Here is a 111,574-nt window from a genome sequence, read left to right as displayed (position 1 = left end):
GTCGGCGGATAGGTGCGTTTGATTCTGTGTTCGGGGCATCGGCTGTCAGGTGTCAGTTCGCCGCACACAAGGCAGGGCTTATTCAGTCCGAACGTCATGTCGGATTCACCCCCTTCGTCTTGTCTTCACTCTTCGCGCGGATACGTGGCAATAGCGTTTCGTAGTTCTTTCTCGAACTGCTTGACTGCGGCGCTCACGAATGCATCGTCATCGGCTGCTGACGTAGGAGCATCCCAATCGAACTCGGTCTTGTAGTGACTACCGAACTCATTGCGGGTGCGCATAAACCCGTTGATCTGTTGGCCCATCTGCTTTAGTCCCTACCTTCGGTTGGCTGTCTCATACGACCCTAGATCGTGGAAGACCTGATCCGCCTCAATAGTGGCGAGCTGTAGATCCTGAGCTGTAGTGCGTACACCTTCAAGCACGGTGTCATCAGCGACGGCGACGTTCAGAATCTCGCCTGAAGGGTTCAGGAATCTAAGCACCCTGTAGTCCCCATCGGTGGAGCGAATCAGGTGACCACCGACGCCTACAGCTAGCCATCCCGGCGCGTAGACAAACCCTGGGATTCCTTTGGTCATATCGTTTCCTCAAGTTTCTTGTTCAGTCGGTGACGCAGGATCAACGCCATATCGGTAGTTATGTTCACGACCCTGACGGGTTCGTTTGTGCCGCAGTCGAATACAAGGTCATACAGCGGGCCGCTGCCGACAACATTCACCGAGTGTGGTTGATACTTCTCCACCGACTGTTCAACGCGGGGACGTCGGGTTTCCACGCGCCAGGGTGTACGGGTCATGCTGGTGTCCTCTCTCGGCTCGCTCGGTGCAGGCGGTAAATGTCCAGTCCATCGGCGGTGACCCCGTAGCAGACGTGGTGGCTCAAATCCCCAGCGCAGGAACGGTGGTGAATCTGCCAGTCCCCATGCGCGGAGGTGTGGATGTAGCCCTGTCCGGGTGAGATTGGTTGCCCGCAGGCACCGCAGGTGTAGACGGTCATGTGGTGCTCCTTCGGAGGGCTCAGGATGAGAGAAGGTCTGTCAGTGTTCGGGTTCGCAGGTTGTCCATGTGTGGGGAGTGGGCGGCGCAACCCATCAGCCCTAGGGTTTGGCATCCCCAGCACGCTCGCTGACGCTCACAGTCGGCAAGGTTGAGGTTTTGTGCGATGTAGGTTTTTGAGCCGTCAGGCTCGTGTTTCATCGCGTACCAATGGTGACGTTGGGAAATACGTATTTCGTATTCGTCGGCACCTAGGTGGTAGATGCCGGGTTCGGGCGTCAGCCCGTTGTCTTTAGGCTTGGGATTAGAAAATGTGTTCAGTGTGCTTGAAAGCGTCATCTGAATATCTCCTCTCATCCTTGCCGTTTTTTCCGCGTGAGCGGTTAAGTTTCGCGGGTTTTGTTCGCCTGACGAGCTCCCGAAATCTGTTTCTTTTTCTTTTGAAAAGAACTCCCCGTTGCTTCTGCCGGGGACGCTTCCTTTCGCACCGATAACGCCTTCGGCTTTGAACGACTCGCTGACGCTCTCACCTGCGTTGCAGGTGGTTCGGATGTCCACCCGTTCCAGTTTGAAGCAATTACTTGCATGTCCTACTTTTTGGAACTAGAACGTCTTTAGGTCGAAATCTGGCCTAGAGGTCGCTCACAGTTTTTTGGACTGCTTAGGGTGAGTACGTTTATTAACGCGCCAATGCGCGGATCAGCCACCCGGTTATCCACCACGCCCGGTTATAGCGCCGAGCCCGCCCGCTGGGAAAGGATTTCCGTCTGTCATCCCGACGATGGCAATTACCCTTTATTTCCTAAGTATATTGTTTCAGGAATTTCCGAAAATCGAAGAACAATTGTCGAACATAACCTTAGAATATTGTTAAAAAATTGTGATCCTAGATCGGAATTGGTTGACCCCTCAGAGGCTAGGCAGGGCCACAGACACAATCGCAACCCGCCGACACACCCAAGCACGTCACTGATCAGCGCAAGACTTGTATCTCTACGGTTGACCGGTAACGCTCGCTAGTCTGCGGGCACATGGACACGACAACCCACGAACTACCACCCCACGTCTCAATCCAACAAGCCGCCACATGGCTAGACGTGGACCCCAAAACCATTCGCCGATACATCGCAGCCGGGACGATCTCAGCCAAGCGGATAGGACCGCGCCTGATTAGGGTGGAGCGTGACTCGCTTGCGGCCTTCGGCCGTCCCCTGAATCAGTTCTGACATTTTCGCCGCTATGAGGGCGTCTCTCCCCTGCGCTGCGTGCTGGTACCTCATCGCTGCGTGAGGCGTTGAATGACCGACACGGACCATAAGCTCAGCCAACGTCGCACCCATCTGCGCCGCCATCGTCGCCCCCGTATGCCGCAAATCGTGGAACCGAAGATCAGTTCGTTTCGCCGCCGAACGAGCCTTGTAGTAGTGCCTATACAACGTTGACGGCTGAAGATGACCGCCCGCCGTAGCCGGGAACAACAACGCATCATCACCAGCCGCCATGTATTCAGATTCCATGTGCGCCTTCAGCTTTGGCAGGATCGCTGCGGGCATCGCGACATCACGGATTCCGGCGTCAGACTTGGGTGGACCAACCTGAAAACCGCCTTTGACCCGCACTACAGCGCGCGTGATCGACACAACGCCATCTTGAAGGTTCACGTCACGGCGGCGCAGCTCGAATAACTCCCCCTCCCGCAGTGCGCACCACGCAGCCAAAAGAACCATCGGCTGAAAGCGTTCCGGCATCGCTTCCACAATGCTTGCCAGTTCATCCAGCGTCGCCGGTTTTGGTTTGATCTTTCGTTCCGTAGTGCCCGCCCCACGGATGAGGCACGGGTTGCTATCAATCAGTCCGTCCCGCGTTCTCGCAGTCTCCAGGATCGTGCGCAGCAGTCCGTACGCATGCGCTCTGGTGGTCGGAGCAGTCTTCGCGACTTTGTCGTGCCAGCGGTCAACAGACTCCATGCTGATATCCCGCATAGCCTTCTTACCGAACGTTGGATTGATGTGATCGCGCAAGAGCGTGCCGTAATGCTCCACCGTTCGCGGTCGCAAAGGCCGTCCCTTCACAGTGCGTTTCGTGACCCAACTCTTCGCGTAATCCTCAAAACGAACCTCTGCGGCTTTCTTCGTCCTCTTCTGTTCCTGGGTGGCTGGCGGGCTCCACAGCTCGCGATCAATCTCCCGGCGACGGTCAGTCAGCCATCCCTCAGCGTCAACCTTCGCGGCGAACGTTTCCGGGGCCTTATGCAATCTGTCGTCCGGGCCGACGTATGAAGCTTGATACCTGCCGGAAGGCTGGCATTTACGGATGCGCCCGAAGCTGCGCCGCTGCCGCGTCACTGAAACCCGCCCAGATTCGCGCCGTCGCATGCAATAAACATGCAATAAGGGTGTCTGAACGTGGTTATCTGTGTCCACATGTGTTCGATGATTTTCGGCGGCATAACAGCAGCTTATCACCGTATTTAAGCTCATCGACCGCGCTTGCGAGAGGTTGCTGACTACCTATTCAATCCCAGTATCGCGCACCATGATTCACGCACGCGAGGCCCGGTTTCGACCGGGCCTTCGTCGTTTCCGCACGACACGCACCAGGACAGTGCTTTGCGCTAAGTGAGGTCAACGGTCCTTACCTCACTTCAACGCGTCGCATCTCTTGATTTCGAACATATGATCGAACGATGGCGATGCAGGAGATCGGTCACGGAGGCCAGCCGCTGCGCGCCGTTTTTCGCCGCGTCCATCCACATCGCGCCGTGCTGATCGACCTCGTCGCCCTGTTTCCGCGGGAAGCCCATTGCGATGGCAAATACCACCCAAAGGGCTTGCAGATGGACACGACCGTCGAGGGTCAGTTGACGTGCTGGGCCTTGAGCGAGCAAGGCCGGTGGTGGGGACTGGTGACCTATCGGATCAAACACGGAACGGAAAAGGACCCTGTGACACATTGGGTTCCGGCGTCTGTCCTCAAACTGAAATAGCCGCAAATCGGCGAGCGGTCACAATGGTCATTTGAGGTTCGCCACACGTTCACCGCGTTGCCCCTGGAATCCGACCCGCCGCGCTAGAACACGGATTGACTGCACCCCTGATTACAGGCACGCTGAAACCGTGATCGCGTTGAGTGAACAGCAGATCATCGACCAACTGGCGCAGCGCCTGGCCGATGCACACACCACAGTTGAACCGGCTCAGGTCACCAAGGTGGTCCACGAGCAGTACGCGCGCTTCGAGGGGCGGCCCATCCGGGACTTCGTCCCGTTGTTCGTCGAACGCAGTGCCACCGCCGAGTTGAGCAAGTTCAGCGCTTGACCCTCGGCCGCAATCTTCGAAGCAGAGCCCTAAGTATCTATTAGGTCTTTCTCAGGTTCGGGTCCTAATTTCAAGGGTGTCCGCTTGAAAGAGCGACCCAAGTCAATCCCGATCGCTCGGCCCGCCACCAACCCCCCGGGTGGCGGGCCGAGATCGTTCTCGGGTCCGAAAGCTCCCGTCACCCCCGCCCCACCGGTTACTGTTCGCAGGACGCCGGTACGGTTTCCGACGACGTAGGGGTGGAACATGATCCGCAGAATGCTCGTGGCGGCCGCAGTAGGTGCGGCGCTGTTCGCAGCTCCCGTCGCGCACGCCCAACCCCCGATCTATTGGGACGACCCGGGCCACTACGACACCGACGTACCGGGTATGAACTACGACGCGCACCTGACTGGGCCGTGCACCAACATGGATCTCTTCACATTCGGCCGCGGCCCCGGTGGCGAGGCGCTGCAGTGTCGCTGGATCCCGAACCAGTGGCCGCCCATCTACACCGGGTTCTGGCAGACCAGCTACGAGTTGGTGGGTGTCCGCGATATCGGCAGCACCTGCCCGAAACCGCAGTCGGCCGCGCAGGCGCCCGATGGCCGCCCGCTGGTGTGCATGGGTGAACAGGGCTGGCAGGCCGGGAAGTTCAACGGGGTCGGATTCACACCGATGTGACGCGCTACGAACTCCGTAGTGTCCGGCTGGGCTCTGTCCCGAACACCTCTTTATAGGCGCTGCTGAAACGGCCGGGATGGCTGAACCCGCATCGTCCCGCGATCGACGTGACGGTATCGAATGCTGGGTCCGCCGACTGCAGCTCGCGATGTGCGCGCTCCAGCCGGATACGTCGCAGATATTCGAGCGGCGTCGTCTCCAGATGTTCGCGGAACGCATACTGAATCGCCCGCGGTGTCACGTCGGCAGCCGCCGAGATGTCCCGAATAGTGATGTCGTACTGGGCGTTCTCGTGGATGAAGTCCAACGCTCGCCGCAGCATACGGGGCTGCATCGTGGATTTTTCGTTCGGCCTCATCGAACTCTGGATGCCCAGACTTACCCGCAAACGAAACACCTGAGTGATTCATGCCACTGCATGACACGATCGACCCATGACCGACCGCATCGAAGTGCCCCGCACGATCGCCGCCCGAGCCGCCGACATCTTCGCCGTCCTGTGCGACCCGCAAGGCCACGTCGCCATCGACGCCACCGGAATGTTGCAGGACGCCGACGGCGACCCCGCCGCAGCGGTCGGCGATACGTTCGTCATCCACATGGACCGCGAGGCCCTCAACGACTTTCCCGAGTTGGGGCGCTACGACGTGACCGTGCAGATCACCGAGTTCGAGCAGGACAAGCTCATCGCGTGGACGATTCTGGGTCAGATCCGCCCGCAGATCGGGCACGTATACGGCTACCGGCTCGAACCCGGCGACGAGGGCACCGTCGTGACGTCGTTCTACGACTGGTCCGACATCGACCAGCACTGGCGCGACGCCAACATCTTTCCTGTTGTCTCCGAGTTGGCCCTGCGCGGGACGCTGGGGATCCTGGACCGCACCGTGCGGCGGGGATACCCCCGCGGCTGATCGTCAACTGGCGGTTGACGTCGCTCATGCGTCAACTTATGGTTGACGCATGAGCGACGCCTCGAAGATCAGCTACCCCGTCCGCCTCGACGACCTCATCGAGGTCATCAAACGCGTCCACGACCAGCCGCTCGACCAACTGACCGACGCCGTCCTGGCGGCCGAGTCGCTCGACGAGGTGGCCGATCACCTCATCGGCCACTTCGTCGACCAGGCGCGCCGCTCCGGCGCGTCCTGGACCGAAATCGGCAAATGCATGGGTGTCACGAAGCAGGCCGCTCAGAAACGGTTCGTTCCGAGGGCGCCGGCCGATACCGCCGCGCTGGACCCCAACGCCGGATTCAGCCGCTACACAGAGCGTGCCCGCAACGTCATCGTTCAGGCGCAGAACAAGGCGCACGCCGCGGGCAATGCCGAGATCCTGCCCGCGCACCTGATTCTCGGACTGTTCCACGACCCCACCGGGCTGGCCGCGAAACTGGTTGCGGACCAGGGAATCGATATCTCGGTGGTCGGCGACCACGTCACGCTGCCGCCGCGCGTCGAGGGTGTGCCAGCACTGATCCCGTTCGACAGTCGCGCCAAGAAAGCTCTGGAACTGACGTTTCGGCAGGCACTTCGGTTGGGCCACAACTACGTTGGCACCGAGCACATCCTGCTCGCGCTGTACGAAGAAGAGGACGACGACGGCGTGCTGCACGGCCTCGGCATCGACTGGGAGCGCTTCGAGCGGGAGCTGGTGGCAGCGCTGGAGGCGTTCACGAAGAATTGATCTCACATCCGGATGTCCGCGGACGTCTTCATGATGTGAAGGTGCGACCGTTCGAAGAGGTAGTGGCCCACTACGGCGCGACGGTGCTGCGGGTCTGCCGCGCGGTCGTCGGACCCGACGACGCCGAGGACGCGTGGTCCGAGACGTTCCTGTCGGCGCTGAAGGCCTACCCCGAGTTGCCGGCGGACGCCAACGTCGAAGCGTGGCTTGTGACGATCGCCCATCGGCGCGCCCTCGACGTCGGACGAGCTACCTCGCGGCGCGCGATCCCCACCGCTGCGCTCCCCGATCAGGCCGACCGCCGCGCCGACCCGCAAGCGCGGGATCCGGATCTGTGGGCGGCGTTGCAACGCCTTCCCGTCAAGCAGCGGCACGCCGTGGCCTACCACCACATCGCCGGGCTGCCCTTCACCGAGATAGCCGCGATTCTCGGTAACTCACCCGATGCTGCGCGCCGCGCCGCTGCCGACGGCATCAAGAACCTTCGCACGCACTACAGCAAGGACGAAACATCATGATCGACATCGCTTTTCACGCGCCAGTACCCGACGAGAGCGACACCCTGCAACGCTTGCACGACCGGCTCGCCGCGGCCGCCGAGCCGGCAGGACTTCTCGACGTCGCCTACCGCACGATCGACAGCCCCGTCGGAGCGCTGCTGCTGGTAGCCACCCCCGCGGGCCTCGTCCGGGTGGCCTTCGACATCGAGGGCCACGACACCGTGCTGGACCGGCTCGCGGCCGCCCTCAGCCCCCGCATCCTGCACGCACCGTCGCGGCTCGACGACGTTGCCCGCCAGATCGACGAATATTTCACCAAGCGCCGCACAAGGTTTGATGTCACCGTCGACCTGAGCCTCGCCGAGGGCTTCCGGCGCAGCGTCGTCGAGCACCTGCGAGACATCGGCTACGGACAGCGGGAAAGCTACGCACAGGTCGCGGCCGCCGTCGGCAGCCCCCGCGCTGTGCGGGCCGTCGGCACCGCCTGCGCGCACAATCCGTTGCCTGTCGTCATCCCCTGCCACCGTGTCGTCCGCTCGGACGGGACCACCGGCCAATACGTGGGCGGGCCGACCGCCAAGACCACCCTGCTCGCGTTGGAGGCCGCGTGAGGGAATGAAACCGCGTGCGCAGCCGTAGAACCTGCCATGAAGCTCAACGAGGCCGCCCGGGAACTCATCGGCAGGGGCGCCGACGCCACGCTCGTCACACTGAACGCCGACGGCAGCCCGCAAGTGTCCGTCGTGTGGGTGGCGTTGCAGTCGACGCCCGACGGCGACGAGCTCGTCGCCGCGCACCTCTCCGAACATCAGAAGGTGCGTAACGTGCGCCGCGACCCGCGGGTCGCGCTCACCATCGTCTCGCCGGAAGGCCCTGGCGCGGTGATGCGCTCGTACCTCGCGATCCAGGGCACGGCACGCATCGTCGAAGGCGGCGCACCCGAGGTGCTCGCCGAGCTCGCGCAGACGCTAGCCGCGCCCGATGCCGGGTTCCCGCCGCCGAACGCACCCGCCGGATACCTCACCCGGATCCGCATCGACAAGGTCGGCGGCGTCGGGCCCTGGCAGCCCTGACAGCCAAGACCATCCAGCCACCCCCGGAGGTGTGCGATCATGCCAAGCATGCGTCGCTGGCTCGCACTTCTGACCGCAACACTGGCAACCCTCGCCGGAGTCACCGCGGCCCCGGCCACGGCGGCCGACATTCCCATCGGCAGGCTCGGCGACACCCTGCGGGTCGAGTTCAAAGGCCTCGTCGCCGACGTGTCGGTCAACAACATCGTGCCGTCGCCCCCACCACCGGGGTTCGGGTATCCGCCGCGAGCGCCGCGCTACCAGGTGTTTCGCGCCGACGTGACCATCACACCGGTCAAGACGCCCACCCCCTACGCGATGGCCATCACCTTCCAATTCCGCGGTGTCACACCGACCGCCGACGCCTACGAACCCCGCAACAGCGACTCCCCCGATGCGCTGCAGCGCATGATGCAGACCGCGGTGCCCGGCCAGACGTTCACCGGTGGCGTCTGGTGGGACTGCTACCGCGACCTCGTCTCCAACGTCGTGCTCCTCGACAAGATCACCGGACTCCGCCTGGCCCAATGGAACGTGGCCTGAGAGTCGTCCCGGCCAGCCCGCCACAGATCGCCGAACTCGCCGAAGTCGCAGCGCTCACCTTCCCGCTGGCCTGCCCACCGTCGGTCGGTCCCGCCGACATCGCAGCATTCATCGACGAAAACCTCTCCCCCGCGCGGTTCGACGACTACCTCGCTGACCCCGACCGCGCCGTCCTCACCGCCGTCGACGACACCCGAATCCTCGGCTACGCCATCATGATTCGCGGAGTCCCCGACGATCCCGACGTCGAAGGAGCCGTCACCGTGCGGCCCACCGTCGAGCTGTCGAAAATGTACGTACTGCCCGATTCACACGGCTCCGCCGTATCCGCGGCGCTGATGGCCGCGGCACTCGACCACGCGAGAACACTCGGCGCGGCGTCCGTGTGGCTCGGAGTCAACCAGCGCAACGTGCGCGCACAGCGCTTCTACGCCAAACACGGCTTCACCGTCGCCGGCACCAAGACGTTCCGCCTCGGCGGACACTGGGAGCAGGACTACGTGATGGTGCGCCCGGCCTGACCCGCCGCCGTCAGCGCCAACAGACGCGACGTCGCCCGCAGATACTTCTTGCGGAACCCGCCGGCCAGCATCTCCTCGCTGAACACGGTGTCGAGCTTGGCTCCCGACGCCACCACCGGGATGCCCGCGTCGTACAGCCGGTCGGTCAGCGACACCAGCCGCAGTGCGACGTTCTGGTCGTCGAGCGGGTGTACGCCGGTGATGAACACGTGCGTCACCCCCTCGATCAACGTCAGATAGCGCGACGGATGCATCTTCCCCAGATGCGCGCACAACGCGTCGAAGTCGTCGAGCGTCGCGCCGCTGACCTCCCCCGCCCAGCCGGTCACCTCGGCGTCGCTCGGCGGTGTCGGCGCGGGCGGCAGATCGCGCTGCCGATAGTCAGGACCCTCGATGCGCACTGTCGTGAACATCGCTGCCAGCGTGTTGATCTCGCGCAGAAAGTCCTGGGCCGCGAAACGCCCCTCACCCAGCTGCTCGGGCAGCGTATTCGACGTCGCCGCCACCGACACCCCGCGCTCCACGAGCGCCGACAGCAGCCGCGAGATCAGCGTGGTGTTGCCGGGATCGTCGAGCTCGAACTCGTCGATGCACACCAGCACGTACTCCGACAGCAGCTCGATGCACTCCAGGAACCCGAACACCCCGGCCAGCTGAGTCAGCTCGCCGAACGTCGCGAACGCTTTCGGTCCGGGTACCGCGTAATACGACGACGCCAACAGGTGAGTCTTGCCGACACCGAAGCCGCCGTCGAGATACACGCCCACGCCGGGCAGCACCTCGCGCTTGCCGAACATCTTCTTCTTACCCGCCCGGCGCGCCACCGCCTGCTCGGTGAACGTGCGGCACGTCTCCACGGCCGCCGCCTGCGACGGCTCCCCCGGATCCGGCCGGTAGGAGTGGAAGCTGACATCGGCAAACGTGGGCGGCGGGATCAGCTGAGCGATCAGTCGTTCCGGCGTGACCGTGGGATGCCGATCGACGAGGTGCTCGACATCGCTGGACCCGTGCATGCAGGCACCATAGCGGCGTGTTGTGATTTCCCGTATGTCCGGAGACGGTGACGGGACGCAGTTCACACTCTTGGGTCGAACCGGCCAGGTCGGGGCGCAGGCCCTCGCAGAGCACTACGACTACCCCGAAGGCCTGCAGACTTGCTGGGTCCGCGGCAACATGATCGCCTCCGTCGACGGCGGCGCGACGAGCAGCGGAAAATCCGGCGAACTCGGGGCAGAGGGCGACCGCGCGGTCTTCGACGCCCTGCGCGAGCTCGCCGACGTGGTCGTCGTCGGGGCCTCCACCGCGCGGGTCGAGAATTACTCCGGCGTCCAATTCGGCGCCGCCGAGCGCATGGCCCGACAGCGCCGCGGCCAGGCCGAGGTCCCGCCGATCGCCGTCCTCACCCGCTCCGGCCACATCGACAACGACGCCAAACTCTTCCACCGCACCGAGGTTGCCCCGCTGATCCTGACGTCCGCCGACGCGGCCGACGACACCCGGCACCGCCTGGGCTCGCTGGCCGAGGTGCTCGCCGCATCCGGATCGCAATCCGACTCCGTGGACCTCCACGTGGCGCTCGACCTCCTCGCCGAACGCGGCCTTCTGCGCGTCCTCACCGAAGGCGGACCCGGAATCCTCGGCATGTTCACCGCGGCCGATGTGCTCGACGAGCTCTGCATGACCGTGGCGCCCGTCCTGCTCGGCGGAGAACCCGGCCGCATCGTCACCGGGTCCGGCGAAGTCCACCACGGCCTGCAACTGCGCCACGCCCTCACCGACGACCAGGGCTATCTCTACCTGCGCTACATCCGCGACCGTGCGGCGCGCGGCGCCACGACCCCGTGAAGCCCATCAGTACTGTGGTGCCCATGCGTCGAGTGGTCCTGGCTGTCGTGCTGTCGCTGGTACTGGCGGCTTGCTCACCCGGATTGGCCGCCAACCCGCGCTACGCCACCGACTCCGGGGCCGGCCCCCAGGGCGCCCCGCAGTCCTCCGACCAGCCCCCCGGCCCGCCCGCCATCGAAGCCCCGAAGAACGACCTCTCGTGGCGCGACTGCACATCACGGGTGTTCGCCTCGGCCTCGGTCCAGGCGCTGCCCGGCGTCAAGCTCGACTGCGCCAGCTACGACGCCGACCTCGACCCCATCAACGGCGCCACCGGCACCGTCAGCATCGGCGTGGTCCGCGCGACGTCCGTCCAGACCCCCGCCGACGCCGGTCCGCTCGTCATGACCACCGGATCGGACCTGCCGTCATCGGTGCAGCTGCCCGTGTGGCTGTCCCGCGCCGGCGCCGACGTGCTCAAGACCAACCCGATCGTGTCGGTGGACCGCCGCGGCATCGGCATGTCAGGCGCGCTGGACTGCCGCGACCTGTTCGACCGGCAGGAAATGTTCGAACAAGCACAGTTCCAGTCCGGCGACGACCCCGTCGCCAACCTCGGCGCGGTCACCATGACAGCCACCACCAGCTGCACCGACACCATCGCCCCCGGCGACTCGGCCTACGACAACGCCCACGCCGCCGAAGACATCGAACGGCTGCGCACCACCTGGGACGTCCCCGCGCTGGCCATCCTCGGCGTCGGAAACGGCGCCCAGATCGCGCTCGCCTACGCCGGATCGCACCCCAACAAGGTGGCGCGCCTGGTGCTCGATTCGCCGCTGCCGCTGGCAGTCTCCGCCGAAGCCGCCACCGAGCAGCGCGTCAAAGGCGAGCAGGCCGCCCTCGACGCGTGGGCCACCCAGTGCCTGGCCACCAACTGCCCCCTCGGCACCGACCCGAAGGGCGCCGTCGACGCCCTGTTCGCCGCCGCCCGCGACGGCCGCGGACCGGGCGGCGCATCCGTCTCGGCCATCGCCGACGCCATCTCCACCGCGCTGGGATTCCCCCGCGGCGGACGCGTCGACTCCGGCAACGAGCTGGCCCTGGCCATCGCCGACGCCCGCACCGGCAGCACCAACCGGCTCAACAACCTCATCAACCAGGCCGAGACGCTGCGCCAAACCGACGGCCAATTCGTCAACACCTGCAGCGACGCCCTGAACCGGCCCACCCCCGACAGGGTCCGCGAACTCGTCGTCGCCTGGGGCAAGATGTACCCGCAGTTCGGCACCGTCGGCGCCCTCGACATGGTCAAGTGCCTCAACTGGCCCAGCGGCACCGCCCCGAAAGAGCCCGCCGAACTGAAGATCCCGACGCTGCTGCTCGGTGTCGCCAACGACCCGATCGTCGGCAACGAAGGCGTGGCCGCCGTCGCCGCCACCGCCATCAACGCGGGCTCGTCGAACCGGCGAGTGATGTGGCAGGGCATCGGGCACGGCGCGGTCATCTACTCGTCCTGCGCGCTGCCCCCGGTCATCGATTACCTGGCCTCCGGCGAGCTGCCGTCCACCGACACGTACTGCCCGGCCTGACAGTATTTCTGGACCCCTGAGGTACGGTGCGGGGCGTGCGCGATCTTGTACTGACCGCCTTCCGGCCTCGCACGTCACCTCCCACCGCAGCTCAAGTGCTGCGCTCGGTGCTGTGGCCGCTGGCCATCATGGCGGTCATTCACCGCAGCTATGTGCTCGTCTTCAACCGCTACATCACCGACGACTTCGCGCCCGTCTACCGCGCCGTCATCAACTTCAAGTTCGGCTGGGACATCTACAACGAGCACTTCAACTACGTCGACCCGCACTACCTGTATCCGCCGGGCGGCACGCTGATCATCGCTCCGTTCGGCTACCTCCCCGAGGTCGCGTCGCGGAACTGGTTCATCTTCTTCAACTCGCTGGCCATCATCCTCGCCGGCTATTTTCTGCTGCGGCTGTTCAACTACACGCTCTCCTCCGTCGCCGCACCCGCCCTGCTGCTGGCGATGTTCAGCACCGAGAGCGTCACCAACACACTGGTTTTCGGCAACATCAACGGCGTCATCCTGCTGCTCGAAGTGTTGTTCCTGCGCTGGCTGCTGGACGGAAACCGCAACCACGAATGGTGGGCGGGCGTCAGCATCGGGCTGACACTCGTGGTCAAACCGCTGCTGGCCCCGCTGCTGCTGCTGCCGCTGCTGAACCGGCAGTGGCGCTGCCTGGTGACGGCGTTCCTGGTGCCGGTCGCATTCAACGCCGCCGCCTGGCCGCTGATCAGCGACCCGATGAACTTCGTCACCCGCACGGTGCCCTACATCTTCTCCACCCGCGACTACTTCAACAGCTCGGTGCTCGGCAACGGCCTGTACTACGGGCTGCCGATGTGGCTGATCCTGTTCCTGCGCTTCGCCTTCGTGGTCCTCGGGGTGATCGCGCTGTGGCTGCTGTACCGGTACTACCGCACCCGCGACCCGTTCTTCTGGATGCTGACGTCCTCCGGAGTCGTGCTCACGACATCCTGGCTGGCGCTGTCGCTGGGACAGGGTTACTACTCGATCGTGCTGTTCCCGTTCCTGATGACGGTCGTGCTGCCCAACTCGGTGATCCGCAGCTGGGTGGCTTGGCTGGCCGCCTACGGGTTCCTGACGATGGACAAATGGCTGCTGTGGCAGATCCCTTCGACCGGCCGGGCCCTGGAGTACCTGAGGATCACCTACGGCTGGTCGCTGCTGATCATCGTGATCTTCTCCGTACTCCTGTTCCGTTACCTCGACGCGAAGCAGGACGGCCGCCTCGACGAGGGCATCGATCCGCCGTGGATGAAGGAGCTCACGCCCACCGCGAGGCAGGCCGAGTAGCCTGACACCATGACAGCTCCCAAGCTGGTGCTCAGCGACGATCAGTGGCGTGAACGGCTCAGCCCGCAGGAGTTCGCGGTGCTGCGCCAAGCCGGTACCGAGCGGCCCTTCACCGGCGAGTACACCGACACCAAGACCGAAGGCGTCTACCAGTGCCGCGCCTGCGGGGCCGAACTGTTCCGCAGCACCGAGAAGTTCGAATCCCATTGCGGCTGGCCGTCTTTCTTCGACCCAGCCGACTCAGACGCGGTGATCCTGCGGACCGACGATTCGATGGGTATGCGCCGCGTCGAGGTCGTGTGCGCGAACTGCCACAGCCACCTGGGCCACGTGTTCGAGGGCGAGGGCTACCCCACCCCGACCGACCAGCGCTACTGCATCAACTCGATATCGCTGCGGCTGGTGCCGTCCGAGGCATAGCCGCTGCGCGGCGCGAACATGCTCCGCTTGTGCGTCTCCAGAAGCTTCTCGATGGCCGGCGCGGGTAGCGGCGGACTATAGAGGAAACCCTGCGCGACGTCGCAGCCGTACTCCAGTAGTTGACTCGCCGTTTCGGTGTTCTCGACACCTTCGGCCACAGGTGTCACCCCGAGAGCGTGCGCCAGGTCGATGACGGCGCGCACGATCGCCGCGGACGCCGGGTGAGAGAGGATCGGCGCGATGAACTCCCGGTCGAGCTTCACCTCGTCGATCGGGAACTCCCGCAGATACCACAGGGCCGAATAGCCGCTGCCGAAGTCGTCGATCGCGACGCGAATTCCCTTGTCCCGCAGCTTGTTGAACACCATCCGCGTCTTGCCCATGTTGTCCAGCAGCAGATCCTCGGTGATCTCTACGGTCAGCATCTCCGGCGGCAGGGCACGCCGGTCCAGCGCCTCCATGATCTGTGTCGGCAGTTCGGGATCGCTGATCGCCGGTGCGAAGACGTTGATGGCGACCGGCACCCCTACCCCCTTGCGGTGCCACCGCGCCACATCGTCGAGCGCGAGCTCGAGCACCAGCGAGGTCACCGAGCGCATCAGACCGTGCTGACGCACCAGCGGCAGGAACTGATTCGGCGTCAGCATCCCCCGACGCGGATGCGGCCAACGGACGAGGGCCTCCAACCCGACGACGTCGTATGTGCGCAGATCGAACTTCGGCTGATACACCACACTCAGCTCGAAATGCTCGATCGCATAACGCAACTCGTCCAGCAGGCGCTCGGACCCGTTTTCGTCCGTCTCGCCGTGAAGACCTGCGGGGTCACCGCGCAGCGTGTCGGAGGTGTTCTCGCCGAGCTCCATGTGGGGCTGGAAGACGACCACGTCGTAGGACGGGGACTGCTTCGCCGTCTGCATCGCGATGTCGGCCTGGTTGAGCAGTTCGTCGGCGCTGATGTCCGACCCTTCGGCGGGAACGACGGCGAGCCCGACGCTCGGCTGCACAACAAGGTCCTCGTCGGCGATGACGAACGGGCGCTCGAACGCCTTCGCAACTCTGCGTGCGAGCGCGCGGGCGGTGTCGGCGTCACCCTCCAACAGCACCGCGAACTCGTCGCTGCCGAACCGGGCGACGGTGTCGGTGCTGCGGACCGTGCTGGCGAGGCGTTCGGCGACCCGGACCAGCACCGTGTCCCCGGCGGGGTAGCCGAAGTTCTCGTTGACGGCCTTGAAGCGGTCCAGGTCCATCATCAGCACGCCCACCGCCAGCGAGTGCCGCTGATGCAACCGCACCGCCTCCGCGAGGCGATCCTGGAACAGCGCGCGGTTCGCCAGTCCGGTCAGCGGGTCGCGGACGGCCTGATCGGCGACCTTCCCGATCAGGCGGCGGTTGTCGGCGAGCACGAGGAACTGCCGGATCATCACGGCGAACACGGTCACGGCCGCGGCGACGTAGAGCGGGCCGAGCCCGACGATCAGCGCCGGAGTGCAGATCGCTGCCGACACCACGACCGGCACATAGGGCAGCCAGACCACGACGCGGGAGGTGGATTGGGTGAGCTTGCGATCGTCGGTGTACCCGGTCCTCGGCGCCACCAGCGCCGCCACCCCCAGGCACAGGAAACCCCACGCCCACCCGATGGCGATCCAATGGGTGTCGCCGAAGCTGCCGGCCGCCGTCAGATACGCAAACGCGATGTCCGACAACATCACCAGAACCAGGCCCGCGGTCAGCAACGCCAGAACGGGCCGCAACCGCGCCGTCGCCCGGCTCAGCAGGAGCGCCGCCATCGTGACCAAGGCGATGTCGACCACCGGGTAGCAGAGCGCCAGGGCCAGGGTCGGCACCGAGGAAGACCACGCTGCATAGACCGGCCTGAGCAGTGTCACCCATGCCGCGCCGAAGATCGCCGCTGCGACGATGAGCCCGTCGAGGGCCAGCCGAACCTGGACGCCGACCGGATGGCCCAGCGCCAGAAGACAAAGACACAGCCCGGCACCTGCGAGGAACATGACGTAACCGGCGTCAGCCCACGACGGGAACGGCTGCCGATCGGTCACGAGGTCGTAGTAACTCCACACGGCCTCGCCTGCCGCCCATGCGCCGGCGCCGACGGCCAGGCTCAGCCAGGCGGCACGTGCCTTACCGCGCGTCCTCGACGACGCCACGAATGCGCAGACTGAAGCGAACGCGGCGAAAACGACGAGACCCGCGTTGTCGACGATCCGGATGACAGTGTCGCCGCCCCAACCGCTCAACAGCCAAGTCGCATACCCGCCGCCAACGATCGCTGCGCTCGCCGTCACCCCCCGTAGGTTCGGCATGCGGACGAGTCTAGCAATGCCATTTCGCGAAAGAAACCGCGACAATCCGCATCGACAAAATTTGCTGATCCCTTCGCATTGCGTCCTTACAGGTGCTCAATGCCAAGAAATTTTCGCGTGGAAAGATTACGGATATTAGCGACGGCGTCAGCACCTGTCACCGAACAGCCCGTCCAGCAAACTCTTATGGCAGCGCGGCGACGAGCTGCTCGACGGAGACACGGGGTCCGGTGAAGAACGGTGTTTCCTCCCGGACATGGCGCCGCGCGTCCGTGGCGCGCAGGTCACGCATCAAATCGACGATGCGGTGAAGCTCCGGCGCCTCGAACGCCAGCAGCCACTCGTAGTCACCGAGCGCGAATGCCGGAACCGTGTTGGCGCGAACGTCCTTGTACCCGCGAGCAGCCATTCCGTGATCGGCCAGCATGCGGCGGCGCTCCTCGTCGGGCAGCAGATACCACTCCAGCGATCGGACGAACGGATACACGCAGATATAAGCGCCCGGCTCTTCGCCTGCCAGGAAGGCCGGGATATGGCTCTTGTTGAATTCGGCGGGACGGTGCAAGGCCACATTGCTCCACACCGGAGTCGACGCCCTCCCCAGCGCGGTGGTCCGGCGGAAGTCCGAATAGGTGGCCTGCAACGCCTCGACGTTCTCGGCGTGGGTCCAGATCATGAAGTCGGCATCCGCGCGCATCCCGGCGATGTCGTACAGGCCGCGCACGACGACACCCTTGTCCTCCTGATGCTTGAGGAAGGTCGCGGTCTCGTCGATGACCGACGCGCGCGCATCCTCCTCGGATGCCAGCACACCCTGCTTCACGGCGAACACCGAAAACATCAGGTAGCGGATCGTGGAGTTCAGTTCATCGAAATCGAGCTTGGCCATGCGCCCATCCTTCCACCTCACCGGGCGGTGAGAGCCGCCACCGCCCTGGTCGCAGAGGCCACGCACGCGGGGACACCGATGCCGTCCAGATACGCGCCGGCCGCGGCGAGCCCCCGGGGAAGCCCCGCGCGCAGTTCGGCAACCAGGTCCGCGTGACCGGGTCCGTACTGCGGCATCGCGTCGATCCAGCGCACCACCCTGCTGCCCTCCGGCTCCACCGAGATACCGAACAAATTGTCGAGATCCTGGCCCGCCCAGGTCAGCAGTTCCTCGTCGCCCGTGCTCCGCGCGAGGTCGTCCCCGAAGCGCCCATACGACAGCCGCACCATTTCGGTGCTCCCCCGCCGTCCCCACTTCCGCGACGACAACGTCACCGCCTTGGCACGCAACCGTCCCCGGCCGGCGACCAGCACACCGGACTGTTCCGGCAGCGGGGTCCCGCCCGGCAGCGCCAACGCCACCACCGCCGCCGACGCGACCGGGATCCTGCGCGCCGCGGCGGCGCTGCTCGGCGCAAGGCCGTCGATGAGTGCGGGCAGTCGCGGGGCGGGGACCGCCAACACCACACCATCGGCTGCCCAGCGACCCCCTTCGTCGTCGAGCAACTCCCAGCCTTGCGCGGACTGCGCGACGGCACGGACGGCGACCTGCGCCCACTGCAGCCCGGACTGTCGCACCAACTCGTCGATGAGCACCTGATAGCCGCCCTCGATCGCACCGAACACCGAACCCGCGCGCGGCGGCGGTACGGCGGCGGCGACGGCCTCGGTCAGGCTGCGCGCTCCGCCGTCGAGCGCCGCCGCGATCGTGGGCACCGCCGCGCGCAGACCGATCGTCGCCGCCGACCCGGCGTATACGCCCGCCAGAAGCGGATCGACCGAGCGGACCACGACCTGCTCGCCGAACCGATCACCCACCAGCTCGGCGACGGACGGGTCGGCGCCGGGGCGCCACGAAAACGGACGGCGGGGCTCGTCCAGCATCCACCGGACCGTCGCGTCGTCCACCAGACCGGCGAGTTCCGAGGGCCGCGACGGAATGCCGTTGACGGTGTCCTTGGGAAGCGGGAACAGCCGGCCCTCGCTGTAGATCAGCGGCCGCGCACCGGTCGTCGTGATCTGCTTGCCCGCCAATCCGAGCTCACCCAGCAGCGCGGGCACCTCCGGCCTGCGTGCGACGAACGCCTCGGCGCCCACGTCCAGCGGCTGCCCGCCGATGCGTTCGGTACGTAGGACACCGCCGAGCCGGTCCGCGGGGTCCAGCAGCGTGATCGACGCGTCGGGTCCCGCGGCGACCCGTAGCCGATACGCGGCGGCCAGCCCCGAAATGCCGCCGCCGACAACGCAGTACCGGCCGCTCACAGCTCGTGCACCAACGCCACCGCGTCGGTGATGATGCCCGGGTCGGTGGCGGGAAGTACCCCGTGCCCGAGGTTGAAGACGTGGCCGGTGGCACCGGCATCGACCGCCTGCCGACCGTCCTCGACCACCGCGCGCACCGACCGGTCGACCACCGGCCAGCCCGCCAGCAGCACCACCGGATCGAGATTGCCCTGCAGCGCGCTGCCCGGCCGCACCCGTCCCGCGGCGTCGGTCAGCGACGTGCGCCAGTCCACCCCGACGACGGCAGGCACCCCGCGCCCCGTCACGGCCTCCGACATCGCCCCGAGGAGCTCAGCCGTGCCGACACCGAAGTGCGTCATCGGCACGCCGAAACCTGCGAGCGCCTCGAACACCCGCGCGCTGTGCGGCAACACATAGGTGCGGTAGTCAGCCAGCGACAGCGTGCCGGCCCACGAGTCGAACACCTGAATCGCGTCGACGCCCGCCTCCACCTGCGCGCTCAGGAACGCGATCGTCACATCGGCCAGCGCCGACATCAGCGCATGCCAAGTCTGCGTCTCGCCGAGCATCAGCGCCTTGGCGTGCTCATGGTTGCGGCTGGGGCCGCCTTCGACGAGATAGGAGGCAAGCGTGAACGGCGCGCCGGCGAACCCGATCAGCGGCACGTCACCGAGAGCGGCTGTCAGCTGCCCGATCGCCGCGGCCACCGGGGCGACCTGCTCACGCTCCAACGGTTTGACCGAGGCGACGTCGGCAGCCGTGCGGATCGGATGGGCGATGACGGGCCCGACGTCGGGAACGATGTCCAGATCGATGCCCGCGGCCCGAAGTGGCACCACGATGTCGGAGAACAGGATCGCCGCGTCGACCCCGTGCCTGCGCACCGGCTGCAGCGTGATCTCGGTGATCAGATCGGCGTCGAAGCACGCCTGCATCATCGTGTTCTTGGCCCGCAACTCGCGGTACTCGGGAAGCGATCGCCCCGCCTGCCGCATCATCCAGACGGGGACCCGTGCCGGTTTACGACCGGCGACGGCAGCCAGGTAGGGGGATTCGGGCAGCTCGCGACGCGTGTTCATCGCCCACCATGCTGCCATGCCCCGATCCGGGCGAATCGGCGCGCCATGAGCACAGACCTGGCCAAATGGACTAGCGTCAGACGCCGTGACCACCGCCGAACCGGCTCAGTTCCGCGAAGCGGTGGCGGCGATGAATGCCACCACCGTCCGACCGGAGATCGAGCTCGGCCCGATCCGGCCGCCGCAACGCCTGGCTCCCTACAGCTACGCGCTCGGCGCCGAGGTCAAGCATGCCGAGACGCCGGTCATCCCGGAGCGTTCCGAAGGCGACGCGTTCGGCCGGCTCATCCTGCTGCACGACCCCGAAGGCGCCGAAGCGTGGGACGGCACGATGCGGCTGGTCGCCTACATCCAGGCCGATCTCGACTCCACCGAAGCCGTCGACCCCCTGCTGCCCGAAGTGGCCTGGAGTTGGCTCGTCGACGCCCTCGAGCAGCGCGCTGAACACGTCACCGCGCTCGGCGGCACCGTCACGGCCACCACATCGGTCCGCTACGGCGACATCTCTGGACCGCCTCGCGCCCATCAGCTCGAGCTGCGCGCCTCGTGGACGGCGACCAACCTCGAGCTCGGCCCCCACGTGGAAGCCTTCTGCGAGGTGCTCGAGCACGCTGCCGGGCTGCCGCCCGACGGCGTGACCGACCTGAACTCCCGCACCCGCGCCTGATCCCGATGCCAGAACCTGAGATCGCTGGCTCGTCGCTGGAATCCGACGACCAGGACGCCACCGAACCCGAGGCTCACCCGCTTCTCGCACCCCGCGACGGGGTGCCCGCCGTGTCGTCCAGCAGAAGCGAAATATCCAGGGCTGCAGACCTTTTGGCTTCCGGAACCGGCCCGTTCGCCGTGGATGCCGAGCGCGCCTCCGGGTTCCGCTACTCGAACCGGGCCTACCTGGTGCAGATCCGGCGCGCGGGCGCGGGCACCGTCCTCATCGACCCGGTCAGCCACGGCGGCGACTCCATCGAGGTCCTCGCCCCGGTCGCCGAGGTGCTGGGCACCGACGAATGGGTGCTGCACGCCGCCGACCAGGACCTCCCCTGCCTTGCCGAGATCGGCATGCGCCCGACGGCGCTGTACGACACCGAGCTGGCGGGCCGGCTGGCCAACTACGAGCGGGTGAACCTCGCGGCGATGGTGCAACGGCTCCTGGGACTGCAGCTGACGAAGGGCCACGGCGCGGCGGACTGGTCGAAACGGCCGCTGCCCGACGAATGGCTCAACTACGCCGCACTCGATGTCGAGGTGCTCATCGATCTGCGTGACGCGATCGCGTCGGTGCTCGCCGAGCAGGGCAAAACCGAATGGGCCAGACAGGAATTCGAGCACCTGCGGATGTTCGAGGGTGCCCCCACCCGGCGCGACCGCTGGCGACGCACCTCGGGAATCCACAAAGTCCGCGACCCCAAGGCGCTGGCGGCCGTGCGGGAACTGTGGACCACCCGAGATCAGATCGCGCGGCGTCGCGACATCGCGCCGGGCCGCATCCTGCCCGACAGTGCGATCGTCAGCGCCGCGACCGCCAACCCCGACACGATCGAAAAGCTCAGCGAGCTACCGATATTCGGAGGATCGAAGCAGCGGCGCAGCGCGCAAGTCTGGCTGGACGCGCTGACACGCGCCCGCACCAGCGAGCCGCCCGACGCGCAGGAGCCGTCCAACGGCCCTCCGCCGGCGTCACGCTGGGCCCGACGCAAACCCGAGGCCGCGGTGCGGCTGGAGGCTGCGCGCGCCGAGCTGACCGAACTCGCACAACAGGTTTCGGTCCCCGTCGAGAACCTGCTGGCCCCCGAGATCGTGCGCCGGCTGTGCTGGGACTGGCAGCCCGCCGGCGATGCCGCCGGCACGGCGGCCGCCGTCGAATCGTTCCTTCGGGATTCGACCGCCCGGCAGTGGCAGCGTGAACTGGCGGTGCCCGCACTGGCGAGGGCGCTCGCCACCGCGGATCAGTAGAAGAGCTGGGCCAGGAACGGCGTGGAATCCGGTATCGAATCCAGCACCGTGCCGCTGTGGTCGGCGTCCGGGTACACCTTCAGCGTCACGTCCTGCCCATTGGCGGTCAGCTGGTCGGCGAAGCGCTGCGACAGGCTCGGGGGCACATCGCGGTCCTGCAGGCCCACACCGAGAAAGATCGGCCGGTCGTAGCCCGACGACGGGATGCCCATGAACTCGTCGATGGCCTCCGCGGCACCGGGAATCGACGTGACCGGCGCGGTGAACAAACTTGCCGGGGCCGACCCCGACAGTGCGCCGGCCAGTTCGGCCGCACACAACGTCTCCGCCTCCTGTGCCGCGGCACGCCCGTCGTCGCTCAGTACCTGGTCCAGGTCGAGGTCCGGGCGCGCATCCCGTAGCGCCGCAACGATATAGGCGGTGTAGACGCTGGCCATCGGACCGATGCCCGGCACCGTCATATCCGGCCCCGCCTCTTTGACGACGGACTCCACACCGGCCGGGGTCCCGGTGGCCACGACGCCGCGGTAGTCGAGCCCTGTGCCCGCGCTGAACTCGGTGGCCCAGCGCGCGGTGGCCATTGCCGCTCCCCCGCCCTGGGACTGGCCGACGACGGCCCACTTCGGCGACAGGTCGAGATCCATATGGTGTGCCGCCACAACGGAATCGACCACGCCGCGCGCGGTGGTGACGCTGTTGAGGTAGCTCATCAATCCCGGCGTGCCCAGCCCGGCATAGTCGGTGCCGACCACCGCATAGCCCTGATCGAGCCAGTGCGACAGGTAATCGCCGTCGCGCCCACTGCGCGTCTGCGCCGACGGCGTGCAGTCGTCACCGAGCCCGACGGTCCCGTGCGCCCAGGCGATGACGGGCCAACCACCCTGCGGGGCGGGCGTTTTGGGGGTGAACACGACCGCGGTGCTGACGGCGGGACGGCCGTGCTGGTCGATGGTGGAGTAGAGGATGCGGTACGCGCTGCCCGCACCCGCGACCGACAGGGCCGCATCGAGTGGCACGGTCTCGATCAATGCGCCGGGCGCCGGAACCGGGCCTGCGTAGGAGCGGGCATCCATGCCCGACCATGCCGGCCCGCCTGCCACCGCAGCAGCGGGCGGGCTGGGCGCGGTGGAGGAACACCCCGCGAGGACGACGACAACCGCCGAGAGAAGAACCGCCAGAAAACGAACGGCACCAAGAGTTCTCACAGGTCAGTCGACGTGCTGGCTGACTTCGCGTTCGCCCGCCGACGTACCCAGTGCGGCCACCCAACCCGTGATCTGCCGCGCGATGTTGCGTTCGGTCAACCCCACCGAGGACAGCACCTCACCGCGGGAAGCATGTGCGAAGAACTCCTGGGGCAACGCGGCATCCCGGCACGGCACGTCGATCTCCGCATGCCGCAACGCGGCGGACACCGCCGAACCGATACCGCCGTGCCCGCCGTTGTCTTCCAGCGTCACGACCAGCTTGTGGCCGGCCGCCAGCGCGCCGATCTGCTTGGGAACCGGCAGCACCCATCGCGGATCCACGACCGTCACACCGATCCCCTGATTGCGCAGCCGCTCCGCGATCGCGATCGCCATCGCGGCGAACGCACCGACCGCCACGATGAGCACGTCGTCGGACAACCCGTCGGCAGGCACCGCCAGGACGTCGATGCCGTCACGGCGCTCGATGGCCGGGATATCTTCCCCGACATCACCTTTCGGGAACCGAATGGCGGAGGGCCCGTCCTTGATGTCGAGGGCCTCGGTGAGTTCCTCACGCAACCGGGCGCCGTCGCGCGGCGCCGCGACCTTCATCCCCGGCACGATGCCCAGGATCGACAGATCCCACATGCCGTTGTGGCTCGCGCCGTCCGGGCCGGTGATGCCCGAGCGGTCGAGAACCAACGTGACCGGAAGCTTGTGCAGCGCAACGTCCATCAGCATCTGGTCGAACGCGCGATTGAGGAACGTCGAGTAGATGGCCACCACAGGATGCATCCCGCCCATGGCCAACCCAGCGGCCGATGTCATCGCATGCTGTTCGGCGATACCGACGTCGAAGAAGCGGTCCGGGAAGCGCTCGCGGAACGCGCTGAGCCCCGTAGGACCGGGCATCGCCGCGGTGATCGCCACGACATCGCGACGCTTGGCGGCGAGCCGGATCAGTTGCTCGGAAAACGCCGACGTCCAGCCAGGCCCGGGAACCGAAGTGGCCAGTCCGGTTTCGGGATCGATGACACCGCACGCGTGCATCTGATCGTCGACGTCGTTCTCGGCGGGAGCGTAACCCTGCCCCTTGCGGGTGACGACGTGGACGACCACGGGCGCGTTGAACGCGCGGGCATGCCGCAACGCGCTCTCCACAGCGGCTTCATCGTGACCGTCGATCGGGCCGACGTACTTGAGGCCGAGATCGGTGAACATCACCTGGGGCGACAACGCATCCTTTATGCCCGCCTTGATGCTGTGCATGCACTGGTAGCAGAACTCGCCGACAAGCGGCACGCCGCGGACGGCCTTGCGACCCTCTTCGAGGACGCGCTCGTAGCCGGGCTGCAGCCGCAGCCCCGCCAGATGCTCGGCGAAGCCGCCGATCGTCGGAGCGTAGCTGCGGCCGTTGTCGTTGACGATGATGACGACGGGGCGCCGCGACGCCGCGATGTTGTTCAGCGCCTCCCAGCACATGCCGCCGGTCAGGGCGCCGTCACCAACGACCGCGACGACGTGGCGGTTGCGGTGCCCGCTGAGCTCGAACGCCTTCGCCAAACCGTCGGCGTACGACAGCGCCGAACTCGCATGGCTGGACTCCACCCAGTCGTGCTCGCTCTCCGAGCGCGACGGATACCCGGACAGCCCGTCTTTCTTCCGCAGCGAGCCGAAATCCTGGCAACGGCCTGTGAGCATCTTGTGCACATAGGCCTGATGACCCGTGTCGAACAGGATCGGATCGTGCGGCGAGTCGAAGACGCGATGCAGCGCCAGCGTCAACTCCACGACACCGAGGTTGGGTCCCAGATGGCCACCTGTGGCTGCGACCTTGTGGATCAGAAAGTCGCGGATCTCCCGCGCCAGCTCGTCGAGCTGGGCCCGGGACAGGTGCTGCAGATCAGCGGGACCGCGGATCTGTTCAAGCATTAGGCCAGTCTACGCACGGGCCGCGACGTCAGTCCTGTCGAGTCTGGTAGATGTCGGGGATCCCGTCACGGTCGTCGTCGACCGTCTCAGCGCGATGAATGCGCCGGTAGGTGGCGTTTCTGGTGAGTAGAACCACTGACGCCAGAACGGCTGCCAACAGCGATCCGGCCAACACGCCGATCTTTACGAATTCGTCACGTTCTGACCCCAACCCGTAAGCGAGATCACCGATCAGCAGCGAGACCGTGAACCCGATGCCGGCCAGCATGGACACCCCGATCACATCGACCCAACGCAACGACGAGTCCAGATCGGCGCGCGTCACGGCCGACAGCACCCTGGTCGTCCCGAAGATCCCGATCGGCTTGCCCAGGACCAGGCCACCGATGATGCCGAGGGTGATCGGGTCACCCAGTGCCCGCACCAGACCGTCGGCGCCGCCGATGCTCACCCCGGCGGCAAAGAACGCGAAGACGGGGATCGCCAGGCCCGCCGAAATCGGCCGCAGGCGGTGCTCGAAATGCTCCGCCATCCCCGCGTCGAGTTCCTGACCGCCGCGCGTCGCCGAACGCCGCACCGGAACCATGAAGCCCAGGAGCACACCCGCGACGGTGGCGTGCACGCCGGACTCGTGCATCAGCACCCAGGTGGCGATCGCCAGCGGCGCCAACACCCACCACGCCTGCACGCCGCGCTGCACACACAGAGCGAACAGCGCCAGCGGAATGACGGCCAAGCCGAGCGCCACGATCTTGATGTCCTCGGTGTAGAACACCGCGATGATCGTGATCGCGAGCAGATCGTCGACCACCGCCAGCGTCAACAGGAAGGTGCGCAGCGCCGACGGCAGATGGGTGGAGATCACCGCGAGCACGGCCACCGCAAACGCAATGTCGGTGGCTGTGGGAATCGCCCAGCCGCGCAACGCACCGTCGCCGGTGTTGAGGTTGACCAGGACGAAGATCAGGGCGGGCACCACCATGCCGCCCACCGCGGCGGCGATGGGCAGCGCGGCGCGGGCCGGGTCGCGCAGATCGCCCGCCACGAACTCGCGTTTGAGCTCGAGACCGACCACGAGGAAGAAGATCGCCAGCAGACCGTCGGCCGCCCACTCCCCGATGCTCAGGTCGAGGTGCAGGCCGAACCACTGACCGCCCACCACCGCATCCCGCAGCCCGAAATAACTGTCCGACCACGGTGAGTTGGCCCAGATCAATGCCGCCGCGGCAGCGATCAGCAGAATGACGCCGCCGACGGTCTCCTTGCGCAGGATCTCGCTGACCCTGCTGGTCTCCGACCAGGAGCCACGGGAGAAGAGGGCGTTGCGGATACGACGTGCACGGGGATCTGGTGTCACGAGCCTGCCTCACATAGTCGTCGACGAATAACGCCGACCAGACTTCCCGGCACACCTGCCGAACATCTTAATCGCCACCGGGCGGCCGCTGCAGCACGGCCACACATTCCACGTGGTGCGTCAGCGGGAAGGAGTCGTACACCCGCAGCTGCTCCACCTCATATCCGTGTTTGCGGTACAAGCCCACATCACGTGCGAAAGACGCTGCCTCACAGCCGATGTGGATGACCCGTGGCACCTCCGCGGCCGCCAGCAGATCGATCACCTCACGGCCGGCGCCCGTGCGGGGCGGGTCGAGCACCGCGACGTCGGCGCGGTTCCGCTGACCCGCAAGGGCGCGACGCACCGAATCGGTCACCACCGAGACGTTTCCGAGGTCGGCCAGCGCTGCTCGCGCCGATCGTGATGCTCCCCGCGACGTGTCGACGGTCAGCACACTGCCGGCGGTACCGACGGCATCGGCCAGCGCCGCGGCGAAAACCCCTGCGCCGCCGTACAGATCCCACGCCGACATCCCCGGCTCCAACCGAGCCCACTCCATGACGAGCGCGCTGTAGAGAGCGGGCGCATCCCGGTGCGCCTGCCAGAACGCCGTCGCCGGCACACGCCAGGTGCGTCCCGCGACGCGCTGCACGGCCTCGTAATCACCCTCGGCCACGGTGGTTTTCTGCCCGCGCCCAGCCACCACGATGTGCCGGTTCCCGTCGTCGTCGATCACGACGTGCACCGCTGTGCCCTGTGGCCATCGCGTCTCGGCCACCCCGTCCAGCATTCCCTCGGGCAACTGCGCGCAGTCCAGCCGGTGCACGAGATCGCCGCTGTGATAGCGGTGGAACCCTGCGCACCCCTCGGACGTGTCGAGGCGCACCCTGGTCCGCCAGCCCGTCGCGCCCGCGGCACCGACCGGCTCCGCCGACGCCTCCGATTCGTCCTGCCACTGGTAACCGCCAAGGCGCGCAAGCTGATTGGCGACCACCGCACCCTTGATACGGCGCACCGCGGCAGGCTCGGCGAAGGCCAGGTCACAACAACCAGAGCCGTCCACGCCGGCGATCGGGCACAGCGAGTCGATCCGGTCGGGCGACGGCTCAAGAACCTCGACGGCCTCGGCGTTCCAATAGGAGCCGCGCTCCCCGACCAGGCGGGCGCGGACCGTTTCGCCAGGCAAGGCGTAACGGACGAACACCACCCGGCCGTCGTGCCGCGCAACGCAACTGCCGCCGTTGGCGGCGGCCACGGTGGTCAGTGTCAGCTCGTCGGCACTCAATCCAGGATTCCTTTACGCGCATCACCGGGCGCCGACTGTGGCGCCTCCTTCTTCAGTCGCTCGGACGACGACAGCTGCCACGGCACCGACGTCACCATCACGTTCGGCTCGAACAGCAGACGTCCCTTCAACCGCAACGCACTCTGGTTGTGCAGCACCTGTTCCCACCAGTGGCCCACGACGTACTCGGGAATGAACACCGTGACCACGGTGCGCGGCGAGTCCTTGCCGACCCGTTTGACGTAGTCGAGGACCGGCCGGGTGATCTCGCGGTACGGCGAGGCGATCACCTTCAGCGGCACGCTGATATCGCTGTTCTCCCACTTGTGCACCAGCTGACGGGTTTCGGCGTCGTCGACGCTGACGGTGATCGCCTCCAGTACGTCAGGCCGGGTGGCCCGCGCGTAGGCCAGCGCGCGCAGCGTCGGCATGTGGACGTTCGACACCAGCACGACGGCGTGGTTGCGACTGGGCAGCACGATGTCCTCGGTCTCGGCGGCCCGCGCCTCCAGTTCGCGGCTCACCGACGCGTAATGCTTGTGGATCATCTTCATGATCACGAACAGCGCACCCATCGCCAGGATCGCGATCCACGCCCCGACGAGGAACTTGGTGACGACGACGATGATCAACACCGTTCCGGTACAGACGAATCCGATGGTGTTGATGACCCGCGCCCGCATCATCCGGCCGCGCGCGGCCGCGTCCGTCTCGGTGCGCAGCAGCCGGGTCCAGTGCCGCACCATGCCGATCTGACTCAGCGTGAACGACACGAAGACACCGACGATGTAGAGCTGGATCAGTGACGTGACCTCAGCCTGGAATGCCACCACGAAGGCGACGGCGCCGAACGCCAGGAACAGGATGCCGTTCGAGAATGCCAGCCGGTCGCCGCGGGTGTGCAACTGACGCGGCAGGAAACGGTCCTGCGCCAGAATCGATCCCAGCACCGGGAAGCCGTTGAACGCGGTGTTGGCGGCGAGCACCAGGATCAAGGCAGTCACGCCCGCGATCAGGTAGAGACCGACCGGGAAGTCATGGAACACCGCGTCGGCCAGCTGCGCGATCAGGGTGCGCTGGTGGTAGTTCTCCGGCGCACCGACCAACTGTTCCTGCGGGCGTTCGGCGATCTGCACCCCCGTCGCCTTGGCCAGCATGATGATGCCCATGAACAGCGTGATCGAGATCGCGCCGAGCAACAACAGCGTGGTCGCGGCGTTGCGGGACTTGGGTTTCCGGAACGCCGGCACCCCGTTGCTGATCGCCTCGACACCGGTCAGCGCCGCGCTGCCGGACGAGAACGCGCGCGCGACGAGGAACACCAGCGCGAAACCGAGAATGTCGCCGTGCTCGGAATGCATCTCGAAATCCGCCGACTCGGCTTTCAACGGCGTTCCCAGAACATAGATCTGGAAGAAGCCCCAGCCGAGCATGATGAGCATGCCGAACATGAAGGCATAGGTGGGAATGGCGAACGCGGTCCCCGACTCACGGATGCCGCGCATGTTGATTGCCGCCAGCAGCATGATGGCCGTCACGGCGAAGAGCACCTTGTGGTCGTTGACGAACGGGATCGCGGACCCGATGTTCGACATCGCCGACGACATCGACACCGCCACGGTCAGCACGTAGTCGACCAGCAGCGCGCTCGCGACCGTCAGACCCGCGGTAGGCCCGAGGTTGGTGGTGACGACCTCGTAGTCACCACCACCCGACGGATAGGCATGCACGTTCTGCCGATAGCTCGCGATCACGATGATCATGACCCCGGCGACCACCAGGCCGATCCACGGCGCCATCGAGTAGGCGGCCAGCCCGGCCACCGACAGCACCAGGAAGATCTCCTCCGGGGCGTAGGCGACCGAGGAGAGAGCATCGGAGGCGAAGACCGGCAGCGCTATCCGCTTGGGTAGCAGCGTGTGCGACAGCTTGTCGCTGCGGAACGGCCGGCCCAGCACCAACCGCCGCGCGACGGTCGAAAGCTTGGACACGAGTGCCAACACTAAGCCCGAAGGCCACGAGTCGTCGGAAAGCGGTAGCGTTCCGATGGCGCGGGTTTTGCAGCAGCCTCGGCCGGGAAAGGACCCTCAGGTGCGTGTAGTGGTGATGGGGTGCGGCCGTGTCGGCGCATCCCTGTCGGACAGCTTGGCCAGGATCGGCCACGACGTCGCCGTGATCGACCGCGACGGCACCGCATTCCATCGGCTCTCCCCCGATTTCCCCGGCGAGCGGGTCCTCGGCATGGGGTTCGACCGCGACGTGCTGATCCGGGCGGGCATCGAAGGTGCGTCGGCGTTCGCGGCGGTGTCGTCCGGCGACAACTCGAACATCATCTCCGCGCGCGTTGCCCGCGAGACGTTCGGCGTGCAGCGTGTCGTCGCGCGCATCTACGACGCCAAGCGCGCGGCGGTCTACGAACGGCTCGGCATTCCGACGGTGGCCACCGTGCCCTGGACCACCGACCGGCTGCTCAACGTCCTGACCCGTGAGACCGAGACCACGAAATGGCGCGATCCCACAGGCAACGTGGGGGTGACCGAACTGGCACTGCACGAAGACTGGGTGGGTCGGCGCCTCAACGAACTCGAGACCGCGACGGCAGGCCGCGTCGCCTTCCTGATCCGCTTCGGCGCCGGGCTGCTCCCCGACGCCAAGACCGTCATCCAGGCCGGCGACCAGGTGTACCTGGCCGCGATCTCCGGACACATCGCCGAAGCCCTGGCGATCGCCGCATTGCCGCCGAGCGAAGACCCGGAGGCCTGACCTCATGGTGCGGACGCGAGGAGCAATTCAGTGAAAGTCGCCATTGCCGGAGCGGGAGCCGTCGGCCGTTCCATCGCCCGCGAGCTCGTCGACTCCCATGACGTCACGCTGCTGGAACGCAATCCCGATCACATCGACGTCGACGACATCCCCGCCGCGCACTGGCGCCTCGGCGACGCGTGCGAGCTCAGCCTGCTCGAATCGGTGAACCTGCAGGACTTCGACGTAGTCATCGCCGCGACCGGTGACGACAAGGCCAACGTCGTCCTGAGCCTGCTGTCCAAGACCGAATTCGCCGTCGCCCGCGTGGTGGCCCGCGTCAACGACCCCCGCAACGAATGGCTCTTCGACGAGGCCTGGGGTGTCGACGTCGCGGTGTCGACGCCGCGCATGCTCGCGTCTCTCGTGGAAGAGGCGGTGTCGGTGGGCGATCTGGTCCGCCTGATGGAATTCCGCAAAGGGCAGGCCAATCTGGTCGAGATCACGCTGCCCGACGACACCCCGTGGGGCGGCAAGCCCGTCAAACGTCTCGAGCTGCCCCGCGACGCGACGCTGGTGACCATCCTGAGGGGTCCGCGGGTCATCGTGCCCGAGCGGGACGAACCATTGGAGGGAGGCGACGAGCTGCTGTTCGTCGCCGCGGCCGACGCCGAAGACGAACTCCGCGAGCTGCTGCTGCATCCACAGCAGCGCTGACGTCAGTTCGGTTTGCGCACCGGATCGTTGGTGTCGTCGGGCTCGTCAGCCGTCTCGGCGTCACCGAACCCCGCCTCACGGACGGCGCGCTGCGCCTTGCGGATCGCGAAGTAGGTCACCAGGGCCGCCACTGCCGTCAGCGGCCAGCCCATCGCGATCCGGGCGACGCCGAGCCACCCCGTCTGGTCCGCGTCGTAGAGGTGGTGCTGGACCACGAACCGCGATGCGAACACCGCCACCCACACCATCGTCGCGACGTCGAAAGCCAAGACGGCCGAACGCACCTCGCGCCAGCGGCGATCGTGGGTGTTGACCCAGCCCCAGATGTAGCCGACCACGGGCCTGCGGATCACGACGGACAGCGTGAACACCACGGCCCAGATCAGCGACGTCCAGATGCCCAGCAGGAAGTAGCCTTTCGACGCGCCCACCAGATAGGCGATCAGCGCGCTGATGCCGACACCCATGAAGCCGGAGATGGCCGGCTGCACCGACTCTTTGCGGATCAGGCGCCAGATCAGGATCAGCGTGGCGACGCCCAGGGCGGCGCCGATGGCCGGCATCAGGCCGAAAGCCGAAGACACGGGGACGAACACGAGCACGGGCAGCGACGAATAGATCAGGCCGCTGATGCCGCCCATCTGTTCCAGGACGGCGGCGCCTCGCGCCGGTGAGCTCTGCTTGCCCGGATCGGAACCGGGGTCGCTCACTTCTGAATCTCGTAGTGGGGGTTGTAGATCGCCTTGGTGCCGTTGTCGAGCTTGCCGACGCGACCGTGCACCTTCAGGGTGCGCCCGGATTCGATGCCCGGGATGCGCCGCTGGCCCAGCCACACCAGCATCACGGTGTCGGTGCCGTCGAACAGTTCGGCCTTCACGCCGCCCGCGCAGCTCTTGCCGTTGCACTCGACGCTGCGCAGGGTGCCGATCATGGTCACTTCCTGCCCGCGCTGACAGTCGATGGCCTTCTGCGCGCCGGTGCTGGCGGCTTCGTCGCTCAGCTCCTCGACATCCAGCTGCTCTGGATCTTCAGTCAATCGGCGCGTGAGCCGTCGAAGATATCCCTCGGCCGTAGCCATGGCCTCTCCTGACCTTCTGCGAATCCTCTGTGGCTTCACTTAGACCAACGCCACGGTAGACCTCTTGGTTCCGAAGTGCTAACCGCGAGACGGCGTTGCGCGGGGCGCCGCGGCAGGGGTTTCCCCGACCAGGCACGATCGAAACATGACGGTCGATTTTCGCGGTGTCACCACCGTCCTGCTGCCCGGTACAGGGTCGGACGCCGACTTCGTCTACCGGGCTTTCTCCACAGCGCTCCACGAGGTGGGTGCGGTAGTGGTGACACCGCCGCCGCAACCGCACCGGTTGGTGGCGGGCTACCGCGACGACATCGACAACGCCGCGCGCGCCGCCGCACCGCACCCGATAGCCGTCGGCGGAGTGTCGATCGGCGCCGCCGTCGCCGTCGAATGGGCGTTGGCCCACCCCGGCCGCGCGGTCGCCGTGCTGGCGGCGTTGCCGGCCTGGACAGGTGCGCCCGACGCCGCGCCGGCGGCCATGGCCGCCAGACACTCCGCGGACCTCCTGCGCCGCGACGGGCTGGTGGCCACGACGGCGCAGATGCAGGCATCGAGCCCGAAGTGGCTTGCCGACGAGTTGACCCGCTCGTGGCTCGGCCAGTGGCCCGATCTCCCCGATGCGATGGACGAGGCAGCAGCCTTCACTGCGCCGACGAGCGGCCAATTGGAGGCGCTGTCCGCACCTCTCGGGGTGGTTTCGGCCACCGACGACGCAGTGCACCCGCTCGAAGTCGGCTTCGAATGGGTGTCCGCAGCGCCACGGGCCGCCCTGCGGACCGTCACGCTCGACGACATCGGTGCAGACCCGGGAATCCTCGGCGCCCAGTGCCTCGCGGCGCTGACGGAGGTCGAGAATCGCGACTAGCCGGAGTGCCGACCGTGGGTCTTATGTACGGCTTTGTGGCCTTTTCCGTGCACAGGACCCACGCTCGTCGATTCGACTAGCCGCCGGTGATGGTGCGCAACTGCTGCATCGCCGAGCCCAGCGTGCTGCGGCGCGCATTCGGCGCCGGAGGTTCGTCCTGCAGCTGCGTCGGCGGTGCAGGCTGCTCGGGCACCGGCGGCTGCGGGGGCACGGGCACCTGTTGCTGCGCCCCGCCCTGCTGCTGGGCAGCTTGCTGCTGAGCCGCCTGCTGCGCGGCGGCCAGCTGGGCGGCCATCGGCTCCGGCAGCTGCACCGGAAGCGGCGTCCGCACCGGCATCGGGGTGTCGCCTCGCCGTACCACCGTGTCCGCCAGGGCATTTCGAGCTTGCGCGGCGAGTTCGGCCATGCTCGCGAAAGGTCCGTTGACGACGCAGCGGACCATCCATCGATAGCCGTCGACACCGATGAACCGCACCACCGCGGCGTCCTCACCCGCGGAGCCGACGACCTCGCGGCCCCACGGACCGTCCTCGATGCTGACCTTCGGCGCGTCCTTGCGCAGCGAGTCCGCCAGCTCTGAGGCGACCTCGCGCCACAGGCCGGCCGATTTCGGCGCGGCGTAGGCCGCGATGGTGAACCGGCCATGGGGCGTCACCACCCAGACGGCGCTGGGGGCGCCCGCCTCGTTCAGCTCGACCTGCACCTGGCCCGCATCGGGCATCGGGATCAGCACCGAACCGAGATCCAGTCGCGCCAGCGTCGCAACCGCCGGATCGTCGAAGTCGTCGATGTCGAACGGGCCGTCCAGCTCCTCGTCGTCGATATCCACCGACGTCACCTCCTCGGGCACTTCGTTCCCCTCGCTGCGGTGTCTACCCAGTCGTTCCTCAGTAGCCACGTTCTGGTCTCCCCCTACAGGCTGGCATGCCCACCCGAGGAACCGTGGCCGCCGTCCCCGCGAGTCGTGTCGGCAAGCCCCGCCTCGTCGAATGATGTCACCTCGACGAGTTCCGGAAGTTCGACGCGCTGCACCAGAAGCTGCGCAATCCGGTCTCCCCGGCGGATGACGATCGGTGTCGTGGTGTCGAGGTTGATCAAAGAGATCTTGATCTCGCCGCGATAGCCCGCGTCGACCGTGCCGGGACTGTTGACGATCGAAAGCCCTACGCGCGCAGCAAGTCCCGAGCGCGGATGGATCAGGCCGACCATCCCGTGCGGGATCGCCACCGCCAGGCCGGTCGGCACGAGCGCCCGCTCACCGGGCGCCAGTTCGACGTCCTGCGAGCTGAACAGATCGACTCCCGCGTCGCCGTCATGCGCCCTGCTGGGCAACGGAAGGTCGCGGTCGAGCCGCACTACCGCCAGAGAGGTGGACACGACGTCAGAGATTACTCTGGGCCGCGTGTCCGAGACGCGCGCCACCGCCCAAACGGTCCGCTATCGCGAGCGGCTATGGGTGCCGTTGTGGTGGTGGCTGCCCGGCCTCGGGGTCGCGGCCCTGATCGCTCTCGAGATCAGCCAGGGCGTTGCGACCCTGCCGGACTGGCTGCCGTACGCACTGCTGCTGCCCGTCGCGGCGATCGTGCTGCTCGGCATGGGCAGGACCGAGTTGCGCGTGGTGGGCAACGGCGGGGAGGCCGAACTGTGGGTCGGGAACGCCCACCTGCCCGTCTCGGTGATCGCCCGCTCGGCGGAAGTGCCGCGGTCGGCGAAGTCGGCGGCGCTGGGCCGTCAGCTCGATCCGGCGGCCTACGTCGTGCACAAGGCATGGGTCGGCGCCATGGTTCTGCTGGTCCTCGACGATCCGGACGATCCCACCCCGTACTGGCTGATCAGCGCCAGGCATCCGGACAGAGTCCTCGCCGCGCTGCGCGCCTGAACAAGGCGCGCAGACGCGTCGGTGCGGTCAGGCCGCGCAGTCGGTGCAGATCATCATGCCGTTCTTCTCGCTCGCGAGACGACTGCGGTGATGCACCAGGAAGCAGCTCGAGCAGGTGAACTCGTCGGCCTGCTTCGGAATCACCCGAACCGACAGCTCCTCGCCGGAGAGATCGGCACCCGGCAGCTCGAACGACTCGGCGGATTCGGATTCGTCCACGTCGACGACAGCCGACTGAGCTTCGTTGCGCCGTGCCTTGAGTTCCTCAAGGGAATCCTCGGAAACGTCATCGGTTTCTGTGCGCCTTGGGGCGTCGTAGTCAGTGGCCATACCTGTCCCCTCCATGAAGCTCTATGCAGCGTTGCTTTGTACCAGCGTCGAACGCATCCGCCAAACGATTCGTGCCCGTATTGACACCGGTTCCATTGTGATTTATCTCACAGTTGCAAAATGCCTGCTTGACGAGCCGGTCGGTGGCCAGTTCGGAGTGGCTCTAGAGTGCTCAGCGTGGTCGCGCAAATCACCGAGGGAACGGCGTTCGACAAACACGGCCGTCCGTTCCGGCGCCGAAGCTTCGTCCCCGGACTCGTGATGTTCGCGTGCCTGGGCGTCGCCGCGCTTCTGGTGTGGGTGATCGCGCTGTCGCGACCACCGGACATCCCCCAGGCCGCCATCTGCAACCGTCCTCCCCCGCCGGCCCAGCCGGGCGGACCCGTCCCCGACCTCGGCGAACAGGTGACGCGATCGTCGATGCTCGATGTCACGCCCGCGAAGCTCGCCGACACGCAGGTCCGGGTGCTCAACGCGAGCGGACAGGGCGGGCAGGCGGCCGAAGTGGCCGGCGCTCTGCGCGACCTCGGCTTCACCGACCCCGAGGCCGCCAACGACCCGATCTACGAGACGGCGCGGCTGCAGTGCGTGGGCCAGATTCGGTTCGGGCCTTCGGGTCGCGCCGCGGCGGCGTCGATCTGGCTTGTCGCGCCGTGCACCGAGCTGTTCCAGGACGGTCGCGCCGACGACACCGTCGACCTCGCGATAGGCACCGACTTCACCGAGCTGACCCACAGCGACGACATCGACGCGGTCCTGTCGAGCCTGCTGCCGGACGCCACCCAACCCGCCGATCCTGATCTGCTGACCCAGGCCCACACCGGAACCTGTTGAGCTGGCGCGGTTTCGCGGCCGCTCAGATCTCCAGTGCCCCGCAGCGCACCAGCGCCTCGTCGAACGCAGCGCTGATGCCCGGTGCGGCGGCCACCATCAGCCCGGCCCCGTCGTCGGACACCGGAGGACGGACCACAGCACCCGCCTCGGAGGCGATCAGAGCGCCCGCCGCCCAATCCCACAGGTGCACGCCGTCCTCGAAGTAGGCATCCAGACGCCCCGCCGCCACCATGCACAGGTCCAGCGCGCACGAGCCGATCCGCCTGAGGTCCCGCACGTCGGGAAGCAGCCCGGCGAGCATCTCGCCCTGCGCCTGCCTGCGTTCGCGGTCGTAGGCGAATCCGGAGCCGACGAGCGCCATCGACAGGTCCGTGGCCCCGCTGCACCGCAAGGCCGTCGCGACCCCGTCACGCAGCACGTGCGCCCCGTGGCCCAGCGCCGCCGAATACAACTCACCCGCCGCGACGTCGGCGACCGCGCCGGCGATCGAGACCCCGTCACGGCGCACGCCGACCGACACCGCGTACGCCGGGATGCCGTACAGGAAGTTCACCGTGCCGTCGATCGGATCGAGCGCCCACGTCAGCGTCCCGGGAGCGACACCGACCGGGCCGCCCTCCTCCTCGCCGAGGATCGCGTCGTCGGGTCGCAGCACCGCGAGTCGCTCCCGCAGCAGCCGCTCCGTCTCCGTGTCGACGACGGTGACCGGATCGGTCGGGGTGCTCTTCACCTTCACCGCGGACTCGGCGGTCCCGGCCACGGTACCCGCCGAGCCCTGACCGAAGACCTCGGCTCGGCGGCTCCGGACATACGCCGCGGCCTCTGAAGCCAACAGCTCGGCCACCACGCGCAACTGGGCAGGGTCGGAAGTCTCGGTCGCGTCACTCACATGTCCCATCGCAGCACATCCCGTGCGATCCGGCTGCATGGGATGCGGGACTGCCCCACATCGGAATTGGCGAGCCGATAGGGTGTCATCGCATCCCGCCCACCTGCGCAGAGGAGCTCGTATGACCGCCGAAGCTGAGCCAGGCCAACAACGCCGCGGATTCGGCATCGACGTCGGCGGCAGCGGCGTCAAGGGCGGCATCGTCGACCTCGACACCGGAGCGCTGATCGGCGACCGCTTCAAGCTGCTGACCCCACAACCGGCCACCCCCGACGCGGTAGCCAAGACCATCGCCGACGTCGTCGCGCACTTCGGCTGGGACGGCCCGCTCGGCGTCACCTACCCCGGTGTGGTGGCCGACGGGGTCGTCTGCACCGCCGCCAACGTCGACAAGGCGTGGATCGGGCTCAACGCCAAAGAGGTCATCAGCGGCGCGCTGGACGGTCAGCCCGTGACGGTGCTCAACGACGCCGATGCCGCGGGCCTGGCCGAGGAGAAGTTCGGTGCGGGCCGCGACAACACCGGCGTCATCGTGTTGCTGACGTTCGGCACAGGCATCGGTTCAGCCGTGATCCACAACGGCGTCCTGCTCCCCAACACCGAGTTCGGCCACCTCGAAGTGGGCGGCAAGGAAGCCGAGCACCGCGCGGCGAGCTCGGTCAAGGAGCGCAAGGAATGGAGCTACGAGCGCTGGACCCAAGAAGTCACGAAAGTCCTGGTGGCGATCGAAAACGCCATCTGGCCGGACCTGTTCATCGCCGGCGGCGGGATCAGCCGCAAAGCTGACAAGTGGGTTCCGATGCTCAAGAACCGGGTGCCCGTCGTCGCCGCGGAACTGCAGAACACCGCGGGCATCGTCGGTGCCGCAATGGCATCCGAGGTCGACGTCACCGCAACCGGCAGGTAACCGGTCGGGCGCTCACCGCGACGGCGCGCGGGCGCGTCAAATTTGCCGCTGCGCACAGCGGTAACCCACACTGTCGTTACAATGGACGACGGCGGCCACAGACCAGACAGCGGCGGGAACTACAGCACCCCGATATGACGCTTTGAGATCGACGCCGACATTCGACATAGCCGACACTTTCGGTGGCGCACGTGTGCCCCGGAATTCCGCACGACCGAAAGGGTGTACGTGGCAGCGATCAAGGCAAGCCCGGCAACCGACGAGCCGGTGAAGCGCACCGCAGCCAAAGCCCCCGCCAAGAAGGCGCCCGCGAAGAAGGCCGCCAAGAGCGCCCCCGCCAAGGCCGCCGCTAAGAAGGCGCCCGCGAAGAAGGCCGTCAAGGGCACCGACACCAAGGGCGTCGACGACGACCTCGCCGGTGAGGATCTCGAGGCCAACGACGAGATCGAAGGCGAGCCCGGCGAAGACCTTGAGGAGGACGGCGACCTCGAACTCGACGAGATCGAGGTCGACGACGACGCATCCGAAGGCGGCGACGACTCCGACGACGAGGACTCCGACGAGGAGGCCGCCGAAGGCGATGCCGCCGCGTCCCCCAAGGCCGCCGCGAAGCCTGCGAAGGCCGCCGAAGACGACTCCCTGCCCGAGCCGTCGGAGAAGGACAAGGCCTCTGGCGACTTCGTCTGGGACGAGGAGGAATCCGAGGCGCTGCGGCAGGCCCGCAAGGACGCCGAGCTCACCGCCTCTGCCGATTCCGTCCGTGCCTACCTGAAGCAGATCGGCAAGGTCGCGCTGCTCAACGCCGAGGAGGAGGTCGAGCTCGCCAAGCGCATCGAGGCCGGCCTGTACTGCACGCAGCTGATGGCCGAGTTCGCCGAGAAGGGCGAGAAGCTGACGACGGCGCAGCGCCGCGATTACATGTGGATCTGCCGCGACGGCGACCGCGCGAAAAACCATCTGCTGGAAGCGAACCTGCGTCTGGTGGTGTCGCTGGCCAAGCGTTACACCGGTCGCGGTATGGCCTTCCTCGACCTGATCCAGGAAGGCAACCTGGGTCTGATCCGTGCGGTCGAGAAGTTCGACTACACCAAGGGTTACAAGTTCTCGACCTACGCGACCTGGTGGATCCGTCAGGCGATCACGCGCGCCATGGCCGACCAGGCCCGCACCATCCGCATCCCGGTGCACATGGTCGAGGTCATCAACAAGCTGGGCCGGATCCAGCGCGAGTTGCTCCAGGACCTGGGCCGCGAGCCCACACCCGAAGAGCTCGCCAAAGAGATGGACATCACGCCGGAGAAGGTGCTGGAGATCCAGCAGTACGCGCGTGAGCCCATCTCGCTCGACCAGACCATCGGCGACGAGGGCGACAGCCAGCTCGGCGACTTCATCGAGGACAGTGAAGCTGTGGTGGCCGTGGACGCCGTGTCGTTCACGCTGCTGCAGGATCAGCTGCAGTCGGTGCTGGAGACGCTGTCCGAGCGCGAAGCCGGCGTTGTCCGGTTGCGGTTCGGTCTCACCGACGGCCAGCCCCGCACCTTGGACGAGATCGGGCAGGTTTACGGCGTGACCCGTGAGCGAATCCGTCAGATCGAATCGAAGACGATGTCAAAGTTGCGCCACCCCAGCCGTTCTCAGGTTCTGCGCGACTACCTGGATTAGCCCTCCGCCGCGGGCGGCGCGGCTCTAGTGTTTCGCGTCGTGAAGGTTTCCAACAACGCGTTCAGGAAGCTGATCAAGGGAACGTTCCTTGCCACGCTGCTGCTCGCCGCCCAGGAGGGCGGCAGGCCGTTTCACGAAGCAACCTGGATCCTCGTCGGCGCCGTGCTGACATCGGTGGTGGACGCCTATGCCACCCACATGTCGGCGCCTCACGACGACGGCTTCGGCGCGTACTTCGGCAGCCTGTACCGCGGCCTGCTCAACGACGCGGCCCGAACCCTGGGGGCGCTGCCGACCGTCGTCCTGCTCGTCATCGCCGGCACGTTCGGTTGGCCCAAGGATGAGCATCACCCCGGCGGCGGTGGAACGGCCGGCTACGAAACCGTCATCCTCAACGCAAATGTCCTGTTGCTGTTCATCTTCGGGATTCTGGCGGCGCACCGCAGCGGGTCGTCGTGGCGCGGCACGCTGATGTTCGCGCTCATGAACGCCGCACTGGGGTGGCTGATCGTCATCGTCGAGCTCGCCCTGGACTGATCCGCGACCGAGCCAAGAAATATTTAAGACACCTCCCCTACGTTTCCCCGGTGTCCATCACCAAGAAAAGAGTCCCGCCCGTCCGTCTGATCCAGGCGGTCGAGCGCCTGCGCGCAGGCCTGCTCCGGCTGCACCGATCCGCGGCGCCGGGCAACGTGGCCTTGCTCGAACTCGCCACGGGAGCGTGGACGACGCAGGTGCTCTATGTCGCCGCCAAACTCGGCATCGCCGACCGGCTCGCCGACGGTCCTGCCGATGCCACCACAGTCGCTGTGCAGGTGGGCGCCGACCCCGGTGCCGTGCTCCGGCTCATGCGTGCGATGACCAGCCGCGGGGTGCTGCGCGAACGCCGTGACGGCCGCTTCACGCTCACCCCGGTCGGCGAGGCGCTCCGGACGGGCTCGGAAGGGTCGCTGCGCGACATGGTGCTGTTCATCGGCCACCCCTCCCGATGGGCCGACTGGGGCAGCCTGCTGCATTCGGTGCAGACGGGCCAACCCGCCTCCGAAAAACTCCACGGAATGCCGTTTTTCGATTACCTGGATACCGACGCCGAGCTCGCGGAGGTGTTCAACAATGCGATGACGGCGGCAAGCGGACTCTCGAATGAGGTTGCGCTGCAGGCGTATGACTTCAGCGCAGCGCGATTGGTCGTCGATGTGGGCGGCGGCCACGGCGCGGTGCTGTGCTCGATCCTGCGCGGGGCACCCGCCGCCCACGGAATCCTCTACGACCTGCCGAAGGTCGTCGCGGGCGCGGGGCCGCTTCTCGACCAGACCGGTCTCTCCGAACGGATCACCGTTTCGGGTGGCTCGTTTCTGGAGTCGGTACCGGCGGGCGGCGACGTGTACGTGATGAAGAACATCATCCATGACTGGGGCGATGCCGAGGCCGCGACGATCCTGCGCAGCATCCGCACTGCGATCGCCGATGGTGGCAGGCTGATTCTGCTGGAAATGGTTCTGCCGGAACGAGCTTCGTCTTTCATCGGCCATATGCTCGACCTGGAGATGCTGCTCATGGTCAGCGGGAAGGAACGCACCCGGTCGCAGTACGCGGAGCTACTCGGCGCAGCCGGATTCCGGCTGTCGCGTGTCATTCCGACGGTGAGCCCGATATCGGTGATGGAGGCGCACGCCGTATAGCTCAGTCGTCGGCTGCGCGGCTGCCGTTGCCGGCGTCCCCGCCCTTGCCGCCGGCGCCACCGCTGCTTCCGCTCGCCGCGCTGCCGCCGGAGCCGGCGCCGCCCGACTCGCCCGCGGTACCGTCGCCCGCCGCACCGCCGTTGCCGCCCTTGCCGCCCTTGCCGCCCGAACCTCCGGCACCGGTCGCGCCGCGCGAGCCGTCGTCACCTGCGGAGCCTTCGGCGCTACCCGCACCGCCCTTGCCGCCTTCGCCGCCGCTGCCTCCGTCGCCGCCCTTACCGCCGGTTCCGCCGAAGCCGCCGAAGCCGCCCTGACCGGCCTTCACGTCTCCCGCGTCGGAGACGGACACGTCGGCGCCACCGGTACCACCGTTGCCGCCGTTGCCACCCACGGCGCCGTTGCCGCCTCGACCGCCGGACCCACCTGCGCCTCCAGCGCCGCCGTCACCGGTCTGCGAACCACTGCGGCCACCGGCTCCGCCGGCTCCACCGCTGGTGCCTGTCGCGCCCGCCGCGCCGGTTCCGCCGTTGCCGCCCGCACCGCCGGGCCCGGCGAAGCCGACGCCCGGCCCGATCCTGACGTTGCCGCCGACGCCGCCGTCACCACCGTTGCCGCCCGCTGCGCCACCGGCGCCACCGTTGCCGCCGTTGTTGCCGAAAACTGCGACGGTCGGTGAGATTCCTTGCGCGAGGCCGGCATCTCCACCGTTGCCGCCGGCGCCGCCACCTGCGCCGTTGCCGCCGTCTCCGCCTGCTCCGCCGATCGCGAAGTTGTGCGCAGGCGCGAACAACGGCGTGACGCCCTGACCGTGACCGCCTTCGCCGCCGGACTGGTTCGTTCCCGCGGCGCCGTCGGAGCCGCGACCGCCGATGGTTCCGATCAGCGCACCGTCGACCACGTTCGTCGACGGCGGCAGGCCGGAGTTTCCGAAGTAGTCCGGTGTTCCGACGGCCGCGCTGCCGTCAGCGGCCGGATTGCTCCCGTCGGCGCCGAAGCCGCCCGCGCCGCCGTTTCCGCCCGCGCCGCCGTTGCCGTGCAGTCGGCCCGCGTTGCCGCCGGCACCGCCGCTGCCGCCCGCGATGCCCGCAGCACCGTCAGCGCCATCGCCGCCGTTTCCTCCGTCGCCGGTCGATGCGAGCAGCCCGGCGTTGCCTCCGTTGCCGCCGCTCTGCCCCGCCAGGTAGCCGTTGCCCCCGTTTCCGCCGTTTCCGCCAAAGAGGCCGGCGTTGCCACCGTTGCCTCCGCGCGCACCGTTTCCGCCGTTGCCCCACAGCAGTCCGCCGTTTGCGCCGTTACATGCCGACCCTTCGCAGTCGTCGGCGGCGTCGACGCCGTCGCCTATTAGCCAGCCGCCCAGGCCGATCATCGGACGCGGCGTCACCGGGCTCGGCGCGGCAGCAGTTGCCGACGCCGCACGGTCGTGCTTACGCGAACCCTGCGTTCCGAACCACAGGAGCTCTTCTGGCACAGGCGAAGTCGGGACGATCACACTGTCGAATGAGGCGAGTTCCACGGCATGCTCGGCGGTAGCCGGCTGACCGGAATGCGGGCTGAGCAACAACCCGACGCCGATCATCGCCGCTCCGCCGGTCCCCGCGGTGAGCAATTGCCGCGCAGGAGCGACACCACCGCCGAAGACCGTCGAGGTGGTCGGTGCCCGATGTTTGCCGCTGCGCTGCGCCACGCTTTCAACCCCCGTCTGAATGCCTGTGTTATTAGCTGAAATCTAACATGGCAAACAAACAGCGAGATCAGGACCTACATGGCAGAGACGAGTGGCGGTCGCCAGATCAGCGCTTGCGCTCGCGGACTTTGTACGTCGACGGCCACGATTCGCGGGTGTCGTCGCCAACCAGGGGGACGCCCTTGGAGCCGATCCGGATGTCGAAGGCCTCCTTGCCGGCACCGACCTCACGGTTGGCATGCTCGGTGGCCAGATAGATCAACTGGTCGATCTCGGCCTCGGCGAAGGCGACGAACGTCGTCTTGCGGACGATCTCCTCGGCGGGCGGCACCATGCGGTCGGGCAGGATCCGCGTCAACAGCGCAGCGACACCCAGCAGCGTGAACGGCAGCACCCAGTAACAGACGAACGACAGCGGCGACTCCGTATCGAGGATCGTGGCGTCACCCTGCACGAGAGGCGGGATGGCCGAGGACACCGTCATGCCGCCGAACGCGGCGATCCAGATCCACGTCAGCGTCGACGTGATCCGCGCGAAGGGCTCGCTCTCGATCACCTCCTTGGGCTGGCCGACGACCGCGAACTCCCGCACGAACGGCCGGCCGATCAGAGCACTCACCAGCGCGACGAGGAAGACGCCTGCATTGCTCAGCGGCTGCAGCCACTGCTCCATGAACGTTTGGCTGACGGTGAACGTCAGCGCGGTGAGGATGAGAAATGTCGCAACGGCGCCGATCTCCAGAGTCCGACCCGGCGAGCCGACCGCGCGAGCAACGACGAGCGCGGCGACGGACACGGCCAGTGCGATCAGCACGGCCGTGTGGAACGGGACGTTGCCGACCAGAACCCAATAGACGATCCACGGAGCGAAGCCAAAGATGATGCCCACGGCAGGCAGTGTATTGAGTCACGCTCCGCGGCGGCAGCGGCCTATGTCGATTGTGAGAACGACGCTCTTGCGGGCTACGCGTCCAGCGGTGCGTACCGGCCGTCAGGCCCCGGCAGATAGTCAGTGACGCTAATCACAGCCTCAACAGGCAACGGACCGTACAAATGTGGGAACACCATGCCATCGGGATCGGTCGGAACCCCAGGTTCCCAGCGAACGGGAGAGGTAAGCCGTGCGGCGTCGATGCGGAGCAGCATCATGTCTGACCGGCCGGCGTAGAGCCGGTTGGCCGGCAGGTGAACCTGCTGCGGGCTCGACAGGTGCACGAATCCGACGTCGTCCAGAGACTCGGGCGCATGCCTGCCCGCCCGGCGCGCCCGCTCCCACTCATCGGCGCTGCACAAGTGCACCAGGACGCCCTCGTGAGGCGTGTGAGACATACCGCCACCCTCCTACCGCCGCAACACGCGCGTCCGTGAGACACGACACACCCGTAAACCCCCGGGGAACAAGGCCGGAACCCCAAGCGTCTGACACAGTAGATGTACGTCGCAACCACCCTATGGAGGTGCCATGACCGCAACGCTTACCAGTCCTGAATTGACCAAGGCTGACCGCTGCGACCGTTGTGGGGCCGCAGCTCGCGTGCGGGCCACACTTCCGTCGGGCGCCGAGCTGCTGTTCTGCCAACACCACGCCAACGAGCACGAGGCGAAGCTGGTCGAACTGGCCGCGGTCATCCAAGTGAGCCCGCTGGAGCCTTAACGTGGCGAATCGGCAATGCTGGACTGGTCATGAGCGACCAGTCAGAGCGGCCGTCCGCGCGGCCTTCCGTGAAAGCCAAGCCGTCGCGCCACCACATTCGGCACATCGCCGTCCGGACGCTGGGTAAGAGCTGGGACGACTCGATCTTCTCGGAGTCCGCGCAAGCCGCGTTCTGGTGTGCGCTCTCCCTACCGCCGCTGTTGCTGGGCATGCTCGGCAGCCTCGCCTTCATCGCGCCGCTGTTCGGCCCGGAAACGTTGCCGACCATCGAAAGCCAGCTGATCAGCTTCGCGGGAAGGTTCTTCTCCCCCAACGTCGTTGGCGAGATCATCGAACCGACGATTCGCGACATCGTGCGCGGTGCACGCGGTGAAGTCGTCTCGGTGGGCTTCGTGATCTCCCTGTGGGCCGGGTCGTCGGCCATCTCGGCCTTCGTCGACTCGATCACCGAGGCGCACGATCAGACGCCGTTGCGTCACCCGGTCCGGCAGCGGTTTTACGCATTGGGTCTGTACGTCGTGATGCTCGTCGGCGCGATCATCACGGCGCCGTTCCTGGCGCTCGGCCCACGCAAGGTCGCCGAGTTCATCCCGGACAGCTGGGATCACGTCCTGCAGTACGGCTACTACCCGGTCCTGTTCGTGGCCTTCGTTGTGGCCGTCAACGTGCTCTACCGGGTGTCACTGCCGAAACCCTTGCCCTCGCACCGGCTGCTGCTGGGGTCGGTGCTGGCGACCGTCGTGTTCCTGATCGCGACATGGGGACTGCGCGTTTATCTGACGTGGATCACCAGCACGGGCTACACCTACGGCGCGCTGGCCACTCCGATCGCGTTCCTGCTGTTCGCGTTCTTCCTCGGATTCGCGATCATGATCGGCGCGGAATTGAACGCGGCGATCGAAGAAGAGTTCCCCGCGCCCGACACCCATGCCAAACGTCTGCGCTGGTGGCTGGAGGCCAAAGCCGAGACGCTCAACGGCGGCACCGGCGTCCCGACGGTGGCGCCCGCACCGACGCCCGACGGTCCGGCCACGACCACCGGAGACGCCGCTACTTCTTGAGCTGCTCGTAGACGCGCTTGCAATCGGGGCAGACGGGCGAGCCGGGCTTGGCCGACTTCGTCACCGGGAAAACCTCGCCGCACAACGCGACGACGTGGGTCCCCATCACCGCGCTCTCGGCGATCTTGTCCTTCTTGACGTAGTGGAAGTACTTGGGAGTGTCGTTGTCAGTCCCGTCGTCGACGCGTTCGTCGGTGTCGGTGCGCTCGATCGTCTGGGTGTCCATGGCGACCATTGTGCCTGGCCATAGATCGGTAAGAAACGTGATGGGCGCACCTGAGCCCGGATGTGGAACAGTGGAGACATGTTCGCCGGTTCAGCCTCAGTGATCCCGTGCGTGACTCCGAACTGAGTTTCGACGACGAAGGCCGTCCGGTACTGATCACCCGGGCCGCACCCGCCTACGAGGAACAGCACCGCCAGCGGGTTCGCAAGTACCTCACGTTGATGTCCTTCCGGATCCCCGCGCTGATCCTGGCCGCTGTGGCCTACAGCATCTGGGAGAACGGTTTGATCTCTCTGGCGATCGTCGTGGTCTCGATCCCGCTGCCGTGGATGGCCGTCCTGATCGCCAACGACCGGCCACCGCGCACCGCCGAGGAACCCCGCCGATACGCGATGCCGCGGCGGATCCCGCTGTTCCCCACCGCTGAGCGGCCGGCTATCGAGCAGCCGCACCGGGGCGCGCCGCAACATGGCGCCGGAGATCAGCGCGGCGATGTTCCTGGCTGAGCGCGAACTGCAGCGTTTCTCAGCACATTCTCAGGTCATCGTCCAATAACCGCAGATCAGAACGTGTGAGTCACCGAGAAGGTGGGAACTCTTTGCATGCCTAGCGCGTTGTAGGTCATGAAAGTTCCACCCGATCAGGAGGCCGCCATGGCAAATGCCACCACCAGCCGCATCGACCAAGACCTGGACGCTCAAAGCCCCGCCGCCGACCTGGTGCGCGTGTACCTCAACGGCATCGGGAAGACCGCGTTGTTGAATGCCGCCGACGAGGTCGAGCTGGCCAAGCGGATCGAGGCCGGTCTCTACGCGCAGCACCTGCTCGCCACGCGGAAGCGCTTGGGCGACAACCGCAAGCGCGACCTGGCGGCGGTGGTCCGCGACGGAGAGGCGGCGCGGCGGCATCTGCTCGAAGCCAACCTGCGACTGGTGGTGTCGCTGGCCAAGCGCTACACCGGGCGCGGCATGCCGCTGCTCGACCTGATCCAGGAGGGCAACCTCGGACTCATCCGCGCCATGGAGAAGTTCGACTACGCCAAGGGATTCAAGTTCTCGACGTATGCGACGTGGTGGATCCGCCAGGCGATCACGCGTGGCATGGCTGACCAGAGCCGCACCATCCGGCTCCCCGTCCATCTCGTCGAGCAGGTCAACAAGCTCGCCCGCATCAAGCGCGAGATGCACCAGAACCTCGGGCGCGAGGCCACCGACGAGGAACTGGCCGAGGAATCGGGCATCCCCGTGGAGAAGATCAACGACCTGCTCGAGCACAGTCGCGACCCGGTGAGCCTGGACATGCCCGTCGGCAGCGACGAAGAGGCCCCCCTGGGCGACTTCATCGAGGACTCCGAGGCCATGTCCGCAGAGAACGCGGTGATCTCCGAGCTGCTGCACACTGACATCCGGTACGTGCTCGCCACCCTCGACGAGCGTGAGCAGCAGGTGATCCGGTTGCGGTTCGGCCTTGACGACGGCCAGCCGCGCACCCTCGACCAGATCGGCAAGCTTTTCGGCCTGTCCCGCGAGCGGGTGCGTCAGATCGAGCGTGAGGTCATGGCGAAGCTGCGCAATGGCGACCGCGCCGATCGCCTGCGCTCGTACGCCAGCTAGCGAGCCATCCCCGCGAAGACCCGTCGGCAGCGGCCGGCGGGTCTTCTGCTGGGAGCTGCCTGTGAGGTGGCTCTGTGGGCCGTGTCGCTTTGGGAAGCATCGCTGTTCGGCCACCCCGGCCGGTAGACTCACCTCAGACGGAGGGTGTGCAATGAACGATCTTGTCGATACCACCGAGATGTATCTGCGAACGATTTACGACCTCGAGGAAGAGGGCGTGATCCCGCTGCGTGCGCGCATCGCAGAACGTCTCGACCAAAGTGGACCCACCGTCAGCCAGACCGTGTCCCGGATGGAGCGCGACGGACTGCTCCACGTCGCCGGCGACCGCCACCTCGAGCTCACCGACAAAGGCCGTGCTCTGGCCGTGGCGGTGATGCGCAAACACCGGCTGGCCGAGCGGCTCCTCGTCGACGTCATCGGCCTGCCGTGGGAAGAGGTCCACGCCGAGGCCTGCCGCTGGGAGCACGTCATGAGCGTCGACGTTGAGCGCAGGCTCGTTCAGGTGCTCAACAACCCCACCACGTCGCCGTTCGGCAACCCGATCCCCGGCCTGTCCGAGCTCGGCGTCGGCAACAATCTGAGCGACGAGGCGATGAGCCTGGTGCGCCTGACCGAACTGCCCGCGGGGATGCCCGTCGCCGTCGTCGTGCGTCAGCTGACCGAGCACGTCCAAGGCGACGTGGAGCTGATCGCCCGCCTCAAGGATGCGGGCGTCGTACCCAACGCGCGCGTGACCGTGGAAGTCAACGATCACGGCGGCGTCATGATCGTCATCCCCGGCCACGAGCAGGTCGAGCTGCCCCACGAAATGGCCCACGCCGTCAAGGTCGAGAAGGTCTAGGCCCTAACCAGCCCGCCGGCTGAACAGGCGCCGCGGCGGCAGCCGCAGCCCGAGCTGGCGCGCCAGCCGATAGCCCGTGTCGGCGAGTTCCCGGATCTGATCGGGGCGCATGCCGGCCTGCAACGCCTGATCGAGCATGCCTGCCATCTTGTGCGGACCACACCGTAGAGCGGCGTCCAGGGAGATCCCCGCAAGCGGGCCGTCGCCGCGGGCGTAGGCCGAGAATGCCAGCAGCACAAGCGCTTCCACCCGCCACGGTTCCGGCAAGGTGCGCGCCAGCTGTTCCCACAGCGATTCCGCGCATCCGGCTTTGTCACCGACAGCGAGTGCGTAGAGCGTGTCCCGCACCAACGGGTCCGTCAACGCCCACGCCAACCGGGTGATGTCTGCTGCCGCCAAACTCTGCCCCGCCTCGTTCTGTTCGGCGCACACCAGCACATGCTCGATGTCGCTGCGGGACTGCGGATTCGGCCGAGGCACCTCAAGTGGGCCCGCCTGATCGATGAGGGACGCCAGAGCCGCGGTCTGCGCCGGGTCGGCGGTCTCGACGACGGCCAGGAGTTCTTCCCGCGTGTTGTAGAGGCGGCGACCGTCCAGCACCGCCGCCACGGCGGTCGGCGACGACATCGGGTCGTCGACGACACCGGATCGGCCGCAGCCGTCCACGCAGTACCACCGGGCACCGGCGGCGACCTCGGCGACCACATGTGCGGCGACCAGCTCAACGTCATGGCGCGCGAGTTCGACACTCAGCGTGCGTATCAACCAGCGGTGCTCGTCGACACACGCGGCGCAGTCCGCCCCCTCGTCGTCGACGATGACGGCGATGACGATCTCGGCTCCCGAACCAGCCGCCAATTCGGCCAGCTCACAGACTCTTTGGGGTGACGTGTCGGCCAGGTTGCCACGCAGGATCGCCCCCATCTCCCCGTGGGCGACGGTGACGAGCACGACCGATTTCTCCGGCACGAAACCCAGAACGGCCGGCAGCGCCGCGATCAGGGTGCCGGGGCAGTCGACGGAGGATTGGGGATGGTTTCCGGGGTTGTGTCCGGGACGCTGTAGTGAGGCCATACCGCAAACTTGGCAACCGCCACCGACGTCGATCGCTCGTCGGCGCCGAGGCGCCACGCAACTGGGGATGAAATCGGGTTTGGGGATCATTGCGCTCGGTGGGCGTTGTTCACCCGTTGTTGCCTTCCGCCGACATGCGAGATCCGGCCAACCGGCGTAGACCTGTGCCATGGCTTCAATGCTGGAATACGACCTCGTCGTCATCGGCTCCGGACCCGGTGGCCAGAAGGCCGCGATCGCAGCCGCCAAACTCGGCAAGTCGGTGGCCGTCGTGGAACGCGGGCGCATGCTCGGCGGCGTCTGCGTCAACACCGGCACCATCCCGTCGAAGACGTTGCGCGAGGCCGTCGTCTACCTGACCGGAATGAGCCAGCGGGAACTGTACGGCGCCAGCTACCGGGTCAAGGAGAAAATCACCCCGGCCGACCTGCTGGCCCGCACGACGCACGTCATCACCCGAGAACAAGACGTCGTGCGGTCCCAGCTGATGCGCAACCGTATCGATTTGATCGAAGGCCACGGCCGCTTCCTCGACCCCCACACGGTCCTGGTGGAAGAACAGCACCGGGGCGAAAAGACAACCCTCACAGGCGAATACGTCGTGATCGCGACCGGGACCAAACCCGCTCGGCCCGCGGGCGTCGAGTTCGACGAGAACCGCGTCCTCGACTCCGACGGCATCCTCGACCTGAACTCCCTGCCGTCGTCCATGGTCGTCGTGGGCGCCGGCGTCATCGGCATCGAGTACGCGTCGATGTTCGCCGCGCTGGGCACCAAGGTGACCGTCGTCGAGAAGCGCGACACCATGCTCGACTTCTGCGATTCGGAGATCATCGAGTCCCTGCGATTCCATCTGCGCGATCTGGCCGTCACGTTCCGCTTCGGCGAGGAGGTCACCGCCGTCGACGTCGGCGCCGCCGGCACCGTGACGACACTGGCCAGCGGAAAGCAGATCCCCGCCGAAACCGTCATGTACTCGGCGGGCCGCCAGGGGCAGACCGACCACCTCGACCTCGCCAACGCGGGGCTGGAAGCCGACAACCGCGGCCGGATCTTCGTCGACGACAACTTCCAGACCAAGGTCGACCACATCTATGCCGTCGGCGACGTCATCGGCTTCCCCGCGCTCGCGGCGACATCGATGGATCAGGGCAGGCTCGCCGCCTACCACGCCTTCGACGAGCCCAGCCACGCGATGACCGAGCTGCAGCCGATCGGCATCTACTCCATCCCGGAGGTCTCGTACGTCGGCGCGACGGAAGTGGAGCTGACCAAGGACGCCATCCCGTACGAAGTCGGCGTGTCCCGGTACCGCGAGCTGGCCCGCGGCCAGATCGCCGGCGATTCCTACGGGATGCTCAAGCTGATCGTGTCCACCGAGGACCTGCGGGTTCTCGGCGTCCACATCTTCGGCACCAGCGCAACGGAGCTGGTCCACATCGGTCAGGCCGTGATGGGCTGCGGCGGCACCGTCGAATATCTCGTCGACGCGGTGTTCAACTACCCGACATTCTCCGAGGCCTACAAGGTCGCCGCCCTCGACGTGATGAACAAGCTGCGCGCCCTCAACCAGTTCCGGGTCTGATCACCGACATCCGTCGCCCAACAGCTCCGGCGGCACATCCGCCTCCCCGCCGGTCTGCGCCCGCGCGATCACGTCGGCCAGCTGCGGGCCGAACGGCGGCGAGTAGGAGATCTCGTCGGCGCACCCGCCACCGTCGAGACCTCCGATCAACCCCGACACCGTGGACCCCGAAATCCACGGCGCACCAGAGAAACCTCCGACCACGCCATCGCAGTGCAGCGCAGGAAAGCCCTGATGCGCGGCCGCTGCCGGGGCTCGGCAGGCACCCGGGCCTCCGCCGACCCCCGCGGGGTAGCCGATGACCGTGACCTCCTCACCGGCACCGGGCGCGGGGCCGACCTGAAGACCGTCACCCGCGACCGACTCCAACCGGACCCCGTCGGGGCGCGCCACACGCGCCACCGCGAAGTCAGCCATCGGGTCCTGCTCGTCGACCCATCGCGGATCCAGGTACACCTCCTCGACCTGCCACGTGCCGGCATCCCCCGCGTCGTCACCGAAACCCGGGACGAAACGGGCGTCGACACCCGCGGCCAGACAGTGCGCCGCGGTCAGGATCAGATTCGCCGATGGCGAGGACAAAACCGCCGCCGTACACATGTGCTGATCTCCGGCGCCGAGGAACACCGCACCGACGCGCGGGTCCGGGGGTACAGGACGAACGACGGGAAGCGCCTCGACCGGCGCAGCCGTCTGCACCGGTTGCTGGGCAGTACAGGCCAGCAGCGGAGCCAGCGCCACCAGTAAGGCAGCGGCAGAGGGTCGCATAGAGCCCATGCTCCCCCGCGCACGCATCCTGTGCGTGTTTCTGTGATCGCCTTGCCGGGTAAGAAGCGGGTTCACCACCGCGGAATGTCACATCGGCGTATGCGCGTTCGAACAAGTGGGTGAAGTCCCGCTATCCCAGCGTGGCGGCGCCACAGTCGTGCGAGACACTGGATGCTCACGGTGTGCGCCAACGCCCGACGTTGACGCACCCGAGGCGAGGAGGCGAGACAGGTGGCAGACGAGGCACACGATCCCGGCCAGCGCTATCAGCCGGAACAGACAGGCATGTACGAGCTCGAGTTCCCCGGACCGCAGCTCACCTCCCCCGACGGCCGCGGACCGGTTCTCGTCCACGCGCTCGAGGGTTTCTCCGACGCCGGACACGCGATCAAGCTCGCCTCCCAGCACCTCAAGAACACCCTCGACACCGAGCTGGTGGCCTCGTTCGCGATCGATGAACTGCTCGACTACCGGTCACGGCGGCCGCTGATGTCGTTCAAGACCGATCACTTCACGCACTACGACGAGCCCGAGCTGAACCTCTACGCCCTGCACGACAGCGTGGGAACGCCGTTTCTGCTGCTCGCCGGATTGGAGCCCGACCTTCGGTGGGAGCGGTTCATCACCGCGGTGCGTCTGCTGGCCGAACGGCTCGGAGTGCGCCGCGTCATCGGCCTCGGCTCCATCCCGATGGCAGTCCCCCACACCCGTCCGATGACGCTGACGGCGCACTCCAACGACAAGGAACTGATCACCGATCACCAGCCGTGGGTCGGCGAGGTCCAGGTGCCGGGCAGCGCCTCGAATCTGCTGGAGTTCCGGATGGCGCAGCACGGCTACGAGGTCGTCGGATTCACCGTGCATGTGCCGCACTATCTGGCGCAGACCGACTATCCGTCCGCCGCGGAGACGTTGTTGTCCGAAGTCGGCAGGAGCGGTTCGCTGGAGCTGCCGACCGCCGACCTGACCAAGGCCGCCGCCGAGGTCTTCGACAAGATCAACGAGCAGGTCGCCGGTAGTACCGAGGTCGCTCAAGTGGTGGAGGCGCTGGAGCGACAGTACGATGCCTTCGTTGCCGCACAGGAGAACCGGTCTCTGCTGGCGCGTGACGAAGATCTACCGAGCGGAGATGAGCTCGGCGCGGAATTCGAACGATTCCTTGCTCAACAGGCCGGCGAAACGAAGCGGAAGGACGGGGACGACCACCCTCGGGAGGGTCTCTGACTTCTGCCGGCTGACAGCCGGCCTGACGACGAAGTGGGCGACATGACCGAACGCAAGCCGAACCTGCGCCCTGTGCGGGAACTGACGCCGACGTTGCAGTACTGCACGATCCACGGGTACCGGCGCGCGTTCCGGGTGGCCGGTTCGGGCCCTGCGATCCTGTTGATCCACGGCATCGGCGACAACTCCACGACGTGGAGCAGCGTGCAGATGCAACTCGCTGCGCGGTTCACGGTCATCGCCCCCGACCTTCTCGGGCACGGCAAGTCCGACAAGCCGCGCGCCGACTACTCGGTAGCCGCCTACGCCAACGGCATGCGCGACCTCCTCAGCGTCCTCAACATCGACAGCGTCACCGTCGTCGGACACTCCCTCGGCGGTGGTGTCGCCATGCAGTTCGCCTACCAGTTCCCGCAGTTGGTCGACCGCTTGATCCTGGTCGGCGCCGGCGGCGTCACCAAGGACGTCAACATCGCGTTGCGGGTGGCGTCACTGCCGATGGGCAGCGAGGCCTTGGCGCTACTGCGCCTGCCGATGGTGTTGCCGGCACTGCGACTGGTGGGCCGCATGGGGGGCCCCTTCCTGGGGTCATCCGGATTGGGGCGCGACATCCCCAACATGCTGCGCATCCTGGGTGACCTTCCCGAACCCACCGCGTCGTCGGCGTTTTCCCGCACGTTGCGCGCGGTGGTCGACTGGCGCGGCCAGGTGGTGACGATGCTCGACCGCTGTTATCTGACGCAATCGGTTCCTGTGCAACTCATCTGGGGCAGCCGGGATTCGGTGATCCCTGTCAGCCACGCCGAGATGGCTCACGCCGCGATGCCCGGTTCACAGCTGGAGATCTTCGAAGGTTCGGGGCACTTCCCGTTCCACGACGACCCGGACCGTTTCGTCGAACTCGTCGAGAAGTTCATCGATTCAACCGAACCGGCCGTCTACGACCAGGAGTACCTGCGCGGCCTGCTTCGTACCGGGGTCAGCGAGCGTGCCATCTCGGGTGATCTCGACACCCGTGTCGCGGTGCTGGACGCGATGGGCGCCGACGAGCGCAGCGCTACCTGACCGGCACCTCCGGCTCACCACGTAGCATCGGGCCCATGGCCATCGACGTGACCGTGCTGCGTGTATTCACTGACAGGGACGGTCGATTCGGCAACCCTCTCGGTGTAGTAGACGCCGCCACAGTCGATCCCGGCGATCGCCAACGCATCGCCACCGAATTGGGTTACAGCGAAACCGTTTTCGTCACCCTGCCGGCGCAAGGAACGCACAGCGCGCACGCCCACATCCACACCCCCACAACGGAGCTGCCGTTCGCCGGACACCCGACGGTGGGGGTGTCGTGGTGGCTCAAGGATCGTGGTGCGCCGGTGAAGACGCTGCAGGTTCCGGCCGGCATCGTGCAGGTCGCCTACACCGGCGATGTGACGTCGGTGAGCGCCCGCGCCGAGTGGGCGCCCGACTTCTCCATCTATGACCTGGACTCACTCGACGACCTGGCTGCCGCGGACCCCGACGACTACACCGATGCGACCGAGCACTACCTGTGGACCTGGCTGGACAAGGACGCCAGCTCCATCCGATCCCGGATGTTCGCACCACACCTGGGCATTCGCGAGGACGAGGCCACCGGCGCCGCAGCCGTGCGCATCACCGAGTACCTCAGCCGCGACCTGACCATCGTGCAGGGACAGGGGTCGGTGATCGAAACAACATGGACCGCCGACGGTTGGGTGCACGTCGCGGGCCGCGTGGTCGACGATGGACAGCGACAGATCGATTAGGTCTAATCAGCCCTTCGCCGGGACCTCGCGGTGCGCGCGCAGCGCCTGGATCTCCCGCTCGAAGTCATCGGCGGACGAGAACGACCGATACACCGATGCAAACCTCAGGTAGGCGACCTCGTCGAGATCGCGCAGTGGCCCAAGGATCGCCAACCCCACCTCGTTGCTGGGCACTTCGGGTGAACCGGTGGCCCGCACCGCATCTTCGACCTGCTGAGCGAGCAAATTGAGCGCGTCGGCGTCGACCTGGCGGCCCTGACACGCGCGCCGCACGCCGCGGATGACCTTCTCACGGCTGAACGGTTCGGTGACTCCGCTGCGCTTGACCACGGCCAGCACCGCGGTCTCCACAGTGGTGAACCGTCGACCGCACTCCGGGCACGACCTGCGCCTGCGGATGGCCTGACCTTCGTCGGCCTCGCGGGAATCGACGACCCGAGAATCCGGGTGACGGCAGAACGGACAGTGCATCACCGCTCCTTCGCCGCACCGACAGACAACCGCTTCGAACGCCTTCGAGCGTACCTGTGCCACCCAGGGACGGCCCAATGCCGGACTCAATGGCGCGTATGTCATCAGACGTATTCCCCAGAGTGCTTGCGCAGCAGAAAGTTTGGTGGCGTCAGCCGGCAGTCAGGCGATCGGGGCGATCAGCGTCTGGCCGGCGTCGAGCGCGACCGATTCCAGCTTGTTCAGTTCCCGGATGCGTTCGACGACCTCGGACACCGGCGCATCGGGCGCCACGCGCTGCGCGACGTGCTGCAGCGACTCCCCGCTCTGCACCTGCACGACGGCCAGGCGGCCCGGGATCTCCGTCTCCGCACCGGCGACTCCGCCGAACTGCGCGACCAGACCGAGCCACAACGTGATCGCCGCGGCGACGAGCGCGAGCGACACCGTGGTCGCAGGCGTGATGGGGCGGCGGCGATGCGATGCGCGGGAAACCAGCACGCCGGTGCCGCGGTGCTGCACTGCGGCGCCGGCAGGACGGCGCGACTGCGGCCTGCGCGTGGCCGCTGCCGGGCGGACGCGGCCGTTACCGACCTCCAGCCGAGGGGCGCGCTCGAACTCGTTCCAGGTCTGGCGATCATCGAGAATGGTCATCGTGGTGCCTTTCGGTCCGGGGCTTCATTCGCTCTTGTGTTCGAACTCTACTCGATCACATGTTCGATTAATAGAACACGTGATCGAACTGTTGCGAACGCTAACGCAGCCCACCGACAAGTCCCGCCGTCACGACACACCTCGAACACATGTTTGATTATTGGCGCGGGCGCGGCTACATTCGGCCTCATGAGCGACGACACCAGTGACAGCACCGACGGCCCCGGCACCGCTCGTGGCCGTGATTCTGGTCTGACCGAACGTCAGCGCACGATCCTCGACGTCATCCGCGCCTCGGTGACCAGTCGCGGCTATCCACCAAGCATCAGGGAGATCGGCGACGCGGTGGGGCTGACGTCCACCTCGTCGGTCGCCCACCAGCTGCGCACGCTGGAACGCAAGGGCTACCTGCGGCGCGACCCCAACCGTCCGCGTGCGGTCGACGTTCGCGGCGCGGACGACAACGCCGCCGCGATCGTGACCACCGACGTCACCGGATCGGATTCACTGCCCGAGCCGACGTTCGTTCCCGTGCTGGGCCGGATCGCGGCCGGCGGCCCGATCCTCGCCGAGGAAGCCGTGGAGGATGTCTTCCCCCTGCCACGTGAACTCGTCGGGGAAGGCTCGCTGTTCCTGCTCAAGGTCGTCGGCGAGTCCATGGTCGACGCCGCGATCTGCGATGGCGACTGGGTGGTCGTCCGGCAGCAGAGCGTCGCCGACAACGGCGACATCGTGGCCGCGATGATCGACGGTGAGGCCACCGTCAAGACGTTCAAGCGCACCCGCGGTCAGGTGTGGCTGATGCCCCACAACCCGGCGTTCGACCCGATCCCCGGCAACGACGCCGCCGTACTCGGCAAGGTCGTCACCGTCATCCGCAAGATCTGACGGCCGCTACTCGCCGCGGACGAAGCCGTTCGTCCGCGCGATTTCTTCACTGGCGAACCAGATTTCGACCGGCGCCTCGTGATAGTCGGCGCTGTCGGGTGCCCAGTAGAGGCCCGACTTGGTGTCGGCCTTGACCGGGTAACCGGGTGGGATCTCTTCGGGATCGTCGAAGGGCATGTGCAGGGCGGTGCCCAGCGGCATCGGCTCGTCCAACACGATGCGGGCATGACGCCCGGTGTCGGTCAGCGAGTCCCGGACAGGCTCGGGCCGCGCCAAGGCGACGGGTGCCGTGAACGGTTCCGGATCAGCGGCGAAGTCCTCTGCCGAGAGTTTTTCCGCGGTGTCGTCCTCGTCGGCCACATCGCCGACTCCGTCAGCCAGATCGGCGTGCGCCGGGTCGTCGTCGGCGACATCGTCGGCGAGGTCGTCGTCGGCAACAGTGTCGTCGGCAACTACGTCGTCGGCCACGGTGTCGTTGCGCGACGCGACCTCCTCGGCGGTCGGCAGCCGAGTCGGTGCGGTGTCGACGGAATCGGGATCTTCCTGCGCCGCTTCTACACCGTCCTCGGCGTCGTCGTGGCCCTCGGAACCGTCCTGCGGCACCGGAGCCCCCCAGAAGCTGAGCGGTTCCGGCGTGAACTCACCGGCCGCCGGAGGCGTCGACGGTGTGGCAGAAGCCAAGGAACCGAGCCCTTCTCGCGCGTAGCGGTCGCCGAAAAGAGCGTCCTCCCGGCTGTCGTCACCGCCGGTCTGCTGTCCCCCGCCGGCCATTGCGGGATGAAAGTCGGGCCCGTCGTCGGGTCCGGGCAGCGAGTACATGTCGGTCTCGCTGCGACCGCCGCGGCTGCGCAGCACCGCGTAGGCCACCGAACCGAGGACCGCCAGCACCGGCACCAGTGCCAGCAGCCACCACCAGTTGAGCTTCAGCCCGGAGTCGTCCGCGTTCTCCGACGCTTGCGTGGACGACGGCGGCGGCGACTGCGGAGCTGCCCCACCCGGAACCTCAAGCCCGGCCAGCTGCGAGGCCAGGTTCGCCGGTTCCGTGCTGAATTTCTGTGTCGCCGTGTCCCACGAGATGGCGCCGCCGCTGAAGCGCTGGGTGACGACGTCGCCGTTCTGCGTCTGATCGGCCACGGGTGCGCCGAGGTCTCCGGTCGCGCCGCCGAGCTTGTCCCATGCGGCGTTCATGGCGCCCCGCACGATGAACGCGCCGTGGTCGGGGGTCCAGAAGATCACCGGCTTGTCTTCCGCGGCGAAGGTGCTCATCCGGCTCGACGGCGCCAGTCCGCCGTCCTCCTCGCCGGTGATCGGGAACCCGAGATCACCCTCAGGCCCGCCGACGCTTTCGTACTTGGCCAGCACCTGTCCCGTCACGACGTTCGCGCCCGTGTCGGGGCTGTAGAAGATGGTGCCGTTGACGAAGTCCTGAGCCATCCCGTCGGAACCGATCGGGTACGGATCCCCGTCGGGCGCTCCCAGGGGGCCGAGTGCACCGCCGGCGGCCCGGCGGGCCGCGTTGATCGCGGTCACCGGATCGTCGGGGATCGTCAGATCGCCCAGCTGGCCGGCGAGCTCGGGCGGCACGGTCGTGAAGGTCTTGGCCCGCGAGTCGTAGGACAACTCTCCGCCGGTGAACTTCTGTGTCACCACCGGTCCGTTGTACGTCTCGTCCTCGGCGGGCACGCCGAGCGGGCCCGAGGAGCCGCCGAGCCTGTCCCACGCCGCGTTGATCGGACCGCGAACCACCCTGGCCCCTGTGCCGGGCGTCCAGAAGATGACCGGATTGTCCGGGGCGCTGAACGTGGCGTTGACGCTGTCCGGTGCCCGACCCGGCCCCTCGTCCATGGTGGGGAACCCCAGGTCGCCCTCGGCCGGACCGCCCGTTGCCTCGTACTTCTCCAGGATCGCGCCCCGCATGAAGTGCGCACCCGTGGCCGGGGTGAAGTACATCTTGCCGCCGGCGAAGTTCTGCGCGAAGCCCGCTCCGACCGGATACGCGTCACCCATGCGAGGGCCGAGTGGCCCCGCGTCCCCGCCGCTGGCATCGAACGCGGCGGTGATGGCGTTGTTGGCGTCGACCTCGGGCTGCGCTCCGGCGTGGGGAGCCAGCAGAAGCGCGGAAGCGACTCCCAACAGCCCGATCGTCAAACGACCGACCACACGTAGGCGCAGCAACGGCTGCCGGCTCATTCTTCCTCCCCGCGGTCGGTGACAGGGCACTCAGTTGCCTTTGCAAACATGCTGACAAAAGTCTGAGAAAGTTACCGCGTCCGTTCACTTTGCTTCAGTGGACGTCGATAACCAAGTCACCTCGCCGAATTCCCCGTAAACAAAATGCGTGGGCAACATTGGCTCGGCCGGCGTTCTCGCCGGGCCGAGCCCCGCTCACACCCCGAGACTACGACCGATGATCTCCTTCATGATCTCGGTGGTGCCGCCGTAGATGGTTTGCACGCGCGCGTCGAGATACGCCCTCGCGACGTCGTATTCCCGCATGTAGCCGTATCCGCCATGAAGTTGCAGGCAGCGGTCGATCAGATGAACCTGCTTCTCGGTCGAGTACCACTTCGCCATCGCGGCCTGCTCCACCGAGAGCTTCTCGTCGAGGTGCAGCCTGATGAACTCGTCCACCATCATCCGCACGACGGTGGCCTCGGTAGACAGTTCGGCAAGCAGGAACCGGCTGTTCTGCTGGCTGCCGATCGGCTTGCCGAATGCCTTGCGCTCCTTGGTGTATTGCAGCGTGCCGTCCAGTACGGCCTCCATCGCCGCGGCGGCCATGATGGCGATGCTGATGCGCTCCTGGGGCAGGTTCTGCATCAGGTAGATGAAGCCCTGCCCCTCCTCGCCGAGCAGATTCTCCGCGGGCACCTTCACGTCGGTGAACGACAGCTCGGCGGTGTCCTGTGCGTCGAGCCCGATCTTGTCGAGCTTTCGGCCCCGCTCGAAACCTTCCATGCCGCGTTCGACGACCAGAAGTGAGAAACCGAGTGCGCCCTTCTCGGGGTCGGTCTGCGCGACGACGATGACCAGGTCGGAGTGAATTCCGTTGGTGATGAACGTCTTGGCGCCGTTGAGGATGTAGTGGTCCCCCTCCTTGACGGCACGAGCCTTGATGCCCTGCAGGTCGCTTCCGGTACCCGGTTCGGTCATCGCGATCGCGGAGATGTACTCGCCGCTGCAGAACTTCGGCAGCCAGCGCTGCTTCTGCTCCTCGGTGGCCAGGCGAAGCAGGTAGGGCGCGGTGACGTCGTTGTGCAGGCTGAATCCGAGTCCGCTGTACCTGCCGCGGATGATCTCTTCGGTGATGACGGTGTTGTAACGGAAGTCGTCGACGCCGCCACCGCCATACTCTTCGGGCACGGCCATGCCGAGGAAGCCCTGCTTGCCGGCCTCGAGCCACACGTCGCGATCGACGAGCTTGTCCTTCTCCCACTGCTCGTGGTGCGGTGCGACGTGGCGGTCCAGGAACGTGCGGAAGGACTCGCGGAACATCTCGTGCTCGGGTTCGAACAGCGTGCGTTCGTAGGCGATGACTGACTTGGCTTCGGCCATGAAAAGGTCCTCGTCTGGAGTAGGTGCGGAGGTTGGTACGGGCAGTTACCGCCAACGTACCGTATCCCAACCGGATGGTTGGTTGGTGGCGGGAAGAGCGCTGCTCACCTGCGCGCCGCCGCACTACACTCATGCCGGTGCCGCCAGCTCAGACCAGCCTCACGCACTGGGGAGCCTTCGCCGCCACCGTCGAAGCGGGCGATATCGCCACGGTCACGCCGTTCGACGGCGACGCCGATCCGTCCCCGGCACTGGGGAACCTGCCTGGCTCGATCCGCCACATCTCCCGGATCACCACGCCGGCGATTCGCCGCGGATGGCTCGAGCGCGGGCCGGGACCGAGCACGCGCCGGGGAGCCGACGACTTCGTCGCCGTCTCCTGGGACGAGCTCACCGAACGACTGGGTGACGAACTGCGCCGGGTGGTGGACACCCACGGCAACGAGGCGATCTACGGAGGCTCCTACGGCTGGTCCAGCGCCGGCCGGTTCCACCACGCTCAGAGTCAGGTGCACCGGTTCCTGAATTGCCTTGGCGGATTCACCTTTTCGCGACACTCCTACAGCCTGGGCGCAACCGGCGTGATCATGCCGCGTGTCGTCGGAACACACGACGACCTGTTCAAACGATCCACGCAGTGGGACGTCATCGTCGAACACACCGACCTGATGGTGTGTTTCGGAGGTCTGGCGCTGAAGAACACGGGCGTCAACCACGGTGGCACCACCGCACATCCGGCCCGCGGCGCGCTGAACCGCTTCCGCGCCCGAGGCGGACGCATCGTGTCGTTCTCCCCGCTTCGCGACGACGTCGAGGGCACCTACGACTGGTACGCGCCGGCACCGGGCACCGACGTCGCCATCATGCTCGCCCTCGCCCATGTGCTGGCCACCGAATCTCTGATAGACCGCGACTTCCTCACCACCCACTGCACCGGCTACGACCGCTTCGAGCGATACCTGCTCGGGATGGACGACGGCACACCGAAATCCCCGCAGTGGGCGGCGCCGATCTGCGGCCTCGACGCCGATGACCTGACCGCCCTGGCCCGCCGGATGGCGGCGGGCCGCACGATCGTCACCGTGAGCTGGTCGCTGCAGCGGACCCGCCACGGCGAGCAGGCACCATGGATGGGACTGACGCTGGCCGCGATGCTCGGCCAGATCGGCCTTCCCGGAGGCGGATTCGGTCACGGCTACGGATCGATGAACGAGCCCGGACTGGCCCCGCTGAGGTGTGGACTGCCCCGGCTCCCGCAGGGCATCAACCCCGTGTCGGCGTTCATCCCGGTGGCCGCTGTCAGCGACATGCTCCTGCACCCCGGAGAACTGTTCGACTACAACGGACTTCGGCTCACCTACCCCGACATCAGGCTGGTGTACTGGTCGGGTGGAAATCCGTTCCACCACCACCAGAACATTCCCCGGCTGCGGCGGGCCCTGGCCCGGCCCGACACCGTCGTCGTCCACGACCCGTACTGGACGCCGATGGCCAAGCATGCCGACATCGTGGTGCCGTCGACGACCTTTGCCGAACGCGACGACTACTCCGGGTCCCGCAACGATCCGCTCTTGATGGCGATGCCGCGACTTGCCGAACCGCACAGCCAGTCCCGCGACGACTACGACACGTTCGCCGCGCTGGCCGCCCATCTGGGTTTCGAGGACAGCTTCACCGAGGGGCGGACGGCGCGCGAGTGGCTGGTCCATCTCTACGAGAAGTGGACGGCGACATTGGATTTCGAGGTTCCGCCGTTCGAGGAATTCTGGCGGGCAGGCCGCCTCCGGCTGCCGACCGACGACGGCCTCACGCTGCTGTCAGAGTTCCGCGCCGATCCGTCGGCGCACCGGCTCGCAACGCCGAGCGGCTTGATCGAGATCTTCTCCGCTGACATCGACAGCTTCGGATATGACGATTGCACGGGCCATCCGACGTGGTTCGAACCGAGCGAATGGCTCGGCGGCTCACGGGCATCCGCGTTCCCGCTCCATCTGCTGGCCAACCAGCCGGCCAGCAGACTGCACAGCCAGCTCGACGGCGGTGCGGCGAGCCAGGCGACGAAAGTCGCCGGCCGGGAACCCATCCGAATGAACCCGGCCGACGCCGAGGCGCGCGGACTGCGCGCAGGAGACGTGGTGCGGGTGTTCAACGACCGGGGTGCATGCCTGGCCGGGGTCGTGGTGGACGACGGCATCCGGCCCCGGGTCGTGCAGCTGTCGACGGGCGCCTGGTTCGACCCCGAGGACCCGAACGACCCCGATTCGATGTGCGTGCACGGGAATCCGAATGTGCTCACCGATGACATCGGCACATCATCACTGGCACATGGGTCTACCGGCGCGCACGTCCTGGTGCAGGTCGAGAAGTACACTGCGGCACCGCCTCCGGTGCGCGCGCATCAGCCTCCGGTGTTCGCGCCGCGCTGAGCGCCCTGACGGGGCCTGCGGCCGCGTGATCCGCGGCTGTTGCGCGCGGGCCCGCCGCGCCGCTGCTGCTCGTTACCGGCACGCCCGTTGCGCTCGCCGCGCGACCGGCCGTGATCCGGCTTGTTTCCAGCCGGCTTCGCGGCAGGCGCCTTCGGGGCAGGCGCGCGCAGCGGCGCGATCTCACCGACAAGTGCCTTCACTTCGGCGGAATCGGCATGAACGTCCTGCGGACGCACGGTGATACCGGCCTTGCGCAATAGCTGCTGGGTGTCACGGCGCTGCTCAGGGAGCACGACGGTCACGACGTCGCCGTCGCTGCCGGCTCGTGCGGTACGCCCGGAGCGGTGCAGGTACGCCTTGTGTTCCATCGGCGGGTCGACGTGCACGACGAGTTCGACGTCGTCGACGTGCACACCGCGCGCGGCGATGTCGGTTGCGACGAGCACCCGCGCATCGCCGCTGGCGAACGCGGCAAGGTTCCTGTCGCGGGCGGGCTGAGAAAGGTTGCCGTGCAGATCGACTGACGGAACCCCGGAGTCGGTCAGCTGCTTGGCCAGCTTGCGCGCCTGGTGCTTGGTGCGCATGAACAGGATCCGGCGGCCGGTTCCTGATGCCAGGCGGTGGACGAGATCCTTCTTCTGCTGCACACCACCGACGTGGAAGACGTGGTGTGTCATCTGCGCGGGGGCGTCGGCGACCTCGTTCACCGAGTGCAGCACAGGCTCGGTGAGGAAGCGGTTGACCAGCTTGTCGACGCCGTTGTCCAACGTCGCCGAGAACAGCAGGCGCTGCCCGCCGGCCGGGGTGGCCGCCATGATCCGGGTGACGCCGGGAAGGAACCCGAGGTCGGCCATGTGGTCGGCCTCGTCGAGCACGGTGATGATCACACCGTCGAGGGTGAGCAGTCGCTGCTTCATGAGGTCTTCGAGGCGGCCCGGGCACGCGACGACGATGTCGACGCCGGAGCGCAGCGCAGACACCTGCCTGCTTTGGGAGACGCCACCGAAGATGGTCGTGACGCGCAGGCCCGCTGCGGTCGCGAGGGGTTCGAGTGCGGCCGTGATCTGCGTCGCCAACTCGCGGGTGGGCGCGAGCACAAGACCCGCGGGGCGCGACGGTTGACGCTTCCCACCGATCAGTCCCGCCACGAGCGGGATGGAGAACGCGAGAGTCTTTCCGCTGCCGGTCTTTCCACGGCCGAGGACGTCACGACCGGCGAGGGAGTCCGGCAGCGTGGCCGCCTGGATGGGGAACGGGGCGGTGATGCCGCCTGCGGTGAGCGCCGACACCAGAGTCGCGGGCACGCCGAGATCGGCAAAAGTTGGTGCTGTCATGGGAGGTTTATCCTGTCTTTTCGGCCTTGTGGGGCAGCGTGTGCCCGGCAGCCGCGACGGAAACCGTTCAGCGGAGTGTGCACACAGTGGCGGTGTTGCCACGTAGTCGGTGGTTTCGGAGTTGCGGACGTGATGACCAACGCTGGCTGTCCGCGACCGATATCGCACTCGATCGTACCGGACCGCGGTCCTGCGTCCGCATTCGTACTGGTCAGAACGTGGCGAACTCGGCTAATCCGCCCGCAAGGGCCAGCGGGACGCGCGCTTTGATCCGGGTTCCGGACTCGATGTGCTCGATCGCGTCGACGCGACCCTCCGCATGCACGCGGTTGACGAGATCACCTCTGCTGTAAGGGATTGTGACGTCAACCACAGTGTCGCGGGGAGCGATCATCTCGGCCAGTCGGGCCTGCAACCGGTCGAAACCCTCACCGGTGCGCGCGGAAACGAACACCGCGCCGGGCAACGCGCGCCGCAGCTGCGCCATGGCCAGGTCACCGGCGGCGTCAATCTTGTTGACCACCAACAGTTCCGGCGGTGCGGTGACGTCGGTCTCGGCGACGACCTCGTTGACCACCTGCCTGACGGCGTTGACCTGTGCCAGCGGGTTGACGTCGGAGCCGTCGACAACGTGCAGCAACAGTTCGGCGTCGACGACCTCTTCGAGCGTCGAGCGGAAGGCCTCGACCAACTGGGTGGGCAGATGCCTGACGAAGCCGACGGTATCGGTCAGGACGAATTCGCGTCCGTCGGCGAGTTCGCCGCGGCGTGTGGTGGGCTCCAGCGTGGCGAACAGGGCGTTCTCCACGAGCACACCCGCACCGGTGAGCGCGTTGAGGAGGCTGGACTTTCCCGCGTTGGTGTAACCGACGATGGCCACCGACGGCACGTCGTTGGCGAGCCTGCGGCTTCGCTGGGTGTCGCGCACCTGCTTCATGTCGCGAATCTCGCGGCGCAACTTGGACATTCGCTCGCGAATCCGGCGACGGTCGGTTTCGATCTTCGTTTCACCGGGACCGCGGGTTCCCACTCCGCCGCCGGCGCCGCCGGCCCGGCCACCGGCCTGGCGCGACATCGACTCGCCCCAGCCGCGCAGCCGCGGCAGCATGTACTCCATCTGCGCCAGCGACACCTGCGCCTTGCCTTCCCGGCTGGTCGCGTGCTGGGCGAAGATGTCCAGGATCAGCGCCGTGCGGTCGATGACCTTGACCTTGACGACCTTCTCCAGCGCGTTGAGCTGGGCGGGACTGAGTTCGCCGTCGCAGATGACGGTGTCGGCGCCGGTCGCGAGCACGATCTCACGCAGTTCCAGGGCCTTACCCGACCCGATATAGGTCGACGGATCCGGCTTGTCGCGGCGCTGAATCAGCCCTTCGAGCACTTCGGAGCCCGCGGTCTCGGCCAGGGCGGCGAGTTCGGCCAGGCTCGCGTCGGCATCGGCGGACGTGCCGTCGGTCCACACCCCGACGAGCACGACACGCTCAAGGCGCAGCTGACGGTATTCGACTTCGGAGATGTCGGTGAGCTCGGTGGACAGCCCGGCGACGCGCCGAAGTGCGGCGCGGTCTTCGAGGGCCAGCTCACCGACGCTGGGCGTCTCGTGGGGAAATTCGGGATACGTCATAGGCGAAGAAAGATTCGCACGGATATCACTTTTCATGCACCTCAATTAACGCACTGGCGTAGCCGCCCATTCCCCGCCCGGCGCTGCCGGAGATCATCATTGGGCGGCCCACCATTTCTCGGCGAGTTCGCCGTGCGCCAGCAGAACCGACGGCCCGCGCAGATAGCTGGTGGCGTCGGTGATCGTGACGACTACTTCGCCGCCGGGAATTCGCACCGTCAGCTCACCGGTGCGGGCGCCCTGGTGCGCCAATGCCGCCAGCGTCGCTGCGACGGTTCCTGTTCCGCACGAGCGGGTCTCCCCCACGCCGCGCTCGTGCACCCGCATCGACACTGCACCGTCCGAGGGAGCGGTCAGCACCTCGACGTTGACGCCGTCGGGGAACTGCGCGGCGTCGAACTGCACGGGGGCGGCGACATCGAGGGCAGCCAGTTCGGCGCCGGTCAGAGAGGCGTCGACGCAGGCCAGGTGCGGATTCCCGACGTCGACGGCGAGTCCGGAGAACGTCCGTCCGCCGACGGTCGCGGAGCCCGCGCCCAACTGGTTGGCCTTGCCCATTTCGACGGTGACGTCGGCGGTGGTCGCGTCGACGGCGTTGAGCACCACCGGCCGCGGCCCCGCCAGTGATCCGACGACGAATTCGGCACGCGGCTCGAGGCCGCTGGCCCGCAGGTAATGGGCGAACACCCGCACGCCGTTGCCGCACATCTCGGCGATCGAGCCGTCGCCGTTGCGGTAGTCCATGAACCAGTCGTCGTCGGCGACGCCTTCCGGAAGTCGCGCGAACACGCCCGCGGCACGGGCGGCGCCGGCCGTAGTCACACGGAGCACGCCATCGGCGCCGAGCCCCTGTCTGCGGTCGCACAGGGCCGTCACCGCGGCAGGCGTCAGCTCCAGGTCGGCATCGAGGTCGGGCAGCAGCACGAAGTCGTTCTGCGTGCCGTGACCTTTGGCGAACTTCACCTGGTCAGGATACGTGTCCCCAAACCCGCAGGGTTTGGTCCACGGTGCGGGCGGAAGCGCCGTCGAGCCACGTGATGCGGTGGTCGCGGCGGAACCAGGAGCGCTGTCTGCGCACATAACGGCGCGTTCCGATGAACGTGGGTTCCCTGGCGGCGGCGCCGTCACCTCCGGCGTCCAGGTCGGCGATCACCTGCGCGTAGCCCAGCGCCCGCGCCGCCGTCACACCGTCCCGCAGGCCGCGGCCGATCAGCGTCCGGACCTCGTCGACGAGCCCCCGTTCGAACATGATGTCGGTCCGTCGCCGCAGCCGGTCATCGAGTAGCGCTGTGTCCCAATCCAATCCGACGATGGCGGCGTCCCACCGCGGTGCGCCGATGGTGGGCGCTGACGCCGCGAACGGCTGCCCGGTCAGCTCGACGACCTCGAGTGCCCGCACGATCCGCCTGCCGTCGGTCGGCAGGATCGACGCCGCGGCAGCCGCGTCGACCTTTGCGAGCTCGCGGTGCAGCGCCGCGACACCCACCTCGGCGAGACGGTCCTCCCACCGGGCCCGCACCAACGGATCGGTGGCCGGGAACGACCACTCGTCGAGCAGCGACTGGATGTAGAGCATCGACCCGCCGACGATGACCGGCAGCGCCCCGCGCGCGACGATCGCCTCGACGTCCGCCGCCGCTGCCTGCTGATAGCGGGCCACCGTCGCCGTCTCGGTGACGTCGAGGACGTCGAGTTGGTGGTGCGGCACCCCACGACGCTCCGCGACGCCGAGCTTCGCGGTGCCGATGTCCATGCCGCGGTAGAACTGCATCGCGTCGGCGTTGACGACCTCGACGGCGATCTCGCCACCCAACGCGTCTGCCAGCGCCAACGCGAGATCCGACTTTCCTGTCCCCGTCGGGCCGACGATGGCGAGCGGCCGCACGGCTGTCACGGCGTCCAGACACCGACGAAGTAGCCGACGCCGTACGGGGCGCCGCGGTAGAGCTCTTCGGCCGAGCCCGGCCGACCCGTACCGGCCAGACCGGCGAGAACCTGATAGGCGACCCGGCCCACGGCAGCGTCGCCTGACGAGGTCAGCGTCGCCGTATCACCCCTGGACAGCGCGTCGTCCAGCGCCGCCTGGACTGCGACCGAGTCCGGGTCGTAGCCGCCGGGAGCGGGTGGGGTGAGCGTGTTGGCGCCGTCGGCGACCACGAGAACGCCCACGTCGTCGCCCTCGGCGTCGATCTGCGCGCGCAACTGTCGGCCGAACTCGACCGCCTCGTCGGCGGTGTGATCGGAGCGGTACGTGTGCACCTGCGCCACGGCGTGCGGTTGGGCCACGCCGCGCAGCCAGCCCGTGATCAGCGCACACAGCGGCAGATCCGTCGGATCACCCAGCGCCTCGGGGGAAAGACCGACCCCGATGTCGACGCCGTAGCCGGCGAATGTGCCTGCCGAGTCCGAGCCGTGGACAGCGTCGGCGGCGGCGACGCCGACCGCGACCCAGCGGGTGGGGAGCGCTGCGGCGGCCGACACCGCCGCGGCCCGCATGTCCTCGGTCTCGGAGGCCGCCGACGACGCGAGTTCGGGAACCATCACCGGTGCCGACGGGACGATCGCAATGGCGCTCAGCACGACAACCAACTAATCACACGGTCGCCGCGTCGCGGCTGGCCGCTTCACCGCGCGCCAGCGCCGCGGTCGCCACCACCATCACCGCGACCGCGGCGATCAGCGTGACCCACCCGGCTTCACCCGGCCGAAGCGTCTCTCCCAGCACAACGACACCCAGCGCGCACGCGACCATCGGCTCGGTGACCGTCATCGTCGGCAGCGACGCCGTCAGCGCGCCGGCCTGGAACGAGGCCTGTTGCGTCGACGTACCGAGAATCCCGACCACGGCCCACGCGTACAGCTCGGGTGTGCGCACCAACTCGGCGATGCCTGCCAGGCTCGTCACGTCGAGGCGGTGCACGACAGCCTTCGTGAGCACGGCGAACAGCCCCCACAGTGCTCCCGACACCACCGCCATCAGCACCGCGCTGGTCGCCCCCGACCGCATCCTCGCCCCCACCACGCACAGGACGAGAACCGGCCCCAACACGGCGGCCACCCCCAGCCACGTCTCCAGCGAGGCTCGCGAGTGCCCCTGGGTCGGGTTTCCGATCGTGACGATCACAGCCACCGCCCCGGCGAGCAGCGCCGCCCACAACCACTCCCAGCGGGTCACGCTGCGATGCGACAGCCGAGCGCTGATCGGAAGTGCGAACAGCAGCGAGGTGACCAGCAGCGCCTGGACCAGCAGCACCGACCCCAGACCGAGCGCGGCAGCCTGGCACGCGAACCCCGCGGCGGCGACGAAACTGCCCAGCCACCACGTGCGGTCTCTCAACAGCTGCAGGAAAAGCTCCAGATGACCGACCGATTCGTCGGTCACCTCATGCGCCGAACGCTGATGGATGACATCCCCGACGGCGATGAAAAACGCGGCAGCCAACGCGAGCAACGCGGCCAGATCCGCTTTCGCCATCGACCACCGTCCCGTTGTCCTCGCAGATGCTTTCGCACCGAGCCTAGGCATCGTCCATGCAAAGGCCTGGGCGCAGCGCCGGGCAACCTGTTTCAATAGCTTTAATCAAAGCTCGAAGGCGCCGCGCTGCGCGGCACGTGCGTGGGTGACCACGCGGAGGACACGAGGGACGGACATGACGATCACCGAATCGGGCGGATCCCACGAGGCCGACCAGCAGGACTCGGACGCCGCACAGCAGCCATCTGCTCCGCAGACCGCGAAACCGCCGATCCCGAAGCCGTCCGCCGCCGCCAAGCCCAGACCGGGGCCCTCACCGCGTCCCGGTCCGCGCCCGTCCGCACCTGCGGCTGCCGTCGTCAGCGCCCCCGGAGCCAGCGACCCGCACAAGTTCGGTCGCGTCGACGCCGACGGCACCGTCTGGCTGATCACCGCGTCCGGCGAGCGCACCATCGGATCGTGGCAGGCCGGCGACGCCGAGGCCGCATTCGCCCATTTCGGTCGCCGGTTCGACGACCTCCAGACCGAGGTGGTGTTACTCGAGACCCGGTTGGCGTCCGGCTCGGGAGATGCGCGCAAGATCCGCTCGGCGGCGACCTCGCTGGCCGAGACCTTGCCGGACGCGCATGTGCTCGGTGACGTCGACGCCCTCGCCGCCCGCCTCGCCGCGATCGTCGAGCACGCCGACAGCGCCTCGCAGGAGGAGAAGGCCAAGCGCGAGGAGGTGCGCGCCGCGCAGACGGCCCGCAAGGAGACCCTTGCCGCCGAGGCCGAGGACCTGGCCGCCAACGCCACTCAGTGGAAGGCCGCTGGCGACCGGATGCGGGCGATCCTCGACGAGTGGAAGACCATCACCGGGCTCGATCGCAAAGTCGACGACGCCCTGTGGAAGCGCTATTCGGCGGCTCGGGAGACATTCAACCGCCGCCGCGGGTCCCATTTCGCCGAACTCGACCGGGAGCGGGCCGGCGCGAAGCAGGCCAAGGAGTCGCTGTGCGTGCGCGCCGAGGAACTGTGCGACTCCACCGACTGGGGTCCCACCTCGGGCACCTTCCGTGACCTGCTGGTCGAGTGGAAAGCGGCGGGCCGCGCGTCCAAAGACGTCGACGACTCCCTGTGGCAGCGTTTCAAGGCGGCCCAGGACAAGTTCTTCTCGGCGCGCAACGCCGCGACCGCCGAGCGCGACGCCGAATTCCGCACCAACGCCGACGCGAAAGAGGCGCTGCTGGTCGAGGCGGAGCGCATCGACGCAGGCGACCTCGAAGCGGCCAGGGCCGCGCTGCGCGCGATCGGCGACAAATGGGACGCCATCGGCAAGGTGCCCAGGGAACGTTCGGCAGACCTGGAGCGCCGGCTGCGCGCGGTGGAGAAGAAGATCCGTGACGCCCCGACCGGTGGCGTCGACCCGGAGGCCCAGGCCAGGGCGGATCAGTTCCGCGAGCGCGCCGAGCAATTCGAACGGCAGGCGGAGAAGGCCGCGGCGGCGGGCAAGACCAAAGACGCCGAGAAGGCGCGTGCCAGCGCCGATCAGTGGCGCCAGTGGGCCGACGCGGCGGCGGATTCACTCAGCAGAAAGCGCTGACGCTACTTCGGCGGGGTGTCGGATTCACCGTCGGGACTGAACGTCTCCAACAGACCCTTGCTCTGTCCCTCGGCCATCTGCTTGCGCCGGTGTTCCTCGGCGGCCAGATGCAGCGCGGTGCGCGCGGCCACCACCCGCGCCCAGTGGTACGCCAGCAGGATGACCGCGAACCACGCCACGATCAGGCCGATCCCCGGGCCGGGGTACGGATCGGGTGCGGTCTGGCGGGTCCACATCGCGAGCAGGCCGAGGAAGGCCGCCACCGTCGACCCGGCCAGCGCGACCCACGCCATCGCCCAGCGCCGCGTCAACAACGCCAGCATCGAAAAGCCGACGCCGAACACGACCGAGAAGATCGCGAACACGCGGTGCGGCAGGATGACGCCGTTGTCGGTCGCGGCCTGGCTGCCGATCAGGACGTCGAGACCTCTGGCTCCGCCCGTGTGCGGCAGGAACAGCGTGCCGAGCAGCACGAACACCAGGATCGAAACCACCAATGCCCTTGCGCCGGGGTCGATCTCGCGTGCCACCCGGCGTTCGGCGGCGTCGATGTCGCCCTTGAAGTCATCGAACCCGTTGCCGGTCGGGGTGCTGTCATTCATCGCGAGCATCCAGCGGTCACCGGTGCGGGAGCAGGCACGCCGATTCCCGGCATGCCGAGGCCTACACCAGTCTTCGGTTTCTGACCCGCCGCGTGCGCATCTCCCGCGCGGGTGCGGCGGTGACCGGTCAACGCGGCGTCCGCGATCAGGTGGTGCGGGGCGGCGCCGGTCACCGTCGTGACGACGATGTCGCCGGGCCGGATGTCGGCGCGCAGCGCACCTGGTGCGAAATGCACGAGCCTGCCGTCGCGGGCCCGGCCGGACATCCTGGCGGTGGCACTGTCTTTACGGCCCTCCCCCGTGGCGACGAGCAACTCGACGGCGCGGCCGATCTGGGCGGTGTTCTCCTCCAACGAGATTCGCTCCTGTAGGTCGATCAGTCGCTGGTAGCGCTCGGACACAACGGCTTTGGGGATCTGGTCGTCGAGGTCGGCGGCCGGGGTGCCGGGCCGCTTGGAGTACTGGAACGTGAAAGCGCTGGCAAACCGGGACGCGGCCACGACGCCGAGGGTGGCCTGGAAGTCCTCTTCGGTCTCGCCGGGGAAGCCGACGATGAGGTCGGTCGTGATGGCCGCGTCCGGGATCGCCGCGCGAACCCGGTCGATGATGCCGAGGTACCGGTCGGCGCGGTACGACCGTCGCATCGCGCGCAGGATCCGGTCGGAACCGGACTGCAGCGGCATGTGCAGCGTCGGGCACACATTGGGGGTCTCGGCCATCGCCTCGATCACGTCGTCGGTGAACTCGGCGGGATGTGGTGAGGTGAAGCGCACCCGTTCCAGTCCGTCGATGCGTCCACACGCGCGCAGCAACGCGGCGAACGCGCCCCGATCGCGGGGCTGTTCGGGGTCGACGAAGGACACGCCGTAGGCGTTGACGTTCTGTCCGAGCAGGGTGATCTCCAGGACGCCCTGGTCGACGAGTGACTGCACCTCGGCGAGGACATCGCCGGGTCTGCGGTCGACCTCCTTGCCCCGCAACGACGGGACGATGCAGAACGTGCACGTGTTGTTGCAGCCGACCGACACGGAAACCCATGCGGCATAAGATGATTCACGGCTCGCCGGCAGTGCCGACGGGAATTCCTGCAGGGCCTCGGCGATTTCGACCTGAGCTACCCGGTTGTGGCGGGCCCGGTCCAGCAACGCGGGCAGCGAGCCGATGTTGTGCGTGCCGAACACGACGTCGACCCAGGGGGCCTTGCGCAGCAGCGAGTCCCGGTCCTTCTGGGCCAGGCAGCCGCCGACGGCGATCTGCATGTTCGGATCGGCCTGCTTGCGCGGGGCCAGGTGGCTGAGGTTGCCGTACAGCTTGTTGTCGGCGTTCTCCCGCACGGCACACGTGTTGAACACGACGATGTCGGCGTCGTCACCCTCGCCTGCCCGCTGGTAGCCGGCTTCCTCGAGGAGCCCGACCAGGCGTTCCGAATCGTGCACGTTCATCTGGCAGCCGTAAGTACGGACCTCGAAAGTGCGCGTTCCCGGTATGTCGCCGACCGGACGAACGGGGGAAACCCCGCTCGCCTCCTGAGCCACCGACAACGTCACCGCACCATCCTACGGAGCAGGTGGTGTCCGCCCGAAATCGTCGCGGGGCGAAAACGCAGGGATCGCGGAGTTCCGGGCACGCTGGGCGTTACCTGGGTAAGGTCATCACGCATGGAGAGCCCCAGGGAGTCCCCTGATGTGCCGATGATCTCGATCAAGGGGGTCAACAAGCATTTCGGCGCCCTCCACGTTCTCAACGACATCAACCTCGAAGTCGGCAGGGGCCAGGTCGTCGTCGTGCTGGGACCGTCGGGTTCCGGCAAGTCGACGCTGTGCCGCACGATCAATCGGCTGGAGACGATCGATTCGGGCTCCATCGCGATCGACGGCGCGGTGCTCCCCGCCGAGGGAAAGAAGCTGGCGCAGCTGCGTTCCGACGTCGGCATGGTGTTCCAGTCGTTCAATCTGTTCGCGCACAAGACAATTCTGGAGAACGTGACGCTGGCTCCGATGAAAGTGCGCAAGGCGTCCAAGGAGAAAGCCCGCGACAAGGCGATGAGCCTGCTCGAGCGGGTGGGTGTGGCCAATCAGGCCGAGAAGTATCCCGCCCAGCTCTCCGGCGGGCAGCAGCAGCGTGTGGCGATCGCGCGGTCGCTGGCGATGGACCCCAAGGTCATGTTGTTCGACGAGCCGACCAGCGCGCTCGACCCCGAGATGATCAACGAGGTGCTCGCCGTCATGGCCGATCTCGCCGCCGAAGGCATGACCATGGTCGTGGTCACCCACGAGATGGGGTTCGCGCGCCGGGCCGCCAACCGCGTGGTGTTCATGTCCGACGGCGCCGTGCTCGAGGACGCCGAACCCGTGCAGTTCTTCGACAATCCCCAGACCGACCGCGCCAAGGACTTCCTCGGCAAGATCCTCCATCACTGACCCCTACCGCAGCACCGGCGAAAGGAAATCCCGTCATGTCCCCGAAGTTCCTGTCCAAGCGCGTCATCGGTGCGCTCGCCCTGGCCGCGGCGTTGCCGTTCGCGGCAACCGCCTGCGGTGGCGGCGACAGCGGCGGCGGCGGTGGTGGTGGCGGTGACACCATCGTCATCGGCACCAAGTTCGATCAGCCCGGTCTCGGCATGAAGAATCCCGACGGCACGATGAGCGGCTTCGACGTCGACGTCGCCACCTATGTCGCCGGCGAGCTCGGCTACGCCCCCGACAAGATCGAATGGAAGGAATCACCGTCGGCGCAGCGCGAGACGCTGATCCAGAACGGCCAGGTCAGCTTCATCGCGGCGACCTACTCGATCACCGACGCCCGCAAGGAGAAGGTCTCGTTCGCGGGCCCGTACCTGGTCACCGGGCAGAGCCTGCTGGTGCGTGAGGACAACACCGACATCACGGGCAAGGCGTCGCTGGCCGACAACAAGATCTTGTGTTCGGTGACGGGTTCGACGCCGGCCCAGAAGATCAAGGACGAGTTCCCGACGGTGCAGTTGCAGGAGTACGACACCTACTCGGCGTGCATCGAGGCGCTGAAGAACGGTGCCGTCGACGCGGTCACGACCGACGAGGTCATCCTCGCCGGGTATGCCGCGCAGACGCCGGGCACGTTCAAGATCGTCGGCGACACCTTCTCCGAGGAGCGCTACGGCATCGGCCTGAAGAAGGACGACACCGAGATGCGCACCAAGATCAACGACGCGCTGAAGAAGATGGAAGAGAGCGGCGCGTGGAAGGAAGCGTTCGACAAGAACCTCGGCCCTGCCGGGATCACTGCGCCGGCGCCGCCGCCGCTCGACAACTGAGCGACTGGTAGACACCGGAGCCGCACGTGGAGGTTTTCACCGAGTATCGCGCGGAGATCTTCGCCGCGTTCTGGACGACGATCCAGCTCACGGTTCTCTCCGCGGTGGGTGCTCTTGTCCTCGGCACGGTGCTGGCCGCGATGCGGCTGGCACCGGTGCCGATGCTCAACTGGCTCGGCACGGCGTACGTCAACATCGTGCGCAACACGCCGCTGACGTTGATCATCTTGTTCTGCTCGTTCGGTCTGGCGCAGACGCTGGGCTTGACGATGGCCTCGCGGCAGTCGCCGACGTTCATCGCCGACAGCGGGTTCCGGCTGGCCGTGCTGGGTCTGACCGTCTACACGGCATCGTTCGTGTGCGAGACGGTGCGGGCCGGCGTGAACACCATCCCGCTCGGTCAGGCGGAAGCGGCGCGCTCGCTCGGCCTGACCTTCGGACAGAACCTGCGGATCGTGATGCTGCCGCAAGCTTTTCGCGCCGTGGTCATCCCGCTGGGTTCGGTGTTCATCGCGCTGACGAAGAACACGACGATCGCGTCGGCGATCGGTGTCGCCGAGGCGGCACTGCTGATGAAGGAGATGATCGAGAACACGGCCGCCGTGCTGATCGTGGGTGGCATCTTCGCACTCGGTTTCGTGGTGCTCACGCTGCCGTTGGGGCTGCTGTTCGGCTGGCTGGGCAAGCGATTGGCGGTGGCGCGGTGATGAGCGCTGACCGCGAGCAGACAAAGAATCACACTTTTTTGCCCTCGAACGTGCGAGTTTGCGTCTGCTCGCGAAGGTCTGGTGTGCGGTGACCGGGTCGTCCGTTCTCTTCGACGCGCCGGGGCCGCGCGCCCGGATCCGCAACCGGATCGTCACCGCGGTCACGATCGTCGTCGTCCTGGCCATCGCCTGGGTGGTCTACTCGCGCCTCGATGCACGGGGCCAGCTGACGGCCGAGAAGTGGGAACCGTTCCTGACCGGCGATCTGTGGCGCACCTACGTCCTGCCGGGGATCGAAGGCACCTTGACGGCGGCGGCGGTGTCGATCGTGTTGGCGCTGGCGCTCGGGTTCGTGATGGGTGTCGGCCGCTTGTCGACGCACACCGGAATCCGTTGGGTGTCATCGGTATTCGTGGAGTTCTTCCGCGCGGTGCCGGTGCTGATCATGATGATCTTCGCGTACTTCCTGTACGCGTTCTACGAGGTGTTCCCGTCCCAGCACCTCGCGCTGGCCGGTGTCATCACGGGCCTGACGCTCTACAACGGCGCCGTCATCGCCGAGATCGTGCGCGCCGGTGTCCACGCGCTGCCCCGCGGACAGGCCGAGGCGGCCTCGGCTCTGGGTCTGACCTGGGGCCAGACGATGCGCTCGATCCTGCTCCCCCAGGCGATCACGTCGATGCTGCCGGTGCTCATCTCGCAGCTCGTCGTCGTCCTGAAGGACACCGCGCTCGGATACCAGATCACGTTCGTCGAAATGGTCCGACAGGGAACCGTGATCGGTTCGGCCTACGGCAATTACATCCCCGCGCTGATCGTGATCGCTGCACTGATGATCGCGTTGAACTTCACGCTGTCGTGGTTGGCGACGCTGCTGGAGCGACGCCTGCGCCGTTCCAGCAAGGGACCTGCGCCCATGGAGGCCGAACCGCTCGAACTGCAGGGCGACCGCAGCCGCGGCGTCTGAGGTCTGCTTCCATGACCACCCTGCAGGCCTTCGAACTTCTTCCCGAGTCGACGCTGCGCGACGCGGTGGACCTGATGGTCCGCCTGATCGAGGCGTGCGGCGCCGTGGTGATCATGATCGGGGCGGTCGTCGCCATCGCGAAGTTCGTCGTCGCGTTGGGACGGCGTGACATCAACCAGTTCTCGGCGGTGCGTCTGACGCTGGCCCGTTTCCTGGTGCTGGGGCTGGAGTTTCAGCTCGCCGCCGACGTCCTGCGCACGGCGATCTCGCCGTCGTTCGAGGAGATCGGCAAGCTGGCCGCGATCGCGGCGATCCGCACGATCCTCAACTACTTCCTCAATCGCGAGATCGCCCAGGAGCAGGCCGAGATCGCATTGCTGAAGAAACCGCCGCCCTCCCCATGAGTTTCGTCATCTCCGTGTCGTGGGTGATCGCGGCGGCGGGCATCGTCCTCGGCGTGGTTGGGCTGGCCGTGTTCCGACAACCACTCCTCGTTCTGCGGGTGGTGCTGGAACTGTTGACCGCTGCGGGACTTCTGCGCCTCAGCGTGGATTCGACCTGGGCTGCGCTGGCCGGGGTCGCCCTCGTGATCGCCGTGCGCAAGGTGGTGACCCGGAGTTTGGCGGCCGACCTCGCGGCGCCGTCCTGGCGGGCGCCGCGAACGACCTGACGGCGGTGCGCTACACCCGCCGCCGTTCCCGCTCGCTCGCGAGTTCCGCGGTCACGACGTCCAAGGCCATCGACTGGTGATAGCCCCGCCGGGCCAGCATCCCGACCAAGCGCCGCGCCACCTTGTTTTCGGCATCCCTGTCACCAGGATCGCCGAGCTTCTCGCGGCGCAGCTTGTCGCGGACCAACTGTTCGGCGCGGCTGCGCTCGGCGCCGGCGTCGATGTCGGCCAGCGCGGAGTCGATCACCTCGGAATCGACACCCTTGTTCCGCAACTCAGCGGCCAACGCACGCTTGCCTTTTCCAGCGTTCTGCCGCCGGGACCGTACCCACTGCTCGGCGAAGTCCTCGTCGTCGACAAGCCCGACCTGCGTCAGCCTGTCGAGGACCGAAGCGCTGACGTCGTCGGGGTATCCGCGCTTGGCGAGCTGCGCTTCCAGCTCCGCGCGGGTCCGCGCCCGCGCGGTGAGCAGGCGCAGGCACAGGGCCCGCGCCTGCTCGGCGCGCTTGTCGGACTTGTCGGCCGCGCCGGCGTCAGAAGTCGACGGGAGCGGGAAGAGCGTCATCGGCGACGTCATCGGTCAGCTGGGCTCCGATACCGAGCTTCTCTTTGATCTTCTTCTCGATCTCGTTGGCCACATCGGGGTTCTCCAGCATGAAGTTCCGAGCGTTCTCCTTGCCCTGACCCAACTGCTCACCGTCGTAGGTGAACCATGATCCGGACTTGCGGATGAAGCCGTGCTCGACGCCCATGTCGATGAGCGAGCCTTCCCGGCTGATGCCGCGGCCGTACAGGATGTCGAACTCGGCCTGCTTGAACGGCGGGGACACCTTGTTCTTGACGACCTTGACCCTGGTGCGGTTGCCGACGGCGTCGGTGCCGTCCTTGAGTGTCTCGATGCGCCGGACGTCCAGACGCACCGAGGCGTAGAACTTCAGTGCCTTACCGCCCGTGGTGGTTTCGGGCGAACCGAACATCACGCCGATCTTCTCGCGCAGCTGGTTGATGAAGATCGCGGTGGTGCCGGAATTGTTCAGCGCACCGGTCATCTTGCGCAGCGCCTGGCTCATCAGGCGGGCCTGCAGACCGACGTGGCTGTCACCCATCTCGCCCTCGATCTCGGCGCGCGGCACCAGCGCGGCCACCGAGTCGATGACCAGGATGTCCAGCGCGCCGGAACGCACCAGCATGTCGGCGATCTCCAGGGCCTGCTCACCGGTGTCCGGCTGGGACACCAGCAGCGCGTCGGTGTCCACGCCGAGCTTCTTGGCGTACTCCGGATCCAGCGCGTGCTCGGCGTCGATGAAGGCCGCGATACCGCCGGCAGCCTGGGCATTGGCAACGGCGTGCAACGCGACGGTGGTCTTACCGGAGGATTCCGGACCGTAGATCTCGATGACGCGGCCGCGGGGCAGCCCGCCGATGCCGAGCGCGACGTCCAGCGCGATCGAGCCGGTGGGGATGACCGAGATCGGCGGGCGGACATCCTCGCCGAGCCGCATCACCGAACCCTTGCCGAAGTTCTTGTCGATCTGTGCGAGTGCGAGCTCGAGGGCCTTCTCGCGATCAGGGGCCTGCGGTGCCATGGTGATACCTCTTCCGGTAGTCGTTGTTGACCGGTTCTCGGTCGGTTGGCCGTGACGCTAGATCAAGGCTCCGACAAGTCCTTCGTGCGATGTCTGCGGTCGAACTCCACCCACAGTAGACGAACAGGTGTTCGATTCAAGTGGACACGCCGACGGGCGACGCTTTACGTCGCGGTGGTCGACACCCGGATCGTGGAGTGGTGATGGATGGGAGTGTTCACCGATCGGGCGATGAAGCAGTACTCGCCGACCCGATCGTGGAGTTCCTGCGCGAGGTCGGCATCACACCCGGGCAGCACGGTCACCACCGGATTGAGCGTCACACTCTCGAACTGTCCTGCGCCACTGGCCTCTTCGACCATCACCGCGGTGGGACGGTCGGAGTACCCGGTGACGGTGATGCCTGCCTGCGCCGCGAGGTGCAGATACCACAGCATGTGGCACTGGGCGATGGACGCGACATAGAGCTGCTCGGGATTCCACCGCGCCGGGGTGCCGCGGAACGCCGGATCCGACGACCCGTCGATCGGGGGATACCCGTCGGCGCCGACCACGTGGTCCCGCGAGTAGGAGCGGTGGTCGCTGGTGCCGGTCCCCCGATCGCCCGTCCAGGTGAGGGTGATCTCGTAGTCATGGCGTGCCATCGGCAGACCTCACCACTGGTCGCGCGGAACGTCGAAATCGGCACACAACGCCCGCCAGACATCGCGCGGCTCGACACCGTCCTCGATGGCCTGCGCCGCGGTGCGGCCACCGACGGCGGTCAGCACGTGGTCCATCAGCATCGACGATGCTCGAACAGCACCGAACTGCCCCTCGACCAGTTCCTGGAATTCCGTCAGCCGCACAGGCCCAACCTACGCCGAGGCGCGTAGCGCGTCATGGCACACCCGTACCGGATCGGCGACGTCGGACACGCCTGCGCCGGCCCGCACAGCAGCGTCCCGATAGCGCGGTGAGCCGAGCACATCGCGCACCGAGGAGACCAGCGCATCGGCCGTCAACGGCCGAACCAGCTGCGCACTCCCTTGGCGCACAAGCCTGTTGGCGATCTCCCACTGGTCTCCCCCACCCGGGACGACGACCATGGGAACCCCGGCGAGCAACGATTTCGCGACCGTGCCGTGCCCGCCGCCACAGATCAGCAGATCGGCGCGCGACAACAGCTCGTCCTGCCGACCGAGCCCGACCACCGCCCACCGCGGAACCTCGGAGTCGGCGCCGTCGAGCCGGGACACGACCACCCGCGACCCCTCCGGGAGCACGTCGCCGGGCACCAGCGCCGAGAGCGCCAGCTCGACGAGGCCGTCGGCTCCGGTCATCGCGGTCGACGGAGCGACGACGACGACCGGCCCGTCCCCGGGCGGCAGCGTCAGCAGGTCGGTGGTCGGCTCGAAGTGCAGCGGTCCGACGACCACGGCTTCGGCCGGCCAGTCCGGACGCGGCACCTCCAGTGCCGGCAGCGTCGCGATGAGTCGACGCAGCGGACCGGGATCGTGCACGGGCAGGCCTATCCCGGCGCGTGCCTCGGCTCGCTGGCGCAGCCCGGCCCGCCACGATCGCGCGCTCAGCGCCCGCAGGACGACGTCACGCAACCGCCCCCGAAGCCCCACCCCCGGCGCCAACCCGCTGCCCACCGGCGGCAACCCTTTCGACGGGCGGTACAGCGGATGGGTGTTCAGCTCCACCCACGGGACCCCGAGCAGGTCGGCGGCCAGCCCGCCACAGACCGTGATCGAATCCGAGACCACCAGATCGGCTCGCAGATCGTCGATGCGGGACCGGTTCAGCACCGCCATCCGGGCGGCGCGCTGATGGATCTTCGCCCCGGCATCGCCGTCGTCGTCGACGTCTGTCGCGTCCAGCCCGTCCAGTTCGATCGCGTCGATCCCCTCCGCACGGGCGACATCGAGCCACTTCGTGCCGGTCAACAGGGTCGGGACATCGCCTGCAGCGAGAAATTTCAGGCACAGCGCAATCGCCGGAAAGGCGTGTCCCGGGTCGGGTCCCGCGACCACGGCAACACGCATGCGGGCTACCCTGCCACAGCCGTGGTGGCTAGGCTCGGGCGCTATGACTGACGAGGCACTTCCCACGGCTGTGACTGCGCGTCATCGCGACGATCGCATTGCGACCGTGCAGCAGTTCCTGTTCGCACTCGAAGACAACGACTTCGACACCTTCGAGACTCTGGCTGCCCCCGGCCTGGTCTGGCAGAACGTCGGCCTGCCGTCGATCCGCGGGCGCTCCCGGATCCTGTCGATGCTGCGCCGCGCCGAGGGCAAGGGCGGTTTCGCGGTGAAGTTCCACAGCATCTCCACCGATGACGATGGCACGGTCCTGACCGAGCGCACGGACGCGATCATCCTGGGCCCGCTGCGGCTGCAGTTCTGGGTGTGCGGCCGGTTCGACATCGACGAGGCGGGCCAGATCACGCTGTGGCGCGACTATTTCGACATGTTCGACTTCATGGTGAAGGCGCCGCTGCGCGCCCTGCCGGGGATCTTCATCCCTGCGCTGCGCCCGAAGTTCTAGGCCTGCTTGAGACGGCCCAGCTCGTCGAAGGCCTGGGCCCACCCCGTCAGCCGATCGGTGGCCATTCCGAGTTCGTCTCGGTAGCGGCGTTGCGACATCGGTGAGCTCGACATGTTTCCGGAATTCGCTGCCGACACCAATTGCGCTGCGGCCGTGACCATGTCGTTGTACTGACGGGCGCCGCGGTCGAGTTGCGTGGTGAATGCTGTGATCGTCGGCGTCAGGTAGCCCCGGGACTGCGGCGAGGACTTGACGGTCTTCTCCATCGACACCACCTCCGTCGCGGTCGCCGCCATGGTGGCCACCGTCTGCTCGGCGGCGACGCGCAATTCGAGAAGTTCACCGGCGGGCAGCATCTGGCCGCGCTCAAGGATGCCGAGCAGCGAGACGAAGCCCCGCTCGGAGGCTGCCAGCGCGGCCATCGGCTGACGTGCCGCCGAACCCCATGGCGGCAACCGGCGCAGCCCCTGGGTGCGCTGCGGCGGCAGCGGTTCGCCGCGCAGCCAGCGATACCGCAGAAAGGCCAGCGTCGCCAGGAAGGCGGCGCCGACGGCGATGGGTGACGGGATGAACAGCGCCCACACCGGCGTGCTCCACGACGCCAGCAGCGCCGTCACGCCCACCCAGAAGACCGCCGACACGGTGAAGAACCATCCGAGCCGCAGCGCCCAGCGCCGCTTCCGCAGCAGCTTGGCGCGCGGATCGGCCGCGGCGTTGAGCTTCTCGGCCATTAGGCCCGACCACTCCGCGGCGGTGTCGACGCCGCGTTGCGCCAGCGAGCGCCAGGCTTCGGGTCGGCCGGTCCGAGAACTCACGACATACTCCTGCGAATGTTATTGCGACAGCGGATTTTCCGGTGTCGGGTTGGCGGCCGGGGCGGCCGGAGTCTGAGGAGCGGCGGCACCAGCCGAATTGCCGGTGGGCAGCTGATCTCCGCGCATCGACGCCCGGATCTGCTCCAGCCGGGAGTGTCCTGCCATCTGCACGCTGGCCTGCTGGACCTCCATCATCCGGCCCTGCACCGAATTCTGCGCCAGCTCGGCCGAGCCGATCGCGTTGGCGTAGCGGCGTTCGATCTTGTCGCGCACCTCGTCGAGGCTGGGCGTGTTGCCCGGTGCGGCAAGCTCACTCATCGACTGCAGCGACGCGCTGACCTGCTCCTGCATCTTCGCCTGCTCGAGCTGGGACAGCAGCTTGGTGCGCTCGGCGATCTTCGTCTGCAGCATCATCGCGTTCTGCTCGACAGCCTTCTTGGCCTGGCCGGCCGCCTGCAGCGCCTGGTCGTGCAGACCCTTGAGGTCTTCGACGCTCTGCTCGGCGGTGACCAGCTGCGCGGCGAACGCCTCGGCAGCGTTGTTGTACTCGGTCGCCTTGTTGGCGTCACCGGCGGCGACGGCCTGGTCAGCCAAGGTCAGGGCCTGACGGACGTTGACCTGGAGCTTCTCGATGTCGGCGAGCTGGCGGTTGAGTCGCATCTCGAGCTGACGCTGGTTGCCGATCACCTGAGCGGCCTGCTGGGTCAGCGCCTGGTGCTGCCGCTGAGCCTCTTCGATGGCCTGCTGGATCTGCACCTTCGGATCGGCGTACTCGTCGACCTTGGAGCTGAAAAGCGCCATGAGGTACTTCCACGCCTTGCTGAACGGATTGGCCATGAGTTCATTCCGCCTTCGTGTCTGTCGAGCGTCGTCTTGATCGAGTCCGGTGACTTACCGGCAACTGCTTGACCCCAACTTATCGGTTCCGCGCAGATCACCACACCCCTGCACGCTCGACCGGTCAGGCAACAGCCATCGAGACGACCTGCGGAATGACGACCTTGGTCGTGACGTCGATGTTGGCGGTTCCCGCGGCGGCGCGCGATTCCTCCACGGCCAGTTCGTCGCCGGCCTCCGAGAGCACCCGTGACAGCGGGACGGCCAGGGCGTTGCAGATCGCGCCGAGGAGTTCGCTCGAGGCTTCCTTGCGGCCCCGCTCCACCTCGGACAGGTAGCCCAGGCTCACCCGCGCCGAGTCCGACACCTCGCGCAGGGTGCGGCCCTGCTCGACCCGGGCGCGACGCAGCACGTCGCCGATTACCTCGCGCAGCAATGTGGTCATCGCGCGTCCTCCTCGTCTCGACTACCCAGACCAACGCATGATGTCGCCGAGATGGTTCCCGAAACCGCCGGCCGGTGTCATTGGCTCTCGACGACGGCGCGTAAACGCTGCACAGCGGCGTGCACGGCGGCGACGCGGATGTCCCAGCGACTGCCCGCGAGCTGCAACTCGACGACATCGGTGCCACCGGGACCTGCGAGTCCGAGGAACACCGCACCGACCGGGTGCCCGCCGTGCGGTTCGGGCCCGGCCACCCCGGTCAACCCGACACCCCAGGTGGCGTGGCATCGCTGCTGCGCACCGACAGCCAGCGCCCGCGCGGTGGGCTCGGCGACGGGACCGAACTCGGCCAGCAGTTCAGGTGCTACACCGGCGAGACCGGTCTTGGTTTCGACGGTGTAGGTGATGAGTCCGCCGCGCAGCACCGCGCTGGCGCCGGGCACCCCGGCCAATGTCGCGGCGAGCAGGCCGGCGGTCAGCGACTCGGCGGTCGCGACGGTCTGCCCGCGGACAGTTAGGTCGGCGACGAGCGAGCGGGCATCATCGGTGATCAGCGGGTCGTCCACGCGAGTCCCTGAACGCCGATACGAAGTAGTCGATGCCGGTGAGCACGGTCAAGACGACCGCGACGAGCATGATGATCCACGCGCTGGTCATCCAGACTCCGGACAGCGGCATGATGAACAGGCCGATGGCGATTGCCTGCACGAGCGTTTTGAGCTTGCCTCCGCGGCTGGCGGGGATGACGCCCCGGCGCAGCACCGCCAGGCGCAGCAGGGTGACGCCCAGTTCACGGACCAGGATGACGGTGGTGACCCACCACGGCAGGTCGCCGAGGAGCGACAGCCCGATCAGCGCCGCCCCGATGAGGGCCTTGTCGGCGATGGGGTCGGCCAGCTTGCCGAATTCGGTGACCATGCCGTAGCTGCGAGCCAGCGCACCATCGAGGTGATCTGTGATGACGGCCACCGCGAAAACAGCGAATGCGACTATGCGCCAAGTCGTTTCATGGCCGTCCCCGACGAACAGCGCAGCCAGGAAAACGGGTACCAACACGAATCGGACACCGGTGAGCATGTTTGCGATGTTCGCGACGCGGGCGCGCGGAACCACAGGGTCAGTGTGTGGTTGGCCCGGCACCGCCACAGAATACTGGTTGCCCCTGCCGATACTCTTCGGAGCATGAGCGCAGCTCCGGACACGGCCACCGGTGAGCTCGTGGTGCGCCGCGCAACGACTTCCGACGTCGCGTCCATCAAGGCGCTCGTCGACATCTACGCAGGCAAGATCCTGCTGGAGAAGAACCTCGTGACGTTGTACGAGTCCGTCCAGGAGTTCTGGGTGGCCGACCTCGGCGGCGAACTGATCGGCTGCGGCGCCCTGCACGTGCTCTGGTCCGACCTCGGCGAGGTGCGCACGGTGGCGGTGCATCCCAAGGTCCGCGGTCGCGGCGTCGGTCATGCGATCGTCGATCAGCTGCTGTCGGTGGCCGCCGATCTGCACCTGCACCGGATCTTCGTGCTGACCTTCGAGACCGAGTTCTTCGGACGGCACGGCTTCCAGGAGATCGAGGGGACGCCCGTCACCTCCGAGGTGTACGAGGAGATGTGCCGCTCCTACGACACGGGTGTCGCCGAGTTCCTCGACCTGTCCTACGTCAAGCCCAACATCCTCGGCAACACCCGAATGCTGTTGACCCTGTAGCACTCTGGGCGGCTGTCACCATCGCATCAGCACGAGTTCGACGCTGACACCCGGCCCCAGCCCGACCATCAGCCCGGTCGACCCGGGTGATATCGGTTGCGCCTCTACCGTCTTCTGGAGGATGTGCAGCACCGACGCCGACGACAGGTTGCCGACCTCGGCCAGCGACTGCCGGCTCTTCTCGACGGCGCTGTCGGGCAGCTTGAGGCTGTTCGCGACGGCGTCGATCACCTTCGGACCACCGGGATGGCACACCCAGACGTCGATCTCGTCGACGGTCAGCTCGTGCTCGGCGAGGAAGGCGGCGACGGTGCCGGCGAGGTGCCGTTCGACGACGTCGGCCAACTCCGCGGTGAGCACAATGCGGAACCCGTCGCCGGCAAGGCGCCAGCCGAGGGTGTCACCGCTGTCGGGGTAGACCTCGCTGCGCGTCGCGACGATCCGCGGTCCGGCTCCGGGGCGAGCTCCGGTGCCGGTCGCCACCAGCGCTGCCGCCCCGTCTCCGAACAGTCCCGTGACGACGAGGTCGGCGGTCGTCATGTCGGTCACCGGCCAGCTCAGTGAGCACAGCTCCACCGCCAGGAGTGCGGCGTGGTGGTCGGGCCAGGCCAGCAGGTAGTCGTGCAGCCTGGCCAGTGCCGCCGCACCCGCCACGCAGCCCAGCCCGAAGACCGGCAGCCTCTTGATGTCGGGCCGCAATCCGAGCCGGGGAATGAGCCGGGCGTCGAGCGAGGGAACCACGACACCGGTCACCGACGTGACGATCAGGAGGTCCAGATCGCGCCCGGCCACCCCGGCGGCGTCGAGCGCAGCGCGCAGTGCCCCCTCCCCCAGATCGGCCGATTCCTCGACGTAGCGGTCGTTGGCCGCTGCGATGTCGCGGCGGCGGGCGTAATCGTTCAGTGGCAGGACGGTGTGGCGGTACTCGACGCCCGCGTTGGCGTGCAGCCGGTCCAGCAGCACGCGCTCGTCCGGTCCCAGGCCGCCGACTTCGGCGACCTTCGCCGTGAGTTCGGATTGCGGGTAGCGGTGAGCGGGGAAGGCCGAATTCACCGCCAGGACAGTGCTTTCCGCTCTACGCATGGCCGACTCCGCCGACGAATCCGATGACGACCAGCAGAACGACGTCGACGGCGGCGATGCCGAAGGCCGCCACGAACGGCACACGTCCGCTGCCTACGGCGCCGATCACCGTGAATACGACGGCGACCGCGAGTCCGGCCACGGCGACCCCGTGGAAGTCCGACGCCACCAGCAGCAGTACGGACGCCGACAGCAGCAGGGCCAGGGCGGTGCCGCGCACGGCGCCTGCTCCCCAGCGGGCGGCGACGCGCTGCGGCAGGCCGTGGACGCCGGTGGCCTGATCCGCTTTCAGATCGGGCAGCACGTTGGCGAAATGGCCGCCGAGGCCGACCAGCGCGGCGGCTGCAGTCGCATACCAGGTCGGCAACGGTTGCCCGGGCAGCGTGCTGGCCGCGTAGGCCGGAATGGGGCCGAACCCGAGGAGGTACATCAGCCCGGACGCCGGAGTCGACTTCAATCCGACGTTGTACGCCCAGGCCGCGCCGACGATGACGGCCAGGACGACCATGGTGGCCGCGCTGATGGTCAGTGCCATCGCGAGCGCGCCGAGCAGCGCCGTGCAGGCCGCGATCCAGACTGCGCGCGCGCTGATGTCGCCGGTGGCGACGGGTTTGTCGACCCGGCCCGCCGCAGCGTCGCGGCCGGCGTCCATCGCATCGTTGGACCAGCCGACGGAGAGCTGGCCGGCCAGCATGGCGGGACCGGTGAGGGCCGGGCCGATCCCCTCGGGTGCGGCCTGTGCGGCCAACAGCGTCGCGAGCACGCTGATGGCCAGAGCAGGTCCGGCGTGGCCGGCGACGACGAGGGCCCGCGCACGTCTGAGCGCCTGCGGGGCCGAACGGGTATGGACCGTGATGGTCGGTCTCCCCTCAAGAGATACCGTTGACATGGTAGTAAATTTCGGTGGTGAAGGGTCCTGAAAAGTGAGGCTGGCCCTGCGAGGCGCGAACCCCGTCGAATGGCTGGCGCTGAAGGCCGGCATCGTTCCCGTTGCGGCCGCCGAGGCGTGGGGCGGAATGGCCCTGTCGGCGGTCATCATCACCGCGGTGCAGACCGGCATGGCGGCGCGCCTGGCCGAGCGGCCGTCGACGGCGGCAGAACTCGCCGCCGATCTGAACCTGGATCCCGTGCCGACCCAGCTGCTGCTCGACTGTCTGCGGTCAGGCGGGCACGTCCGCGCCCGGGCGGGGCGCTACCGGCTGACCCGGTCGGCGCGCCGCTGGCTGGACCCGGCATCGGCACTGTCGGTGGCACGGTACGTGGCGGGCACCGCCGACTACTGGCAGTGGTGGTCACAGTTGGACCAGGTGACCCGCACCGGGGCGCCAGCCGGCCATCACGACGCCGCGCCCGACGATCCGTACTGGCGGCGCTATATCTGCGGCCAGCTGGAGCTGGCACGGCTGTCCGCCGACGAGGTCGCGAAAAAGCTTCGGCTACCGCGTGATTCGCGATCCCTGCTGGACATCGGTGGCGGTCACGGCTGGTACTCGGCACAGCTGTGCCGCCGCAATCCGGGGCTGCACGCCACTGTGCTGGACCTGCCGGGCAGCGCGGCCATCGGCCGCGAGATCATCGCGGCCGCGGGCATGTCCGACAGCGTCGAGCACCGCGCCGGCGACGCCACGGTCGACGATCTGGGCACCGGCTACGACGCCGTGCTGTGCTTCAACCTGTTGCACCATCTGACGGCCGAGCAGACGGTCGACCTGTTCCGCCGCATCCACGACGCGCTCGCTTCCGGCGGGACGTTGGCCGTCATGGACGCGTTCGCCGAACCCGACCACGCCACCTCGGCCCAGGCCAATGTGCTCAGCCTGTTCGTGTACCTGAGCTCCGGCTCGCAGGTGCATCCCCCGGCGCAGCTGCACGACTGGCTGCGGGCGGCCGGTTTCGGCGCACCCCGGCGGATCCGCATCCTTCGGATCCCCGGGCAGGCGATGTACGTCGTCGAGAAGGCTTAGAAGTCCGGCTCGTCGTCGTCTGCGCCGTTGGCGTCGCTGCCGCCGCGGATCAACATCAGCGTCCCGGCCAGTTCGTCGGGTTTGACGAGGACCTCACGCGCCTTGGACCCTTCTGAGGGCCCGACGATGCCTCGGTTCTCCATCAGGTCCATCAGGCGACCCGCCTTGGCGAAGCCGACGCGCAGCTTGCGCTGCAGCATCGACGTCGAGCCGAACTGGCTCGACACCACGAGCTCGACGGCCTGAAGGAAGACGTCCATGTCGTCACCGATGTCGGGGTCGACGTCCTTGCGTTCGCCGGCCTTGACCGCCGTGACGCCCTCGACGAACTCGGGCTCAGCCTGATCCTTGGTCGCCGTGACGACCGCGTGGATCTCCTCGTCGGTGATGAACGCACCCTGCAGCCGCAACGGCTTGTTGGCCCCCATCGGCAGGAACAGGCCGTCGCCCATGCCGATCAGCTTCTCGGCGCCGGGCTGGTCGAGGATGACGCGGCTGTCGGTCAGCGACGACGTCGCGAACGCCAACCGGGACGGCACATTCGTCTTGATCAGACCGGTGACGACGTCGACGGACGGGCGCTGCGTCGCGAGCACGAGGTGAATACCTGCGGCACGGGCCTTTTGGGTGATCCGGACGATCGCCTCTTCGACATCGCGCGGCGCGGTCATCATCAGGTCGGCGAGCTCGTCGACGATGGCCAGGATGTAGGGATAGGGCTTGTATTCGCGGTTGCTGCCCAGCGGCGCAGTGATTTCGCCGTTGCGCACCTTCTCGTTGAACACGTCGATGTGACGCACCCGCGAAGCCTGCATGTCCTGGTAGCGCTGCTCCATCTCCTCGACCAGCCATGCCAGCGCGGCGGCGGCCTTCTTCGGCTCGGTGATGATCGGCGTGATGAGGTGCGGAATCCCTTCGTAGGGAGTCAGTTCGACCATCTTCGGGTCGATCAGGATCATCCTGACCTCGTCCGGGGTGGCGCGCGCGAGCAGCGACACCAGCATCGAGTTCACGAAACTCGACTTGCCGGACCCGGTCGAGCCGGCGACCAGGAGGTGCGGCATCTTGGCCAGGTTGGCCGAGATCATCTCGCCCTCAATGTCTTTGCCGAGTCCGATGACCAGCGGGTGGTGGTCGGACCGCACGACGGGGTCGGTCAGCACGTCGGCCAGCCGCACCATTTCGCGGTCGGTGTTGGGCACCTCGATGCCGACCGCCGATTTGCCGGGGATCGGCGCGAGCATGCGCACGCTCTCGGTCGCGACGGCGTAGGCGATGTTGCGGTGCAGCGCGGTGATCTTCTCGACCTTGACGCCCGGGCCGAGCTCCACCTCGTAGCGGGTGACGGTCGGCCCGCGGGTGCAGCCGGTGACGGCGGCGTCGACCTTGAACTGCTGCAGCACCGAGGTGATGGAGTCGGTCATGTGCTGGTTGGCCGCCGTCAGCCGCTTCGGCGGATCTCCGGCGACGAGCAGTTCGAGCGAGGGCAGCGTGTACGGGCCCTCGACCACGCGGTCCACGACGATCTTGGGTTCCTTGCGCGGCTTCTTCTTCGGTTTCGGGGCCTCGATGGCGGCGGGCTCGTCGAGCGGGTAGTTGTCCATCGGGGAACCAGTCGGTCCATCGGTGCGGTCCAGCGGCACCGTGGGCTGCGTCGGCGATGGCCACGCCTCGGCCTCCTCGATGGGCGCATCGTCGTAGTAGCCGTCGGAAAAGTCTTCGGGCTCCTCGTCGCCTTCGTAGTCGTCATAGTCGTCGTACTCATCGTCGTATTCGCGGTCCCACCGGGTGGAGAACATGTCGCGGACGGTCGAGGGCACCTCACGGATCGTCGTGCCGGTCAACAGCAGCACCCCGAACAGGATCCCGATGAACAGCAGCGGCGCGGCGATCCAGGTGGTCAGCCCGTCGGACAGCGGCCCACCGATGGCGAAGCCCACGAATCCACCGGCGTGCTGGCGGGCTGTGGGATCCACGGGCGATCCCGCCCACAGGTGCCACAGGCCGAGGGCGGGCAGCGCGATCATCGCCGACCCGAGGATGAGCCGGGGGCGTGCCTCGCGATCGGGCTCGGTGCGCATGAGCGTGACGCCAATCGCGGCGAGCGCGACCGGCACCAGCACGACGGCGGCGCCGATGATGACGCGGACGACGGTGTCGATCCAGGCCCCGACGGGTCGCGCGGCGTCGAACCAGGAGCTCGCGGCGACGACAACGGCCAACCCGAGTAGTGCCAGCGCGATGCCGTCGCGACGGTGGCCGGGCTCCAGATCACGTGCGCGACCCACCGAGCGTGCGGTGCTTCCGGCGCCCTTGGCCACCATCAGCCAGCCGGCCCGTACGCCCCGGCCGACGGTCGTGCCGGCCGATGCGACGGCCGATGACTTGCGCCGGGCGGGCTTGCGGCGCGGAGCGGATGGGCGCGCAGACCGTCCCCCGCCGCGCGAAGGGGCCTTTGACCTGGTCTGACGTGCAGAAGATCGGGCCGCGGTCTTACTCGCCATGGGCATAAGCCTAGTCGCTAACGCCTCATATGCACCATCAGCCACACTGGTCACAGATTGGTGTCACCCTGGCGTCGGGACGGTCGCGGCGCTCTAACCTGCGGATCGCCCGCCGACGACGCGGCCGGCAGCAGACAGTACGGTGACATCTGTTCAGTCCCAGTGTTCAATCCCTGGGTTCATTCACTCAACGAGGAGTCACGAATGCCGATCGTCGTCATCGCCACCATGAAGGCCAAGCCCGAGTCCGTCGACACGGTGCGGAATGCCTGCACAACGGCCATCGAGGCGGTACACGGCGAGCCCGGCTGCGACCTCTACTCTCTGCACGAGGCCGACGGCACCTTCGTCTTCGTCGAGCAGTGGGCCGACGCGGACGCCCTGCAGGCGCACAGCGCCGCTCCTGCGGTGGCCACGCTGTTCGGCACGGTCGGCGAACACCTCGACGGCGCACCCGACATCAAGGTGCTGCAGCCGGTGGTCGCCGGCGATCCGGCCAAGGGCCAGCTGCGGGGATAAGTCGCCATGGGTGAGCTCACCGGCAAAGTCGCGTTCATCACCGGTGCCGCGCGCGGCCAGGGTCGCGCACACGCGGTGAAGCTGGCATCCGCCGGCGCCGACATCATCGCGCTCGACCTGTGCGCGCAGATCGATTCGGTCCCGTACCCGCTGGCCACCGCCGACGACATGGCCGCCACGGTCAAACTCGTCGAGGACACCGGCGCACGGATCGCCACCTACGAGGCCGATGTCCGCGACCGCGATGCGGTCAAGGCGGCCGTGCGCGACGGCACCGAGAAATTCGATGACCGCCTCGACATCGTCGTCGCCAACGCCGGGATCGCGCCGATGGCAGCCGCGGACGCCTGGCAGGACGTCATCGACGTCAATCTGACGGGCGTCTACAACACCATCGACGTGGCGATGAAGCCGATGGTCAAGTTCGGCAACGGTGGGGCCATCGTGCTGACCAGTTCGGTGGCCGGGCTCGTCGGACTCGGCGCACCCGTCGCGGGCTCCGTCGGCTACGCCGCCGCCAAGCACGGCATCGTCGGCATAATGCGGGTGTACGCCAATTTCCTTGCCCAATACAGCATTCGGGTCAACTCGGTCCATCCTGCAGGGGTCAACACCCCGATGATCGACAACGAGTTCACCCGCTCGTGGCTGGAAGGGGTGGCGCAGGAGAGTCAGGGCGGCGGCCCCGACATGGGCAACGCGCTTCCGGTGCAGGCGCTCGAGCCGGAGGACATCGCCAATGCAGTGTTCTGGCTCGTGTCGGACGCGGCCCGCTACGTCACCGGGATCACGCTTCCGGTCGATGCGGGGTATATCAATAAGCGATGACGTCTCGAAACGCCGCCGCCCAGACCGCCTTCGGGCCCATGGTGCTGGCGGCCATCGAGCACAACGAACCGCCGGAGCGTCGCCTCGTCGACGACGATCTCGCAGAATCGTTTTTGCCCAACCGCTTCCAGTTCCTGGTGCGGTTGACCCGCTCGGCGGCGCTGCGGCGGGCGGCGCAGGCCGCCGCTGACCGCTCCGGTCCCGGCTTGTGGGCGGGCATCGCGTGCCGCAAGAGGTTCATCGACGAACGCCTGTCGGATCCGCTCAACGACACCGACAGCGTCGTCGTGCTGGGTGCCGGCCTGGACACCCGGGCCTGCCGCATCGCGCGTCACGGCGAGATGCCGGTCTTCGAGGTCGATCAGCAGGCCAACATCGACCTGAAGGCGGAGGTGGTGCGGCACGCGCTGGGCGAGGTGCCTGCGTCCGTGCATCTGGTTCCCGTCGACTTCGAGCGCGATGCGCTGATCCCGGCGCTGGAGTCACACGGCTATCGCCGTGATCAGCGCACGTTCTTCATCTGGGAGGGCGTGACGCAGTACCTGACGCCTGAGGCGGTGCGCTCGACGCTGTCCCAGCTCAGCGGTGCTGCTGCGGGCAGCAGGCTGGTCTTCACCTATGTCCGGCAGGACTTCATCGACGGGACGAATCTCTACGGCGCCGAATCGGTGTACCGGAAGTTCCGCAAGCGCCGCGAAATGTGGAAATCCGGGCTGGTGCCCGAACAGGTCGGCGAATTGCTCGCCGAGTACGGCTGGCGGCTGGTCGAGCAGGCCGGGCCGAGCTACTTCCGCGACCTCTACATCCGGCCGACCGGCCGCGACATCGCGGCCTCGGCGCTCGAATGGACGGTGATGGCCGCTCGCTGACAGATGAGAGCCCTCTCATCTGTCTTTCACGTCAGTGTCCGCAAACTCGACGAACGCGATTTCGTGCTGCAGTGCACGGCGATCGGAACCACCGTGCCGGATCCGCAACGGATCACGCAGACACTCGTTGCACTTGCCGACAACGCATGCCGTTCTACCAGGCCAAACGGGTGGATTGGCGTAGGATCGGAGCTGTCGGGCGGCTGGTTGAAGTTCTGGGTCTCCGACTCGGGACCGGGCGTCAGCACCGAGAACCGGGCCAGGATCTTCGAGCGGTTCGCCCGTGGTGAGCAAATAGGAGCGCACCATCGCCGTTGCGCACAGGGGGACGTGATGCTCGACTCGGCGCTGGGACGCGGATCCACGTTCACCGTGTTCGTTCCCGCCGGGCCCGCCCCGACCGCCACCGCGGAAACGAAGCAGCCGTGGCCGCAATCCTGATCGCCGAGGATGAGCCGCGGATCTCCTCGTTCGTCCGGAAAGGTCTGTCCGCCAACGGTTTCTCGGTGACCGTCGTCTCGGACGGACCGTCCGCCTATGCCTATGCCCGCAGTGGTGACTTCGATCTGATGGTGCTCGACATCGGCCTGCCGGGGATGGACGGCTTCACCGTGCTGCGGCGGTTGCGCGCGGAGGGCAGCACCCTTCCTGTCGTCGTGCTCACTGCCCGCACCAGCGTCGCCGAGACCGTCGCGACGTTGGAAGGCGGCGCCGACGACTACATCCCCAAGCCGTTCCGTTTCGAGGAGTTGCTCGCGCGCGTCCGTCTGCGGCTGGCACCGGAGCGGGCCGCCGAGATGACCACGCTGACCTACGGCGGCCTGCGGCTTGATCTGCGTACCCGCAGAGCCCACGTCGGCGACTACTCGGTCGACCTGTCCGCACGCGAATTCGCCCTGGCCGAGACATTTCTGCGGCATCCGGGCCAGGTGCTGTCCCGCGAGCAGTTGCTGAGCCAGGTGTGGGGCTATGACTACGAGCCGGGATCGAACGTGGTTGACGTCTACGTTCGGTACCTGCGGCGCAAGCTCGGGTCCAACCGATTCGTGACACTGCGGGGCATGGGTTACCGGCTGGAGGCCGTGTAATAGCGCCTAGCAAACTATTCGCAGACATAAAAGTTAAGCCAAGCGAACTAATTGTTCGGTGGCTCGCGTTTTAAAGAGACGGTGCGTAGCGTAATCCGTTGCAAGCACCTTTTCATGTGCTGCCATACCGGATGCATGTCGCTGAACTGCAGAAAAATCGCCGAAATGAAAAAATTACGGACTTGCTGGAAATGTTGTGAGCAAAATTTACGCAATGCCATATTTTCCAGCGATAAGCAATCCATACCGATGTATTGCTCAGGCCCATTCACCGTGCATAATACTTCTGGAGCAACGAGTCCAAGATTCGGCTCGGACGGCCGCCGCGCCACGGTTCACGAGGGGTAACCATGACAGCGCGGCGAGCCGAACGCTCCAGGGGCGAAGAAGCGGCCCGTCAGATCTCGATCACAGTCGGGACGATCATCGGCTGCCGGCGGTAGGTCTCGCCCACCCATTTGCCGACGGTGCGCCGCACTCCCTGCGCGATCCGCGTCGGGTCGGTGACGTTCTGCGACGCGAGGTGCTCCAGCTCGGCCTCCACCCGGCGCGCGACCGATTCGAGCGCCTTCGGATCCTCGGAGAAGCCCCGCGAATGCAGATGCGCCGGCGCGGCGGGCTTTCCGGTGCCGCGACGAACCACGACGGTGACGGCGACGAACCCCGAGGACAGGATGAGCCGCTCGCCCAGCGTGGCGTCGCCGACGTCTCCGGTGATGAGACCGTCGACGAACATCTTGCCGACCGGAACCGCGCCCGCGATGCTCGCGCGACCCGCGACCAGGTCGACACTGACGCCGTTCTCCGCAAGGACGATGTTCTCCTCCGGAACCCCGGTTCGGGCCGCGAGCGCGGCGTTGGCGCGCAGCATCCGCCACGTGCCGTGCACCGGCATGACGTTGCGGGGCCGCACGCCGTTGTAGAGGAAGAGCAGCTCCCCGGCATACGCGTGGCCCGAGACATGCACGCGCACTTGCGCATTGGTGACGACCCTGGCCCCGATCTTGGCGAGTGAGTCGATGACCCCGTAGACGGCCTCCTCGTTACCGGGGATCAGCGACGACGACAGGATGATCAGGTCCCCCGCGGTCAGCGTGATGCTGCGGTGCTCACCGCGCGACATGCGCGACAGCGCTGCCATCGGCTCGCCCTGGGTGCCGGTGGTGATGAGCACGACGCGGTCGGCGGGCATCATCTCGGCGGCGGCGATGTCGAGCACGTCCTCATCGGCGACGTGCAGGTAGCCGAGGTCGCGGGCGATGCCCATGTTGCGCACCATCGACCGGCCGACGAACGAGACACGACGACCCAGGGCGACCGCGGCCTCGATGATGGACTGCACCCGGTCGACGTTCGAGGCGAAGCACGCGACGATGACGCGCCCCTCGGCACCGCGCATCAACCGGTGTAGTGAAGGGCCGACTTCGCTTTCCGACGGGCCGACGCCGGGGATCTCGGAGTTCGTCGAGTCGCACAGGAACAGGTCGACGCCCGCGTCCCCCAGCCGCGACATCCCCGGCAGGTCCGTCGGGCGTCCGTCCGGCGGCAGCTGGTCGAGCTTGATGTCGCCGGTGTGCAGCACCGTGCCCGCGCCCGTGTGGATGGCGATCGCAAGACAGCCGGGGACGGAATGGTTGACCGCGAAGTACTCGCATTCGAAGACGCCGTGGGTGCTCTTCTGCTTCTCGGCCACCTCGACGAACACCGGGCTGATGCGGTGCTCACGGCACTTCTCGGCGATCAGGGCGAGCGTGAATTTCGAACCGACGATGGGAATGTCGGCGCGCTGTTTGAGCACGAACGGGATCGCACCGATGTGGTCCTCGTGGGCGTGCGTCACGACGATCGCCTCGACGTCCTCGAGGCGGTCCTGCACGTGCCGGAGGTCGGGCAGGATCAGGTCGACGCCGGGTTCGTCATGGGTGGGGAACAACACACCGCAGTCCACGATGAGCAGGCGACCCAGATGCTCGAAAACGGTCATGTTGCGGCCGATCTCGCCGATCCCGCCGAGTGCGGTGACCCGCAGGCCGCCCGGGGCCAGCGGGCCCGGTGGAGTATGCGTCAGATCCACTGGCCGACCACTACCTCAGCACCCCGGCGGCGCGCAGGTCCGCGCTCAGCGCCTCGATCTGCTCGGGTGTGGCGGGAATCTGCGGCAGGCGCGGATCACCGGCCTCGACACCCTGCAGCCGCAGACCGGCCTTGGAGAGCGTGACTCCCCCGAGACGGGTCTGGGCGGCGTTCAACGGCCCGAGCTCCACGCTGATCTTGCGGGCCGTCGCGACGTCACCGGAAGCGAAGGCTGCCAACATGTCTCGCAACTGGCCGGCAGCAAGGTGGCCCCACACGCTGATGAACCCGACGGCGCCCATCGCCAGCCACGGCAGGTTGAGGGCGTCATCGCCCGAGTAGTAGGCGAGGCCCGTCTCGGCGATGATCTGTCCACCACCGTGCAGATCCCCCTTCGCATCCTTGATGGCGACGATGTTGGGATGCTCGGCGAGCGCTCGGATGGTGTCCCACTCGATGGGCACCACCGAGCGCGGCGGAATGTCGTAGAGGATGACGGGCAGATCGGTCGCGTCGGCGACGGCGGTGAAATGGGCGGCGATACCTGCCTGCGCGGGCCGCGAGTAGTAGGGCGTGACGACCAGCAGGCCGTGCGCCCCGGCGGCCGCGCTCGCCTTGGCCAGGTGCACGCTGTGGGCAGTGTCGTAGGTTCCCGCGCCGGCGACGATCCTGGCGCGGTCACCGACAGCGTCGAGGACGACACGCAGCAGTTCGATCTTCTCGTCGTCCGTGGTGGTCGGCGATTCTCCGGTGGTACCCGAGACGACCAGCCCGTCGCAGCCCGAGTCGACGAGGTGGGTGGCGAGCCGTGCCGCACCATCGGTATCCAGCGAGCCGTCGGGCTTGAACGGAGTCGCCATGGCGGTCAACAGGGTGCCCAACCGGGCCGGCGCGTCGAATCCGCTGGTACTCACGGGCACCAAGATTACCCGGTCACCCATACGCCCCACGAATGCCTTTCCCGCTCACACCTCGGTTGCCAGCGGGCTGGTCGCCACCTCGGTGCCGTCGGCGAGCGCGATGATCTCGAAGTCGGAGAACACCTGGGGCGCGACGTCGATCAACTGGCGCAGGCATTCGATCGCCAGCCGCCGGATCTCGACGTCGGCGTGTTCGCTGGCCCGCATCGCGATGAAGTGCCGCCAGGCCCGGTAGTTCCCGGTGACGACGATCCTGGTCTCGGTGGCATTCGGCAGCACCGCGCGGGCGGCCTGGCGGGCCTGCTTGCGCCGCAGCGTCGCGTTCCCGGAGTCGGCCAGCTTGGCTTCCAGCCGACCGAGCAGATCCGTATAGGCGGACCGGCCGGCATCGGCGGCGTCGAGGAACGTCTTGAGCAGCTCGGGGTCGTCCTCGATGCCCGGCGGCACCACGACCTGTGAATCGGTCTCGGGAACGTAGCGCTGCGACAGCTGCGAGTAGGAGAAGTGCCGGTGCCGGATCAGTTCATGGGTGCAGGACCGAGAGACGCCGGTGATGTAGAACGACACCGAGGCGTGTTCGAGCACTGAGAAATGACCCACATCGATGATGTGCCGGACGTAGGCGGCGTTGGTTGCGGTGCGCGGGTTGGGTTTCGACCAGCTCTGGTAGCAGGCGCGACCGGCGAACTCGACCAGTGCCGCGCCGCCGTCGGCGTCGGTGTCCCACGGCACGTCCGGCGGGGTCGAGAACTCCGTCTTGGCGATGAGCTGCACACGCAGCGGTGCGATCTCGGCCATCGGCAGAGCCTAGCGCTCATCGCCTGCGCAGGGCGCGCGGCGACGTTAGGGTTTGCCATGACCACGATCGCTTCGCGTCTTCTCGACGTCATCGACGGCGACATCCTCCCGCTGACCGAACGCGGAGTTGCAAGCGGCAACAAGGTCTTCGGCGCGGCGCTGCTGAACAAGTCCGATCTGTCCCTGGTGATCGCCGGCACGAACGACGAGACCGACAACCCGTTGTGGCACGGTGAGATCAACACGCTGCGGCAGTTCTACGAGATACCCGAGCGGCCTCCGACGAAAGACCTTGTGTTCCTGACGACCCACGAGCCCTGCACGCTGTGCATGTCGGCCATCACCTGGGCGGGATTCGACAACTACTACTACTTCTACAGCCACGAGGATTCCCGCGACAGCTTCGCGATTCCGCACGACCTGGTGATTCTCAAAGAGGTCTTCGGTCTGGATCCAGGCGGCTATCGGCGCACCAACGAGTTCTGGACGGCCTACGCCATCGCCGACTTGATCGACGCCGAACCCGAGCCGGTACGTACCGAGCTGCTCGCGCAGCGCGACCGGATCCGCAGCCGCTATGACGCGCTGTCGGATCAGTATCAGGAATCCAAGGGCGACAACGACATTCCGCTCAACTAGGAGCGCTCGCCGAGGAGGCGATGCTCGACACGGTCCCCACCCGCGCGCTTGGCGCGGTACATCGCGGCGTCGGCGGTGTGGATGAGCCGCTCGATGAACTCCGGATGTTCGACCTGCGTGCCGGCCGGAATCGTCGTGCTACATACGCCGAGGCTGGCGGTGATCCCGAACTGCAGTGCAGCGATTCCGTCGCGGATGCGCTCGGCGGCCATCACATGCCGCGACGTCGCGCCGACGTCGGCGACGACGAACTCCTCACCGCCGAGGCGGGACAGGACTGCGGCCGTCCCCGCGTGCTGTTGCAGCACGGCAGCCACCTCGACGAGCGCCGCATCACCCACCGCATGGCCGCGACTGTCGTTGAGCCGCTTGAACTTGTCGAGATCCACCATCGTGACGTTGACCGTGGTCGCCACTTCCGGCGTGGCCACCACCTGCTCGTGGACCGTGTTGTAGAACGATCGCCGGTTGAGCAGCCCGGTGAGCGGATCCCGGTCGGAATTGCGCAGATCGATGTGCAGGGAATGCACCAGCGTGTAGATGCCGAACGGCACGCCGACGTTGAGCGTGATCACGAGGAGGACCGACCCGATGACGAGCCGGATGTCACCGGTGTCGGCGAACAACCGTGTCGCCGTCATCGCCGCACAGGCCAAAGCCAGCACGTTGTTGGCGAGCACATGAGCCATGGCATGGAAGTAGGCGATGAAGCCACCGATGGCGGCGAAGATCGTGCACCCCATCAGCCCGCTGTAAGGGCTCGCCACGGTCAGGACGCCGGCGGCGATGCAGATGCCGCAGATCGCGGTGTAGGCCAACGACTGGACGCGGGTCGGCCAGCGGAAGAGCCACAACAGAGCCGCGCCGCATGCGGCGATGGCGGCCGCGATCGCGGTGGTGGTCGCCACGGGGCCCTGCGGCCCGGCGGAGCTGCCGATCAGCGTGACGGGGATGGCGCCCAGAAGCACGGTGAAGACGACTGTCGCGATCCGCCATGGCAACTGAAGCCCTCGGTCGCGCAGGTAGGCACTGAACCAGTCGAACTGGTCCGGCTGCTGCCACCACCACCCAAGCACGCAGACTCCCGCAACTCGATGACAATCTCTATGAGCGTCAAAATTACAACTCTGACCGACGAAGCGGTGCGCGTCATCTCGGGCCGGCCGGTATCGACCTAAACAGGTGTGTCGGTATTGAACTCGACAGGTGTGTCGGTATTGAACTCGACAGGTGTGTCGGTATTGAACTCGACAGGTGTGTCGGCGACGAAGCCGACGACCACCTCCGCGAGCTCGCGACCCTTGTCCTCCTGCAGGAAATGGCCACCGCCTGCGATCGTCACCTCGGGTCTTCCATGTGCGCCCGGGATGAACTTGCGCAGCGGAGCGTCGGCACCTCGGGTGATCGGATCGGAGTCGGAGAACGCGCACAGGAACGGCTTCTCGAACTGGCGAAGGACGTCCCAGGCCGCCCTGTTCGCCGGCGCCGCCGGATCGTCGGGGCTGGTCGGCACGAGCATCGGGAACTGCCGCGCACCCGCCTTGTACGAGTCGTCGGGAAACGGCGCGTCGTAGGCGGCGATCACGTCGGCCGTCAGCGTCGACACGCAGCCTCCGTTGATGATGGCGCCGACCGGAAAGTCCGGCGTCTCCTGGCTGAATCGCTGCCATGCGAGAAACGCCTCGCCGGGGTGCTGATCGCCGGTCGGCAGTGTCGTGTTGGCCGCGACCACCCTGGCGAACCGGTCCGGGTGTTCGCCGACGAGACGCAATCCGATCAGCCCGCCCCAGTCCTGGCAGACCATAGTGATCGCGGTCAGCCCGATGGCCTCGATCGCGGCCCACGTCCAGTCGACGTGGGCCTGGTAGGTGTAGTCCTCGCGACGGGTCGGCTTGTCGCTGCGGCCGAAGCCGACGAGGTCGATCGCCACGGCCCGCAGCCCCGCGCCGGCGAGGACCGGGATCATGTGGCGGTAGAGATAGCTCCACGACGGCTCACCGTGCAGCAGCAAGACCACCTGCCCGTCGGCCGGGCCTTCGTCGAGGTAGTGCATGCGCAGCCCGTCGACGTCGACGTACTGCGGCGAGAACGGGAAGTCGGGGAGGTCGGCGAACCGCTCGTCCGGTGTACGAAGAACGTCCATCGGATCAGCTAACCAAGGCGGCGCGCAGCTGCGTGACCAAATCGCCACGGTCCCCGACAACGACGTCGTCGAGCCCCAGCCAGCCCGCCATCGAACGCAGTTCGGACGCGAGCTCGGTGGCGACGTGGGCACGATCCCGGCCGTCCTCGGTGAACGCACCGACGACGCGAAGCGCCCCGTTGGGTCGATCGGCTTTGAGGTCGACACGGCCGACGAGGTCGCCGTCGAGCAGAAACGGCCATACGTAGTAACCGAACTGGCGTTTGGGCTGCGGGGTATAGATCTCGATGCGGTAGTGGAAGCCGCCGAACAGCCGCTCCACGCGGGGCCGGAAGAAGATCAGCGGATCGAACGGGCACAGCAGCGCCGTCCCCTTGTCGCGGCGCGGGACCGTCTGGCCGGCCCTCAGATACGCGGGCGCCGACCACCCGTCGACGTCGACGGGTTCGATCTCGCCTGCCGCGACGAGGTCGGCGATCGCCGGTTTGACCTGCCGCGCGCCGAGCCGGAAGTAGTCACGCAGATCGGCTTCGGTGGCCACGCCGAGCGCGGTTGCGGCGCGCAACGTCAGCTCCCGGACAGCGTCGACCTCGTCCACCTCACGTTCTACGACGTCGGCGGGCAGCACCCGTTCGGTGAGGTCGTAGTGCCGGGCGAACCCGACCCGGGTGGCCGTCGTCAGCACGCCCGAGGACCACAGCGCCTCCGCAACCCACTTCGTGTCGCTTCGATCCCACCAGGGACCCTTGCGACCCCGGGGCGCCGATTCCAGGTAGGCCTCGATCTGGCCGGCCGTCGAAGGGCCGAGGTGACCGATCGCGTCGACGATGTTCTCGGCGAGCTTGGCGTTCTTCTTGACGATCTCGACGCCCCACCGGCCGTGCTCGTACTCCTGCATGCGCCAGCGCAGCAACGGCCAGTCGTCGACGGCCATCAGCGCGGCTTCGTGCGCCCAGTACTCGACGAGCAACCGGGGCGATTTCTTCGAATGGCTCCACGCCGCGCGGTCGACGATGTCGCGGTCGTAGGGGCCCAGACGGCTGAAGACCGGCGCGTAGTGGGCGCGTACCGCGACCGACACCGAATCCAGCTGCAGCACCTGCAACCGGGCGATCAGCCGCTTGAGGTGAGCGCGGCTCACCGGACCGGTGGGCTTCGGTTCGTGGAATCCCTGAGCCGCGACCGCCACCCGCCGCGCCTGCGCAGCGGTGAGTCTCATTTCCTGAGGTAGCTGTAGTACTTGTAGCGCAGCCCCGACGAGCTGTCGTGCCAGTTCCCCTCGGTGCCGACCCATGCCTCGTCGAGCAGCGGCGCCAGCGCATCCTCGTCGCGCCGGTGCAGCTCGATGTCGACCTCGGTGACCTCACACCGCGTTGCGAGGGACATCGCCAGACCGTAGATCTGGGAGCCGCCGATCACCCACGCGTCGTCGGTCGGCGCGTCTTCGAGGGACGCGAAAACCTCTGCTCCGTCAGCCACATAGTCAGCTTGCCGGGTCAGTACGACATTTCTGCGGCCCGGCAGCGGCCGGAACTTGGCGGGCAGCGACTCCCACGTCTGCCGACCCATGATCACGGTGTGGCCCATCGTGAGTTCCTTGAAGCGGGCCATGTCCTCGGGCACCCGCCACGGGATGCCGTTGTCACGTCCGATCACCCCGTCGCTGGACTGCGCCCAGATCAGGTTCAGTTCGCCCTGACTCACGATTCGGACCTGCAAGCAGTCCTCATACCGCCACCGGGGCCTTGATCGCGGGATGCGGATCGTAGTTCTTGATGACGACGTCATCGTAGGTGTAGTCGAAAATCGAATTACGCTGCCCGAGAACAAGTTCCGGGTACGGGCGCGGGTCGCGGGAGAGCTGCTCGGTGACCTGCTCGACGTGGTTGTCGTAGATGTGGCAGTCGCCGCCGGTCCACACGAACTCCCCCACACCCAGCCCTGCCTGCGCGGCCATCATGTGGGTGAGCAGCGCGTAGCTCGCAATGTTGAACGGGACGCCGAGGAACAGATCGGCACTGCGCTGGTAGAGCTGGCAGCTGAGGCGCCCGTCGGCGACGTAGAACTGGAAGAACGCGTGGCAGGGCGGCAGGGCCATCTGCGGGATCTCGCCGACGTTCCAGGCCGAGACGATGTTGCGCCGTGAGTCGGGATCGCGCTTGAGGAGGTCGAGCGCTGCGCTGATCTGGTCGATGTGTTCACCGGACGGCGTCGGCCACGATCTCCACTGCACGCCGTACACCGGTCCGAGATCACCTGCGGGAGAGGCCCATTCGTCCCAGATGGTGACACCGTGATCCTGCAGCCACCGCACGTTGGAGTCGCCGCGCAGGAACCACAGCAACTCGTAGACGATCGATTTGGTATGCACCTTCTTGGTGGTCAGGAGCGGGAACCCGGCGTTGAGGTCGTACCGCATCTGATGCCCGAAGAGGCTGCGGGTACCGGTGCCGGTGCGATCCGATTTGGGGACTCCGGTGTCAAGCACCAGACGCAACAGATCCTCGTACGGGGTGGCGATCGGCACGCGCTCAGCTTACGTGCCGTGGCGCGGAGTAGAACGGAACACATGCCGACGATCACCGACACCGTGACGACCTCCGATGGTTCCTGCACCGTCAGCCTGCACACTCCCGACGGCGACGGCCCGTGGCCTGGCGTCATCATGTATCCCGACGCGGGTGGGCCTCGGGCTGTCTTCGACTCGATGGGCGAGCAGCTTGCCGGCCTCGGCTACGCCGTGCTGGTGCCCGACGTCTACTACCGCGAAGGCGAGTGGGCGCCGTTCGAGTTCGCGACGGTCTTCGGCGACGAGGTCGAGCGCAAGCGCCTGTTCGGGATGATGTCGAAGGTGACGCCGGAGATCATGGCCTCGGACGCGGCCGCGTTCTTCGACTACCTGGCCGCACGGCCGGAGGTCAGCGGCGAGTCGTTCGGAACCACGGGCTACTGCATGGGCGGACGCACGTCGCTCGTGGTTGCCGGCCGTCTACCGGAGCGCGTCGCAGCGGCGATGTCGTTCCACGGCGGCGGGCTGGCGTCCGACGATCCCGGAAGCCCGCACCTGCTCGCTGAGCAGATCACCGCCGCCGTGTATGTCGGCGCGGCCCAGGACGACAAGTCCTTCACCGCCGAGAACGGCGAGACGCTCGACAAGGCGCTGACCGCGGCGGGCGTCGAGCACACCATCGAGTGGTATTCCGCCCAGCACGGTTTCGCCGTTCCCGACAACGCACCGTACGACGAGGCGGCGGCAGCCAAGCACTGGGACGCGACGGAATCGTTCTTCGGCGCTCATCTGGGGTGAAAGCCGTTCCGCCGTAACGCTTTAGGTTGCGGTCTTGCGGCGCGAGTGCAGGACGGCGGCTACGCCGCGCACTATCCCCCGCGCGGCGTAGCCGCCTGCGAGGACGCTCAGCACGATCAGCACGATGAACATCAACGTCCAGTTCGCCCGGCCGTGGTCGACGTTCCACCAGATGATGGTGAACAGGATCGCGCAGATGAAGACGACGATGTCGCGCCAGTTCCCTTGGTAGGAGGCGGCGAGTTCGCGCATCTCCCGGTTCTTGTCGACGGCGGCGATCAGCGAGTCGATACGAAGATCGATGACGCGCTGCAGCTCAGCACGCCGCTCGACCTGTTCTGCGGGGATCCGGTCGAGCAGATCCATGTCCTTGGCGATCATGCCGCGCACGTCGGGGGCTTTGAGGTTTCCGGCGGCGATGCCGAGGAGCGCGCCACCGGCGATCGGCGCGCCGGCGAGGGCGAGTTCGGCGATACCGGGCATGGCGACTCCTGTCAGCTGTTGGTCACCGTCATACCACTGCCGACGGTGAAAACGTCAGCGCTGATGACGATCCGGCCTCCGCTCCGCGCGTCCATAATCTACGCTGGCGTTAATCACGTTGTCACGACAGAATGAACCAGATCACGACAGGATTGACAGATATCCCGGGGGGGATAACTTGTGACCAGATCGTCGAGAGTGGACATGCCGCTGCGGGAGCTCCGCGGCGTGACAGTGCTCGCCCACCTCAATGCCGAGAACCGCCATGACATTCCGGCGACGCTCGCCACCTTCAGGCCGGGAGCCGAGCGAACGATGTTGCCCGGCAATGAGATAGCCGACGGACACGCGGCTGTCGTGGATGCATATCGCGAACTGTTCACCGGTTTTCCCGACATGCATTTCGACATCGCCCCCGAGGCCTTCGGCCACCAAGGCGACCGCGTGATCTTCGAAACGGTGGTGCACGGAACGCACCGCGGGCCCTTTCGTGGCTTACCGCCGACCGGCCGGCGGTTATGCCTGCCGATCGTCACGGTGTTCGAGTTCGACGGCGCCGACCTGGTGTGCGAACGCGTCTACTTCGACCGGCTGACGCTGTTCATCCAACTCGGCGTCGGACGTGAGCCCACGTCGGTTCCCGGCAAGCTGACGACAATCCTCAACCACCCCGTCACGGTGTTCCGGGCCGCACTGCGTTCGCGCAGGCGTCACACCATCAACTGAGCGGCGACCGTCGCGCCGAGGTTCCAGCAGTTTTCGAGGTCGTCTTTGGTCGGCTTGCCGGACACGATGACCGTCTCCGCGGCCTGTTCCCAGCCGAGGCCGCCGGTGATGCCGGCCAGCGCCCGCTCGGCCCCCTCGGTGCCTTCGTTGCCGTGCAGATAGGCCCCGAAGGGTCGTCCGCGGGTGGCGTCGAGGAGTTGGTAATACGCGCAGTCGAATGCGTGTTTCAGTGCGCCACTGAGATATCCGAGGTTGACCGGCGTTGCGAGGATATAACCGTCGGCGGCGAGCATCTCAGCCGGTGACACTGTCAGGGCAGGACTGCGGACGACGTCGACGCCGTCGATCTCGGGATCGGTAGCTCCGGCGATCACAGCCTCGAACATCTCGTGGCAGTGCGGCGACGGAGTGTGGTGAACGATCAGCAGTGTCTTGCTCATCGCGCCGACTCCTCCATCTGCACAGCCTTTTTCATGGTCTCCCTGGCCCGTGAGCGGTCGCCGGCGTAGTCGTAGGCGCGAGCCAGTCGGTACCAGCGCAGCCAGTTCTCGGGGTCGGCTTCGAGCTCGTCGCGAACGGTCGCGAACAATGCGTCGGCAGACTCGCGCTCGATGCGCCCGGAGGCCCTGCGCGGCAGGTCGCCGACGTCGAGCTCCATGCCGCTCTCCCGCGCCTTGCGAGCCAGCCGTTGGTGCGCCAGACCGGCTTTGAGGGTGGCGAACAGAACCCAGAGGCCGATGACCGGCATGATGAGGATCGCCACCCCGAGCCCGATCGGCGCGACCTCGCCCGACCCGATGAGGACGAACGCCGCACGCCCCAGCAGTACGAAATACACGATGAGCGCGACGCACATGAAGCCGATCAGCAGCTGGGTGCGAAGTGCGCGCGCTCCGTCGCTCATGTCAGGTCGAGGAGCGGTTCGATGCCGATCGTCAGCCCGGGGAACTCGCGGATCTTGCGCACCGCAAGTAGAACGCCGGGGACGAACGACGTGCGGTCGATGCTGTCGTGCCGGATCGTCAGCGTCTCACCGAGGGTGCCGAACAGCACCTCCTGGTGGGCGACGAGGCCTGCGAGCCGCACCGAATGCACCGGGATGCCGTCGACGTCGGCCCCGCGGGCGCCTTCAATCCCGGTGCTGGTGGCATCGGGGTTGGGCGGCATGCCTTTTCGCGCTTCCGCGATGAGGCGTGCAGTGCGCGCCGCCGTACCCGATGGGGCGTCGGCCTTGTGCGGATGGTGCAGTTCGATGACCTCGACGGATTCGAAGTACTTGGCGGCCTGCTGCGCGAAGTGCATCGACAGGACGGCGCCGATCGCGAAGTTCGGCGCGATGAGCACGGATACGTCAGGCTTGGCCGACAGCCAGTCCTCGACCTGGCCGATACGCTCGTCGGTGAACCCGGTGGTGCCGACCACAGCGTGAATTCCGTTGTCGATCAAGAACTTCAGATTGTCCATGACGACGCCCGGGTGGGTGAAGTCGATGACGGCTTCGGTGCCGCTGTCCACGAGCGTGGACAGCGCGTCACCGGCGTCGACACCGGTGGTGAAGGTGAGGTCGTCGGCGTCTTCGACGCCCGCCACCATCGTCGCGCCCACCTTGCCTTTGGCGCCCAGTACTCCGACTCGCATGGGCTCACCCTATCGGGCGGGCGGGGGCCTGCCCCCTGCCGGACAACCAAACCTCTGAATTTTCTTCTGCCACTTGGGTTTCTCTGGTCACATTTCGATCCCGGCTTGTCGGTGGTTCGAACTAGTGTTCGATTCATGGATGCGGTGTCGGACGCGTTGGCGGGGATGGGTGAGCAGATCACCATCCTGGCCAAGGCGTGCGACGAGTTGTCCCACCGCGAGCTGATCAGGCTGTTGAGTGAGTTGGCGACGGTGACCCGTACGATTCCGACCCTGGAGCATCGGGTGCTGGCGCGGCTTCTGGCAGAGACTGAACCGCACCGGCTGGGAGAGGCGTCGTGGAAGAAGGTGTTGACCACGGCTCTGCGGATCTCGGGGAGAGAAGCGGGACGCCGGTTGGTGCGGGCCAAAAGCCTGGGACCGGGGCGGGCGATCAGCGGCGAGCCGTTGGCACCGCTATGGGAAGCCACCGCCGCCGCCCAAGCTCAGGGGCTACTCGATGAGGAGCATGTCGCGGTGATCGCGAAGTTCCACAAGACGTTGCCGAAGTGGGTGGATGCCGGCACGCGTGCGCAGGCCGATGTGGAATTGGCGCGCCAGGGCGCGGGGCTGGATCCGGAGACCCTATCCGCAGCGGCTAGGTACTTGTTGGTCAAGATCGATCAGGACGGTCCTGCTCCGTCGGACAAGGAGCGCATCCGCAAGCGTGGGGTGCGGTTCGGGCGCCAGCAAGCCGACGGCTACAGCCGGGTCAGCGGCTGGATGACAGCCAAATGCCGGGCGATGGTGGAAGCGGTGTGGGCCAAAGAAGCCGCACCGAGCTTGTCAAGATTTCTGTGTAGGTGGCGGGTTATAGGTAGGGGTTGATTCGTTCGGGGTAGGTCAGCGCTAGTGCGCCCAATGCTTGCTTCCAGCCGTTGGTGCGTGCTCCCTCGACGAGACGCTTACTGCGTGAGCGATCCCCGGTTTTGAGCGGGTCGTCATAGAACTTCTGCCGTTCTCGGGCGCGTTTGTCCTCGATGTTGCAGATCGCCAGCCAGAGCAGTTTGACCGCGGCTTGATCGTTGGGGAAGTGGCCGCGGTTCTTGATGATCTTGCGCAGTTGGTAGTTCAACGATTCGATCGCGTTGGTGGTGTAGATGATCCGCCGCAACGCTGGCGGGAACGCCAGGAACGGGATGAACCGCTCCCAGGCGTTGCGCCAGGCGATCACGGTCGTCGGGTTCGACTGTCCCAGAGTCGAATTGGCGAATTCCTCGAACGCCTCCGCTGCGGCATCGACAGTCGGGGCGGTGTAGACGGTCTTGAGCGCGGCTGCGATCGCCCTACGCTGGCCGTAGGACACGAACCGCATCGAGTTGCGGATCAGATGCACCACACAGGTCTGCACAGTGGCCTGCGGCCAGGTCGCCTCAACGGCTTCGGCGAACCCGGTCAGCCCGTCGGTGCACACGATCAGGATGTCTTTGACCCCGCGATTGGCCAGCTCTGCGCACACCCCAGCCCAGAACTTGGCGCCCTCGTTGGCTGTGACCCAGATTCCCAGCACGTGGCGGATCCCGTCGAGATCGACACCGACGGCGATGTGGGCTGCCCTGTTCTTGACCTGATGGCCGTCGCGGATCTTGATGACCAGAGCGTCGAGATAGACGATCGGATACAGCTCCTCAAGCGGCCGTTTCTGCCATTGGGCCACCTCGTCGAGTACCGCGTCGGTGATCTTGGAAATCGTCTCGTGGGAGAGCTCGGTGCCGATCGTGGTGGCCAGATGATGCTGAATGTCGCGGATAGTCATTCCGCCGGCGTAGAGCGAGATGATCATGTCGTCGAGGCCGCCCAGGCGTCGCGAGCCCTTCGGGACCAGCGTCGGGGTGAAACTGCCCTCGCGATCACGCGGGATCGCCAACCCGACATCGCCGACTTCACTGGCGACTGTCTTGGGGGTGAACCCGTTGCGGGCGTTGGGCAGTTCACGCCCGACCGGATCACCCTTCTCATAGCCCAGATGGTCGGTCAGCTCAGCAGCCAGGCCACGCTCGAGCACCGCTTTGACCATCTCGGCCAGAAACCCGCCCTGACCGGTCAACTGCAACTGGCCGGCATCGATCTTGGCCAACACATCGTCCAACACACCCGCGGACTTCAACGCCTCCATGGCCTCAGCGCCCGACATCGGCTCGTCAGTGCTCACATCCATCGATACTGCTCCATTCACTCAGGAGCCACAGCTACACAAACCATCTGACACGCCCGCCGCACCGGGACACAACATCCCCGTCGAAGAACTCGACGACACCGCCGACACTAACGAAACGGCGAGCGTCGGCGACCCCGTGACCGATGACCACGATCCGTCGCCGCAGCCGCTCGGCACCGATCCGCGCACGCCGGAGCAGCGCAACCACGATGCGCTCGAAGCCCTCGCATGCCGTGCACTCGAAGGCGGGCTCGGCGATCACAACGGCCTTCCCGTCACGGTGATCGTGTCCACCACGTTGCAGGAGTTGGAGAAAGGCGCCGGCGTCGCGGTCACCGGCGGCGGCAGCCTGGTGCCGATGCGCGATCTGATCCAGATGGCCGCCAACGCATTCCACTACCTGTACGTCTATTGACCAGCACACCGAACAGTCGCTCTACCTCGGCAGGGCTAAAAGGTTGGCCAACCCCGCCCAGCGCATCGTCCTGCACGGCAAGGAGCGCGGCTGCACCCGACCCGGCTGCACGGTGTCTGGCTACTGGGCCCAAGTGCATCACGCGGTCGCGGATTGGAAAGACGACGGACAGACCAACATCGACGAGCTGACCTTCGCCTGCGGCCCCGACCACCGCATGCTCGACAAAACGGGTTGGCGCACCCGCAAGAACGCCACAGGCCACACCGAATGGCTCCCACCACCAGACCTCGACTGGGGGCACCACCCGCTTGCGGGGGACGGCCAACATCGCATCAACGGCTACCACCACCCCGAGAGATACCTATTACCTCAAGACGAGGACGACGTTCCGTAGCGCGGTTTAGCCTCGGAGAATGAGCGGCACACACCGGCGATCGTTGACGTTCGCCGCGGCGACGGCATGCACCCTGATGGCGGGGACACTGGCCGCCTCCCCCGCGATCGCCGTGCCCTACGGCAGCAACGGCGTCTTCGGCGTGACAACCCAACCGCGAGACGGATGGGCGACGTCCTACATCCCGCCGGGCCGCTATCGCGTGGACCAGTCGCCGAGCATGCAGCCCTATCAGAGCCCGCCCGGCATCTGGTTCCGATGCAGCAACTTCCCTTGTGCGGCAACCTTTCCCGCCAACATCATCGGCACGGGATCCGCGCTCAGAGATGCGCCGACCTTCGTCGACGTCCTTCCGAGCGACGTTGCCGTCGCCCTGCTCAACGTCACACTGACACCCGCCTGACTACAGCGGCGAGGCGCCACGCAGATGCTCGAAGATCAGTGACGTCTGCGTCCCGGCCACATCGGCGTCGGCGTTGAGATTCTCGACCACGAACGCCCGCAGATCGTCGGTGTCGCGCGCAGCGACATGCAGGATGAAGTCGTCAGCCCCGGCGAGAAAATAGACATCCATGACCTGGGGCTTGCGTCGGATCGTCTGGATGAAGTTGCGGATCTTGCCTCGCGAGTTGGCCTGCAGGCTGACCGAGATCATCGCCTGCAACGTCAATCCGATCGCCGCGGGATCGATGTCGGCGTAAAACCCGCGGATCACCCCGAGGTCCTGCAGCCGCCGAACCCTGCCGTGACACGTCGATGCGGCGATCCCGATCAGGTCGGCGAGCGCACTATTGGACATCCGGGCGTCGGCGTGCAGAGCCGTCAGAATCCGCCGGTCGACCTCGTCGATCGCAGGGGCCCGAACATCCTTCGGGCGCGCCGCACGAGTCCCATCAAATTCTGATGATCCTTCTGGCATATCGACACTCTACGAAATGATCGTCATCGTTATTGCCTCTATTTCGATGTTTCTTCACAATTGATTCAACCGAATTCCCCTATCGAGGAGCGATCATGCGCGTCGGCATCCCGACCGAGATCAAGAACAACGAATTCCGCGTCGCGATCACGCCGTCCGGTGTCGCCGAGCTGGTCCAGCGCGGCCACGAGGTCCTCATCCAGGCCGGTGCCGGCGACGGCTCCGCCATCTCCGATGCCGATTTCAAGCGCGCCGGCGCCCAGATGATCAATACCGCTGACGAGGTCTGGGCCGAAGCCGAGCTGCTGCTCAAGGTCAAGGAGCCCATCGAGCCCGAGTACGCCAAGATGCGTCAGGGTCAGACACTCTTCACCTACCTCCACCTCGCCGCGTCCAAGCCGTGCACCGATGCCCTGATGGCGTCCGGCACCACGTCGATCGCCTACGAGACGGTCCAGACCGCCGATGGGGCGCTCCCGCTGCTCGCCCCGATGAGCGAGGTCGCCGGCCGCCTCTCCGCACAGGTCGGCGCCTACCACCTGATGCGCAGCCACGGCGGACGCGGCGTCCTGATGGGCGGCGTCCCCGGTGTCGCGCCGGCTGAGGTTGTCGTCATCGGCGGCGGCGTGGCGGGCTACAACGCCGCTCGCATTGCCAAGGGCATGGGCGCCCACGTCAACGTCTTCGACGTCAACGTCAACACGCTGCGCAAGATCGACAACGAGTTCAACGGCAGCATCGAGACCCGCTACTCGTCGATGCTCGACCTCGAAGACGCCGTCAAGGGCGCCGACCTCGTGATCGGCGCAGTGCTGGTACCCGGTGCCAAGGCGCCCAAGTTGGTCACCAATTCGACTGTGGCAGCGATGAAGTCGGGCGCAGTGTTGGTCGACATCGCGATCGACCAGGGCGGCTGCTTCGAGGATTCGCGGCCCACCACGCATGACGATCCGACGTTCTCGGTGCACGACACCGTGTTCTACTGCGTCGCCAACATGCCAGGCGCGGTGCCGCGCACCTCGACCTACGCGCT

General features: G+C 67.0%; 123 protein-coding genes and 2 pseudogenes (1 of these 125 only partly in view). 59 read left to right on the top strand and 66 right to left on the bottom strand.

Going from position 1 to position 111,574, the window contains the following annotated elements; genetic code table 11:
* Positions 1-125: 125 nt before the first annotated feature.
* From P9A17_RS11080 to P9A17_RS11070, 3 genes are all read right to left on the bottom strand, one after another.
* Positions 126-308, bottom strand: a complete 183-nt coding sequence (locus P9A17_RS11080) for a hypothetical protein (RefSeq protein WP_278038574.1) — start codon at positions 306-308, stop codon at positions 126-128.
* Between the two features lie 272 nt (positions 309-580).
* Positions 581-802: a hypothetical protein gene (locus P9A17_RS11075; protein WP_278038573.1), complete on the bottom strand. Its 222-nt coding sequence runs from the start codon at positions 800-802 to the stop codon at positions 581-583.
* Between the two features lie 220 nt (positions 803-1,022).
* Complete coding sequence (locus P9A17_RS11070; protein ID WP_278038572.1) at positions 1,023-1,559, bottom strand: hypothetical protein; 537 nt, start codon at positions 1,557-1,559, stop codon at positions 1,023-1,025.
* Between the two features lie 473 nt (positions 1,560-2,032).
* Here P9A17_RS11070 and P9A17_RS11065 point away from each other — a divergent pair, with 473 nt between their 5' ends.
* A complete protein-coding gene (locus tag P9A17_RS11065; RefSeq protein WP_278038571.1) occupies positions 2,033-2,227 on the top strand; it encodes a helix-turn-helix domain-containing protein in 195 nt (64 codons plus the stop codon).
* On the opposite strand, the gene P9A17_RS11060 is transcribed toward P9A17_RS11065, so the two are convergent.
* The gene (locus tag P9A17_RS11060; protein ID WP_278038570.1) at positions 2,144-3,376 is read right to left on the bottom strand and encodes a site-specific integrase; all 1,233 of its coding nucleotides are present in this window, start codon (positions 3,374-3,376) and stop codon (positions 2,144-2,146) included. The two genes, P9A17_RS11065 and P9A17_RS11060, sit on opposite strands and share 84 nt — an antisense overlap.
* A 317-nt stretch (positions 3,377-3,693) precedes the next feature.
* Between P9A17_RS11060 and P9A17_RS11055 the strand changes: the two genes are divergently transcribed.
* From P9A17_RS11055 to P9A17_RS11045, 3 genes are all read left to right on the top strand, one after another.
* Positions 3,694-3,987, top strand: a complete 294-nt coding sequence (locus tag P9A17_RS11055) for a hypothetical protein (protein WP_278038699.1) — start codon at positions 3,694-3,696, stop codon at positions 3,985-3,987.
* 130 nt (positions 3,988-4,117) lie between these two features.
* Positions 4,118-4,318, top strand: a complete 201-nt coding sequence (locus P9A17_RS11050; RefSeq protein WP_278038569.1) for a hypothetical protein — start codon at positions 4,118-4,120, stop codon at positions 4,316-4,318.
* Between the two features lie 246 nt (positions 4,319-4,564).
* The gene (locus tag P9A17_RS11045; protein WP_278038568.1) at positions 4,565-4,981 is read left to right on the top strand and encodes a hypothetical protein; all 417 of its coding nucleotides are present in this window, start codon (positions 4,565-4,567) and stop codon (positions 4,979-4,981) included.
* Positions 4,982-4,985: 4 nt separating this feature from the next.
* Here the strand turns inward: P9A17_RS11045 and P9A17_RS11040 are convergent, their stop codons facing one another.
* Entirely contained in the window at positions 4,986-5,315 is a 330-nt protein-coding gene (locus P9A17_RS11040) for a helix-turn-helix transcriptional regulator (protein WP_278038567.1), read from the bottom strand.
* Between the two features lie 100 nt (positions 5,316-5,415).
* Here P9A17_RS11040 and P9A17_RS11035 point away from each other — a divergent pair, with 100 nt between their 5' ends.
* The 7 genes from P9A17_RS11035 to P9A17_RS11005 are packed head-to-tail and all read left to right on the top strand — an operon-like array spanning position 5,416 to position 9,304.
* A complete protein-coding gene (locus P9A17_RS11035) occupies positions 5,416-5,895 on the top strand; it encodes a polyketide cyclase (protein ID WP_278038566.1) in 480 nt (159 codons plus the stop codon).
* Between the two features lie 49 nt (positions 5,896-5,944).
* The gene (locus P9A17_RS11030) at positions 5,945-6,667 is read left to right on the top strand and encodes a Clp protease N-terminal domain-containing protein (protein ID WP_278038565.1); all 723 of its coding nucleotides are present in this window, start codon (positions 5,945-5,947) and stop codon (positions 6,665-6,667) included.
* Positions 6,668-6,702: 35 nt separating this feature from the next.
* Positions 6,703-7,185, top strand: coding sequence for a sigma-70 family RNA polymerase sigma factor (locus P9A17_RS11025; protein ID WP_278038564.1), 483 nt, complete (start codon positions 6,703-6,705; stop codon positions 7,183-7,185).
* Positions 7,182-7,778, top strand: coding sequence for a methylated-DNA--[protein]-cysteine S-methyltransferase (locus P9A17_RS11020; RefSeq protein WP_278038563.1), 597 nt, complete (start codon positions 7,182-7,184; stop codon positions 7,776-7,778). The genes P9A17_RS11025 and P9A17_RS11020 overlap by 4 nt, the downstream gene beginning before the upstream one ends.
* A gap of 36 nt (positions 7,779-7,814) precedes the next feature.
* Positions 7,815-8,240 (top strand): PPOX class F420-dependent oxidoreductase, encoded by a 426-nt coding sequence (locus P9A17_RS11015; protein WP_278038562.1) that lies wholly within the window; start codon positions 7,815-7,817, stop codon positions 8,238-8,240.
* Positions 8,241-8,288: 48 nt separating this feature from the next.
* Entirely contained in the window at positions 8,289-8,783 is a 495-nt protein-coding gene (locus tag P9A17_RS11010; RefSeq protein WP_278038697.1) for a hypothetical protein, read from the top strand.
* Positions 8,768-9,304 carry a GNAT family N-acetyltransferase gene (locus tag P9A17_RS11005; RefSeq protein ID WP_278038561.1) on the top strand — a complete coding sequence of 179 codons (537 nt, stop codon included), beginning with the start codon at positions 8,768-8,770 and terminating at the stop codon, positions 9,302-9,304. The genes P9A17_RS11010 and P9A17_RS11005 overlap by 16 nt, the downstream gene beginning before the upstream one ends.
* Here the strand turns inward: P9A17_RS11005 and zapE are convergent.
* A complete protein-coding gene (zapE, locus tag P9A17_RS11000) occupies positions 9,280-10,317 on the bottom strand; it encodes a cell division protein ZapE (RefSeq protein ID WP_278038560.1) in 1,038 nt (345 codons plus the stop codon). The two genes, P9A17_RS11005 and zapE, sit on opposite strands and share 25 nt — an antisense overlap.
* A 34-nt stretch (positions 10,318-10,351) precedes the next feature.
* Here zapE and P9A17_RS10995 point away from each other — a divergent pair, with 34 nt between their 5' ends.
* The 4 genes from P9A17_RS10995 to msrB are packed head-to-tail and all read left to right on the top strand — an operon-like array spanning position 10,352 to position 14,441.
* Positions 10,352-11,149: a pyrimidine reductase family protein gene (locus P9A17_RS10995; RefSeq protein WP_278038559.1), complete on the top strand. Its 798-nt coding sequence runs from the start codon at positions 10,352-10,354 to the stop codon at positions 11,147-11,149.
* A gap of 23 nt (positions 11,150-11,172) precedes the next feature.
* A complete protein-coding gene (locus P9A17_RS10990; RefSeq protein WP_278038558.1) occupies positions 11,173-12,720 on the top strand; it encodes an alpha/beta fold hydrolase in 1,548 nt (515 codons plus the stop codon).
* Between the two features lie 35 nt (positions 12,721-12,755).
* Positions 12,756-14,021, top strand: a complete 1,266-nt coding sequence (gene aftC / locus P9A17_RS10985) for an arabinofuranan 3-O-arabinosyltransferase (RefSeq protein ID WP_278038557.1) — start codon at positions 12,756-12,758, stop codon at positions 14,019-14,021.
* Between the two features lie 9 nt (positions 14,022-14,030).
* Complete coding sequence (gene msrB / locus P9A17_RS10980) at positions 14,031-14,441, top strand: peptide-methionine (R)-S-oxide reductase MsrB (protein WP_278038556.1); 411 nt, start codon at positions 14,031-14,033, stop codon at positions 14,439-14,441.
* On the opposite strand, the gene P9A17_RS10975 is transcribed toward msrB, so the two are convergent.
* The 4 genes from P9A17_RS10975 to hemE form a co-directional block, all read right to left on the bottom strand.
* Positions 14,393-16,768, bottom strand: coding sequence for a bifunctional diguanylate cyclase/phosphodiesterase (locus P9A17_RS10975; RefSeq protein WP_278038555.1), 2,376 nt, complete (start codon positions 16,766-16,768; stop codon positions 14,393-14,395). The two genes, msrB and P9A17_RS10975, sit on opposite strands and share 49 nt — an antisense overlap.
* A gap of 184 nt (positions 16,769-16,952) precedes the next feature.
* Positions 16,953-17,657 carry a hydrogen peroxide-dependent heme synthase gene (hemQ, locus tag P9A17_RS10970; protein ID WP_278038554.1) on the bottom strand — a complete coding sequence of 235 codons (705 nt, stop codon included), beginning with the start codon at positions 17,655-17,657 and terminating at the stop codon, positions 16,953-16,955.
* Between the two features lie 17 nt (positions 17,658-17,674).
* Positions 17,675-19,018, bottom strand: a complete 1,344-nt coding sequence (locus P9A17_RS10965; RefSeq protein ID WP_278038553.1) for a protoporphyrinogen oxidase — start codon at positions 19,016-19,018, stop codon at positions 17,675-17,677.
* Positions 19,015-20,079 (bottom strand): uroporphyrinogen decarboxylase, encoded by a 1,065-nt coding sequence (gene hemE / locus P9A17_RS10960; protein WP_278038552.1) that lies wholly within the window; start codon positions 20,077-20,079, stop codon positions 19,015-19,017. The genes P9A17_RS10965 and hemE overlap by 4 nt, the downstream gene beginning before the upstream one ends.
* Before the next feature lie 85 nt (positions 20,080-20,164).
* Here hemE and P9A17_RS10955 point away from each other — a divergent pair, with 85 nt between their 5' ends.
* Both P9A17_RS10955 and P9A17_RS10950 read left to right on the top strand, forming a co-directional pair.
* The gene (locus tag P9A17_RS10955) at positions 20,165-20,746 is read left to right on the top strand and encodes a DUF3000 domain-containing protein (RefSeq protein WP_278038551.1); all 582 of its coding nucleotides are present in this window, start codon (positions 20,165-20,167) and stop codon (positions 20,744-20,746) included.
* Positions 20,747-20,751: 5 nt separating this feature from the next.
* Positions 20,752-22,032: a ribonuclease D gene (locus P9A17_RS10950; protein ID WP_278038550.1), complete on the top strand. Its 1,281-nt coding sequence runs from the start codon at positions 20,752-20,754 to the stop codon at positions 22,030-22,032.
* Here P9A17_RS10950 and P9A17_RS10945 read toward each other — a convergent pair.
* The 5 genes from P9A17_RS10945 to P9A17_RS10925 all read right to left on the bottom strand — a co-directional run bounded on the left by P9A17_RS10945 (position 22,026) and on the right by P9A17_RS10925 (position 29,769).
* The gene (locus P9A17_RS10945; protein WP_278038696.1) at positions 22,026-23,105 is read right to left on the bottom strand and encodes a prolyl oligopeptidase family serine peptidase; all 1,080 of its coding nucleotides are present in this window, start codon (positions 23,103-23,105) and stop codon (positions 22,026-22,028) included. The genes P9A17_RS10950 and P9A17_RS10945 overlap by 7 nt on opposite strands.
* Before the next feature lie 135 nt (positions 23,106-23,240).
* Positions 23,241-25,154, bottom strand: coding sequence for a 1-deoxy-D-xylulose-5-phosphate synthase (dxs, locus tag P9A17_RS10940; protein WP_278038549.1), 1,914 nt, complete (start codon positions 25,152-25,154; stop codon positions 23,241-23,243).
* Positions 25,155-25,182: 28 nt separating this feature from the next.
* A complete protein-coding gene (nhaA, locus tag P9A17_RS10935) occupies positions 25,183-26,511 on the bottom strand; it encodes a Na+/H+ antiporter NhaA (protein ID WP_278038548.1) in 1,329 nt (442 codons plus the stop codon).
* A gap of 67 nt (positions 26,512-26,578) precedes the next feature.
* Positions 26,579-27,778 (bottom strand): TRAM domain-containing protein, encoded by a 1,200-nt coding sequence (locus P9A17_RS10930; RefSeq protein ID WP_278038546.1) that lies wholly within the window; start codon positions 27,776-27,778, stop codon positions 26,579-26,581.
* Positions 27,775-29,769 carry an APC family permease gene (locus P9A17_RS10925; protein ID WP_278038545.1) on the bottom strand — a complete coding sequence of 665 codons (1,995 nt, stop codon included), beginning with the start codon at positions 29,767-29,769 and terminating at the stop codon, positions 27,775-27,777. The genes P9A17_RS10930 and P9A17_RS10925 overlap by 4 nt, the downstream gene beginning before the upstream one ends.
* Positions 29,770-29,869: 100 nt before the next feature.
* Here P9A17_RS10925 and P9A17_RS10920 point away from each other — a divergent pair, with 100 nt between their 5' ends.
* Both P9A17_RS10920 and P9A17_RS10915 read left to right on the top strand, forming a co-directional pair.
* Positions 29,870-30,541 (top strand): TrkA family potassium uptake protein, encoded by a 672-nt coding sequence (locus P9A17_RS10920; RefSeq protein WP_278038544.1) that lies wholly within the window; start codon positions 29,870-29,872, stop codon positions 30,539-30,541.
* A 30-nt stretch (positions 30,542-30,571) separates the two neighbouring features.
* Positions 30,572-31,237: a TrkA family potassium uptake protein gene (locus P9A17_RS10915; protein WP_278038543.1), complete on the top strand. Its 666-nt coding sequence runs from the start codon at positions 30,572-30,574 to the stop codon at positions 31,235-31,237.
* 2 nt (positions 31,238-31,239) lie between these two features.
* Here the strand turns inward: P9A17_RS10915 and P9A17_RS10910 are convergent, their stop codons facing one another.
* Positions 31,240-31,947 (bottom strand): DUF3159 domain-containing protein, encoded by a 708-nt coding sequence (locus P9A17_RS10910; protein ID WP_278038542.1) that lies wholly within the window; start codon positions 31,945-31,947, stop codon positions 31,240-31,242.
* Entirely contained in the window at positions 31,944-32,315 is a 372-nt protein-coding gene (locus tag P9A17_RS10905) for an OB-fold nucleic acid binding domain-containing protein (protein WP_278038541.1), read from the bottom strand. The genes P9A17_RS10910 and P9A17_RS10905 overlap by 4 nt, the downstream gene beginning before the upstream one ends.
* Before the next feature lie 145 nt (positions 32,316-32,460).
* Here P9A17_RS10905 and P9A17_RS10900 point away from each other — a divergent pair, with 145 nt between their 5' ends.
* On the top strand, positions 32,461-33,180 hold the full coding sequence (locus tag P9A17_RS10900; protein ID WP_278038540.1) for an alpha/beta hydrolase: 720 nt from the start codon (positions 32,461-32,463) through the stop codon (positions 33,178-33,180).
* Positions 33,181-33,256: 76 nt separating this feature from the next.
* Here P9A17_RS10900 and P9A17_RS10895 read toward each other — a convergent pair whose 3' ends face one another.
* Together P9A17_RS10895 and dut are read right to left on the bottom strand one after the other, a co-directional pair.
* A complete protein-coding gene (locus tag P9A17_RS10895; protein ID WP_278038695.1) occupies positions 33,257-34,030 on the bottom strand; it encodes a DUF3710 domain-containing protein in 774 nt (257 codons plus the stop codon).
* A gap of 62 nt (positions 34,031-34,092) precedes the next feature.
* On the bottom strand, positions 34,093-34,557 hold the full coding sequence (gene dut, locus P9A17_RS10890; RefSeq protein WP_278038539.1) for a dUTP diphosphatase: 465 nt from the start codon (positions 34,555-34,557) through the stop codon (positions 34,093-34,095).
* A gap of 25 nt (positions 34,558-34,582) precedes the next feature.
* On the opposite strand from dut, the gene P9A17_RS10885 reads away from it, so the two are divergent.
* Positions 34,583-35,059, top strand: a complete 477-nt coding sequence (locus P9A17_RS10885; RefSeq protein ID WP_278038538.1) for a DUF3093 domain-containing protein — start codon at positions 34,583-34,585, stop codon at positions 35,057-35,059.
* 27 nt (positions 35,060-35,086) lie between these two features.
* Here the strand turns inward: P9A17_RS10885 and P9A17_RS10880 are convergent, their stop codons facing one another.
* Complete coding sequence (locus tag P9A17_RS10880; RefSeq protein ID WP_011894786.1) at positions 35,087-35,389, bottom strand: DUF4193 domain-containing protein; 303 nt, start codon at positions 35,387-35,389, stop codon at positions 35,087-35,089.
* Between the two features lie 177 nt (positions 35,390-35,566).
* Between P9A17_RS10880 and cei the strand changes: the two genes are divergently transcribed.
* Positions 35,567-36,223: an envelope integrity protein Cei gene (cei, locus tag P9A17_RS10875; RefSeq protein WP_278038537.1), complete on the top strand. Its 657-nt coding sequence runs from the start codon at positions 35,567-35,569 to the stop codon at positions 36,221-36,223.
* A 22-nt stretch (positions 36,224-36,245) separates the two neighbouring features.
* Here cei and P9A17_RS10870 read toward each other — a convergent pair whose 3' ends face one another.
* Positions 36,246-37,112 (bottom strand): inositol monophosphatase family protein, encoded by an 867-nt coding sequence (locus tag P9A17_RS10870; RefSeq protein ID WP_278038536.1) that lies wholly within the window; start codon positions 37,110-37,112, stop codon positions 36,246-36,248.
* A 121-nt stretch (positions 37,113-37,233) separates the two neighbouring features.
* Here P9A17_RS10870 and ppgK point away from each other — a divergent pair, with 121 nt between their 5' ends.
* The 4 genes from ppgK to P9A17_RS10850 all read left to right on the top strand — a co-directional run bounded on the left by ppgK (position 37,234) and on the right by P9A17_RS10850 (position 41,363).
* Positions 37,234-38,019 (top strand): polyphosphate--glucose phosphotransferase, encoded by a 786-nt coding sequence (gene ppgK / locus P9A17_RS10865; protein ID WP_278038535.1) that lies wholly within the window; start codon positions 37,234-37,236, stop codon positions 38,017-38,019.
* Between the two features lie 228 nt (positions 38,020-38,247).
* Entirely contained in the window at positions 38,248-39,681 is a 1,434-nt protein-coding gene (locus tag P9A17_RS10860; RefSeq protein ID WP_278038534.1) for an RNA polymerase sigma factor, read from the top strand.
* A gap of 39 nt (positions 39,682-39,720) precedes the next feature.
* A complete protein-coding gene (locus P9A17_RS10855; RefSeq protein WP_278038533.1) occupies positions 39,721-40,218 on the top strand; it encodes a hypothetical protein in 498 nt (165 codons plus the stop codon).
* 50 nt (positions 40,219-40,268) lie between these two features.
* Complete coding sequence (locus P9A17_RS10850; RefSeq protein WP_278038532.1) at positions 40,269-41,363, top strand: methyltransferase; 1,095 nt, start codon at positions 40,269-40,271, stop codon at positions 41,361-41,363.
* 1 nt (position 41,364) lies between these two features.
* Here the strand turns inward: P9A17_RS10850 and P9A17_RS10845 are convergent, their stop codons facing one another.
* The 3 genes from P9A17_RS10845 to P9A17_RS10835 form a co-directional block, all read right to left on the bottom strand.
* Positions 41,365-43,047, bottom strand: coding sequence for a hypothetical protein (locus P9A17_RS10845; protein ID WP_278038531.1), 1,683 nt, complete (start codon positions 43,045-43,047; stop codon positions 41,365-41,367).
* A gap of 106 nt (positions 43,048-43,153) precedes the next feature.
* Positions 43,154-43,936: a hypothetical protein gene (locus P9A17_RS10840; protein ID WP_278038530.1), complete on the bottom strand. Its 783-nt coding sequence runs from the start codon at positions 43,934-43,936 to the stop codon at positions 43,154-43,156.
* A 74-nt stretch (positions 43,937-44,010) separates the two neighbouring features.
* Entirely contained in the window at positions 44,011-44,376 is a 366-nt protein-coding gene (locus P9A17_RS10835) for a DUF952 domain-containing protein (RefSeq protein WP_278038529.1), read from the bottom strand.
* Between the two features lie 133 nt (positions 44,377-44,509).
* On the opposite strand from P9A17_RS10835, the gene P9A17_RS10830 reads away from it, so the two are divergent.
* Positions 44,510-44,701, top strand: coding sequence for a hypothetical protein (locus P9A17_RS10830; RefSeq protein ID WP_278038528.1), 192 nt, complete (start codon positions 44,510-44,512; stop codon positions 44,699-44,701).
* Between the two features lie 29 nt (positions 44,702-44,730).
* Entirely contained in the window at positions 44,731-45,762 is a 1,032-nt protein-coding gene (locus P9A17_RS10825) for a YihY/virulence factor BrkB family protein (protein WP_278038527.1), read from the top strand.
* Here the strand turns inward: P9A17_RS10825 and P9A17_RS10820 are convergent.
* Positions 45,752-45,988 (bottom strand): DUF3039 domain-containing protein, encoded by a 237-nt coding sequence (locus P9A17_RS10820; RefSeq protein ID WP_278038526.1) that lies wholly within the window; start codon positions 45,986-45,988, stop codon positions 45,752-45,754. The two genes, P9A17_RS10825 and P9A17_RS10820, sit on opposite strands and share 11 nt — an antisense overlap.
* A 107-nt stretch (positions 45,989-46,095) precedes the next feature.
* Here P9A17_RS10820 and P9A17_RS10815 point away from each other — a divergent pair, with 107 nt between their 5' ends.
* The 3 genes from P9A17_RS10815 (at position 46,096) to P9A17_RS10805 (ending at position 48,445) form a co-directional block, all read left to right on the top strand.
* Positions 46,096-46,494: a DUF3099 domain-containing protein gene (locus tag P9A17_RS10815; RefSeq protein ID WP_278038525.1), complete on the top strand. Its 399-nt coding sequence runs from the start codon at positions 46,096-46,098 to the stop codon at positions 46,492-46,494.
* 147 nt (positions 46,495-46,641) lie between these two features.
* A complete protein-coding gene (locus P9A17_RS10810) occupies positions 46,642-47,601 on the top strand; it encodes a sigma-70 family RNA polymerase sigma factor (RefSeq protein WP_278038524.1) in 960 nt (319 codons plus the stop codon).
* Positions 47,602-47,752: 151 nt separating this feature from the next.
* Positions 47,753-48,445 (top strand): metal-dependent transcriptional regulator, encoded by a 693-nt coding sequence (locus P9A17_RS10805; protein ID WP_278038523.1) that lies wholly within the window; start codon positions 47,753-47,755, stop codon positions 48,443-48,445.
* A 3-nt stretch (positions 48,446-48,448) separates the two neighbouring features.
* Here P9A17_RS10805 and P9A17_RS10800 read toward each other — a convergent pair whose 3' ends face one another.
* Positions 48,449-49,519, bottom strand: coding sequence for a DUF4192 domain-containing protein (locus tag P9A17_RS10800; RefSeq protein WP_278038522.1), 1,071 nt, complete (start codon positions 49,517-49,519; stop codon positions 48,449-48,451).
* Between the two features lie 178 nt (positions 49,520-49,697).
* On the opposite strand from P9A17_RS10800, the gene sthA reads away from it, so the two are divergent.
* Entirely contained in the window at positions 49,698-51,104 is a 1,407-nt protein-coding gene (sthA, locus tag P9A17_RS10795) for a Si-specific NAD(P)(+) transhydrogenase (RefSeq protein WP_278038694.1), read from the top strand.
* Here sthA and P9A17_RS10790 read toward each other — a convergent pair whose 3' ends face one another.
* Positions 51,105-51,872, bottom strand: a complete 768-nt coding sequence (locus P9A17_RS10790) for a trypsin-like peptidase domain-containing protein (protein ID WP_278038521.1) — start codon at positions 51,870-51,872, stop codon at positions 51,105-51,107.
* 285 nt (positions 51,873-52,157) lie between these two features.
* Between P9A17_RS10790 and P9A17_RS10785 the strand changes: the two genes are divergently transcribed.
* The 3 genes from P9A17_RS10785 to P9A17_RS10775 are packed head-to-tail and all read left to right on the top strand — an operon-like array spanning position 52,158 to position 54,883.
* Positions 52,158-53,096: a PAC2 family protein gene (locus P9A17_RS10785; protein WP_278038693.1), complete on the top strand. Its 939-nt coding sequence runs from the start codon at positions 52,158-52,160 to the stop codon at positions 53,094-53,096.
* A 42-nt stretch (positions 53,097-53,138) separates the two neighbouring features.
* Complete coding sequence (locus P9A17_RS10780) at positions 53,139-54,161, top strand: alpha/beta hydrolase (protein ID WP_278038520.1); 1,023 nt, start codon at positions 53,139-53,141, stop codon at positions 54,159-54,161.
* A gap of 35 nt (positions 54,162-54,196) precedes the next feature.
* Positions 54,197-54,883 (top strand): PhzF family phenazine biosynthesis protein, encoded by a 687-nt coding sequence (locus tag P9A17_RS10775; RefSeq protein ID WP_278038519.1) that lies wholly within the window; start codon positions 54,197-54,199, stop codon positions 54,881-54,883.
* A gap of 6 nt (positions 54,884-54,889) precedes the next feature.
* Here P9A17_RS10775 and nrdR read toward each other — a convergent pair whose 3' ends face one another.
* Positions 54,890-55,354, bottom strand: a complete 465-nt coding sequence (nrdR, locus tag P9A17_RS10770) for a transcriptional regulator NrdR (protein ID WP_278038518.1) — start codon at positions 55,352-55,354, stop codon at positions 54,890-54,892.
* 162 nt (positions 55,355-55,516) lie between these two features.
* On the bottom strand, positions 55,517-55,987 hold the full coding sequence (locus tag P9A17_RS10765) for a LysM peptidoglycan-binding domain-containing protein (protein WP_278038517.1): 471 nt from the start codon (positions 55,985-55,987) through the stop codon (positions 55,517-55,519).
* A gap of 189 nt (positions 55,988-56,176) precedes the next feature.
* On the opposite strand from P9A17_RS10765, the gene lexA reads away from it, so the two are divergent.
* Positions 56,177-56,875 carry a transcriptional repressor LexA gene (gene lexA, locus P9A17_RS10760; RefSeq protein WP_278038516.1) on the top strand — a complete coding sequence of 233 codons (699 nt, stop codon included), beginning with the start codon at positions 56,177-56,179 and terminating at the stop codon, positions 56,873-56,875.
* Positions 56,876-56,881: 6 nt separating this feature from the next.
* On the opposite strand, the gene P9A17_RS10755 is transcribed toward lexA, so the two are convergent.
* Both P9A17_RS10755 and P9A17_RS10750 read right to left on the bottom strand, forming a co-directional pair.
* Positions 56,882-59,065, bottom strand: coding sequence for a hypothetical protein (locus P9A17_RS10755; protein WP_278038515.1), 2,184 nt, complete (start codon positions 59,063-59,065; stop codon positions 56,882-56,884).
* Positions 59,066-59,260: 195 nt separating this feature from the next.
* Positions 59,261-60,430 carry an acyl-CoA dehydrogenase family protein gene (locus tag P9A17_RS10750; protein WP_278038514.1) on the bottom strand — a complete coding sequence of 390 codons (1,170 nt, stop codon included), beginning with the start codon at positions 60,428-60,430 and terminating at the stop codon, positions 59,261-59,263.
* A gap of 137 nt (positions 60,431-60,567) precedes the next feature.
* On the opposite strand from P9A17_RS10750, the gene P9A17_RS10745 reads away from it, so the two are divergent.
* The gene (locus tag P9A17_RS10745; protein ID WP_278038513.1) at positions 60,568-62,856 is read left to right on the top strand and encodes a molybdopterin-dependent oxidoreductase; all 2,289 of its coding nucleotides are present in this window, start codon (positions 60,568-60,570) and stop codon (positions 62,854-62,856) included.
* On the opposite strand, the gene P9A17_RS10740 is transcribed toward P9A17_RS10745, so the two are convergent.
* The 6 genes from P9A17_RS10740 to P9A17_RS10715 form a co-directional block, all read right to left on the bottom strand.
* Positions 62,829-64,190 carry a DEAD/DEAH box helicase gene (locus P9A17_RS10740; RefSeq protein WP_278038512.1) on the bottom strand — a complete coding sequence of 454 codons (1,362 nt, stop codon included), beginning with the start codon at positions 64,188-64,190 and terminating at the stop codon, positions 62,829-62,831. The two genes, P9A17_RS10745 and P9A17_RS10740, sit on opposite strands and share 28 nt — an antisense overlap.
* A 211-nt stretch (positions 64,191-64,401) precedes the next feature.
* Positions 64,402-65,814, bottom strand: coding sequence for a GTPase HflX (hflX, locus tag P9A17_RS10735; protein WP_278038511.1), 1,413 nt, complete (start codon positions 65,812-65,814; stop codon positions 64,402-64,404).
* A 96-nt stretch (positions 65,815-65,910) separates the two neighbouring features.
* Positions 65,911-66,777, bottom strand: a complete 867-nt coding sequence (gene dapF / locus P9A17_RS10730; RefSeq protein ID WP_278038510.1) for a diaminopimelate epimerase — start codon at positions 66,775-66,777, stop codon at positions 65,911-65,913.
* 4 nt (positions 66,778-66,781) lie between these two features.
* Positions 66,782-67,699 (bottom strand): tRNA (adenosine(37)-N6)-dimethylallyltransferase MiaA, encoded by a 918-nt coding sequence (gene miaA / locus P9A17_RS10725; protein ID WP_278038692.1) that lies wholly within the window; start codon positions 67,697-67,699, stop codon positions 66,782-66,784.
* 5 nt (positions 67,700-67,704) lie between these two features.
* Complete coding sequence (locus tag P9A17_RS10720; RefSeq protein ID WP_278038509.1) at positions 67,705-68,394, bottom strand: hypothetical protein; 690 nt, start codon at positions 68,392-68,394, stop codon at positions 67,705-67,707.
* A gap of 13 nt (positions 68,395-68,407) precedes the next feature.
* Positions 68,408-69,289 (bottom strand): DMT family transporter, encoded by an 882-nt coding sequence (locus tag P9A17_RS10715; RefSeq protein ID WP_278038508.1) that lies wholly within the window; start codon positions 69,287-69,289, stop codon positions 68,408-68,410.
* Positions 69,290-69,464: 175 nt separating this feature from the next.
* Between P9A17_RS10715 and P9A17_RS10710 the strand changes: the two genes are divergently transcribed.
* Complete coding sequence (locus P9A17_RS10710) at positions 69,465-70,871, top strand: DUF349 domain-containing protein (RefSeq protein WP_278038507.1); 1,407 nt, start codon at positions 69,465-69,467, stop codon at positions 70,869-70,871.
* Between the two features lie 2 nt (positions 70,872-70,873).
* Here P9A17_RS10710 and P9A17_RS10705 read toward each other — a convergent pair whose 3' ends face one another.
* On the bottom strand, positions 70,874-71,482 hold the full coding sequence (locus P9A17_RS10705; protein WP_278038506.1) for a hypothetical protein: 609 nt from the start codon (positions 71,480-71,482) through the stop codon (positions 70,874-70,876).
* Positions 71,470-73,008 carry a tRNA (N6-isopentenyl adenosine(37)-C2)-methylthiotransferase MiaB gene (gene miaB / locus P9A17_RS10700; RefSeq protein ID WP_278038691.1) on the bottom strand — a complete coding sequence of 513 codons (1,539 nt, stop codon included), beginning with the start codon at positions 73,006-73,008 and terminating at the stop codon, positions 71,470-71,472. Before miaB ends, P9A17_RS10705 begins: the two co-directional genes overlap by 13 nt.
* Positions 73,009-73,164: 156 nt before the next feature.
* Here miaB and P9A17_RS10695 point away from each other — a divergent pair, with 156 nt between their 5' ends.
* The 6 genes from P9A17_RS10695 (at position 73,165) to P9A17_RS10670 (ending at position 77,109) form a co-directional block, all read left to right on the top strand.
* Positions 73,165-73,893: an amino acid ABC transporter ATP-binding protein gene (locus tag P9A17_RS10695; protein ID WP_278038690.1), complete on the top strand. Its 729-nt coding sequence runs from the start codon at positions 73,165-73,167 to the stop codon at positions 73,891-73,893.
* Positions 73,894-73,928: 35 nt separating this feature from the next.
* Positions 73,929-74,765 (top strand): glutamate ABC transporter substrate-binding protein, encoded by an 837-nt coding sequence (locus P9A17_RS10690; RefSeq protein WP_278038505.1) that lies wholly within the window; start codon positions 73,929-73,931, stop codon positions 74,763-74,765.
* 26 nt (positions 74,766-74,791) lie between these two features.
* Entirely contained in the window at positions 74,792-75,472 is a 681-nt protein-coding gene (locus tag P9A17_RS10685; protein WP_278038504.1) for an amino acid ABC transporter permease, read from the top strand.
* 88 nt (positions 75,473-75,560) lie between these two features.
* Complete coding sequence (locus P9A17_RS10680; protein ID WP_278038503.1) at positions 75,561-76,439, top strand: amino acid ABC transporter permease; 879 nt, start codon at positions 75,561-75,563, stop codon at positions 76,437-76,439.
* An 11-nt stretch (positions 76,440-76,450) separates the two neighbouring features.
* A complete protein-coding gene (locus P9A17_RS10675) occupies positions 76,451-76,843 on the top strand; it encodes a DUF1622 domain-containing protein (protein ID WP_278038502.1) in 393 nt (130 codons plus the stop codon).
* Positions 76,840-77,109, top strand: a complete 270-nt coding sequence (locus P9A17_RS10670; protein ID WP_278038501.1) for a hypothetical protein — start codon at positions 76,840-76,842, stop codon at positions 77,107-77,109. Before P9A17_RS10675 ends, P9A17_RS10670 begins: the two co-directional genes overlap by 4 nt.
* Before the next feature lie 10 nt (positions 77,110-77,119).
* Here the strand turns inward: P9A17_RS10670 and recX are convergent, their stop codons facing one another.
* The 5 genes from recX to P9A17_RS10645 all read right to left on the bottom strand — a co-directional run bounded on the left by recX (position 77,120) and on the right by P9A17_RS10645 (position 80,725).
* A complete protein-coding gene (recX, locus tag P9A17_RS10665; RefSeq protein ID WP_278038500.1) occupies positions 77,120-77,674 on the bottom strand; it encodes a recombination regulator RecX in 555 nt (184 codons plus the stop codon).
* The gene (recA, locus tag P9A17_RS10660) at positions 77,643-78,695 is read right to left on the bottom strand and encodes a recombinase RecA (RefSeq protein ID WP_278038499.1); all 1,053 of its coding nucleotides are present in this window, start codon (positions 78,693-78,695) and stop codon (positions 77,643-77,645) included. The genes recX and recA overlap by 32 nt, the downstream gene beginning before the upstream one ends.
* Before the next feature lie 164 nt (positions 78,696-78,859).
* Positions 78,860-79,339 carry an OsmC family protein gene (locus P9A17_RS10655; RefSeq protein WP_278038498.1) on the bottom strand — a complete coding sequence of 160 codons (480 nt, stop codon included), beginning with the start codon at positions 79,337-79,339 and terminating at the stop codon, positions 78,860-78,862.
* A gap of 9 nt (positions 79,340-79,348) precedes the next feature.
* Positions 79,349-79,543, bottom strand: coding sequence for a DUF3046 domain-containing protein (locus tag P9A17_RS10650; RefSeq protein WP_278038497.1), 195 nt, complete (start codon positions 79,541-79,543; stop codon positions 79,349-79,351).
* Between the two features lie 9 nt (positions 79,544-79,552).
* Positions 79,553-80,725: a nucleotide disphospho-sugar-binding domain-containing protein gene (locus tag P9A17_RS10645; RefSeq protein ID WP_278038496.1), complete on the bottom strand. Its 1,173-nt coding sequence runs from the start codon at positions 80,723-80,725 to the stop codon at positions 79,553-79,555.
* A gap of 43 nt (positions 80,726-80,768) precedes the next feature.
* Between P9A17_RS10645 and P9A17_RS10640 the strand changes: the two genes are divergently transcribed.
* Entirely contained in the window at positions 80,769-81,230 is a 462-nt protein-coding gene (locus P9A17_RS10640; RefSeq protein WP_278038495.1) for a limonene-1,2-epoxide hydrolase family protein, read from the top strand.
* Here the strand turns inward: P9A17_RS10640 and P9A17_RS10635 are convergent.
* The 5 genes from P9A17_RS10635 to pgsA form a co-directional block, all read right to left on the bottom strand.
* Positions 81,227-82,045, bottom strand: a complete 819-nt coding sequence (locus tag P9A17_RS10635; protein WP_278038494.1) for a hypothetical protein — start codon at positions 82,043-82,045, stop codon at positions 81,227-81,229. The two genes, P9A17_RS10640 and P9A17_RS10635, sit on opposite strands and share 4 nt — an antisense overlap.
* An 18-nt stretch (positions 82,046-82,063) precedes the next feature.
* Positions 82,064-82,882 (bottom strand): phage shock protein PspA, encoded by an 819-nt coding sequence (gene pspA, locus P9A17_RS10630; RefSeq protein ID WP_278038493.1) that lies wholly within the window; start codon positions 82,880-82,882, stop codon positions 82,064-82,066.
* Between the two features lie 124 nt (positions 82,883-83,006).
* Positions 83,007-83,327, bottom strand: a complete 321-nt coding sequence (clgR, locus tag P9A17_RS10625) for a transcriptional regulator ClgR (RefSeq protein WP_278038492.1) — start codon at positions 83,325-83,327, stop codon at positions 83,007-83,009.
* Between the two features lie 77 nt (positions 83,328-83,404).
* Positions 83,405-83,893 (bottom strand): nicotinamide-nucleotide amidohydrolase family protein, encoded by a 489-nt coding sequence (locus tag P9A17_RS10620; protein ID WP_278038491.1) that lies wholly within the window; start codon positions 83,891-83,893, stop codon positions 83,405-83,407.
* Positions 83,868-84,467, bottom strand: coding sequence for a CDP-diacylglycerol--glycerol-3-phosphate 3-phosphatidyltransferase (gene pgsA / locus P9A17_RS10615; RefSeq protein WP_278038490.1), 600 nt, complete (start codon positions 84,465-84,467; stop codon positions 83,868-83,870). The genes P9A17_RS10620 and pgsA overlap by 26 nt, the downstream gene beginning before the upstream one ends.
* Positions 84,468-84,509: 42 nt before the next feature.
* Between pgsA and P9A17_RS10610 the strand changes: the two genes are divergently transcribed.
* Positions 84,510-85,031: an amino-acid N-acetyltransferase gene (locus P9A17_RS10610; protein ID WP_278038489.1), complete on the top strand. Its 522-nt coding sequence runs from the start codon at positions 84,510-84,512 to the stop codon at positions 85,029-85,031.
* 15 nt (positions 85,032-85,046) lie between these two features.
* Here the strand turns inward: P9A17_RS10610 and P9A17_RS10605 are convergent, their stop codons facing one another.
* Both P9A17_RS10605 and P9A17_RS10600 read right to left on the bottom strand, forming a co-directional pair.
* A complete protein-coding gene (locus tag P9A17_RS10605; RefSeq protein ID WP_278038488.1) occupies positions 85,047-86,114 on the bottom strand; it encodes a 3-oxoacyl-[acyl-carrier-protein] synthase III C-terminal domain-containing protein in 1,068 nt (355 codons plus the stop codon).
* Positions 86,107-87,003 (bottom strand): UbiA family prenyltransferase, encoded by an 897-nt coding sequence (locus P9A17_RS10600; RefSeq protein WP_278038487.1) that lies wholly within the window; start codon positions 87,001-87,003, stop codon positions 86,107-86,109. The genes P9A17_RS10605 and P9A17_RS10600 overlap by 8 nt, the downstream gene beginning before the upstream one ends.
* Positions 87,004-87,037: 34 nt before the next feature.
* Between P9A17_RS10600 and P9A17_RS10595 the strand changes: the two genes are divergently transcribed.
* Positions 87,038-88,078 (top strand): class I SAM-dependent methyltransferase, encoded by a 1,041-nt coding sequence (locus tag P9A17_RS10595; protein ID WP_278038486.1) that lies wholly within the window; start codon positions 87,038-87,040, stop codon positions 88,076-88,078.
* Here the strand turns inward: P9A17_RS10595 and P9A17_RS10590 are convergent.
* Positions 88,075-90,639 (bottom strand): annotated as a pseudogene (locus tag P9A17_RS10590) (DNA translocase FtsK); the annotation flags it as partial. The gene P9A17_RS10595 and the pseudogene P9A17_RS10590 overlap by 4 nt on opposite strands.
* Positions 90,640-90,786: 147 nt before the next feature.
* On the opposite strand from P9A17_RS10590, the gene P9A17_RS10585 reads away from it, so the two are divergent.
* From P9A17_RS10585 to P9A17_RS10565, 5 genes are read left to right on the top strand one after another with little or no spacing between them, the layout of a single operon-like run.
* Positions 90,787-91,101, top strand: coding sequence for a putative quinol monooxygenase (locus P9A17_RS10585; protein ID WP_278038485.1), 315 nt, complete (start codon positions 90,787-90,789; stop codon positions 91,099-91,101).
* 6 nt (positions 91,102-91,107) lie between these two features.
* The gene (locus P9A17_RS10580; RefSeq protein ID WP_278038484.1) at positions 91,108-91,929 is read left to right on the top strand and encodes a mycofactocin-coupled SDR family oxidoreductase; all 822 of its coding nucleotides are present in this window, start codon (positions 91,108-91,110) and stop codon (positions 91,927-91,929) included.
* Positions 91,926-92,798 (top strand): SAM-dependent methyltransferase, encoded by an 873-nt coding sequence (locus tag P9A17_RS10575; RefSeq protein WP_278038483.1) that lies wholly within the window; start codon positions 91,926-91,928, stop codon positions 92,796-92,798. Before P9A17_RS10580 ends, P9A17_RS10575 begins: the two co-directional genes overlap by 4 nt.
* Positions 92,799-92,801: 3 nt before the next feature.
* Entirely contained in the window at positions 92,802-93,239 is a 438-nt protein-coding gene (locus P9A17_RS10570) for a HAMP domain-containing sensor histidine kinase (protein ID WP_278038482.1), read from the top strand.
* Positions 93,224-93,886, top strand: coding sequence for a response regulator transcription factor (locus P9A17_RS10565; protein WP_278038481.1), 663 nt, complete (start codon positions 93,224-93,226; stop codon positions 93,884-93,886). Before P9A17_RS10570 ends, P9A17_RS10565 begins: the two co-directional genes overlap by 16 nt.
* Positions 93,887-94,283: 397 nt before the next feature.
* On the opposite strand, the gene P9A17_RS10560 is transcribed toward P9A17_RS10565, so the two are convergent.
* The 3 genes from P9A17_RS10560 to thyX are packed head-to-tail and all read right to left on the bottom strand — an operon-like array spanning position 94,284 to position 97,677.
* Positions 94,284-95,960, bottom strand: a complete 1,677-nt coding sequence (locus tag P9A17_RS10560) for a ribonuclease J (protein ID WP_278038480.1) — start codon at positions 95,958-95,960, stop codon at positions 94,284-94,286.
* Between the two features lie 10 nt (positions 95,961-95,970).
* On the bottom strand, positions 95,971-96,873 hold the full coding sequence (gene dapA / locus P9A17_RS10555; RefSeq protein WP_278038479.1) for a 4-hydroxy-tetrahydrodipicolinate synthase: 903 nt from the start codon (positions 96,871-96,873) through the stop codon (positions 95,971-95,973).
* A gap of 51 nt (positions 96,874-96,924) precedes the next feature.
* Entirely contained in the window at positions 96,925-97,677 is a 753-nt protein-coding gene (gene thyX / locus P9A17_RS10550) for an FAD-dependent thymidylate synthase (RefSeq protein ID WP_278038478.1), read from the bottom strand.
* A gap of 57 nt (positions 97,678-97,734) precedes the next feature.
* Between thyX and P9A17_RS10545 the strand changes: the two genes are divergently transcribed.
* A complete protein-coding gene (locus P9A17_RS10545) occupies positions 97,735-98,316 on the top strand; it encodes a nucleoside deaminase (RefSeq protein ID WP_278038477.1) in 582 nt (193 codons plus the stop codon).
* Here the strand turns inward: P9A17_RS10545 and P9A17_RS10540 are convergent.
* The 5 genes from P9A17_RS10540 to P9A17_RS10520 all read right to left on the bottom strand — a co-directional run bounded on the left by P9A17_RS10540 (position 98,313) and on the right by P9A17_RS10520 (position 102,986).
* On the bottom strand, positions 98,313-99,392 hold the full coding sequence (locus P9A17_RS10540; RefSeq protein ID WP_278038476.1) for a GGDEF domain-containing protein: 1,080 nt from the start codon (positions 99,390-99,392) through the stop codon (positions 98,313-98,315). The genes P9A17_RS10545 and P9A17_RS10540 overlap by 4 nt on opposite strands.
* A 98-nt stretch (positions 99,393-99,490) precedes the next feature.
* A complete protein-coding gene (locus P9A17_RS10535; RefSeq protein ID WP_278038475.1) occupies positions 99,491-100,459 on the bottom strand; it encodes a haloalkane dehalogenase in 969 nt (322 codons plus the stop codon).
* Positions 100,460-100,463: 4 nt separating this feature from the next.
* Positions 100,464-101,678 (bottom strand): crosslink repair DNA glycosylase YcaQ family protein, encoded by a 1,215-nt coding sequence (locus tag P9A17_RS10530; protein WP_278038474.1) that lies wholly within the window; start codon positions 101,676-101,678, stop codon positions 100,464-100,466.
* A complete protein-coding gene (locus P9A17_RS10525) occupies positions 101,675-102,163 on the bottom strand; it encodes a dihydrofolate reductase (RefSeq protein WP_278038473.1) in 489 nt (162 codons plus the stop codon). Before P9A17_RS10525 ends, P9A17_RS10530 begins: the two co-directional genes overlap by 4 nt.
* A 22-nt stretch (positions 102,164-102,185) precedes the next feature.
* Complete coding sequence (locus P9A17_RS10520; protein WP_278038472.1) at positions 102,186-102,986, bottom strand: thymidylate synthase; 801 nt, start codon at positions 102,984-102,986, stop codon at positions 102,186-102,188.
* A 42-nt stretch (positions 102,987-103,028) separates the two neighbouring features.
* Between P9A17_RS10520 and P9A17_RS10515 the strand changes: the two genes are divergently transcribed.
* Positions 103,029-103,766, top strand: a complete 738-nt coding sequence (locus P9A17_RS10515) for a dienelactone hydrolase family protein (RefSeq protein WP_278038471.1) — start codon at positions 103,029-103,031, stop codon at positions 103,764-103,766.
* Between the two features lie 21 nt (positions 103,767-103,787).
* Here P9A17_RS10515 and P9A17_RS10510 read toward each other — a convergent pair whose 3' ends face one another.
* Complete coding sequence (locus P9A17_RS10510; protein ID WP_278038470.1) at positions 103,788-104,249, bottom strand: hypothetical protein; 462 nt, start codon at positions 104,247-104,249, stop codon at positions 103,788-103,790.
* A gap of 180 nt (positions 104,250-104,429) precedes the next feature.
* On the opposite strand from P9A17_RS10510, the gene P9A17_RS10505 reads away from it, so the two are divergent.
* Positions 104,430-104,975, top strand: coding sequence for an ester cyclase (locus P9A17_RS10505; RefSeq protein ID WP_278038469.1), 546 nt, complete (start codon positions 104,430-104,432; stop codon positions 104,973-104,975).
* On the opposite strand, the gene P9A17_RS10500 is transcribed toward P9A17_RS10505, so the two are convergent.
* Genes P9A17_RS10500 through dapB form a run of 3 tightly spaced genes read right to left on the bottom strand, consistent with a single transcriptional unit; the run spans position 104,960 to position 106,613 of the window.
* The gene (locus tag P9A17_RS10500; RefSeq protein ID WP_278038468.1) at positions 104,960-105,415 is read right to left on the bottom strand and encodes an NAD(P)H-dependent oxidoreductase; all 456 of its coding nucleotides are present in this window, start codon (positions 105,413-105,415) and stop codon (positions 104,960-104,962) included. The two genes, P9A17_RS10505 and P9A17_RS10500, sit on opposite strands and share 16 nt — an antisense overlap.
* On the bottom strand, positions 105,412-105,879 hold the full coding sequence (locus tag P9A17_RS10495; RefSeq protein WP_278038467.1) for a hypothetical protein: 468 nt from the start codon (positions 105,877-105,879) through the stop codon (positions 105,412-105,414). The genes P9A17_RS10500 and P9A17_RS10495 overlap by 4 nt, the downstream gene beginning before the upstream one ends.
* Positions 105,876-106,613 (bottom strand): 4-hydroxy-tetrahydrodipicolinate reductase, encoded by a 738-nt coding sequence (gene dapB, locus P9A17_RS10490; protein ID WP_278038466.1) that lies wholly within the window; start codon positions 106,611-106,613, stop codon positions 105,876-105,878. The genes P9A17_RS10495 and dapB overlap by 4 nt, the downstream gene beginning before the upstream one ends.
* 135 nt (positions 106,614-106,748) lie before the next feature.
* Here dapB and P9A17_RS10485 point away from each other — a divergent pair, with 135 nt between their 5' ends.
* Positions 106,749-107,480 carry a DUF222 domain-containing protein gene (locus tag P9A17_RS10485; RefSeq protein WP_347403832.1) on the top strand — a complete coding sequence of 244 codons (732 nt, stop codon included), beginning with the start codon at positions 106,749-106,751 and terminating at the stop codon, positions 107,478-107,480.
* Here P9A17_RS10485 and P9A17_RS10480 read toward each other — a convergent pair.
* Complete coding sequence (locus P9A17_RS10480) at positions 107,464-108,810, bottom strand: IS256 family transposase (protein WP_278038465.1); 1,347 nt, start codon at positions 108,808-108,810, stop codon at positions 107,464-107,466. The genes P9A17_RS10485 and P9A17_RS10480 overlap by 17 nt on opposite strands.
* Before the next feature lie 172 nt (positions 108,811-108,982).
* Here P9A17_RS10480 and P9A17_RS10475 point away from each other — a divergent pair.
* Together P9A17_RS10475 and P9A17_RS10470 are read left to right on the top strand one after the other, a co-directional pair.
* Positions 108,983-109,622, top strand: a pseudogene (locus P9A17_RS10475) (DUF222 domain-containing protein); the annotation flags it as partial.
* Positions 109,623-109,698: 76 nt separating this feature from the next.
* Positions 109,699-110,025 (top strand): hypothetical protein, encoded by a 327-nt coding sequence (locus tag P9A17_RS10470; RefSeq protein ID WP_278038689.1) that lies wholly within the window; start codon positions 109,699-109,701, stop codon positions 110,023-110,025.
* On the opposite strand, the gene P9A17_RS10465 is transcribed toward P9A17_RS10470, so the two are convergent.
* A complete protein-coding gene (locus tag P9A17_RS10465; RefSeq protein ID WP_278038464.1) occupies positions 110,026-110,541 on the bottom strand; it encodes an Lrp/AsnC family transcriptional regulator in 516 nt (171 codons plus the stop codon). It lies immediately after the preceding gene.
* 95 nt (positions 110,542-110,636) lie between these two features.
* Between P9A17_RS10465 and ald the strand changes: the two genes are divergently transcribed.
* Positions 110,637-111,574: the 5' portion of an alanine dehydrogenase gene (gene ald, locus P9A17_RS10460; RefSeq protein WP_278038463.1), read on the top strand. The gene runs 178 nt beyond the window's last position; the window shows 938 of its 1,116 coding nt (coding positions 1-938); its start codon is at positions 110,637-110,639; its stop codon lies off the right edge, out of view.

Origin of the sequence: Mycobacterium sp. 236(2023) (assembly GCF_029623955.1) — a bacterium.
Lineage (GTDB): Bacteria > Actinomycetota > Actinomycetes > Mycobacteriales > Mycobacteriaceae > Mycobacterium.
Note: the sequence above shows the minus strand (reverse complement) of the source record. Positions and strands in the feature narration are given on the sequence as shown.

Bases quoted from the DNA above. Each gene is read 5' to 3' on its own strand.
- P9A17_RS11080 (WP_278038574.1), bottom strand. From the start codon at position 308: ATGGGCCAACAGATCAACGGGTTTATGCGCACCCGCAATGAGTTCGGT.
- P9A17_RS11075 (WP_278038573.1), bottom strand. From the start codon at position 802: ATGACCCGTACACCCTGGCGCGTGGAAACCCGACGTCCCCGCGTTGAA.
- P9A17_RS11065 (WP_278038571.1), top strand. From the start codon at position 2,033: ATGGACACGACAACCCACGAACTACCACCCCACGTCTCAATCCAACAA.
- P9A17_RS11060 (WP_278038570.1), bottom strand. From the start codon at position 3,376: ATGCGACGGCGCGAATCTGGGCGGGTTTCAGTGACGCGGCAGCGGCGC.
- P9A17_RS11055 (WP_278038699.1), top strand. From the start codon at position 3,694: ATGCAGGAGATCGGTCACGGAGGCCAGCCGCTGCGCGCCGTTTTTCGC.
- P9A17_RS11045 (WP_278038568.1), top strand. From the start codon at position 4,565: ATGATCCGCAGAATGCTCGTGGCGGCCGCAGTAGGTGCGGCGCTGTTC.
- P9A17_RS11040 (WP_278038567.1), bottom strand. From the start codon at position 5,315: ATGCAGCCCCGTATGCTGCGGCGAGCGTTGGACTTCATCCACGAGAAC.
- P9A17_RS11035 (WP_278038566.1), top strand. From the start codon at position 5,416: ATGACCGACCGCATCGAAGTGCCCCGCACGATCGCCGCCCGAGCCGCC.
- P9A17_RS11030 (WP_278038565.1), top strand. From the start codon at position 5,945: ATGAGCGACGCCTCGAAGATCAGCTACCCCGTCCGCCTCGACGACCTC.
- P9A17_RS11020 (WP_278038563.1), top strand. From the start codon at position 7,182: ATGATCGACATCGCTTTTCACGCGCCAGTACCCGACGAGAGCGACACC.
- P9A17_RS11015 (WP_278038562.1), top strand. From the start codon at position 7,815: ATGAAGCTCAACGAGGCCGCCCGGGAACTCATCGGCAGGGGCGCCGAC.
- P9A17_RS11010 (WP_278038697.1), top strand. From the start codon at position 8,289: ATGCGTCGCTGGCTCGCACTTCTGACCGCAACACTGGCAACCCTCGCC.
- P9A17_RS11005 (WP_278038561.1), top strand. From the start codon at position 8,768: ATGGAACGTGGCCTGAGAGTCGTCCCGGCCAGCCCGCCACAGATCGCC.
- zapE (WP_278038560.1), bottom strand. From the start codon at position 10,317: ATGCACGGGTCCAGCGATGTCGAGCACCTCGTCGATCGGCATCCCACG.
- P9A17_RS10995 (WP_278038559.1), top strand. From the start codon at position 10,352: ATGTCCGGAGACGGTGACGGGACGCAGTTCACACTCTTGGGTCGAACC.
- P9A17_RS10990 (WP_278038558.1), top strand. From the start codon at position 11,173: ATGCGTCGAGTGGTCCTGGCTGTCGTGCTGTCGCTGGTACTGGCGGCT.
- msrB (WP_278038556.1), top strand. From the start codon at position 14,031: ATGACAGCTCCCAAGCTGGTGCTCAGCGACGATCAGTGGCGTGAACGG.
- P9A17_RS10975 (WP_278038555.1), bottom strand. From the start codon at position 16,768: ATGCCGAACCTACGGGGGGTGACGGCGAGCGCAGCGATCGTTGGCGGC.
- hemQ (WP_278038554.1), bottom strand. From the start codon at position 17,657: ATGGCCAAGCTCGATTTCGATGAACTGAACTCCACGATCCGCTACCTG.
- hemE (WP_278038552.1), bottom strand. From the start codon at position 20,079: ATGAACACGCGTCGCGAGCTGCCCGAATCCCCCTACCTGGCTGCCGTC.
- P9A17_RS10950 (WP_278038550.1), top strand. From the start codon at position 20,752: ATGCCAGAACCTGAGATCGCTGGCTCGTCGCTGGAATCCGACGACCAG.
- P9A17_RS10945 (WP_278038696.1), bottom strand. From the start codon at position 23,105: ATGGATGCCCGCTCCTACGCAGGCCCGGTTCCGGCGCCCGGCGCATTG.
- dxs (WP_278038549.1), bottom strand. From the start codon at position 25,154: ATGCTTGAACAGATCCGCGGTCCCGCTGATCTGCAGCACCTGTCCCGG.
- P9A17_RS10905 (WP_278038541.1), bottom strand. From the start codon at position 32,315: ATGGCTACGGCCGAGGGATATCTTCGACGGCTCACGCGCCGATTGACT.
- P9A17_RS10900 (WP_278038540.1), top strand. From the start codon at position 32,461: ATGACGGTCGATTTTCGCGGTGTCACCACCGTCCTGCTGCCCGGTACA.
- P9A17_RS10880 (WP_011894786.1), bottom strand. From the start codon at position 35,389: ATGGCCACTGACTACGACGCCCCAAGGCGCACAGAAACCGATGACGTT.
- ppgK (WP_278038535.1), top strand. From the start codon at position 37,234: ATGACCGCCGAAGCTGAGCCAGGCCAACAACGCCGCGGATTCGGCATC.
- P9A17_RS10835 (WP_278038529.1), bottom strand. From the start codon at position 44,376: ATGTCTCACACGCCTCACGAGGGCGTCCTGGTGCACTTGTGCAGCGCC.
- P9A17_RS10830 (WP_278038528.1), top strand. From the start codon at position 44,510: ATGACCGCAACGCTTACCAGTCCTGAATTGACCAAGGCTGACCGCTGC.
- P9A17_RS10825 (WP_278038527.1), top strand. From the start codon at position 44,731: ATGAGCGACCAGTCAGAGCGGCCGTCCGCGCGGCCTTCCGTGAAAGCC.
- P9A17_RS10820 (WP_278038526.1), bottom strand. From the start codon at position 45,988: ATGGACACCCAGACGATCGAGCGCACCGACACCGACGAACGCGTCGAC.
- P9A17_RS10810 (WP_278038524.1), top strand. From the start codon at position 46,642: ATGGCAAATGCCACCACCAGCCGCATCGACCAAGACCTGGACGCTCAA.
- P9A17_RS10805 (WP_278038523.1), top strand. From the start codon at position 47,753: ATGAACGATCTTGTCGATACCACCGAGATGTATCTGCGAACGATTTAC.
- P9A17_RS10800 (WP_278038522.1), bottom strand. From the start codon at position 49,519: ATGGCCTCACTACAGCGTCCCGGACACAACCCCGGAAACCATCCCCAA.
- sthA (WP_278038694.1), top strand. From the start codon at position 49,698: ATGCTGGAATACGACCTCGTCGTCATCGGCTCCGGACCCGGTGGCCAG.
- P9A17_RS10790 (WP_278038521.1), bottom strand. From the start codon at position 51,872: ATGCGACCCTCTGCCGCTGCCTTACTGGTGGCGCTGGCTCCGCTGCTG.
- P9A17_RS10785 (WP_278038693.1), top strand. From the start codon at position 52,158: ATGTACGAGCTCGAGTTCCCCGGACCGCAGCTCACCTCCCCCGACGGC.
- P9A17_RS10780 (WP_278038520.1), top strand. From the start codon at position 53,139: ATGACCGAACGCAAGCCGAACCTGCGCCCTGTGCGGGAACTGACGCCG.
- P9A17_RS10775 (WP_278038519.1), top strand. From the start codon at position 54,197: ATGGCCATCGACGTGACCGTGCTGCGTGTATTCACTGACAGGGACGGT.
- nrdR (WP_278038518.1), bottom strand. From the start codon at position 55,354: ATGCACTGTCCGTTCTGCCGTCACCCGGATTCTCGGGTCGTCGATTCC.
- P9A17_RS10765 (WP_278038517.1), bottom strand. From the start codon at position 55,987: ATGACCATTCTCGATGATCGCCAGACCTGGAACGAGTTCGAGCGCGCC.
- lexA (WP_278038516.1), top strand. From the start codon at position 56,177: ATGAGCGACGACACCAGTGACAGCACCGACGGCCCCGGCACCGCTCGT.
- P9A17_RS10755 (WP_278038515.1), bottom strand. From the start codon at position 59,065: ATGAGCCGGCAGCCGTTGCTGCGCCTACGTGTGGTCGGTCGTTTGACG.
- P9A17_RS10750 (WP_278038514.1), bottom strand. From the start codon at position 60,430: ATGGCCGAAGCCAAGTCAGTCATCGCCTACGAACGCACGCTGTTCGAA.
- P9A17_RS10740 (WP_278038512.1), bottom strand. From the start codon at position 64,190: ATGACAGCACCAACTTTTGCCGATCTCGGCGTGCCCGCGACTCTGGTG.
- hflX (WP_278038511.1), bottom strand. From the start codon at position 65,814: ATGACGTATCCCGAATTTCCCCACGAGACGCCCAGCGTCGGTGAGCTG.
- P9A17_RS10715 (WP_278038508.1), bottom strand. From the start codon at position 69,289: ATGGCGAAAGCGGATCTGGCCGCGTTGCTCGCGTTGGCTGCCGCGTTT.
- P9A17_RS10710 (WP_278038507.1), top strand. From the start codon at position 69,465: ATGACGATCACCGAATCGGGCGGATCCCACGAGGCCGACCAGCAGGAC.
- P9A17_RS10705 (WP_278038506.1), bottom strand. From the start codon at position 71,482: ATGCTCGCGATGAATGACAGCACCCCGACCGGCAACGGGTTCGATGAC.
- P9A17_RS10695 (WP_278038690.1), top strand. From the start codon at position 73,165: ATGATCTCGATCAAGGGGGTCAACAAGCATTTCGGCGCCCTCCACGTT.
- P9A17_RS10690 (WP_278038505.1), top strand. From the start codon at position 73,929: ATGTCCCCGAAGTTCCTGTCCAAGCGCGTCATCGGTGCGCTCGCCCTG.
- P9A17_RS10675 (WP_278038502.1), top strand. From the start codon at position 76,451: ATGACCACCCTGCAGGCCTTCGAACTTCTTCCCGAGTCGACGCTGCGC.
- P9A17_RS10670 (WP_278038501.1), top strand. From the start codon at position 76,840: ATGAGTTTCGTCATCTCCGTGTCGTGGGTGATCGCGGCGGCGGGCATC.
- recX (WP_278038500.1), bottom strand. From the start codon at position 77,674: ATGACGCTCTTCCCGCTCCCGTCGACTTCTGACGCCGGCGCGGCCGAC.
- recA (WP_278038499.1), bottom strand. From the start codon at position 78,695: ATGGCACCGCAGGCCCCTGATCGCGAGAAGGCCCTCGAGCTCGCACTC.
- P9A17_RS10655 (WP_278038498.1), bottom strand. From the start codon at position 79,339: ATGGCACGCCATGACTACGAGATCACCCTCACCTGGACGGGCGATCGG.
- P9A17_RS10645 (WP_278038496.1), bottom strand. From the start codon at position 80,725: ATGCGTGTTGCCGTGGTCGCGGGACCCGACCCGGGACACGCCTTTCCG.
- P9A17_RS10640 (WP_278038495.1), top strand. From the start codon at position 80,769: ATGACTGACGAGGCACTTCCCACGGCTGTGACTGCGCGTCATCGCGAC.
- pspA (WP_278038493.1), bottom strand. From the start codon at position 82,882: ATGGCCAATCCGTTCAGCAAGGCGTGGAAGTACCTCATGGCGCTTTTC.
- clgR (WP_278038492.1), bottom strand. From the start codon at position 83,327: ATGACCACATTGCTGCGCGAGGTAATCGGCGACGTGCTGCGTCGCGCC.
- P9A17_RS10610 (WP_278038489.1), top strand. From the start codon at position 84,510: ATGAGCGCAGCTCCGGACACGGCCACCGGTGAGCTCGTGGTGCGCCGC.
- P9A17_RS10605 (WP_278038488.1), bottom strand. From the start codon at position 86,114: ATGCGTAGAGCGGAAAGCACTGTCCTGGCGGTGAATTCGGCCTTCCCC.
- P9A17_RS10600 (WP_278038487.1), bottom strand. From the start codon at position 87,003: ATGTCAACGGTATCTCTTGAGGGGAGACCGACCATCACGGTCCATACC.
- P9A17_RS10585 (WP_278038485.1), top strand. From the start codon at position 90,787: ATGCCGATCGTCGTCATCGCCACCATGAAGGCCAAGCCCGAGTCCGTC.
- P9A17_RS10580 (WP_278038484.1), top strand. From the start codon at position 91,108: ATGGGTGAGCTCACCGGCAAAGTCGCGTTCATCACCGGTGCCGCGCGC.
- P9A17_RS10575 (WP_278038483.1), top strand. From the start codon at position 91,926: ATGACGTCTCGAAACGCCGCCGCCCAGACCGCCTTCGGGCCCATGGTG.
- P9A17_RS10570 (WP_278038482.1), top strand. From the start codon at position 92,802: ATGAGAGCCCTCTCATCTGTCTTTCACGTCAGTGTCCGCAAACTCGAC.
- thyX (WP_278038478.1), bottom strand. From the start codon at position 97,677: ATGGCCGAGATCGCACCGCTGCGTGTGCAGCTCATCGCCAAGACGGAG.
- P9A17_RS10545 (WP_278038477.1), top strand. From the start codon at position 97,735: ATGACCACGATCGCTTCGCGTCTTCTCGACGTCATCGACGGCGACATC.
- P9A17_RS10535 (WP_278038475.1), bottom strand. From the start codon at position 100,459: ATGGACGTTCTTCGTACACCGGACGAGCGGTTCGCCGACCTCCCCGAC.
- P9A17_RS10530 (WP_278038474.1), bottom strand. From the start codon at position 101,678: ATGAGACTCACCGCTGCGCAGGCGCGGCGGGTGGCGGTCGCGGCTCAG.
- P9A17_RS10515 (WP_278038471.1), top strand. From the start codon at position 103,029: ATGCCGACGATCACCGACACCGTGACGACCTCCGATGGTTCCTGCACC.
- P9A17_RS10510 (WP_278038470.1), bottom strand. From the start codon at position 104,249: ATGCCCGGTATCGCCGAACTCGCCCTCGCCGGCGCGCCGATCGCCGGT.
- P9A17_RS10500 (WP_278038468.1), bottom strand. From the start codon at position 105,415: ATGAGCAAGACACTGCTGATCGTTCACCACACTCCGTCGCCGCACTGC.
- P9A17_RS10495 (WP_278038467.1), bottom strand. From the start codon at position 105,879: ATGAGCGACGGAGCGCGCGCACTTCGCACCCAGCTGCTGATCGGCTTC.
- dapB (WP_278038466.1), bottom strand. From the start codon at position 106,613: ATGCGAGTCGGAGTACTGGGCGCCAAAGGCAAGGTGGGCGCGACGATG.
- P9A17_RS10485 (WP_347403832.1), top strand. From the start codon at position 106,749: ATGGATGCGGTGTCGGACGCGTTGGCGGGGATGGGTGAGCAGATCACC.
- P9A17_RS10480 (WP_278038465.1), bottom strand. From the start codon at position 108,810: ATGGATGTGAGCACTGACGAGCCGATGTCGGGCGCTGAGGCCATGGAG.
- P9A17_RS10470 (WP_278038689.1), top strand. From the start codon at position 109,699: ATGGCGGGGACACTGGCCGCCTCCCCCGCGATCGCCGTGCCCTACGGC.
- P9A17_RS10465 (WP_278038464.1), bottom strand. From the start codon at position 110,541: ATGCCAGAAGGATCATCAGAATTTGATGGGACTCGTGCGGCGCGCCCG.